Consider the following 115343-nt stretch of genomic DNA (forward strand, 5'->3'; position numbering starts at 1 on the left):
GCCGGATGGCGCCGCAGGCTTCTCGACCGGAGTGATAGCCAGAGCCCGCGCGGGAGCCGGTGTGGGGGCTGGCGCAGGTGCTGGAGCGGGCGCGGGCGCGGGGGCTGGTGCTGGTACTGGCACTGGGGCGGGGGCCGGTGCAGGGGCTGGCGGCGCAGGAGTCGGGGTAGGTACAGGCGCTGGAGCCGGGGCGGGCGTAGGAGTCGGAGCCGGCTTGGGTGCAGGCACAGGTGCCGGCACGGGTGCGGGCGCTGGTGTGGGCACCGGGGTCGGGGCCGGCGTGGGTGCAGGCGTAGGCGTAGGCGTGGGTTGCGGCACCGGGGCTGGAGCGGGTGTGGGCACCGGCGCGGGCGCAGGCGCCGGGGCAGGCACGGGTGTCGGCGTGGGCGCCGGGGCGGGCTCGACGACGGGCTGGGGCACTGGCACGGGAAGCGGCTCGGGCACGGGGACTGGCGGCGGGGGCACGGGTGGAGGTGGCACCGGTATGGGCTCCAGCGCGATCTGCACCGGCTTGGCCGTGGGCACGGCCTCCACAATCTTCTGAGGCACGACCTTGTCCTTGGGCCGCTCCACCACCTTGTGCTGCTGTATGGCGTTGGTGGTAGAGGCCGGGCCCTTCACCTCCCGCACCTCGCGCGGGGCTTGCACGGCCGGGCTGGGCTTGCGCTCTTGCAAGCGAGTGATGGGCGACAACAACTGGTACACCACCTGGCGCGTAACCTGGGCTACGGGCGTGCTCTGCAAAATCACCCACAGCAAAACCAAGTGGATAAACACCACCGTCGCGACCGCCGGCAGGGACACACGCTCCTGCTGCAGCACGGCTTTTGACAGTGGATCAATCATCGGCAGAGGGTTTCCTCAGAACAGGCTTGTGGCCCGTGGGCATATATGGGTCTGAGTTTAAACGGCAGAAACCGGGTGGTAACCAATGTTTGATATCGATTGCTGGTTTAGAATCCGCGCTGTCAGGAGAGAGTTTTCTGCACAGAAAACCGCCGAAGGCGCAGGACCGCTGATTGCAGCGGTCTGAACGCTCAGGCAAAAGGACTGACAAACGCCTTGACCTAGTGATAGGACAAGACGATCCCCACTGGAGAGAGGCGGCACGCAAGATGCCGTCCACCGAAGGAGCAAACCGCTGTTGGCGGTGAATCTCTCAGGTAAAGCGGACAGCGGGGGCAAACAAGCCCAGGGCATTGACTAATAGGTTGCTGCCGTGGATAGTTCATTGCCCCCAGTCGCCAGGAGACAGCCCTTGTCCGCTCCCACAGAATCCGCACCCTTGTTGACCACGCCGCTCAACGCGTTGCATATTGAACTGGGTGCCCGCATGGTGCCCTTTGCCGGCTATTCCATGCCGGTGCAATACCCCGCCGGCCTGATGGCCGAACACCACCACACCCGCCAGAACGCCGGCCTATTCGACGTGTCGCACATGGGCCAGTTGCGTCTGGTGGGTGCCGAAGCGGCGGCGGCGTTCGAGACGCTGATCCCCGTGGATGTCATCGACCTGCCCGTGGGCAAGCAGCGCTACGGCCTGCTGCTCAATGATGATGGCGGCATCATCGACGACCTGATGTTCTTCAACAAGGGGAACAACGAACTCTTCGTCATCGTCAATGGCGCCTGCAAGGTCAACGACATCGCCCATATCCAGTACCGCATTGGCCATCGCTGCGAAGTCATACCCATGCCCGACCACGCGCTGCTGGCGCTGCAGGGTCCGCAGGCGGTCACGGCGCTGTCCCGCCTGGCGCCCGGCGTAGAAAAGCTGGTCTTCATGACCGGCGGCAACTTCACCGTCAACACCGGCAGCCAAAAGATCGATGTCTTCCTGACCCGCAGCGGCTACACCGGCGAAGACGGTTTCGAAATCTCCGTTCACAAGGACCAGGCTGAAGCCCTGGCCCGCACCCTGCTGGCCCAACCCGAGGTCAAGCCCATTGGCCTGGGTGCCCGCAACTCGCTACGCTTGGAAGCCGGCCTGTGCCTGTATGGCAACGATATCGACGAAACAACCCACCCCGTGGAAGCCAACCTGAACTGGGCCATGCAAAAGGTGCGCCGCATGGGTGGTGTACGCGAAGGTGGCTTCCCGGGCGCTACAAAAATACTAGCTGCACTCGCAGCATCGACGGGGGCTAGCGGCTCAAGTGCCGCAGGTGTCGCCCGCAAGCGCGTAGGTTTGATCGCGCAGGAGCGCGTGCCCGTGCGCGACCACACCGAGCTGCAAGACGGCAACGGCAATCGCATCGGCGAAGTCACCAGCGGCCTGCTCGGCCCCACCATCGACAAACCGGTCGCCATGGCCTATGTGGACGCAGCATTCAGCGCGCTGGGCACCCAGGTGGTGGCCATTGTGCGCGGCAAGCCTGTGCCTATGGTCGTCAGCGCGATGCCCTTTGTGCCGACCAACTATTTCCGCGGTTAACCTCTGCGATCCATCTATCTATTCAACCCTTTACTCAGGAGCCCAGCACCATGTCCATCAAGTACACCCCCGACCACGAATGGCTGAAGGTTGAAGGCGGCGTCGCCACCGTCGGTATCACCCACCATGCGCAAGACGCACTGGGCGACGTGGTGTTTGTAGACCTGCCCGAAGTCGGCAAGACTTTTGCAGCAAAAGACATCGCCGGTGTCGTCGAGTCCGTCAAGGCCGCGGCCGACGTCTACATGCCCGTGGCTGGCGAGATCACAGAAGTCAACGAAGCCCTGCGCGCCGACCCTGCGCTGGCCAACACCGACCCCATGGGCGCGGGCTGGTTCTTCAAGGTCAAGCTGTCCAATGCAGCCGAACTCGATGGTCTGATGGACGAAACCAGCTACACATCGTTTGCCGCCAACGCGTGATCCCAAACGCCAGCGCTCGTGGAGCGCTGAAATGGGGTCAGATCCCCATTCAGGACAGTTATTTTTACGGCGCGACGAAATGCTGAACGACATGGGGCTCTGACCCCATTTCAGCGCGTCGCAGCCGGAGCACCTAGGAAGTTCCCATGCCCACCACTCCAACCCTCGCCCAACTCGAAAACCCCAGCGAGTTTGTCGCCCGCCACATCGGCATCGATGCCGCCGACGAAGCGCTGATGCTGAAAACCATTGGCGAGTCATCCCGCCGTGAGTTGATCGACAGCATCGTGCCCCGCTCCATCGCGCGCAGCACCGCCATGGCCATCCCCGCGGCGATCACCGAAGCGGCCGCGCTGGCCGAGATCAAGGTGCTGGCGGACAAGAACAAGGTGCTCAAGAGTTTCATAGGCCAGGGTTATTACCCCAACCACACACCGGGCGTGATCCTGCGCAACATTCTGGAAAACCCCGCCTGGTACACGGCCTACACGCCCTACCAGGCCGAAATCTCCCAGGGCCGTATGGAGGCATTGGTCAACTTCCAGACCATGGTTTGCGACCTGACCGGCATGCCCATCGCCAACGCGTCCATGCTGGACGAAGCCACCGCAGCCGCCGAAGCCATGACGCTGGCCAAGCGTTCGGTCAAATCCAAGGGCAACACCTTCGTCGTCAACGGCGACTGCCACCCCCAGACAATCGAAGTCATCCAGACCCGCGCCGCGCCGCTGGGCTTTACCGTCAAGGTTGTGAACTCCGCGCAGGAATGGGAAGCTGCCATCGCCGGTGACGACTACTTCGCCGCGATGACCCAATACCCCGCCAGCAGTGGCTGGTTGGCCGACTGGAAGCCCGAGGCCGACAAGGTGCACGCCAAGAACGCCGCCTTCATCATGGCAGCCGACCTGCTGGCGCTGACACTGTTGGTGCCCCCGGGCGAAATGGGCGCCGACATCGTGGTCGGCACCACGCAGCGCTTTGGAATGCCGCTGTGCAATGGCGGCCCGCACGCCGCCTACATGGCTTGCCGCGACGAGTACAAGCGCTCCCTGCCCGGCCGCCTGGTCGGCGTCAGCATCGACGTGCACGGCAACCCCACCTACCGTCTGGCGCTGCAGACCCGCGAACAGCATATCCGCCGCGAAAAGGCCACCTCCAACATCTGCACGGCCCAGGTGCTGCCGGCCGTCGTGGCCAGCATGTACGCCGTGTACCACGGCCCTGAGGGCCTGACCCGCATCGCCCAGCGCGTGCACACGCTGACCAGCATTTTGTCCAAGGGCCTGGCCCAACTGGGCTACACCACCACACACCACGACACGGCGTTTGACACGCTGTGCTACAAGACCGGTGACGCTACAAACTCCATAGCTGCAAAGTCAGCATCCGCGGGGGCTAACGTCCGAATTGGCTGGAAGGAATATATCTGCATCTCGCTGGACGAAACCAGCACACGCGAAGACGTGGCGCTGATCTGGTCTTTCTTCGCCAAGCCCGGCCAGGCACTGCCTACGGTGGAAGCCCTGGAGGCATCTGCCGAATCTTTGATCCCCGCCGCGCTGCGCCGTACGAGCAAATTCCTGACCCACCCGGTCTTCAACACCCACCACTCCGAGACCGGCATGCTGCGCTACATCCGCATGCTGTCCGACAAGGACCTGGCGCTGGACCGCAGCATGATCCCGCTGGGCAGCTGCACGATGAAGCTGAACGCCACCAGCGAGATGATCCCCATCACCTGGCCCGAGTTTGCGAACATCCACCCATTTGCCCCCGCAGACCAGCGCCAGGGCTACACCGAACTGGACGCGCAACTGCGCGGCTGGCTGTGCGCCGCCACCGGTTACGCCGGCATCAGCCTGCAGCCCAACGCGGGCAGCCAGGGTGAGTATGCAGGCCTGTTGGCCATCCAGGCCTTCCACGCCAGCAAAGGCCAAGCACACCGCAATATCTGCCTGATCCCCAGCAGCGCGCACGGAACCAACCCGGCCAGCGCGCAGATGGTGGGCATGACCGTGGTTGTGACCAAGTGCGACGACATGGGCAATGTGGACCTGGCCGACTTGCGTGCCAAGTGCGAACAGCACAGTGCCAATCTGGCCTGCGTGATGATCACCTACCCCAGCACGCACGGCGTGTTCGAGACATCGGTCAAGGAGCTGTGCGCGCTGGTGCACCAGCACGGCGGCCGCGTCTATGTGGACGGCGCCAACATGAACGCCCTGGTCGGTGTGGCGGCTCCTGGTGAGTTTGGCGGCGATGTCAGCCACCTGAACCTGCACAAGACCTTCTGCATCCCCCACGGCGGTGGCGGCCCCGGTGTCGGCCCGGTCTGCGTGGTGGAAGACCTCGTACCCTTCCTGCCCGGTCACAAGACCGGCGGCCTGCCCGGCACGGGCGCGGTCAGCGCTGCGCCCTTGGGCAATGCGGCCGTGTTGCCCATTAGCTGGATGTACTGCCGCATGATGGGTGCGGCCGGCCTGCAGCACGCCACCGAGGCGGCCATTCTGGCGGCCAACTACATCAGCACCCGCCTGAAGGACCACTACCCCACGCTGTACGCATCGGCCAATGGCCATGTGGCGCACGAGTGCATTTTGGACCTGCGCAACCTGAAGGACACCAGCGGCGTGATGGCCGAGGACGTGGCCAAGCGTTTGATGGACTACGGCTTCCACGCGCCCACGCTGTCCTTCCCTGTGCCCAACACGCTGATGGTGGAACCCACCGAGAGCGAAACACTGGCCGAGATCGACCGCTTTGTGAATGCCATGATCGCCATCCGCCGCGAGATCACCAAGGTGGAAAAGGGTGAATGGCCGCAGGACAACAACCCGCTGAAACACGCTCCACACACCGCAGCCAGCCTGCTGGGCGGCGAATGGGACCGCCCCTACAGCCGCGAAGTGGGTGCATTCCCGCTGGCCACGCTGAAGGCCGTCAAGTACTGGCCGCCTGTGGGCCGGGTGGACAACGTGTATGGCGACCGCAATCTGTTCTGCAGTTGCGTTCCCTTGACCGAATACGCAAGTTAGACAGTGATTTAAGGACGGCACCGCATTGCATGCAGCCGTCCTTGCCAGACTCGATCTGGCACCGCAGCGGGAGAGCTTGGTACCGTAAAACGTGCCAACGCCGAAGGAGCAACCACCCCGGAAACTCTCAGGCAAAAGGACCGCTGCGGTCATCAGCACTCTGAAGAGCTGCCGGAAACAGTCACCCGGCACACCGCAGGAGCAAGCGCAGGGCCCACAAGGTCTGCGCGAATCTCTCAGGTCGCAAACAGAGGGGGTCGCCGGCTACACATGGTGTGTGGCTGGCGACTTTTTTTGTTTCCGACGACTCCTGAAGAAAGAGTGCTCACCATGCAAACCCAGCAAAAACACATCGCCATCATTGGCGGCGGCATCACCGGCGTCACCAGCGCCTACACCCTGGCCAAGGCAGGCTTTCGCGTCACGCTAATCGAGAAGAACCGCTACGCCGGCATGGAAACGTCCTATGCCAACGGCGGCCAACTGTCAGCATCCAATGCCGAGGTCTGGACCCACCCCAGTACCCTGGTCAAGGGCCTCAAATGGATGTTCACCAAGGACGCGCCGCTGCTGATGAACCCCACGCCCACCTGGCACAAGATCAGCTGGATGGCCGAGTTTGTGGCCGCTATCCCCAAATACCGCGACAACACGATTGCCACCACACGCCTGGCCATTGCCGCGCGCCAACACCTGTTCAGCTGGGCCGAAGCCGAAGGCATTGACTTCAACCACGAGCGCAAAGGCATCCTGCACATCTACCGCAACAAGGCGGGCTTCGACCATGCAGGTGAAGTGTCCAAGCTGCTGGCGGCCGGTGGCTTGGAGCGCCGTGCCGTGACGCCCGATGAAATGCGCGCCATAGAGCCCACGCTGCAGGGCAACTACTACGGCGGCTACTTCACCGAGAGCGATTCCACCGGCGACATCCACAAGTACACGCACGGCTTGGCGCAGGCTTGTGCGCGCATGGGCGTGCGTACGCTGTACGGCACATCGGTGCAACGCACCAGCGCCAATGGCAAGACGGCGCTGGTTCACATGCATAGCGCCCACGGCGACGAAACCCTGGTGTGTGATGCGGTCGTGGTCTGCGCCGGCGTGCAGGGCCGCGCGCTGGCCGCGCAATTGGGGGACCGACTCAACATCTACCCGGTCAAGGGCTACTCCATCACCGTGGACCTGGAAGACGCCACCAGCCAGCAGGCCGCGCCCATGGTCAGCCTGCTGGACGATGAGACGAAGCTGGTTACCAGCCGCCTGGGTCAAGACCGCTTCCGCGTGGCCGGCACGGCCGAGTTCAATGGCATCAACCGCGACATCCGCGCCGAGCGCATCCGCCCGTTGGTGGACTGGGTCAACCAGTGCTTCCCAGGTGTCAACACCCGCCGCGTGGAACCCTGGGCCGGCCTGCGGCCCATGATGCCCAATATGCTGCCGCGCGTGGGGCCGGGCCGCCAGTCCAATGTGTTTTACAACACCGGCCACGGGCATCTGGGTTGGACGCTGTCGGCCATTACCGCACACCAATTGGTGGGGCATGTGCAGGCGCACTTTGCACAGGCCATCAAATCCTACACACTACTGGAGCTGGGAAAAACAATCAGCCCCGAAACACAACACATACGTCAGGAGGCATGACATGGCAGTATCCGTATTCGACCTGTTCAAGATCGGCATGGGGCCCAGCAGCTCCCACACCGTGGGGCCTATGCGCGCGGCGCGGCAGTTTGTGGCGCGCTTGCAGCATGCAGACCTGCTGGCGAATACGGTGACCGTGCGCTGCTGGCTGCACGGCTCGCTGGGCGCCACCGGCAAGGGCCACGCCAGCGATGTGGCCGTGCTGCTGGGCCTGTGCGGCCATGAGCCGGATACCGTGGATGTGGACCAAATCCCAGCCATGCTGGCCGAGATCCGCAGCAACAAACGGCTGAACCTGGGCGGCGTACATGGCATTGCCTTCAATGAAAAAGAAGACCTGCTCTTCATGCGCGTGCCACTGCCCTTCCACGCCAACGGCATGCGCTTTGTGGCGCTGGACGCTGCGGGCAACGAACTGGCCAACCGTATCTACTACTCGGTGGGCGGCGGTTTTATCGTCAGTGATGAAGTGGCCGCCGACGGCAGCCGCCAAAAGGTGATCGCACCCGACGCCACCGTGCTGCCCCTGCCCTTCACCAGTGGCGATGCCTTGCTGGCCTTGACGCAGCAGCACAACTTGAGCATCGCCCAAGTCATGCGCCGCAACGAGCAGCATTGGCGCAGTGATGCGGACATCGACTCCGGCCTGCTGCGCATCTGGAAGGTCATGCAAGACTGCGTGAAGCGCGGCTGCCGTACCGACGGCGTGCTGCCTGGGGGCTTCAAAGTCAAGCGCCGCGCCCATGCGCTGCACCAGGCCCTGAGCACCAACCCTGAGGCCGCACTGCGCGACCCGCTGCAGGTACTGGACTGGGTCAACCTGTACGCGCTGGCCGTCAACGAAGAAAACGCCGCCGGTGGCCGCGTGGTGACGGCGCCGACCAACGGCGCGGCCGGCATCATCCCCGCCGTGCTGCACTACTACACACGCTTTGTGCCGGGTGCCAATGACGCGGGCGTCATCGACTTCCTGCTAACCGCCGCCGCCATCGGCATTTTGTACAAAGAGAATGCGTCCATCAGCGGCGCCGAAGTCGGTTGCCAGGGCGAAGTCGGTGTGGCCTGCTCCATGGCCGCCGCGGCCCTGTGCGCGGTGATGGGTGGCACGCCGGAGCAGGTAGAAAACGCCGCCGAGATCGGCATGGAACACCACCTGGGTCTGACCTGTGACCCGGTTGGCGGCCTGGTGCAGATTCCCTGCATAGAGCGCAACGCCATCGCGTCCGTCAAGGCCATCAACGCCGCCCGCATGGCGCTGCGCGGTGACGGCAGCCACTTCGTCAGCCTGGACAAGGTCATCAAGACCATGCGCGAAACCGGCGCCGACATGAAGACCAAATACAAGGAAACGGCACGCGGCGGGCTGGCGGTGAATATCGTGGAGTGCTGAGCCTCCGCATTGCATATATGCCAAATAAAGCATAAATGGCAAATATGCTTAATACAGCATGAGTTGCACATATGCCGCATAAGGCATATAGTGCAAACATGCTTTACCCCATCCAGACACCCAACCAGCTCTCCACGCATCTGCGCGCGCTGCGCTTGGCCAAACAATGGACGCAAGCACAACTGGCCGCGAAGTTGGGCCTGAGCCAAACCCGGGTCGCGCGCATTGAAAAGGACCCGCTGAGTATCAGCGCAGATCAATTGCTGCGCGTGCTGGCCGCATTGGATGCCAGCATGGTCTTGCAGACCGCAGACCACTCCGCCGCGCCAACTCTGGGCGTTGCAGAGCCAGGGTCCGCAAGGACCGCCCCCCTCAAAACCGGCCCCACGGACAACTGGTAGCAAGCCATGGCCAGCGAACTGTGGGTCTGGATGAACGGCCAACACGTGGGGGCTTGGAGCCACTCGCGCAACAAAGTATCCGTTTTTCAGTACGCGCCGACCTGGGCGCAGTCCCCCGCGGCCCGCGCCCTGTCCTTGTCACTACCCATGACGGCAGGCAATGCGGAGATACGCGGACCGGTTGTCGAAAACTACTTTGACAATCTATTACCCGACAGCCAACCGATCCGCGAGCGCATACGCCAGCGCTTTCGCACGCCATCCACCCAAGCTTTTGAATTGCTGACAGCCATAGGGCGCGACTGCGTGGGCGCCGTGCAACTACTACCACCCGACACCGAGCCTGAAGGATGGGACCGGATCCACAGCGAAGCTCTGACCCCGGGCGAAGTAGCCGCACAGTTGCGCGCAGCCTCCACCAGCATGCCCCTGGGACAACGCCACGACGGCGCGCAGGACTTTCGCATCTCCATTGCCGGCGCGCAGGAAAAGACCGCTCTGCTACGCTTTGGCGGGCGTTGGCAGCGCCCGTTGGGCTCCACACCCACCACGCACATCCTGAAGTTGCCGCTCGGCTTGGTGGGTAATATGCGTGCCGATATGCACGATTCGGTAGAGAACGAGTGGCTATGTTCCAAAATCCTGCACGCCCTCGGCTTTCAGGTGGCGAACACCGATATGCAGACCTTCGAAGACCAGAAGGCCCTGGTCGTGGAGCGCTTTGACCGGCGGTGGCAAAACGTGCCTGCGGGCGCAGCCCACAAACGCGGTTTTGTGCCAGCCCCTGATACCTGGATCGCCCGCCTGCCGCAAGAAGACTTCTGCCAGATCGCAGGGGTTGCATCCAGCCAAAAATACGAGGTCGATGCAGGACCGGGCATACGCACAGGCCTGGGCTATCTGGCAGGTAGCCTGGACGCCAACTTGGATCGGTCCAACTTTGTGTTGGCCCAGTTGGCATTCTGGCTGCTGGCCGCCACCGATGGCCATGCCAAGAACTTCTCAGTGTTCCTGGAGCGCGGCACGCGCTACCGCATGACGCCGCTATACGACGTGCTCTCCGCCTGGCCCATCATCGGCAAAAGCGCCAATATGCTGGCCGCGCAAGACGTCAAGCTCGCCATGGCGGTGCACGCCAAAAGCGCCCACTACAAGCTGGGCGATATCCGCGTGCGGCATTGGAAGAGCTTGGCGCAAACCAGCGGTGTTAACGGCCTATGGGAGCAGATGCTGGCCCTGGTGCACCGTGTCGAGTCAGCCTTTGCCATAGTGGAGGGGCAATTGCCAGTCGGTTTTCCCGTCAAGGTATGGGACAAGATCCGCGCCGGCACACAAAGGCATGCGTCTCAATTCTTGCGCGAAGTGCAGTTGTAGCCAGCGCGACGCCAAGTGCAAAACTCGCTCAGCTATCATGAATCCATGACCTTTACACGCTTCGCCAACAGCCTTGCCACCCGCATCATTGTCATTGGCGTAGGTCTCTTGATGTTGGGCAATGGGATACGCTATTTTGTATTGAGCCAATACCTGCGCGAAGACATCAGCGCCGTGATGGCCGCCCAGCAGCTGACGCTGGCCAACTACGTCGCCCGCGAGGTAGATCTGAAGCTTCAGGAGCGCCACAACATGCTGACGCAGATGGCCACCTCGCTGCCGCAAGACCTGTTGAAACAGCCCGATGGATTGCAGCGCTGGCTAGCCATGCGCCACCAGTACCAACCCATCTTCTCCCAGGGCTTGTTTTTCAGCGACCCCAATGGCAACGTGCTAGCCGGTTCGGTTGCGCCGGCCAACGGCGGCACATGGACGCTGCCGGGCGGGGCCGCCCTGGCCCAGATGGCCGTCCGCGACGGACTGATGGTCGGGCGAGCGCAAGTGGACAGCGCCACGCATCAGGCGGTGTTGCCCATGGCCACGCCAGTCAAGGACGCATCGGGAGCGGTGCGCGGGGTGCTGGTGGGCGTCACGGCGTTGACCATGCCGGGCTTTCTCTCGTTTACCGACCAGGACCGTATTGGCCGGCTGGGCGGTTTCTTGCTGATCTCGCCGCGGGACCAGCTCTTCATCGCGTCCACCAAGCCCGAGATGGTGCTTAAGCCCACGCCCAAGCCCGGCGTCAATCTCTTGCACGACAGGGCCATGCAGGGTTTTCGTGGCAGCGGCACAACCGTCAATGCCTTTGGTGTGGAAGAGATATCGGCGATTGCATCGGTGCCCAGCACCGGCTGGTTCGTCGTGGCCCGCCTGCCCACGGAGGAAGCACTGTCGGTGGTAGCGCGCACCCAGCGCTTTGTCGCCACGAACAGCATCCTTGTGGTTTTTGGTTTCCTGCTGGTGGCCGGCTTCAGCCTGTACTACGTGTTCAGGCCCCTGTTGCAGGCCGCCCAACAAGCCGACCGCATGACGCGGGGCGAGACACCGCTGGAGCCATTGAATGTGGTGCGCAGAGATGAGGTGGGCTATTTGACCGAGGCCTTTAACCGCCTGCTGAGCAAACTCCAAGCCAGCCAGTCAGAAATGGCCCATATGGCCCACCATGACGTATTGACCGGTCTGCCCAACCGCGCCCTGCTGGCCGACCGCCTGACCCAGGCACTGGCCCGCGCCGACCGCCGTGGCACACGCGTGGCCTTCTTGTGCATCGACCTGGACAGCTTCAAGCCCATCAATGATCAACTCGGGCATGAAGCGGGCGACTTGGCTCTGGTGGAGATTGTGCGGCGCCTAAGCGCCATCGTGCGCGAATCCGACACGCTGGCCCGCATTGGCGGCGACGAGTTCGTGCTGCTGCTGGCCGACTTGGACGCTGACTCCGCTATCGCCGAATCGGCCGCCAGTGCCGTGGCCAACAAATGCCTGGAGGCCATCGCCCCTCCGGTGACACTGCGGGGCCAGGCCCGCAGCGTGGGCGCATCCATCGGCATCGCCATGGGCAACGGCACGGTCTCACCCCATGCCTTGCAGTTGGCAGCGGACAGCGCCATGTACCAGGCCAAACAGGCCGGTGGCCAGCGCTACGTCGTGGCGGGATCGCCTTTTCTATTGCATGCCGGCTAGACCGGCCACGGCCAGCGCATAGCCATTGACGCCAAAGCCCGCCATCACAGCCTTGGCCGCCGGTGAAATGTAAGAGTGGTGGCGGAAGGCCTCACGGGCGTGCACATTGCTGATGTGCAGCTCGATCAGCGTGACGGCTGTGCCCTTGATGGCGTCGTGCAGCGCCACGCTGGTGTGCGTGTAGGCCCCGGCGTTCAGGATCACGCCTGCCAGCTTGCCCTTGGCCTGCAAGGCGCCGGCCTCATGCAGCCAGTCCACCAAAGTGCCCTCGTGATTGGTCTGGCGGAAATCCAGGGCAAAACCGTTGGCCGCGCAAGCGCGCTCGCACAGGGCCTGCACATCGGCGAGGGTTTGCGAGCCATAGACCTGGGGCTCGCGCGTGCCCAGCAGATTCAGGTTTGGGCCATTCAAGACAAACACAGTTTTCATCGTTGGTGCGCTTTCTGGGATTTGACTGAGAATGCTACTACTTTAATAGCTACCCAGGCATATTGCACGAGGGCTGGCGTGGTATTTTGCCAAAAGCCTTCTGGCTAGGCCTGGGCGGGTATCGGTGTGAGGGCCGGCACCACATCCCCGCACTGCGCCCGGTTGCGCAGCGCATGCTCCATGACCACCAGGGCCAGCATGGCCTCGGCAATCGGTGTGGCGCGTATGCCTACACAAGGGTCGTGGCGGCCCTTGGTAATCACCTGTGTGGCATTGCCCGCTACGTCAATCGAATCGCGCGGCGTGATGATGGAGCTGGTGGGCTTGATCGCGATGCTGACCTCCAGGTCTTGCCCGGTGCTGATGCCGCCCAGCACGCCGCCGGCGTTGTTGGTCGCAAAGCCATTGGGCGTTAAGGAGTCGCCATGTGTGGTGCCGCGCTGGGCCACGCTGGCAAAGCCGGCGCCAATCTCCACACCCTTGACCGCGTTGATGCCCATCAACGCGTAGGCAATGTCAGAGTCCATCTTGTCGAACAGCGGCTCGCCCAGGCCCACCGGCACACGCGAGGCCGTCACGCGGATGCGCGCGCCGCAGGAGTCGCCGGCCTTGCGCAGCGCGTCCATGTAGTCCTCCAGCGCCTGCACATCGGCCACCGGGGCAAAGAAGGGGTTGTTGGGCACGTGGTCCCAGGATTCAAAGGGAATGGCCAACTCGCCGATCTGCGTCATGCAGCCACGAAACACCGTGCCGTATTTCTCAAACAGCCACTTCTTGGCCACCGCACCCGCCGCCACCATGGGCGCGGTCAGCCGGGCGCTGGATCGCCCCCCGCCACGCGGGTCGCGGATGCCGTACTTCTGGAAATAGCTGTAGTCGGCGTGGCCGGGGCGGAAGGATTCCAGGATGTTGCCGTAGTCCTTGCTGCGCTGGTCGGTGTTCTGGATCAAGAGCGCAATCGGAGTGCCCGTGGTCTTGCCCTCATAGACGCCGCTCAGGATCTGCACCGCGTCGGGCTCGTTGCGCTGGGTCACATGGCGGCTGGTGCCGGGGCGGCGGCGGTCCAGGTCGCCCTGGATGTCGGCCTCGCTCAGCTCCATGCCCGGGGGGCAGCCGTCGATCACGCAGCCAATGGCTGGTCCGTGGGATTCACCAAAGTTGGTGACTGCGAATAGGGTTCCAAAGGTGTTGCCGCTCATGCTAGGGATTATCCCTGACCGGGCGGCAAGCTCTTCCACAGGGCCTCGAAATTCCACTACCATGACCCGCACAGTCGGTACTCAGGGCGGTTTTTTCTTTGCACAAAGGAGACGCTATGACATTCAACAACCTGCGCGTGGCGCACAAGCTGTGGTTGGTGGTGATGGGTTTGCTGGTGCTGATGGTGGTGGCAGCCACCTGGACGCAGCTGCGCTCGCGCAGCGCCACCGACGCTACGATGCAAGCCGTCGCCAAATACGAGGACGCCATCACCACCGCCGTGCGCTGGCGCGGCCTGGCCGAACTGGCGGTCACCCTGTCCATGGGCAGCATCGTCACCACCGACGAAGCCCTGCGCAAGGACTACGACACCAAGGTGGCAGCCCTGACCGCGCGCATCACGCCTGTACAAGAGGAAGTCACCAAGGGCGCCACCTCCCAACTGGACAAGGATGCCATGGCCTATGTAGCCAAGACACGGGCCGAGATCCGTGGCATGGGCGACAAGGCAAAGGTCATCAAATCGTCTGACGACGCAGCGGCCAAGCAGGCTTTTCTGGACAAGGAATACCGGCCGCTGGCCGACGCCTACCTGGTCGCCATCGACAAGTTTGTGACCACGCAGGAGCAACAGCGTGACGCCGCCCGCGCCGCACTGGAAGAGGTGCGCAAAAGCTTGATCGTGATCGCGCTGGTGGCCGTTGCCGTGGTCTTCGCGCTGGGCATTTTCATGTGCATGGTGCTGGTGCAGTCCATCACCCAGCCGCTGGACCGGGCTGTGTCCGTAGCACAGGCCATTACCGACGGCGATCTAACCCAGGAAGCACGCGATGACCGCAAGGACGAATTCGGCGTGCTGATGCGCGCCCAGTCTGACATGGGGACCAAGCTACGTGAGTTGGTTTCGCAGGTGCGCAGCGGCGTGGAGTCGGTGTCCAACGCCTCCAGCGAGATCGCCACCGGCAACAATGACTTGAGTGCCCGCACCGAGCAAACTGCGTCCAACCTGCAGCAGACCGCCGCCAGCATGGAGCAGCTCACCAGCACCGTGAACCAGTCGGCCAATACCGCCCGCCAAGCCAACACCCTGGCTGCCACCGCCGCCCAAGTGGCATCGCGCGGCGGCGAAATGGTGGGCCAGGTGGTGCAAAGCATGCAGCACATCACCGCGTCGTCCCGCAAGATCGGCGACATCATCAGTGTCATTGATGGCATTGCCTTCCAGACCAATATCCTGGCCCTCAATGCCGCCGTGGAAGCGGCCCGCGCCGGTGAACAAGGCCGCGGCTTTGCCGTGGTGGCGTCCGAAGTGCGGTCTCTGGCCGGGCGTAGCGCCGAAGCGGCCAAGGAGATCAAGTCCTTGATCAATACCTCAGTGGAGACCGTGGAGACCGGTTCACGCCAGGTGGAACAGGCTGGCGAAACCATGGGCGAAATCGTCAGCAGCGTGCAGCGGGTCAGCCAGTTGATTGGCGAGATCACCGCAGCATCAACCGAGCAGCGCGACGGTATCGAACAGGTGAATCAGGCGGTCGGCAATCTGGATCAGATGACGCAGCAGAACGCGGCGCTGGTGGAAGAGTCAGCTGCGGCAGCGACTGCCATGCGGGACCAGGCGCAGCATCTGGCGGAGTTGGTCTCGGTGTTCAATGTGGGTGGTGGTCGGTCGACCAGTTTGGCTCTCTCCCGATAGGTTCTTTTACGGCTTCAACGTTTGACATGAGGGGCGTCAAAGAGCGATAGCTCTTGGACGTCCCCCTCGATGGAAGGGTTAGGCCTCAACGCGGAGAGCTCAGTGTGCAGGTGCGTTTGGCATGCGAGGTGATCGATATGCACTTAAGGGCGCCCCCAGTCCTCGATGCGAAGACTGCTCTGCCTTCCATCCGCAACGACAGTTACAGCTACGGCTTCTGAGAACCCTGGTCCGCAGATCGCGACATAGACCCAGGCCAAATCGTTCGCAGTCTTCTTTGGCATCTCATCGTCGACGATCATCACTTCGCATAGGTCTGCCGGTCCATCCCCGTACTCGACCATTCGTCGGTAGTCATCTTTCAGATCTTCCTGCGACATGGCGAGCCGTGTTCCCGAAGAAAGCATGTTGTACGCGTCCTCGAACCGATGTTCGGCAAGCGCCTTTGCGAACCGGAGTGCTAGCAGGCCATGCGGGTGAGTATTGTCTAGCTGCGTCATTGCGATATGGTTGTGAGGCCTAACGTAATGTAGACCGCAAAACCCGGTTGATACAACCAGCGCTTGACGATACATACTTTTTGAAAACCCGCTGTAGGCCTCTTGTTTCCGGGGTTTTTAGTTTATATACTGTATAAATACTCAGGTATAAATTTTTCATGAAACCCGGCGTGCCTCCACTGCAGTCTGCCCGTTTGCTCGATCAGGTTCGTGAACGGGTGCGATACATGCACTATAGCCTCAAGACGGAGAAGGCATACCTGTATTGGGTCCGTTTTTTTGTGCGCTGGAGTGCCACACAACCAGGCGGCATGCGCCATCCACGAGACATGACTACACAGGATGTGGAGGCATTCTTGAGCATGATGGCCAATGAGCGCAATGTGTCTGCCTCCACACACAATCAGGCGCTCAGTGCAGTGTTGTTTCTTTACCGTGAGGTTTTGAACATTGATCTGCCTTGGTTGAACAACATCGGGCGCCCCAAGCAGGCCAAGCGCATACCCAGCGTACTTACCAAAGACGAAGTCGCGGGTCTGCTAGCGCAGATGGACGGCATTTCGGCCCTGTTAGCCAGGCTGTTGTATGGCACGGGTATGCGTTTGATGGAGGGCATGCGCCTGAGAGTGAAGGATGTGGACTTTGACCGGCACATCATCATCGTGCGCGATGCCAAGGGCGGCAAAGATCGTGTCGTCATGATGCCGCACTCATTGGCACCTGCCTTGAGGGTGCAAATGCTCGCGGCGCGGGCGCAATGGGAGGCGGATCGGCAAGCGCAGCGTGGCGGTGTGGAAACTCCGTTTGCATTGGAGCAAAAATATCCCAAAGTCGGACACACTTGGAGTTGGTTCTGGATATTTCCGTCTCCCACATTGTCAATCGACCCACGTAGCGGCGTGGAGCGACGGCACCATTTGTTTGAAGAGCGACTGCAACGAGCACTCAAGAAAGCCGTACCACTGGCAGGCATTCACAAACCGGTTTCCGTGCACACGCTGCGCCACTCATTCGCCACCCACCTGCTGCAGGCTGGCACCGACATCCGCACTGTGCAAGAGTTGCTGGGTCACTCGGATGTTTCCACCACCATGATCTACACCCATGTGCTCAAGGTGGCGGCGGGCGGCACGGCCAGTCCGCTGGACGCCCTCACGGGGCTGACTGCTCAACCTTGAGCGGCGTCGCCTTCGCCTTCACCCTCAGGCCAATCCCGGATATACGCCTTGAGCATCTTGTTCTCAAAATTCTGGCTGTCCACGACCGCCTTGGCCACATCGTAAAAGCTGATCACGCCCATCAGCATGCGGTTGTTGATGACCGGCATGTAGCGGGCATGGCGCTCCAGCATCATGCGGCGCACCTCGTCCAGCTCGGTTTCCATCGTGCAGATCAGCGGGCCGGAATCCATGGCGCGGTAGACGGACGTGGTGCCAAAGGTGCCGCCATTCTTGACGGTGGCCTGGATCACCTCACGGAAGGTCAGCATGCCCACCACCAGCCCGTGGGAGATGACAACCAGCGAGCCAATGTCTTTCTCGGCCATCAGCCCGGCCGCGTCGGCCAGGGTGTCTTCGGGTGTGGTGGTGTAAAGCGTGCCGCCCTTGACGCGCAGAATATCGCTGACTTTCATGGTGTTTTCCTGTGGCGCATGGATGAGAAGAATCTCACCCAAATATAGCCCACAATCTGTGCACCACAATACAAACGCGCTACTTGGAGACACCATGCCCGGCTACGCTGATCCCGGTTTTGACACTCTGGCCCTGCACGCAGGCGCCGCCCCCGACCCCACCACCGGCGCCCGCGCCACACCCATCCACCTGACGACGTCCTTCGTGTTCGAGTCCAGCGAGCATGCCCAGTCGCTGTTCAACCTGGAACGTGCGGGCCACGTCTACAGCCGCATCAGCAACCCCACCAATGCGGTGCTAGAGCAGCGCGTGGCGGCACTGGAGGGTGGCATAGGCGCCATCACCACCGCCAGTGGCCAGGCCGCGCTGCACCTGAGCATTGCCACGCTGATGGGCGCGGGTTCGCACATCGTGGCCAGCACGGCGCTGTATGGGGGCTCGCAAAACCTGCTGCACTACACGATGCGCCGCTTTGGCATTGACACCACGTTCGTCAAACCGGGCGATATCGACGGCTGGAAGGCCGCCATACGCCCCAATACCAAGCTGTTCTTCGGCGAAACCGTGGGCAACCCTGGGCTGGACGTGCTGGACATCCCCACGGTCAGCGCCATAGCCCACGACGCAGGTGTACCGCTGCTGGTGGACTCCACCCTCACCTCCCCCTGGCTGATGAAGCCGCTGGAACTGGGTGCTGACCTGGTCTACCACTCGGCCACCAAGTTCCTCTCCGGCCACGGCACCGTGGTGGGCGGCATCGTCGTCGATGGCGGCAGTTTTGACTGGGCCCGCGCCTATGCGCAGTCGGGCAAATTCGAGGAACTGGCCGCGCCGTACGAAGGCTTCCACAACATGAACTTCAGTGAGGAAAGCACCGTGGGTGCCTTCCTGCTGCGCGCGCGGCGCGAAGGCCTGCGCGACTTTGGCGCCTGCATGAGCCCGCACACGGCGTGGCTGATCCTGCAGGGCGTGGAGACACTGGGCCTGCGCATGGAGCGCCACATGCGCAACACGGAGAAGATCGTTCAGTTCCTGGCCAGCCAGGCCTTTGTGGGCCGCGTGGGCCACCCGCTGCTGGAGAGCCACCCTAGCCACGCACTAGCGAAACAGCTGCTGCCACGCGGCGCGGGCTCGGTGTTCAGCTTTGACCTCAAGGGCAACCGCGAGCAGGGCAAAAAGTTCATCGAGACGCTGAAGGTTTTCAGCCACCTGGCCAATGTGGGCGACTGCCGCAGCCTGGTCATCCACCCCGCCAGCACTACGCACTTCCGCATGACGGACGAGGCCCTGGCCGGAGCCGGTATCACCCAGGGCACGATTCGGCTCTCCATTGGCCTGGAAGATGCCGACGACCTGATCGACGACCTGAAGCGCGCGCTGAAGGCGGCGGAGAAGGCATGAACCCTGCAACGCCCCACCAGCACAACGCTATGCATTCAATAGCCGAACATGCATATTCCACGAGGGCTAGAGCCCAATTCTCCATAAGCCTTTCCTGAAAAGAACGCGTATGTACCTCACCGTCAACAACGCCCAAACCTATTGCTACACCGGCGGCAAGGCGCTGGACGCCGCCAAGCCCACGGTCGTCTTCATCCACGGCGTGCTCAATGACCACAGCGTCTGGGGCCTGCAAAGCCGCTACCTGGCCAACCACGGCTACAACGTGCTGGCCGTCGACCTGCCCGGCCACTGCCGAAGTGCCGGCGAGGCGCCCGCCACGGTGGAAGCCGCGGCTGACTTCATCGCCGCGCTGCTGGATGCGGCGGGCGTGCCCAAGGCCGCGCTAGTGGGCCATAGCTGGGGCTCGCTGATTGCGCTGGAAGCCGCGTCACGGTTGAAAGAGCGCGTCACGCACCTGGTGCTGGTGGGCACGGCCTTCCCGATGAAGGTGTCGCCCGTCTTGATCGAGACCTCGTTGAACGAGCCGCTGAAGGCGCTGAACATGATCAACGTGTTCTCGCGCAGCACGCTGGCCGCGCCGCCCTCGGCACTGGGGCCGGGCACCTGGGTGTTCGGCAGCAGCATGGCGCTGGGCCGGCGCGTGCTGGCCAGCAACACGGCTGTGAATGTGTTCCACCGCGGCTTTGTGGCCTGCGACCGTTATGCAAACGGCGAGGCGGCCATGGAAGCCCTCACCTGCCCCGTGCTGTTTGTGCTGGGTGCGCAGGACCAGATGACAGCGGCCAAGGCGGCGCAACCGTTGGTTGCCAAGGCCAAGTCTGCCGGCAAGGCGGTGCAAGTGGTCAATCTGCCGGTGGGCCACCACCAGATGACCGAGACGCCGGACGAGACGCTGTTTGCGATCCGCGACTTTCTGCGCACCGCCAACTGATGCGCCAGGGGAAGGCCTTACTTCAGGTCTTCCGTTTCAAAGTACAGGGTCTTGCCAACTTGCAACGCACGGCCCACGCGGCCTTGCAGCGCCGATTGCAAGGCTGCGCGCCCTGGCTCCTTCAGGTCGCTCGTGGGCAAAAAGAAGGGCTGAATGATGGTGGTGTGCTCGCCCACCGGGCGCTTGGACGATGGCAGGGGCTTCATCGCCACAATGGCGTCAAAGTCAGGCCTGCGGTCTATCTCCTTGACCGCAAAGTATTCGCGCCCCGATCCCAGCAACAGGTAGCGGCCCGCACTGCGGCCCACAGCGCCCTCGGTGGCGGGTTTGAAATCCAGCGGTTTGAACAGCAGCACTTCGTCAATGACCACGGTCTGGCCGGCAAAGCGCTCCACACCACCGCGTTCGAAATGGCCTTGCACAAAGCGGGCGCTGAATTGCTTCAAAGGATCGGCATGGCCGGGCTGCAACCGGTGCAGATCAAACAGTTCGGGCTCCAGCGTCCACAGTTGCGGGCGCAGCGCCAACCGGGCCCGCAAACTGGCATCCACATGGGGGTCGGCCAAATGAAAGCGCAGCAGCACCTGGGAGTCGTGCGGTGCGTGGAACATGGGTAGGTGCGATGCGTACAGACCATCGCGCCCGCCAAACACGGCCATGCCGTGGGAGCCATAGCCCGGTGGCTTGTCGGCAGGCTTTTCGGTTGCGGCTGGGGCCGGGGCCGGCACGCTGGTGTCGGCCGCATGCGCGCCAAGCGCCATGCAGGCGGTGGCCAACAAGGTGGTGAAAAAACGTTGTACTGGCAGCAAAGAGGGGGAAAGCAAGGTGGCAGGAGACATGGGGGGCCGTTTGTGGATTCTGGGGTTCGCCCGATTGGGCCGTGCCGCCATTCTCGCCAAAAACGGCCGCCACCGCCGGAGCCCTAGCCCTGCGCCAGCAATCTGTGGGCGAAGAAGGCCAGAATCTCGTCCCGCGCGGCGATCGTCGGCTGGCCCGCCTCGTCGATCAAATGGGCTGTCACCACGCTGTGCGGGCTGGCCACTACGTGTTCGAAGAATGGTGACAGCCACTCACTGCGGGCCGCACTATCGGGCAACACGCGGGGCACAAAGCGGTCGCCCAGCGCTGCCTGGTAGGCCGCGAAGCGCTCGGCCTTGCAGAACTTGTCGCCCGCAAAGCGGTAGGCCAGCACGGTCAGCTTGTCGCGGTCCAGGCGCTGGCGTACTGCGGCCAGGTCATCCGGCGCAATCTCCAGACCAGCCGGGTCATTGAACGGCAGCGACGGCTGCGACAGCACCGGCGCCAACACTGACGACTCCAGCATCATCGTCAGTGCAAAATTGCCGGTGAAGCACATGCCAATCGCCCCCACGCCAGGCCCACCGCACTGCTGATGCGCGAGCCGGGCCAGCGCGCGCAGCCACTGCGTCACCGGGCTGGTCTGGTTGGCCGCCAGCGCACGGAACTCGGCGCTGACGCAGGCCCGCTGCAGCACGGCCATGCCCTCCTTCGCATCGGGCACTGCGCCATCCGTACCGAACAGCGAGGGCATGAAGACGGTGAAGCCGGCATCACGCACCCAGCGGGCAAAACGCGCCACGTGGGGGCTGATACCTGGCATCTCGGTCATCACGATGACGGCAGGGCCGCTGCCAGCCACATACACCTTCTTGGTGATGCCATCCAACGTGATGGAGCGTGAATCGAAGTCAGCCAGCGCATCGTTTTGCAGCAGTGTGTCGGTCGCCGTCGTCATCATCAGGCTCCTTGAGGCACGGCGGCCACCAAATGCTGCAAATGGGCATAGCCCGCCGCCTTGGCAAAGTCGGGCAAGCGCCACACGGCACCACTTACGCCCCAGGCGCCATCGGCCACCGCATGGAAGACGATGGAGGTCATCAGTTGGCGTTTGTCATCCGCCGGCAGCGCGGACTCGAACGCCCGCTGCAGCAGCCGCGTGTAGGTGACCCGCGCAGCATCGTCCAGCACGCCATCGGGCACGTGAACGATTGCCATGCAGGGGATGAATTGGCCGGTCACGTCTGCACCGCCACAGGTCCAATTGCCACTGTCGATCTCGTCGATCAGCACCCAGCACAGAAAGCGCTTGCGCGGATCGGCAGGTATGCGCTCCGCTGCGGCGGCAGCCTCGTTGATGCCTTGCACCAGGGCGGCACGCTGCGCGCCGGGAAAGGCGTTCTTGGGAATCTTCAAAACAATATTGGGCATCTGCTGCGCTCCGGTTGGGTTGTGGAAAGGAGCTTGTATTGCAGCATCGCCCAGGCCACAATACGAGTGTCCAATTTGACTGTTTTAGGGCCTATTCAGACAATGCATGATTTCACCATCCTGGTGCTGCCAGGCGCCTATGCCAGCAGCGTCGCGTCCACCTTGGACATACTGACCACGGCCGCGGCCATGGCCCCCCGCCATGGCATTGCACCGCCCACTTGGCGGGTCTGCTCGATGGACGGCGGCACCGTGGCTTTGCAGAGTGGCATCAGCGTCAATACCGCCAGGCTACCCAAGCGCCACACGGCATCTGACAGGTCCGTATGGGTGGTGCCCGGCTTAGGCTTGGACAAACCATCGTCCATTGAAAAGCGCTTCGCGATGGACGACGCCGCAGCCGCAGTTGCGGCCCTGCGCAAGCATGCCCAGGCTGGCGGCACAGTCGCAGCATCCTGTTCCGGGGTGTTTTTGCTGCAAGCCGCGGGTTTGTTGCAACACAAACGCGCGACCACCACCTGGTGGTTGGCGCCGGAACTGCAGCGTCTGGAGCCCACCTGCCATGTCGACGCAGACCGCATGGTCTGCGACCACGGCACGGTTGTCACAGCCGGAGCTGCGTTTGCACAGACCGACCTGATGCTGCATCTGACGCGCAAGCTATGCGGTGCGGCGTTGGTAGATGCCATTTCGCGCGTGTTGTTGCTCGATGGTCGGCAGGCCCAGGCGCCTTTTATCGTGCCCGAGGCCTTTTCCAGCGGTGACGATCTGGTGAGCCGTTTGGCTACCCGCATCGAAGCGGCCCTGCCCTCGCCACCCAAGATCGGTGAGCTGGCGCAGGAGTTCTGCATGTCCGAGCGCACGCTGTCCCGCCATGTGCAAAAGGCCACCGGCAAAAGCACACTGGCACTGGTGCAAAGCGTCAGGCAACGCCGCGCACGGGCGCTGCTGGAGGGCAGCCGCATGACGGTGGAGCAAGTGGCAGCAGCCGTGGGCTACCAGGACGCCACTGCACTGCGGCGCATGATGCGGCGCGTGGCGGGCGCCAACCCAAGCCGCTTCAGGCCCGCGGTATTGGGCGCTTGATATCAGCGCCCGTCGGTCATGATGGTGGGCAGATTCCAGGCGCCACCCCGTGTGGGACTGAGCTACACCGTGGCCGTTGCGCGCAGGCGCCCGCGCAAGGCCAGGAAGAGGACCGCGCCCAGTGGCAATGCCACGGTCAGCGTCCACGGTCCATAGGGCGGCGCAAAGGCTGCTGCGCTGAAGAGTTGCAGTGTCAGGGGTGCGGTATCCCAATGGCCGCTGGTCCAACCCACCGACAGGTTTCCGACACCCAAGAGAATGAACACCACCCACGGCCACTTGCGCCCCTTGAGAGGTGTTCGGATGCAGACCACCAGCGCAAACAAGGTGAACAGCGGCAGCACAACGACCAGGGCCAGCACGGCGTACTGCAAGGGGCTCTTGCCCTCCAGCGTGAACCGGTTCTGTTCGGCCAGGGACTTGGTTTGGGGAACTACGCTGAAACCCACCAGGCTGGCGCTGCTACCCTGGTGCTTCACCGCCACATTGGTCAGCACCCATTTGCTGGCAAATTCGTACTCGTAGGTGAGATTGACCATGGTGGTGTCGCCATCCACCACGCGGTGCGCGCCTACCAGGGTGATGGACTTGGGCTCCTCCTTGGGCATCAAGCCGGCCATGGTGACCAGCATGCCATGCAGCGTGGGACCGGCGATGCTGGGGTCTGCCGCTTTCTCGATATCGTCCAGGCGCTGCTGCCGCAATTGGTCGATATAGCTTTTTGCCAGTGTCTGGTCCGCAGGCTGCGCGAATTTTTGCAGCATGTCGGCCTGGTTGCAGCCAACAAGCGCGAGCACAGAGACCGCCGCAAAAATCATCGCCATCAGACGCAGGAAAAGATTGTTCATATTCTTGAAAAAAGCAAAGTGTTTGACTCCACCGCGCGCCGCGCAATGAAACCCATAAAAGCCCTTGGCAATGGCCGCAAACTGTACCGCAAAGCGCAGCACGGCCTGAGAAGGTCTTAGCCCCCTGCCCCAAACTGGCGACGGTAGGCCGAAGGCGAGAGTTGGAACGCCGCCGCAAAGTGCTGGCGCAGCGAGGCCGCAGTGCCCATGCCCGCGTCGGCAGCCACCGCGTCGATGGAGCGGTCCGTCTTCTCCAGTAGGCGCTGCGCCAAGGCCAGGCGTTGGTTCAGCAGCCACTGGCCGACCGTGGTGCCGGTGAGCTGGCGGAAGTGACGGGTGAACGTGCGCCGCCCCATGGCCGCCCGCGCGGCCAGGCTGTCCAGGCTGTGCGGCTGGTCCAGCGTACGCAGCACGGCGTCCAAGAGCGAAGACAAACGATGGCTGGCACCGGACACCGGCAGAGATTGCTGGATGAACTGGGCCTGCCCGCCCTGCCGGTGCGGTGCCAGCACCATGCGCCGCGCCACGCGATTGGCCGCTTCCGCGCCCCAGTCGCTGCGCAGCAAGTGCAGGCAACAGTCCAGCCCGGCGGCCGTCCCGGCCGAGGTGACGACATCGCCCTCGTCCACGTACAAGACCTCGCGATCCAGGGCCACCGCCGGGTAGCGCTGCGCGAACTGGTCTGCTCGGAGCCAATGGGTGGTCGCAGCGCGGCCATCCAGCAGGCCGGCATCGGCCAGCACAAAGGCACCCAGGCACAGCCCCACGATGCGCGCGCCACCGGCATGCGCCCGGCGCAAGGCGTCCAGCATGGGCTGGGGCGCGGGCTGGGCCGGGTCGCGCCAGGACGGCACGATGACCGTGCCCGCATCATCCAGGTCGTCCAGCCCAAAGGGCGCATGCACGGCAATGCCCGCCGTGCTGCGCAGCGGGCCGGGCTCGGCCGCGCACACCTTGAGCGTCAAGGGCGGCAAGCCCTCTCCCTCTCCGCTTTCACCAAACACCAAGCAGGGAACCGACAGGTGGAAGAGACTGATGCCATCGAAGGCCAGCACGGCGACGGTAGAGACGCTGCGCTCGTTGCTGATATCAGTTTTGCGTGACATGGCCCAATTCTATCGAATATTGTCAATTGGGCCACTATTCAAAAAACCCTTGCCTCGGAACAATTCACCCCATGGACCCGGCGTTGTTGCCCAGTCTGCATCACACAGCAAACAAGGAAGAATCACCATGACCCAAACCACCGCTACCACCACACCCCGCCGTGCCCTGATCGTCGTAGACGTGCAAAACATTTATTCCGACGGCCCGCTGTTGATCGAATACCCACCGGTGCAAGATTCGCTGGTGCGCATAGGCCAGGCCATGGACGCGGCACGCGCTGCAGGCATCCCCATCGTGGTCGTGCAGGAAGACAGCTTTGGTGTGGGCACGCAGGGTTGGAAGATCCACGACGTGGTGGCTAGCCGCCCATCCGACCTGCTGGTCCATAAGACCCTGCCCAGTGCCTTCACCAACACCGGCTTGGCCGCCTGGTTGGCCGCGCGCGAGATCAACACGCTGAGCGTGGTGGGTTATATGACGCACAACTGCAATGCGTCCACGCTGTACGAGGCCCGCCACATGGGCCTGCACGCCGAATTCTTGTCCGATGCCACTGGCGCCGTCCCGTATGCCAACGCCGCCGGCCGCGCCACGGCAGAAGAAATTCACCGTGTGTTCAGCGTGGTGTTTGAATCCAACTTTGCGGCGGTGGTCAGCACCGATACGTGGATTGAAGCGCTGCAAACGGGGCACGCGCTGGAGCGTGGTGGTGTGATGGCCAGCAATGCGAAAGCCAAAGAGATCTGAAGCCGCACCACCGTTAGGCTGAAGGCCCATCGTCAAGCTTTGGTGCCTCGGCCGCTACCACAAGGGGCAACCAAACACTAAAAGTGGAGCCAACCCCGGGTTCGCTTTGCACTGAGAAAAAACCGTCGTGCAACTCGACCAATTGTTTGACCAGGGCCAAGCCCAGTCCCGTTCCCTGGTACTTGCGCGACAAGCCACCATCCAATTGAACGAAGGGCTGAAACAGACGGTCGATATCCGCAAGCGCGATCCCAATACCCGTGTCTCGAACACTAATCAAAAGGAAACGGTTCGTGCTCTGTCCCCCATCGTTGACCGTCGTGCCTTTTGCATCGCCTGGAATGTCTGCACGTTGTACTTCACGCAACTGCAGGGTTACGGTTCCTCCATCGCCAGTGAACTTCACCGCGTTAGATAGCAAGTTGTAGACGATTTGTTTGGTCTTGCGCTGATCGGCCATGATCCAGCCCATGCTCTGCGTTTCCAGACACAAATGCAACTGGTGGTTGAGAGCCTTCTCGCGCACCACGCTCAAGCTGCCCTCCAGCAATGCATCGATGTCAGTAGGCTCCAAGGTCAAGCTCATCTTTCCAGCTTCAATTTTTGACAGATCAAGGATGTCGTTGATCAAAGACAGCAGGTGCTTCCCACCGTCTGTAATGAATCGGGCAAATTCTTCTTGTTTTTCGTTGAGCGCACCGGCCAATCCCTGCTGCAGCACGGAGGAGAATCCGATGATGGCGTTGAGCGGAGTGCGTAGCTCGTGGGACATGTTGGCTAGAAACTCGGACTTGAGGCGACTGGCATGCTCCAGCTGCAAATTTTTCTCCGCAATTTCGGTTTGGCGCTTCAGCAACTGCTCATTTGCCTGTTCGAGTTCACTGTTTTTTCTCTCCAACTCTGACAGCATGGTTGCGCGGCTCTCGAACAATTGGCGCGCGGCACGCGCCTCGCTGGCGTCCAACTCTCTGTTCATCAGCTCCACGCGAACGCGACGGCTTTCATCTTCGAACTGCTTGCGGCGCAATTGCGCACGCAGGCGCGCCTTCAGAACGTCTATTTCGTTCGACTTGAGTACGTAGTCGTCGGCCCCGGTACTCAGGCCTTCGATCATGGCGTCACGGTCTTCCATTGCGGTGAGCATGATGAGCGGGATATCGCGCAGCGTAGGAGACGCCTTGAAGCGTCTGCAGGTTTCGGTGCCGCCCAGGCCTGGCATCAAACGATCCAGCAGGATGCAATCGACGGTTTGAACGGCAACCATCTCCAACGCCTCCTCACCGGAGTGCGCCAGTATCACGTCATATCCCTCACCCAGCAGAATGTCCGCCAACTCGTGGAGGTAGGTCGGGCTGTCGTCGACTGCCAGAATTTTTTTTGGCCCTAACAAGCTGGATCCCGTGCTGGTGCGGCCCGCATTGTCAATATTGCGCAGCACGGCACTGATGCGTGCCAGAATGACGTCGAGGTCTTCGTCCTTGCGGACAAAGGCGTCAGCACCCGACTCCAGTGCGCGCAACTCGGCGCCAAAGTCCTGTGAACCGGTCAGCAAGATACAAGGTGTGTGGTGCAGTGCTGCATCCAAACGCAGCTTGCGCACGACGGTGGATCCGTCGATGCCCGGCAAGACACCGTCCACTACCACGGCATCCGGCCGGCTCAGTGCTGCGCTGCGCAAACCTTCCTCGCCGGAAGCGGCACTGAGCACCGCAAACCCTTGCCCCTGCAACAACTCGCCCAGTCGTTCGCGGAAAGTCACGCTGTCGTCAATGATCAGCACACGGGGCGGCGTTTGCGCCGCCGAGCCATTGCCATTGCTTTTTCCCAGCAGCTCACGCGCACGGGTGAGAACATACTCTTGGTCGTAGGGTTTCCCGACATAGTCGTTGGAGCCGGTCATCAGTCCGCGGATACGGTCTCGCACTTCGGCTTCCGTGGAGAGCATCAAAACCGGAATGTCAGCGCCGCTGGCTGTGGCGCGGATTTCCTTGAGCAGTTCCACGCCATCACCATCCGGCAGCATCAAGTCCAAGATGATCAGACCAATGGACTGTGTTGCCAGCACGGCGCGGGCCTCTGCCAAACTAGCACAGGCAATGTTTGGCATGCCTGCTGCCAAAAAAGCATCGGCCAGATCCGCACGCACCGTCAAACTGTCGTCAACAATCAGGGTGTTCTTGGTCATGTCCATGGAGTCCACATCATGCGGGGTGGGTCAACGTCGCAAGCATAGGGCCAATTTCTGACAAAGGAAGAATATGCTTCGCTGCGCCCAATAAAGCAGCTTCGCGCGGCATGCCATACACAATGGAGCTGGCCTCATCTTGCGCAAGCGTCAACCCTCCGGCTTGGCGAATGGCGAGCAAGCCTCGCGCTCCATCCGCTCCCATGCCGGTCAGCACGCAGGCGACAACCGATGGACCACATTCTTTTGCAATCGATTCAAACAATACGTCAACAGAAGGACGACAGGAATGCCGCTCCAAACCTTCATCCAGATGCAGGCGGCCTTGGCGCACGAGCAAGTGGTAATTGGGGGGCGCCAAAGTGACACCACGCTGTGGCACAAGCTGCCCGTCCTGCGCCATGCGCACCGTATGCTCCGTCTGACCGTCCAACCACTCGGCAAACGCGACTCCAAAGGGTTCTCCGATGTGAATCACGACCAACACGGGTAAAGGGTAGTTTGCTGGCAGGGCTCGCAATACCTCCACCAGTGCGCTGGGGCCACCGGTCGATGCGCCCAAGGCTACCAACTTGCATGCTTGCGGTGCCCGCGGGCTTGCAGATGCTTTCGGCGCTTCCAGTTGGCCGTTCAGCGATGTTGACCGACCCCGCAAATGCGTGATGACCTTTACCCGTGCCACCAGTTTGACCATGGCCGTAAAGCGCTGCTCCCAGGCACCATCCACCTCTTCCGGCCCCGGCTTTTCCATGACCTCTACTGCACCCGCAGCAAGCGCCTCATAGGTTTTGAATAGCTCGCCCCGGTTGGTAGAGGCGGAAACCACCAGTATGGGGGTTGGGCAATAGGCCATGATGTATTCGGTGGCCGCCAAGCCACTCATGACGGGCAACATCATGTCCAGGGTGACGACGTCCGGGCGCAGCGTCTGGCACATCTCTATGGCTTGCTTGCCATCCTCGGCCTCACCAACCCGTTTAAAGGCGGGGTCACTGTCCAAAATTTCACACAAATGCCTGCGAACGGTCAGCGAATCCTCCACCACCAGTACACGGATGCGTTTCATGGCGCCACCAATTCGGCAACCCGCCGTAAGAAGTCGACTTGATCAAACTCGCCTTTGACAATGTAGGCGCTCGCCCCCGCCGCCACGCCACGTTGCCGGTCTTCGGGGGCATCGCGCGAGGTGACCAAAATGCAAGGTATTTCTCGCAGCACCGGATCGGTGCGCGTCTGCGCGACAAAGCCAAAGCCGTCCATGCCTGGCATTTCCACATCCACCAAAAACAACGCGTACCTCCTGCCCTGTGCCATGGCCAGCCCTTCCTCTGCCGAAGTTGCCATTTCCACGAGAAAGCCGGCGGACTCCAGGATGCTGCTTTCCAGCATGCGCGTGGTCAGTGAGTCGTCAATGATGAGGATGGGAAGTGGACTGTTGGACGCCGCAGTGGCTGTGCCAGTTTGGCGTGCCAGCGTAGCGAGTTGTTCTGGGTCCAATACGATGCGTGGCGTGCCTTCGGTGTCCAGGTGCAGGCCAAGCACGATAGGGTCGGCTGGCGCCAGCGCGGGCAGAGGACGCAGCACCACCGTGTCAATTCCGCACAAGCGTGTCACCGCAAGCGCCAACGTCTCGCTTCCTGCGGACACAATCACAGCAGTCAACTGATGGGTGTTTGGGCGTCGATCTTGGCGACTCAGCGTCAGCATGGGTATCAGTTTTCCTCCGCTCGCGAGGGCTGTGCCCTCGGGTGAATGGACAATATCGCCCATTGCAACACGCATTGTGCGCTGCACGGCATCCATGGGTATGGCGGCAATGTACCCATCGACCTCTACGGTCAAAACATTTAGAGATGCCAGTGACAACGGTACACGCAGTTCGATCGTGGTGCCGCGGCCCACTGTGGTGTGCGCGACGACGTCACCGTTCATGCGCTGCGTTGCTTCGCGCACCACGTCCAGCCCAACACCCCGGCCCGCGAGTTCGGTGATGCTGTTGGCGGTAGTGATGCCGCCCTGGAGTAGCAAGGCCAGCAACTCAGTCGTACCCAAACCCTGTGTATCTGCGGCATGCGCGCCCTTTTTGAGCATGGCGCGCCGAACCGCTTCGAGGTCCACGCCACGTCCGTCGTCGCTGCAGCGAAACCACACGCGGTAGCCGTGGCGAATGACCTCCAGCGTTACGCGCCCCGCAGGGGGTTTGCCAAGGGTCTGGCGCTCAGTCGCCGCTTCAATGCCGTGGGCAACGGCGTTGCGAACCAATTGGACCAGCGCACTTTGCACACTGTCGAGAACCTGTCCGTCAATGCGCACCTCGCCCCCCCGGGCTTCAAATACCACCTGCTTACCCAAGCTGTGCGCAGCGTCCCGTGCGGTGCGCTCCAATGCATGGAAGATGTTCGCCACCGGGACCAGGCGCAACCTTTCTGCCGCGTCGCGGGCCTGGCGCAATTCGCGGTCCATGCGTTCGACACTGGTTGCCAAGCTGCGCTCGGTTACACCGAGTAGCTTTTGCACGGCTTCGGAAAGCGCGCGCGCCTTGACGCTGGGCAATTGCAGTTCATCAAACCATTGCGCGGTCAAACCCTGCACGCGCTCTATTGAAACCACCGACGCCCGTACGCTCGCCAATTCTCCGCCCATCTCGCCCAGGCCCTCTAACAATTCGTCCACCTCCAGCACGTCAGCCTGGGTCATGCGGGCCGGTGCGTCGTGTACTTGCACGGTCTGTGCGGGTGCAACGGCCTCGCTGTCTTGCGGAACCCCCAACTGTGCCAACTTCACATTGATGGCGTCCAATACCGCGAGAAGGGCGTCCACCCGCTCACGCGGCACCGGGGATGTCGCGTTGCGGTACGGTGCCAAACTGTCTTCCACGCCGTGGATCAGTTCAGCAATCTCCGCTTGTTTGACAACGCGGGCGGCACCTTTCAGGGTGTGGGCCAAACGCAGCAGACGCGGCACCAAATCGCTGTCTGAGCTGGACTTTTCCAGATCGAGTGCACTCTGGGAAAGCTGGTCCAGCAGCTCACGCGCCTCGATCCGAAAATAGCGGTAAGGGTCTTTCGCCATGCGGGTAAGACCTAGGCAGCGTTGGGTTGTATCAATCGACGCAAGTCCATGGACAAGCCTGCCAACTGCGACGCGGTTTGCAATGTCTGGGTGGAACTGGTCTCAGACTCCTGCGTTGCTTGCGCAACGTCAGTAACAGCCAAACGCACCTGCTCCGCCGCCGTGGCTTGCTGCTTGGTGGACAGTTCTATTTCGCGCGCCGCGTCGGTCGTGGTTCCTACTAGGCCAGCTATCTGCTTAAACGCTACGGCAATGTCGGTGAACTGGCGAGCTCCAGCATCTACCGCTTTGGCTCCGCTTTCGGTAGCCATCACCGTAGTATTTACAGCTCCACGCACGTCATCTATCTGGCTGCGTATGCCCTTGGTAGAGTTGGCCACACGGTCGGCCAGCTTGCGAATTTCTTCGGCTACCACTGAAAAGCGTTTTCCGGCCTCCCCGGCTCCGCACGCCTCTATGGTGGCATTAATTGCCAGAATATTGGTCTGCTCCGCGAGCTCTGAGACAACGTCAAGCACGGCACCGATTTCCTGGGACTTACGCCCCAGATCCAGCATATGGCTGACCACCAGGTCTATTTGCCGCCGGATGCCGGCAATCGCGTCCTGGCCCTTGTCCACCGTGCTCTCACCGCTGCGCGCCGAACTGGCAGTTTGTTCCGCGATCTGGGCGACACGTTGCGCGCTTTCCGCAATCTGACGCGAGGTGGCCACCAACTCACTGATGGTGGTGCTGATTTCCGTCATTGCACTCGCTTGCTCCTTGGCGCCGGAAGCCTGCTGGCTGGCAGCCGCCTGCAGTTCCGCCGACGAACTCTGGACATGGCCCACGGCGGCACCGATCTGCTGGCTCAGGGTGCGGGTTAACAGTACGGCGACGGCGATGGCAAACAAGGTTGTCACTACGGCGATCGCCATGACGGTGGAAACGGCTTCGGAAGCGGTATCGCTTGCCGCTTGCTTTACCTCGATGAGGTGCCGCTCCTCGAACGCAGTAAACGACTCCACACTGTCATTGAATTGGTCTCGAATGGGCAGTAGCTTGTCATCGAACGCACGCACGATGACCGATGCCTGGGCTTGGTCGCGTTTGAGTGCCATCAACTCTTCGCCAGCTTGACGGTATTGCGCCGCTTTGGCATCAATGGTATCGAGCATGCGCCGCTCTTCCTCGGTGACCAGCTTCTCCCGCAGACGTGCAGAGATCGTGGAAAACTCCCCACGGGTTTTGCGCAGATTGGTCGTAAATCGCTCTTCAGGTGAGATGATGTAGCCTCGTACCTGTGCCACCATTTCCTCCATGCGCGTGTGCAGCTTCTCCGCGTCCAGCAATATCTGTGCATTGACGGTGATAACGCGGTCCTTGCTGGCGACGACTCCGCGCAAGGCATAGATGGCCACTGCGCTCGTCAGCAGGACGAACACCAACATCACCGCGTAGCCCGCAGTCAGCTTCTGACCGAACGTCCAGTCTTTTTTCATGCTTGACCTCTCTTCTTTTGAATGATTGAATCCGCCCGCTGATTTATGTCGTGGAGTAATGACGGCAAATGAATGATGGGACGCACTGCCCCGTCGCTGTGCGCAGCGTCGCAGAAATGCGCCTGACCTGTGCCGTTTTGCACCGGCAGACCACCCGGCGTGGAGACAATCTGTTCGGACCTTGCCGAGAAATGCATTTCAAAGGTTTCAAAAGCCAGCGCCACTGGCTCCCGCGATCGCAACAGGATCAGCCAGCGCGTGCTGGGCGCGCGCGCATAGCCGCACAGAGACGCCAGGTCGTAAACGGGCGCAATCTGCCCGCGAAACCCGGCAACACCCAGCAGTTGGGGCACCGGTGTCGGCAAGGGCATGATGCGGCAGTCCACATGTAGCCCCCCGATGTCGGACACGCGAATGGCGTAGGGGTCTCCACCCATACGGATCGCCAACAGACTTTCGCGTGGGGCGGTCTCCGTGCGCGGGGCTTGCGCGAATGAGAGGTCAAACTCCTGTTGCAGTGCCAGCACGGCTCCGTTCATGGCGAGGCTCCCAAGCTTGCGAGTTCAGCCCGGCACAGTGCGATGAGCGCCTCGCGCCGAAAGCCTCCGGCAAACAACAGCAACCGAGATGCATCTTCTTTTTGCAGCAACAACAGTGCGTGGCCCAGATCGCGCAACGCGCCTACCGTGTCCCCCTGGCGGCGTGCCAACAAACCCAAATGCAAGCGTGGCATGGCAAACTCTGGGTCCAGGTAGGCAGCCGTCTGGTCATGGTCAATGGCTCCGACCAGGTCGGCCACACCCTCGCAGCACAGTGCCAGCACATAGTAGGCTCCTGCATTTAGTTCGTCGCGTTCCAATAGTTCCTTGCATGTGGCCACTGCGGCGTCGAGTGCACCGCTATGACTGAGGGACACGGCCTTGAGCAATAAAACATCGGGATCGATTGCATGCTCCGCCGGTAGAGCACCAAGTTGCGCTAGGGCTTGGTCGTACTTTTCATGGTGCAGGTATTCCAACGCGCGGTGAAGATTGGGTGCCACGTCCGCTTGGGCAATGCGCTTGGGCTCCGGGACGGCATCGACCAGAGGCGTGGCCAACGCATGGATCCGATCACTTGCCCTTTGGATTTCTGCAATCCAGCTGATGTCGCCCAGCGCGGCGGCCGGTTGCCAGCGTGCGCGCAGCGGGAGATCCATCGGCTCGGGTGCCGAAGTGTCGTCCTTGCGCTGGTAGTAAAAAGTGCCATGCGTGTGGCACAGGTGGAAATCCTGGGACAGGCCGCGCAAGGTCTCTGCATGGCCCAGGAAAAAATAGCCGCCGGGTACCAGTGCGTGCGCAATGCGGGCAATCGTTGCTTGGGCTTGTTCCGGCGAGAAGTACATCAAAACATTGCGGCAAAAAACGATGTCCAGGGAGCTGGGCTGCCAAAAATCAGGGGCCTCTTGCGCGAGGTTGCGTTGCGAGAATTTCACCATCTTGCGAACGGACGGATTCAATAAGAAACCGTCGCCGTCGGGTTGGAACCAACGTGCCTTCATGTCCGCCGGGAAGTCGCGCAATGACCAGTTCGTGTAGCGCGCCTGCGCCGCTTTGGCCAGCATGGCGGGGTTGACGTCTAACGCGGCTATGGTGATGCGGTTCAGCGCGTATGCTAATTTTTCACATGCCACCAAGGCTAAGGAATAAGGCTCGTCGCCGGACGCACAACCCGCGGAGAGGATGCGGACAATTTCACCACCGCCATTCGCCGCCAAGCGATCCGGCAGAGCCAATTCGGCGTAGGCCTTGAATTGGTCAACATTGCGCAGGAAAAATGTTTCCGTAACGGTGAGATCGCCGGCCACCCGGTACAGCTCCTCACAGGCGCTGGCGTTTGTCAGGTGGCTGATGTATTGCGAACACTCCATGCCGGTGGCCTGCGCCCGCAGGTGCAAGACTTTGGCTAAGGTGCCGAGTTTTGATTCATCGAACTGCAGCCCCAACACATCAACAATCAAACCTCGAAAACGCGTGACGTCTGCCAGGGCTGGAGGCGCCGTCATGCTGGCAACGCCTGCCTGTCTAGCGCGGTCCAAACAACGTCTGGAACCATGCGCGCGCTCTGCAATACCAGCAGCAGCTCTGCATCGAGGATGCTGATCGCCGCAATCCTGCTGCTGTCTACCGTCTGCAGCAGCAAGGGAACATCAGCCATCGCCTCCGCTTCCAGGGTTCGTATACCCACCACGCCATCCACTGCGAACGCCACGGTCCGCGTGCCCAACTTGATCGTGACAAACCGTGTGATCGGTGCATGCGCCATGTCACCCACAAGGCCGGCGATGTGGACAACCGGTGCATTGGCACCACGAATGATTGCCAATCCCAGCACAAAGGATGGCATATCAGGAATTGTCGTGGTCGGCAACGGTCGCATGGTTTCGACCACGTGCTCAATCGGTATCGCACACAGCCGCGACCCACCGCGGCAAATGAGAAAGGCGTTGGAAGAAGACGGGAGTACGGCCATGCTCAGAAATCATTGCTCATGTCGCCCATATCTGGGTGCATGTTTTCCAGTACCTCCACACGCTGCATCAGGCGGCGATTCTCGGCAAAAACTTCAAATCTTCGAAATGCCTGGTGAACGTTTTCCCGCAGCGCTGCATCTTCGATGGGCTTGCTCAACACCTTGTACAAGTCACCTCGGTTGACTGCATCGATGACGGTGCTGAAGTCCGCATACCCGGTCAGTAGCAGGCGAATAGTGTCTGGATACATTTCTTTGACCGTGTGCAAGAACTCCGTGCCCGTCATGTCGGGCATACGCTGGTCCGAGATGATGACACCCACTTCGTGCGTGGCCAGCAATTCAAATCCTTCGGCGGCATTGGAGGCTGTCAGGGTCAGCCAGCCTTCCTTGCGGAATACGCGCCGCAGCGCCGCGAGCACGTTGGGCTCATCGTCGACGACCAACAACGTGTAGTCGGCAGGCGACAACTCTTCATTGGACTGCAGTTTTCCTCCATTGGTCAGCAACTGCATGATGTCTTGTGGCGGCACAGCACGGCTATACAGGAAGCCCTGCATTTCCTGGCACATCTGTTTACGCAAGTAGCCGTGCTGGCCTTTGGTTTCCACGCCTTCTGCGATTGTTTTCAAGCCCAGATTGGACGCCATGGCAAGAATGCTGCGCACCAACGCAGCGCTGCCGGGGTGCTGCATCATGTCACGCACAAAGGACTGGTCGATCTTGATGCGATCAATCGGATAGCGGCGCAGATAACTCAAGGACGAATAGCCGGTGCCAAAGTCATCCAATGACAAGGTGACGCCCAGCGCCTTCAGCTGGTGCATCATTGAAATGGTTTGCTCTGCGCTTTCCAGAATCAGGCTTTCTGTCAGTTCTAACTCCAAAAATTCGGCATCTAGCCCAGCGTCTTCCAACGCGTTCTGAACGATTCGCACCAGATCGGTCGATCGAAACTGCTGAGCCGACAAATTGACAGCCATGCGCAACGGTGGATGTCCAGCACTTTGCCAAGCTTTGGCCTGCCGACAGGCCATACGCAATACCCAGCCGCCCACTTTGGGCATCAACCCCGCCTCTTCCATCAGCGGTATGAAATGCGCAGGCGAAACCAAGCCTTGCTGGGGATGCTCCCAACGGAGCAGCGCCTCCACCCCAACCACGACACCGGTCTTGAGATTGAGCTGCGGCTGGAAGTGCAGCACGAATTCGTCGCGCTCGAGCGCACGGTGCAGGTCAGCCAGCATTTGTACGCGTTGCTCCAGTCCCCGATCCAGATCAGCGCTGTACAGGCGATATCCCTCTTCGTCTGTGCAACGCTCGGAGGCTGCGCGTGCGCGGCGCAGAAGATTTCCGACTTCACTTTCATGCATCGGGTAGGCCGCAACACCAATTCCGACCCGCAAGAAAACCTCTCGGCTGTCCGTCTCTACGGGTTGGGACAAGACGTCCCTGACCCTGCGGACGAACACGTCAACCATGGCAATGTCTACCAGTTCGTGTGAAACGATGGCGAATTCATCGTGTGCCAGTTGCACAACCAAGCCGCTAGCCCCTCGGCAAGCGTCCAGGCGTGAAGCAATGCTTCGCAACACGTCGTCCATCGCGAGCTTGCCAAGAACCTGCACGATTTGTTCGACACGCAGTAGCCGGATGTCCACCATGACCAGCAAATTGCGCTTCTGGTCCGCAAGTGCCGCAAGCTTGGGCAGGCGTTCGTCTAGCAAAGCACGGTTGGGTAACCCGGTTTGCGCGTCGTAGAAAGCCAGGTAATAGAGTTTTGACTTGCCAGCTATGCGCTGTTGCTCGACTCGCATGTGCCCCAGCGAAAAGGAAATGTCCTCCGCGACCTCCGTTAGCAGATTTGATACGTCAGCGTCAAAGGCGTCGACGTTCTCGCAGTACAAGAGAAAAACACCAATCACGCGATCCAATTCGCGCAACGGTAGTCCCGCCATGGATTGAAATCCTTTTGCATGCATCTGCCGGTGCAGCAGTTGCCCGTGCTCGTCAGCGCTCAGGTCATTGCACAGGACTTCCTGCTTGTTCTGCAGAACCAAATTGGCGGCAGCGCCCAGGGCCTCGTTGACTTGGGGAGTATCTTTGATCTCGCCACACTGCGCCATTTGCCGGAATTGGCCTGAGGATGGGTCGAGCAGCCCTATCCATGCAAACTGAAACAATCCTGACTCCACAGCGATGTTGCATACGTCGAGATAGAGGCGGTCAGGCGATTCAGCGCGAACGATAGTCCGATTGACCCGACTCAACAGGGTCAAAAATCGATTGATGCGATTCAAGCTAGTCAAAGTGTCCCTTCCCCAACAAAACTTCTATTTATTTGCATCCGGGCGCTTGAATCATTCCTTTTAAATACGCAGTAATTCAGATAGGCATTTGGACAATTCCCATCGATCAATTGGTTTCACCAAGCTGCCATCTGCACCCGAGGCGGCAATGCGCTGGCGTGCCGCGACGTCATATAGCGCGGAAACGACCACAATGGGAATAGTTGCGGTTTGGGGATTGCCCTTGAGGCGGCGCACAACCTCGAACCCGTCCAGGCCGGGCATCATCAAATCCAGCAAGACGACGTTGGGTTGTTCCGCGATGGCCACGGCTATACCCTTCTCGCCGTCTGCAGCCACAAAAGCTAGGTGGCCTTCTGCTTGAACCAGGATTTCAAGCAACCTGCGATTGGATTCTTCATCGTCAATGATCAGGATTTTCGCGGGCAGCGGTTTGGTCAAAATGCACAACTTTCACGCAGGGTACACAAGTAGATGCTCTTCAACGACAGCACACCCAGATAGTTGTTGGAGGGGAATTGCGGCGTGCCGCTTGCATTCTTTCGAAAATATCTGCCCCTGTCAATCTGGGCTAGCATTCCAGGACCAAGCATCAAAATTACCCACTATATTTGGTAGGTCCAGTCATCATCCTTGGCGTGGTTAAACATAATCCGCATATTGACTGGTTATGTTGTTTGGGAACAAACTCAACCAATGACACCCGAACTCTCGCAAAAGCTGGCGGCGGCGGTGGATGGCATGCCGGCTTTTCCCCAAAGCGTCCAGAAAATCCTTGAGATGACGCGGGATGTTGCTTGCTCCCCAAAGGATCTTGTTCAGGTCATTGACAAAGACCCGATCATGACAGTGAAGGTGCTTAGGGTTGTCAATTCTGCGCACTACAGCCTGCCCAAACAGGTTACTTCCGTCGGCCATGCCGTTGTGTATCTGGGGTTCAATACCATCAAAAATCTGGCTCTGGGTATCGCAGCCATCGGGGTGCTGCCGCTGGGGAATATTGCAGGTTTCGATGGGCAGCAGTATTTGTTGCATTCGCTGTCGACCGCGGTGCTTGCCAAGCAACTGGCCCATCGCGTGCCTGATGTGGAACCGATGGAATGCTTCATTGCCGGGCTGCTGCACGATTTCGGGAAAGTCGTGTTTGCGCGGCACATGCCACTCGAGTTTCGCAGGGCATTGGAATACAGCCTGTGGAATGAATCGTCCTTGCACGAAGCGCTGCGCGAAATCATCGGGGTAGACCATGCGGTGGTCGGAGCGATGCTGGTGGAGAAGTGGCGCTTTGCGCCTAACCTCATCGAAACGATCCGCTACCAATACGGACAGGAGATGAAAGATACCAGCATGATCGCTTGCGTATTCGCTGCCAACCAGATCAGCAAGAAATTGGCTTTCGGATTTGCCGGAAATCCCTATGTAGACGAACTCCCGCCCGCTATCGCGGCGCGACTGGGTGGCTCGCTGGACGAAGTCATCGCATCCCTGGGTGACCTAAACCTGGTGTTCAAAGAAGCCAAGATGTTTCTCAATATATGACCATGGATGCTTCCCCCACGCCCGATATGGCTGCGGCTTTGCGCAATGCGGCGGAGCGCGGTGAGCTGCAGGTTTTGTACCAACCGGTGGTGAGTTTGCTAACGGGAAAAATCAGCGGCATGGAAGCGCTGCTGCGTTGGAACAGCCCGGAGTTGAGCTCCGTGGCACCAGTCACCTTCATCCCTGTTGCCGAGGAGTCCGGCCTGATCGATGAAATTGGTCTTTGGGTGCTGCGCAAGGTGTGCCAGGACATTCGAACTTTGCTGGACGGAGGGTTTGACATTCCCCATGTTGCCGTCAACATTTCAACGATTCAGTTTCGCGATCCGCAACTGGTCCAGCATGTGCAACGCGCACTGAATGACTTCCAAATTGAGGCCCACCGTCTGCACATTGAAATCACCGAGTCTTCGCTGATGGATGATGTGAGCCGCTGCGAAGCCATACTCCTGGCTCTGAAGGAAATGGGGTTGCGCTTGTCTCTGGACGACTTCGGCACCGGATACTCGTCCTTGAGCTATCTCAAGCGTTATCCATTCAGCAAGGTCAAGATAGACCAGTCCTTCGTGCGGGACATTGAAACCAATCAGGCAGACGCGGTGATTGTCAACGTGATCGTCGCCATGGCCCACGGATTGGGGCTGGAGGTGATTGCCGAAGGCGTGGAGACGGAAGCCCAATGCGAAATCATGCGCACCAGTGTGTGTGACGAAATTCAGGGCTACTTCTTTTCCCAGCCGGTCGATCTGATGTCTATCCAGGCACTGTTGGCTGAGGGGCGACAACTGCCCTCGCATTTGCTGCGCTTTCGCGCACCACCGCGAACGCTGCTCTTGGTGGATGATGAGCCCAATGTGCTGGCCTCGCTCAAGCGCCTGTTCAGACGCGATGGACACGTCATCCATACCGCCAGCGGCGGAGCCGAGGGCCTGGAAGTTTTAGCCAAGCAAAAAATAGACGTCATCATGTCGGACCAACGCATGCCCGGTATGACAGGCGTGGAGTTTTTGCGCGCCGCAAAGGCACAGTACCCGGAGACCATCCGCATCATTCTCTCGGGTTACGCCGAATTGCAGTATGTGGCCGAAGCCATCAACGAAGGCGCCATCTACCGCTTTTTGACCAAACCGTGGGACGATGATCAATTGCGGGACCAGGTGCAGCGGGCATTTGAGCACTGCGAGTTGCAGGAAAAAAACCAGCAGCTTGACATAAAAATCCGCGCCAGCAACCGTGACTTGGTTGCGATCAATCGGAAGTTGAGTGAGGCCATTGACACCAATCGCAAGCAAATTGACCGGGGTGAAGTGAGTCTGGCAATTGCACGCGAGGCCTTGCAATTTGTGCCAACGCCCATTGTGGGTGTTGACGATGAAGGCTTGGTTATTTTTGCCAATACTGCCGCCGAAGCATTGTTTGCACCCTATGGCCCGCTGATCGGCATGGAACTGACCGAGGCACTCCCCATGGTCGCATCGGTACTTGACGGCATGGTGGAAGGCGAAATTGGCACGCTGTCCCTGGACGGGCATACCCAGTCAGTCAAATGGCATCGCATGGGAAAGACGTCCCGTTCCATTGGCAAGCTGGTTCTTTTTTCTGGTCGGGGTACGTGGTCATGATGAATGAAGAACAACCATCTGGCACGCCGCCGCCCGAGTTGCAGGACAAGGCTGCTCCAACGGAATTGATACGACTCGCGCATTTGTTTCGGCATTGGAAGGCAGCACCGGCAGACCGGTTCCTGTTCGACTTGGTGAAGCGCTATCGCGAGGATCAATCACCATGACGGCCTTGCACTTGGACGACGTCATGAAGGGAGTCCGCAGCCTGCCCGCGCTGCCCATGGTGGTGCAAGAGCTGTTGCTGAGCATCGACCAAGACGACGTCAATGTGGCGGAGTTGGCAAGAAAGATTGCGCTAGACCCCGGCTTGACCGCCCGGTCATTGCGCTTGGCCAATTCATCGTTCTATGGCATGACCAACCAAGTCAACACGATCCAGGAGGCCATCACCATTCTGGGGTTTAGAACCATGCGCGGCGTGGTGACCACAGCCGCTTTGTTGGGTGCCTTTGCCGCAGACACAAAAACCAGCTTCAAGGTAAATGCGTTTTGGCGGCATGCCATCGGGACCGCATTGTGTGCAAGAGAGCTGGCGCCTTACCTCAAGGTCAACCCTGAACATGCCTACACCTCGGGCCTGTTGCACGACGTGGGTCGGTTGGTGCTGGTGACCCGCTTCCCGATTGAGTATGAGGCGGTCATGGCGCACCGCGCGCAGCAGGACTGCAGCCTTTTGGACGCGGAGCGTGCGGTGCTCAACATTGACCATGCGGAGGTGGGCCATTGGTTGACCACCCACTGGAAGTTTCCGGATGCCATGCAGCACGCGGTTGCCACCCACCACCAGGCGCTGTCCGATGCGATCACGCCGTTGGGCTCTGTGCTGGTTGCAGCAGACAGCATTGCGCACGCTTTAGGCCTATCCATGGACGAAGACGACAGCGTGCCCTACGTGCCTGCTGAGTTTTGGCGGGAATTGGGGGTAGGTGACAAAGAGTTGCTGCGGTCTTTCGCAAAAGTCGAAAAGCAATTCGCAGGTGCAAGTCTGATTCTGAACACATGACTGGGAGCGCGCTATGAAGGAAATCAGCCAGGCCAATGTATTTGATGACAGCCCGGTCCCTACCTTCGTGATCAACCTGGAACATGTGGTCACCCATTTCAACAAGGCCTGCGCCAACATTTTGGGCATTTCCGCCAGCGAAGTCCTTGGAAAGAAAAATGTGGGCCATGTCTTCTACGGCAAGGAGCGCCCCGTCATGGCCGATCTGATTGTGGATGGCGCCATAAAGGAAATCATTGACGATCTATACCAAAGCAGCTATCGCAGTTCTCTTACCGTGCCCGATGCCTATGAAGCAGAGGGTTTCTTTCCCCGACTGGGAGCTTCGGGGCGGTGGCTATTTTTTACCGCTGCACCCTTGCGCAATGCCGATGGCGAAATCGTGGGAGCCATCGAAACGCTGCAAGACATCACTGAACGCAAAGTGGTTGACGATGCGCTGCTCAAAGCACAGTTGGAGGTGGAGCAAATCGTCGAACAGCGCACAGCACAATTAGCCGAAGCCAACCAAACTTTGCGGGATGACGTGACCCGGCGGGAACTCGCGGAGCAGGAGTTGATGCGCAGAAACACCGAGCTCAATGCCCTCAACGCCAAGCTATCTTTGGCCCAGGAGAGCTTGGTTCAGTCGGAAAAAATGGCGTCGATCGGTCAGCTGGCCGCCGGCGTGGCCCACGAGATCAACAACCCCATTGGCTATATCTTTTCCAATTTTGGAACCCTCGAAAAATACCTGGCCGAATTGTTCCAAATGCTGAGCGCGTATGAGAAGGCAGAAGCGACTTGCTCAGACGCGCGCATGGCGTCGGAGATTGCTGCACTGAAGAACGCCATAGAACTGGAGTTCCTCAAGGAAGACATTCCAACCCTGATGAGCGAGTCCAAGGAAGGCATCGTGCGGGTGCGCAAAATTGTTCAGGATCTGAAGGACTTTTCGCACGTGGACGCGACAACGGATTGGCAGTTTTCCAATCTGAACCAGGGCATAGATTCCACGCTCAACGTGGTCAACAGCGAGATCAAATACAAGGCCGACGTCGTCAAAGAATACGGGGAGTTGCCGCTGGTCCAGTGCATGTCGTCTCAGATCAACCAGGTGGTGATGAATCTGGTGGTCAATGCTGCCCATGCCATTGGCAGCGAGCGCGGAAAAATCACGATCCGAACCGGCGTAGAAAACGGCAATGCCTGGTTCTCGGTGACCGATACCGGAGCCGGAATCCCGAAGGAGGTGTTGCCGCGCATATTCGACCCGTTCTACACCACCAAGCCCATCGGCAAAGGGACGGGTCTGGGTTTGTCACTGTCGTACGGGATCATCCAAAAACACCATGGCTCCATTGATGTGCAAACCGAAATAGGCAAAGGCACCACATTCCGCGTCACGATGCCGGTGAATCAACCGGCCACAGTGCCGACGGCACTGGCGACCTGAATTGGTTTGAACACCAGCATGCAAGACGACGTGGAAGGAAATAATTTTGATGTCCACTGACGAGCCAACGGGCCACAACGGCCTGGTGTTTGCAGACGAAAGAGCTGAAGACCATGGTGCGTTGCAGCCTGCATGGTGCGTGGTACTGGTCGACGATGACGATACGGTTCATGCAACAACGCGACTTGCGTTGAAAGGATTCGAATTTCAGCAAAAAGGGCTCGAGCTGGTGATCGCCCGCTCCGGGGCTGAGGGGCGGCAGATTTTTGAATCTCGCAGCGACATCGCGTTGGCCATTGTGGATGTGGTGATGGAAACGGAGCATGCGGGGCTTGAACTGGTTCACTACATCCGCAACAGCTTGCACAACCACCATACGCGCTTGGTCTTGCGCACAGGGCAGTCGGGTCAGGCTCCTGAAGACAAAGTCATCCGGGAATATGAAATCGATGACTACAAGGAAAAGTCCGAAATGACGATCCGAAAGTTGCATACGCTGCTGTACAGCAAACTGCGGGCCTACCATTCCTTGTGCCTTCTGGACGAGCAGCGCAGCGGTTTGGAACAAGTCGTTGCGCAGCGTACCGTGCAACTGGCTGAGACCAACCGAACTTTGCGGGATGACGTGAACCGGCGTGAACTCGCTGAGCAAGAGCTACTGCGCAGAAACACCGAACTCAATGCCCTCAACGCCAAGCTGACCTTGGCCCAAGAGAGCCTGATCCAGTCGGAAAAAATGGCGTCGATCGGTCAGTTGGCCGCCGGCGTTGCCCATGAGATCAACAACCCCATTGGCTATATCTTTTCCAATTTTGGAACCTTGGAGACCTATCTCACCGATCTGTTTCAGATGCTCAGTGCGTATGAGAAAGCAGAGGCCGCTTGTTCGGACCCACGCATGGTGTCCGATATCGTGGCACTGAAGAACGCCATAGAACTGGAGTTTCTCAAGGAGGACATTCCAACCCTGATGAGCGAGTCCAAGGAAGGCATCGTGCGGGTGCGCAAAATTGTTCAGGATCTGAAGGACTTTTCACACGTGGACGCGACAACGGATTGGCAGTTTTCCAATCTGAACCAGGGCATAGATTCCACGCTCAACGTGGTCAACAGCGAGATCAAATACAAGGCCGACGTCGTCAAGGAATACGGGGAGTTGCCGCTGGTCCAGTGCATGTCGTCTCAGATCAACCAGGTGGTGATGAATCTGGTGGTCAATGCTGCCCATGCCATTGGCAGCGAGCGCGGAAAAATCACGATCCGAACCGGCGTTGAAAACGGCAATGCCTGGTTCTCGGTGACCGACACCGGAGCCGGAATCCCGAAGGAGGTGTTGCCGCGCATATTCGACCCGTTCTACACCACCAAGCCCATCGGCAAAGGGACGGGTCTGGGTCTGTCGCTGTCATACGGCATCATCCAAAAACACCATGGCTCCATTGATGTGCAAACCGAAATAGGCAAAGGCACCACATTCCGCGTCACGATTCCCGCGAGCCAACCGATTGACGAACACCCAGCCCCTGAGAGGACAACATGAATCCTGACCAGCCTACACCTGAGGTCTCTGTCTCGGTGGCACCCACCATCTTGTGTGTGGACGACGAGCCCAACATCTTGTCGGCCTTGCGGCGCCTTTTTCGTGGCGAGGGCTTTCAAGTAAAAACGGCCGTGGGCGGTGCCGCCGGCCTTGCATTGCTGGAGACCGAGGCCGTGGATCTGGTCATTTCCGACATGCGCATGCCCGAGATGGACGGAGCCGAATTTCTGCAAAAGGTGCGTGAACGCTGGCCCGACACGGTGCGCCTGTTGCTGACGGGGTATTCGGAAGTCTCCTCCATCATTGGCGCCATCAACCGCGGTGAAATCTACCGTTACATCACCAAGCCGTGGGATGACCATGACATCGTTCTGATCGTGCGCCAAGCGCTGGAACGTCGAGCCTTGGACCAGGAAAGAAAGCGACTGGAACAACTCACGGTGGACCAAAACGAAGAGTTGAAGACTCTGAACGCCAGCTTGGAAAGCAAAGTCGCAGCACGCACCGCCGAACTGGGCATTGCCAACGAAAAGCTCAAGGCGAATTTCGTTACGTCTATCAAAATATTTTCTACGCTGATTGAAATGCGTGGGGGCAATCTTTCCGGGCACTCGCGTCGCACCGCGGATTTGTCCAGGAAGATTGCATTGACAATGAAGTTGGACAGCAAGCTGGCTCAGGAAATATTCATCGCCGGGCTGCTCCATGAAATTGGCAAAGTGGGGTTTACCGATGAACTGCTCAAAACCCCGGTGGCGATGATGACAGCGGTGCAACTGGATGCCTATCGTGGGCATATCGTGCAAGCTGAACAGTTGTTGATGCCCTTGGTGGATTTGAAAACCGCCACGGAAATCATTTGCGCGCAGTTCGAGCGCTTTGACGGGTCTGGATTCCCCGAAAAGATAGCCGGCAGCAATATTCCCATTGGCGCCAGAATATTGGCGGTCGCCAGCGACTTCGATAGCATGCAGATCGGGACAATGACCCAGCGAAAGCTCACGGCGGAAGATGCCAAGATCATCATTGGCCATGGTAGCGGCAAGCGCTATGACCCCGACGTGGTAACCGCGTTTCTGGAATTACTGGGTGGCGGCGCACGGGAAGAGGCCGATGCCGGACGCAAGGGCGAAATGGCGGTGGTGGCGAATGATCTGGAAGTAGGAATGGTGCTGGCGCGTGACCTCATCACGCCCAGTGGCATGCTCATGTTGTCAACAAACCACGTCCTGGACGCGCGCCTGATTGGAAAAATACTCAATTTCCAAAGAACGGGCGGCATTCAGTTGACCGCATACATCCAAGTCCCAAAGAAGCAATAAGCCAAAGTTTCGCCGCACATTGCGACGATGCAGGCGAGGAAGGGCATGCCCCAATGCCCGACGTCCCACTGAAGCCTCCTTGAAATCTTGAGCCAGTTGGAAGTAGAGAAAATCCCCCCGACGGAGACTCTACGTGAAGAAATCAAAGTTCAGCGAAACCAAATCGCCTGCATGGCTGAAAAAGGAGCGAGGCTTCTACCCGAGCCGGTCTACGATGCCGTATTACTCGGCTTTTCTCTTCGCGTGAAACGCCGCAGACACCTTGTCGTATTCATCCCCCGGATCAATCACCCGCGGCACGCTGTTGCCGCCGCTCCATTCCTGCTTGATCTCGGTGATGCTCACGTCTTCTTCAAACGGCGATTCGACAACCTTGACCGAATAGTTCCGGTCGAGGATGTGAACCCGGTACCAGGCCGTCATGCCGTCGGAGTGCGTCCAATAGGGTTTCATCGCCACTTCATCATAGGGTCATAAGGGCAGGCCCCACACCCGGTGCAAGGCCTGTCGTTGCCCATTGTCGTCAAATAAACAGTTTGGAAACGCTCAAGCCCGTGCGGTAAACGCCCCAAGCCAATGGCAACCCCACCGCCAGCCAGGCCAGCAGCACGATGGCAGGGTTGCTGGCCCTATCAACGACCGCTAAAGCACCCACCGCAGCGTCCGCGCGGCTTGCCGCCATCGCAGCCGCCCGTTCATGACCCAGTCGCCGCTCCTCGGCCAACTCGGCATCTGTCATGAACCATTTGTCGGCCAAGGGGCGGACCAGCGAATTGCAGATCAAGCCCACCACCAACATGCCGACCAGGATGTACATGGTCTGGTTGTAGACCTGCTCGCGCGGGATGCCCAACCCCAGCTGGTACTCCCGCATGCCATTGATGACAACAGGCCCCAGCACGCCGGCCGTGGCCCACGCGGTGAGCAGACGCCCGTGGATGGCGCCTACCATCTGCGTACCAAAGATGTCAGCCAAATAGGCCGGCACCGTGGCGAAACCGCCGCCGTACATGCTCAAGATGACGCAAAAGGCTGCGATGAACAGCAAAATACTCCCAGCCGCCGCGCTGCTGGGCACGCTGAAATACAAGACACCGCCCAGTATGAAGAACACCACATAGGTCATCTTGCGGCCCATCAGGTCCGACAGGCTGGCCCAGAAGAAGCGCCCGCCAATGTTGAACAAACTCAGCAGTGCGGTAAAGCCCGCTGCCACACCCGCAATGGCGGTCAATTGCGCCTTGTCCAACTCCACAAACTTTTGTGGTACGCCAATCAATGCGCCGCCAAACACCTCTTGCAGCATGGGCGATGCCATGCCGATGACGCCGATACCGGCGCTCACGTTCATGCATAGCACCATCCAGATCAGCCAAAACTGTGGAATGCCCCAGACCTTGCGCACATGCACATGGCGTTGCGTAATGGCGGTGTTGCTGGCCTGTGCGGGTGGCGGTGTCCAGCCTGCGGGTTTCCAGCCGATGGCGGGCACACGGTAGCCCAGTGCGCCGGCCATCATGAACACGAAATAGACCAGGGCCATGACAACAAAGGTCTTCTCCACACCCACATCCGTAGCACTTGCAAAGTACTTCATCAGCTCATTGGCCAACGGCGAACCGATCACGGCGCCACCACCAAAGCCCATGATGGCCATGCCCGTGGCCATGCCACGCCGGTCCGGGAACCACTTGATCAGCGTAGACACGGGCGAGATATAGCCCAGCCCCAGGCCTATGCCGCCAATGACGCCGGAGCCCAAGACCATCATCCATAACTGGTGCGTGTGGATTCCCAGCGCAGATACCAGCATGCCACCGCACCAGCACACGGCCGACACGACACCCGCCTTGCGCGGGCCCGCATGCTCCAGCCAACCACCCCACAGCGCCGCCGAGCTACCCAGGAAGACGAAGAACAGCGTGTACATCCAGTTCAGCGTGGCGATGTTCCAGTTGCAATCGGTAGCGGTGAACTCCGCCAAACCCGCAGCGATGGAGCCCCAGAACCCGGCGCCTTTTGCACAGGCTGCCACGCCCGCCGACGACAGCGTCTTGGACAACGGCAACCAAAACACCGAAAAGCCATAGGCCATGCCTATGCACAAATGGATGGCCAAGGCCGCAGGTGGAACCAGCCAACGGTTGAACCCTGGCCCCGCAATGATGCGTTCCTTGTCTAGAAAACCGGGTGATGCAGATGACACTGTTGTCTCCAATCTTGAGTTGTTTTTGATCGACCGCTCAGCGCGCACCTGCGCAGGCAGCCGCGCGATATCCTACAGTGTCAATGTAAACACGAAACCGCTCACAAATTTATAGCACTTCACGTAGGGTAATCGAGGGCCAGCGGCCGATTTGCCATAACCGCTCGGTCTCGTGCGTGCGCTCAACCAACCAGGCGCTCAAGAGCGGCTCCAGCGGCGTGGTACTGGGGTCGACCAGCAGCACGTAGCGCGCTTCAGCCCCGGGCTCCAGTGTTTCGCGCAACTGGCCTATCCAGTCGAAGGACGTCAGCGTCTGCAGCAGCGGCTCCAGGCGCAGGGGGTCCACCTGCAGTACCTTGCACAGCTGCTCCAGCGTCAGGCCCTTGGCCTCTTGCGTGCGCGTGCGCTCCAGCTGCTGCACCACCTCCAGAGACAGCTGGAAGCGCCAGCCATGCGGCAGGCGGCGCAGTGTGCCGCCTGCCAGCAGGCTGGGCAAATACGCTGTGAGCGCCGCACCCAGCAGCACGATGACCCAGGCCATGTAGATCCAAACGAGCAAGATGGGCAATGTGGCAAAGGCTCCATACACCGCTGAGTAGGTGGGCACGCTGCTCAAGTAGGCCGTGAGGCCGCGCTTGGCCAGTTCCATACCGGTGGACACAAAGATGCCGCCTATCCAGGCGTGGCCCCAACGCACATGGGTGTTGGGAACCCAGCGGAACATCAAGGCCATGCCGGCTGCCACCAGTATGAATTGCAAGATATTGAGCAGCAGCGAGACGCCGCCCGGCATGTCGCTGACCACGCCGCGCGAAAACGACACGGCGTATGAGGTCAGGTTCAGGCTCAGTGCCAACACCACGGGCCCCAGCGTGATGGCCGTCCAGTAGATCAGCACCCGCTGCGCAAACGGGCGCGGCTTGCGCACACGCCAGATGTTGTTCAACGTGCGGTCAATGGTGAACACCAAGGCCAGCGCCGTGCCCAAGAGCACGGCCAGGCCCAGCCCACCCAGCTTGCTGGCCTGCCCGGCGAACTGGTTGAGGTAGCCCAGCACCTGGCGGGCAATATTGTCTGGCACCAGGCTCTCGATCAGCCACTTTTGCAGCACGGTCTGGAACTTGGCGAACATGGGAAAGGCCGTGAACACAGCCAACGCCACGGTGATGAAGGGCACAAGCGCAATGGTGGTGGTAAAGGTCAGGCTGCTGGCGGTCAGGCCCAGGCGGTCTTCGCGAAAGCGCTCCCGCAGGGTGCGGATAGCGTCCAGCCATGGGATTTGGGCGACTTCCTTGAGCCAGCCTCTTAGACGTTGAAGTTGTTGCATGCCGCTATGATGCCACCGACATGAACACGTCCGGCCCCTCGCACCCCCCTCCCCCCTCCGTCAATCTCACCCGCTGGCTCGCCGTGGGCAGCGTGCTCGCCCTGATCGTGCTGGCTCTGGCCTGGGAGCTGGTTCTGGCGCCACTGCGCCCGGGCGGCTCATGGCTGGCCCTCAAAGCCCTGCCCCTGTGCATACCGCTGGCCGGCCTGCTGAAGAACCGCCTCTACACCTACCGCTGGGTCAGCCTGGTGGTGTGGCTGTATTTCATCGAGGGCGTGGTGCGCGCCTGGAGTGATAAGGCGCCCGGCAACCTCTTGGCCCTGCTGGAGATTGTGCTGTGCATAGTCCTGTTTGTGGCCTGCGCCCTGCATGTGCGCCTGCGCCTGGGCCCGCGCGGTGCCCTTAAGTACCCAGAACAGTACCCCGAGAAACCAGACGAGCAAGCAACACCATGAGCGACAAACATCTGCAGCTACTCGCACAACTGCGCGACATCGTCGGCACTGACCATGTGCTGACCGCACAAACCCATGGCGACCTCAGCCAGTGGGAGCAAGACTGGCGCAAGCGCGAACGCGGCCATGCGCTGGCCGTGGTGCGCCCGGCCAACACGCCCCAGGTGGCCGCCGTGGTCAAGGCCTGCGCGGCGGCAGGCGTGAGCATCGTGCCCCAAGGCGGTAACACCGGCATGGTGGTGGGCTCGACGCCCGACGCCAGCGGCAACCAGGTCGTGCTGAGCCTGCTGCGCATGAACACCGTGCGCGCGCTGGACGGCGGCAACCTGACGGTGACGGTAGACGCCGGCTGCGTGCTGCAGACCCTTCAAGAGGTGTGCGAGAAGGCGGGGTTTCTATTCCCCTTGAGCCTGGCCGCCGAGGGCAGTTGCACGATTGGCGGCAATCTGGGCACCAATGCCGGTGGCACGCAGGTGGTGCGCTATGGCAATACGCGGGAGCTGTGCCTGGGCCTGGAAGTGGTCACTGCCCAGGGCGAGATCTGGGATGGACTCTCTGGCCTGCGCAAGGACAACACCGGCTACGACCTGCGCCATCTGATGATTGGCTCCGAAGGCACGCTGGGCATCATCACCGCCGCCACGATGAAGCTCTACCCCCTGCCCGTGGCCCAGCTCACCGCCTTTGCGGCCGTGCCCTCGCTGGAGGCCGCGGTGCAACTGCTGGGCCTGGCGCACCAGCACCTGAGCGCGGGGTTGACCGGTTTTGAGGTCATGGGCAAGTTCGCGCTGAGCCTGGTGACCAAGCACTTTCCGCAACAGCGCGTGCCGTTCCAGGACAGTGATGCGCCCTACTGCGTCGTGCTTGAGAATTCGGATCAGGAGTCAGAGGCCCACGCCCGCGAGCGCTTCGAGCGCTTGCTGGAAGTAGCCATGGAAGATGGCTGCGTGCTGGACGCCATCGTGGCCGAGAATATCGCCCAGGCCCGCGCACTGTGGCATATCCGCGAGAGCATCCCGCTGGCGCAAGCGCAAGAGGGGCTCAACATCAAGCACGACATCTCCATTGCCGTCTCGCGCATCCCGGAGTTCGTGCGCCAGACCGATGCCCTGCTGCAGCAAGCCTACTCCGGCGCCCGCCTGGTCAACTACGGCCACCTGGGCGACGGCAACCTGCATTACAACGTGCAAGCCCCGGCCGGAGCGGATGCCGAGGCCTTTTTGCGCGACGACGAAAAGGGCGTCAACGCCATCGTCTACGACATGGTGGACCAATTCAAGGGCTCCATCAGCGCCGAACACGGCATTGGCAGCCTGAAACGCGACAAGCTGGTGCAGCACAAGTCCACCGTCGCTTTGGGCATGATGCGCGCCATCAAGCAGGCGCTGGACCCGCAGAACACGATGAACCCGGGGCGCATGCTGTCAGTGGCGTCAACCCACACTGGGCTGAATTAAACATGCAAAAACTGCTACTCGTCGTGCTGCTCGCCTTTGGCAGCTACAAGTTCTACCAGAACAGGGCCTATTGGCTGCCGCAGGCCGGTGCCTTCGACAAGAGCGGCAAGCCCCTGGTCGTGCTGTTTGTCGGCCCTGGCTGCGGGGAGCCCTGCACCCGGGTGGCTGGTGTCCTGAACAAGCGCGGGGTGCAGTTTGAGCAGATCAGTGTTGCAGGCCCCGACGGCGCGCCGGTAGCCAACAAATACCACATCACCCGCTATCCCACGACCTTGGTGGGCAAGCAAGAGGTTCTGGGCGACGACACCCCGCGCATCAGCGCCGCGCTGGCCGAAGCCTATGGCAAGGACGTGCTGACCCGCGTCGAACAAATCGCCATGGACCGGCATTTTGATGCCCAGGGCAAGCCCAAGGTCGTCATGTATGGCACTGGCTGGTGCCCCTACTGCAAACAGCAAAGGGCATTCTTCGCCGACAACAAGATCGCCTACGAAGAGATCGACGTGGAGGCCTCGCAGCCCAATGAGCTGGCCTACCAGATGCTGCAGGGCAACGGCTACCCACTGACCTACGTGGGCTACCGCCGCTTTTCCGGCTTTCAGGATGCCGAGATCGTGACGGCGCTGGCGGAGCTATCCAAACTGAAAGTGGCCAGCGTGCGTTGAGCCACACCCAATTGCTACTTATTTAGTAGCGACACAGGTCCATTTTACGAGGGCTGCAGCCCAGTTTTTCTTGGAGAGCCCTTAAACAAACCCATATTGGGTAGAAATTAAGCCCTCCAGAAGCCTGCCTCCTACTTGCGGACGGTGCCGGGGTTTCCAGGATTCACAGGAATCGGGTTGGTGCGGTTGATGGGGTTGACCGGATTGGCCAGGCCAATCGTTGGCTTGGCCTTTACGGTGAAGGTGGCGTTGGCCATGCCCAGGCAGCTGACCGCCTGGCCCGATGGCGCACCGCTCTTGCCAACCAGGGTGTAGACGCCGGGGGTGGCGATACCGAACTGCACTGTGTAGTCGTAATTGTTGGTATCGCTCTGCATTCTGTGGGTTCCGCCCTTGACCTGCATATTGCTGGCATCCATGACCGCCCAGCTGGCGTTGCAATCCACACCGTAGCTGCCATCGGTGATGCTGAGCTTCATTGTGATGATGTCGTTCACAAACACCGAGTTGGGGGTGGCGCTGATCGCCGACACATTGCCACCGGCGGCAAATGCGGCGCCGGCGGATGCCAGCAAGGCCACGGCCAGCGTGCGTGCCAACAGTTGCTTGTGGTTGCTAAGGAATGGGCGGATGTTGCGTGCTTGCATGAAGATTCTCCTAATAAATCAATTGAGCTTGCGTTCTGGTTAGCGATACACCGTTGTGTCGTGTCCTGGTGCCGAAAGGTTCAAATGACATTTCAAGCGCCAGGCTTTGACCGACCACTGGCATGACTCAAGATGCGGGCCAGAAAAAAACTTCAATGAAATCAACGCACTACCGGTTTAGCCAGGGGTGCTGGTGTCGGCCATTCCCGACAAACCGCCCCCTGAGGCCAAAAAACCCTTATGAATCAACGCCTTGCCTTGTCGGCTTGGCACGACATTCGGCGACATTACGCGACAACCGGTGAGGCAAAGTCTCAGTGGGTGCGCTCCCCGGTCTGCAACCGCCACAGCGCCGCGTAGCCGCCATTGCGCGCCACCAGCTCGTCGTGTGTGCCGCTCTCCACAATGCGGCCAGCCTCCAGCAGGTGGATGCAGTCGGCTTGGCGCACGGTGGACAGGCGGTGGGCGATGACGATGGTGGTGCGGCCCTGGCTCACCACATCCAGCGAGCGCTGGATGGCGGCCTCGGTCTCGTTGTCGACCGCGCTGGTGGCCTCGTCCAGTATCAAGACCGGTGGGCTCTTCAGGATGGCGCGGGCCAGGGCCAGACGCTGGCGCTGACCACCGCTGAGCTTCTGACCCCGCTCGCCGATGCGGGTGGCAAAGCCCAATGGCAATTGGTTGATGAATTCGGTGCACTCCGCGGCACGAGCCGCCTCGGCGATGGCCGCATCGCCGGCGCCGGCGGCGCCATAGGCAATGTTCTCGGCCACGGTGCCGTCGGTCAAAAAAGTGTCTTGCGACACATAACCCACGGCGCGGCGCAGGTCTTGCAGGTTCAGTCCGTCGATGGCCTGGCCATCCAGCAAAATGCGGCCCGACTGGGCGGTGTAGAAGCGCAGCAGCAGCTTCACCAGTGTGGATTTGCCCGAGCCGGTGGAGCCGACAAAGGCTGTGGTCTTGCCGGCGGGGATGGTGAGGTCAATGCCCTGCAGCGTGGGCGTATCGGCATAGGCAAAACCCACCTGCTCAAAGCGCAGTTCGCCCTTGACCTTGTCCGCCGGGAAATGCTGGCCTTCGTAGGGGATGTTGATGGGCGTCTGCAGCAAGCCCATGGCCCGGTCTATGGAGGACATGGAGCGCTGGTACATGTCTGCCACCTCGGCCAGGCCGGTCAGCGGCCACAGCAGGCGCTGGGTCAGGAACACCAGCACCGAATAGGCACCCACGGCCAGTTCGCCCTGTATCGTCAGCCAACCGCCATACAGCAGCGTGGCAGTAAATCCGGCCAGGATGGCGGTACGTATCACTGGCGTGATGGCCGAGCTCAGGCGGATGGCGCGGGCATTGGCCACGCGGTAGCCGTCACTGGCCTGGGCAATGTGCTCGGCCTCCCTGTTTTCGGTGGCGAAGGCCTTGATCGTGGCCAGGCCCAGCAGGTTGTTGTTGAGCCGGGCGCTGACATCACCCGCCGCCTCGCGCACCTCGGTGTAGCGCGGCTCCAGCCGGCTCTGGAACCAGAAGGCGCCGAACAGGATGGCTGGCACCGGCAACAGCGCGATCAGCGCAATGCCGGGCTGCAGCGCAAAGAACACGGCACTGATCATCAGCGAGGAGCAAAACACCTGGATGATGCTGTTGGCCCCGCCGTTCAAGAAGCGCTCCATCTGGTTGATGTCGTCGTTCAATATCGACATCAGGTTGCCGGTGCGCTGGTTCTCGAAATAGGCCATCTCCAGCTTCTGCACATGGCGGTAGGTGTCCAGCCGCAGGTCGTGCTGGATGTCTTGCGCCAGGCCGCGCCATTTCAGGTGGTACAGGTATTCAAACAGCGACTCCCCGCCCCAGATCAGCACATTCAAGCTGCCCAGCACCAACAGTTGGTGCCAGGTGCTGGTGATGCCGAAGTCAACGAGGATGTGCTTTGCCAGAAAGCTCTGGTCGCCCTTGACGACCACATCCACCGCGGCGCCGATCAGCACCTCGGGCAGGATGTCGAAAAACTTGTTGAGTACCGAGTACAGCGATGCGAGGCGTATGTCGCGGCGGTATTGGCTGGCATAACCCAGCAGCTTTTGTAGGGGGTGCATGGCCGCTATTGTGGCCGAGGGCTTTGCGTACCTAGAATGCCCGGATGCCCGACGACCCACTAACCGGAACACAGCGCATTCCCCTGTTCCCTTTGTCCCAGGGTTTGCTGCCCGATGGCATGCTGCACCTGAACATCTTTGAAGTGCGCTACCTGGACCTGATCAAACGCTGCCAACGTGAGGCCAGCCCTTTTGGCGTCGTGGGCTTGCTGCAAGGGCATGAAGTGCAGGTTCCCGAGGAAGTCCCGCAACTCCATCGCATAGGCACCCTGGCCCACTTGCAGCAAGTGGACACCGTGCAGCCCGCCCTGCTGCAGATCGTGTGCCGAGGCGGACTGCGCTTTGCGCTGGACGGCCACGAACGCGGGCCCTTTGGCGTGTGGTACGCGCAGGTGCGGTATCTGCCGGAGGACCAACCCGAACCCATTCCTCCCGACCTGCAGACCTTGGCCAATATGTTGGGGCAGTTGATTGCCGATGGGCAGCAGGCCGGCGTGCGCCAGGCGCTGCCCATCTTTGCGCCTTACCGCCTGGATGAATGCGGATGGGTGGCCAACCGGTGGACCGAGTTGCTGCCCATCCCGGCAGACGCCAAACAGCAGTTGCTGGCGGAACCGGATTCTGTCCAGCGGCTGCAACGCATCGCAAGTTTCATAGACCTATAAAAAGTGTGACGAAATGCATCCGAGCCGATATAGTGGCCTGCGGTCGGCCACTTGGGGAGTCAACAGGTCGATCGAAGCCTTCACTTCACAATCATTTGAAAAAAGAGGAATTCACCATGTGCTACGTTTGCGACGCAGAACGCCGGTCTTCCCGGCGCGGTTTTTTGTCTTTGACAGCAACCGGAGCCCTGGCCGGGCTGGGCTTGTCGGCGGCGCCTGCCTTTGCCGCCAGCGGCAAGGGCACCAGCCTGACGGCCGATGAGGCCCTGGCCAAACTCAAGGAAGGCAACGAGAAATACATCAAAGGCCCCGAACTCTGCGCAGCACAGCTCAATACGCAGCGTGAGCACGTCGCCAAGGGCCAGGCGCCTTGGGCCACGATTGTGTCCTGCGCCGACAGCCGCGTGCCCCCCGAACTGCTGTTTGGTGGCCTAGGTCTGGGTGAACTCTTTGTGGCCCGCAACGCCGGCAATATGGCCGTTGACAGCGCGACCATGGGCACCATCGAATACGGCTCGGGCGTGCTGGGTGTTCCGCTGATCGTCGTGCTGGGCCATGAACGCTGTGGCGCCGTGGCCGCGGCCTGCGAAGTGGTCGAGAAGAAGACCAAATTCCCCGCATCCATCGGACCCATGGTCCAAGCCATTGTCCCCGCGGCCAAGGCCGTGCATGGCAAACCCGGTGACTTTGTCGACAACGCCGTACGCGAAAGTGCCAAGCGCACCGCCACCCGCATCGCCACCAAGAGCAGCATCGTGGCTGGCCTGATCAAGAGCGGAAAGGTCCAAGTCGTAGCCGGCCGCTACGACCTGGAAGACGGTCGCGTCGAGTTCTTCAGCTGACAAGGCGGGGAGAAGTTTCACCACGCGTGCGCAGGCTGCAGCTTGCGCGCGCCGATCCACTCCAGTTCGGTCAGCACGCCCACAAAGACCGCCTGCACAACCAGGAACACCTCGCCCCAGACTGTGGGCGCCAGCGCACCACTGGCCAAAAGGCCCACGCAGCCGAGCACCCACGCGATATTGCCGGCGATCAGCAGCCAGACCGGGGCGGCGGGTATGGTGCGGCGGCTGGCAGTCCAGGCGACGAGCAGCACAACCGGCACCAGGAACAAGCCCGACCAAAACAGCAGGCTTGCCGGCAGACCCAGCAAGGGCGCCAAGGCCTCGGACAACTCGCACTGCAGCAATGCAGTGGCCGCACAGGAGACCGCATCCACCCACAGCACCCGGCGCAGGAAATGGGGCGAGGCAAAGATGGAAGACAGCGCAGAAGAAGGGGAAGCATTAGACATGGCGAACTCCTTGGATTGACAACGGTTAATACCCTCTGACACCTCCCGCGGCTGGGCCGCTTTGCGGTGTCTGGGGGTAATCATGGCCACGCAGGCGCCACAAGGCCATAACGTGGGAGGTAATGGGCGCACGCCGCGGCACGCCTTACCATCGCGCCATGACTGCCACCACCAGCCCCCACCCAGCGGCCCGCACACCGCATCCGGCGCCACAGCCCTTTGGCGCGCACCTGCGGCACTGGCGCCAGCACCGGCGCCTGAGCCAATTCGACCTGGCCATGGACGCGGCCATCTCCACCCGCCACCTGAGCTTTGTCGAGACCGGCCGATCCGTGCCCAGCCGCGAGATGGTGCTGCGCCTGTCCGAGCGGCTGGACATCCCCTTGCGCGAACGCAACACGCTGCTGGTGGCTGCCGGCTATGCCCCCATGTACCGCGAGCGCCCGTTGGACGACCCGGCGCTGAGCCCCGCCCGCCAGGCCGTGGAACTGATCCTGAAAAGCCACGAACCCTACCCGGCCCTGGCCATAGACCGGCACTGGAACCTGGTGGCCTCCAACAGCGTGGTACCCCACCTGCTGGCCGGCGTGGACCCGGCCCTGCTGCAAGGCCCTGTGAATGTGCTGCGACTCAGCCTGCACCCCCAGGGCCTGGCGCCGCGCATTGCCAACCTGGCGCAGTGGCGCGCCCACCTGTTCGAGCGCGTGCGCCACCAGATCGCCGCCAGCGCCGACGCCACACTGGCCGCCCTGCTGGACGAGCTGCAGGCCTACCCCGTGCCGGATGGTGCGGATCTGCACCTGGATGGCGAGCATCCCGGCGTCGTCATGCCCTTCCAGTTCACGACGCCGCAGGGCGTGCTCAGCTTCATCAGCACGGTCACCATCTTCGGCACGCCAGTGGATGTGACGCTGCAGGAGCTGGCCATGGAGACCTTCTTCCCGGCGGACGACTTCACCAAGCAGGTTTTACAAGCCCTGGCCGCGCAGGGCTGAGCGGTTCGGCGGGGTGAATGCGAGGGTGAAAGCGGGGGTGCTGCTAAGCACTAGAATTTGCCGATAACCCGCCGCACCGCACACAGCATGTCCAGCCCCACACCCCCACGCCCCGTCCGCTCCCAATACGAAGACTTCATGCGCCACGTGTACACCACGGGCGTGGCCAAGACCGACCGCACCGGCACCGGCACCAAGAGCGTGTTTGGACACCAGATGCGCTTCGACCTGAATGAAGGCTTTCCGCTGGTCACCACCAAGAAGGTGCACCTGCGCTCCATCATCCAGGAGCTGCTGTGGTTCCTGACCGGCTCATCCAGCAACAACTGGCTCAAGGAACGCGGCGTCACTATCTGGGACGAATGGGCCCGTGCGGACGGTGACCTGGGCCCCGTCTATGGCGTGCAGTGGCGCAGTTGGCCCACACCCGACGGCGGCCACATCGACCAGATCGCCCAAGTCATCCAGACGCTCAAGAGCAACCCCGACTCACGCCGCATCATCGTCAGCGCCTGGAACGTCGCCGACCTGGACAAGATGGCCCTGATGCCCTGCCACGCCTTCTTCCAGTTCTACGTGGCCCCCGCCACCGAGCCCGGCGGCAGAGGCAAACTCAGTTGCCAGCTGTACCAACGCAGTGCCGACATCTTTTTGGGCGTGCCCTTCAATATTGCCAGCTACGCGCTACTAACCCATATGGTGGCCCAGCAATGCGATCTGGATGTGGGCGACTTCATCTGGACCGGCGGCGACTGCCATATCTACAGCAACCACCACGAACAGGTGGAACTGCAACTGAGCCGCACGCCATTCGCCTACCCCACGCTGCAGATCAAGCGCAAACCGGACAGCATCTTCGACTACCAGTATGAGGACTTCGAAGTGCTGGACTACCAAAGCCACGGCGCCATCAAGGCGCCGGTGGCGGTATAGCCCGGGGCGCCACACATGCAATTGCACATCATCTTCGCCAAGGCCCGCAACGGCGTAATCGGCAAGAACAACACCCTGCCCTGGCATTTACCGGAGGACATGGCCCACTTCAAGCGCACCACCATGGGCTGCCCCGTCATCATGGGGCGCAAGACCTGGGACTCGCTACCCCTGCGTTTTCGCCCCCTTCCGGGGCGCGCCAACGTCGTCATTACCCGCCAAGATGCCTGGAACGAAACAGGCGCTCAGCCCTCGTACAGCCTTCCTGAAGCGCTCTCATTTTGTGAGCAATTTCCGCACGTATGGGTGATGGGCGGTGCGCAGATCTATGCCCAGGCGCTGCCCTATGCAGACACCGCCGTCGTTACCGAGATCGACGCCGATTTTGAAGGCGACGCGTTTGCTCCACAATTCGGCCCACAGTGGCAGGAAACCAGCAGGGAATCCCACACTTCGGTCAACGGGCTGAGCTTCAGCTTTGTGACCTATCGCAACCCAGAACCTTTAGGAAAATAAGAAATGTCAGGACACGGATTTCACGTACACGGCCCGCACGACCATGAGCTGGAGCACGCCCAGCAGGGCGGCGGTGGTCACGGCGGTCATGACGGCGGCGGCATGATCAACCAGATCGCCATGTTCACCGCCATCATTGCCACCATTGGGGCTATCTTCGGCTACATGGGCGGCGCCACCCAGGCCAATGCCGGGCTGTACAAGAACAACGCGGCCATCAAGAAGACGGAGGCGTCCAACCAGTGGAATTACTTCCAGTCCAAGAGCACCAAGCAATCGCTGGCCGAAATGTCGCGTGACCTCTCCACCAAGGAAGAGGACAAGGCGAAGTACCAGGCCAAGGTGGACCGCTACGAGAAGGAAAAGGCCGAGATCAAGGTCGGTGCCGACAAGCTGGAAGCCGAAGCCACCGAGTGGGACCACAAGAGCGATGAGCAAATGCACCAGCACCACCGCTGGGCCCAGTCCACCACCGTACTGCAAGTCTGCATCGCGCTGGCCGCCATTGCACTGCTGACCAAGAAGAAATGGTTGGAATACGGCATGTTTGCCGCAGGTGTGGCCGGTCTGGCCGTAGGTGCGGCCGCTGCCCTGCACTACTGAAGCCGCAGCCCGAGCCCCGCGCACTAAAGCCCCCTCATGGACGCATTTGACGAGTCAGGCTTCAGCAGCGCGACCTACAAGGTCTTGTACCAAATCGCCGAAGGGGCGACAAGGGAAGAGACCCTGTTTGAATTCTCCGGCACCTTGCACCGCCTGCTGGCAGAGCTGATACCGGCCAAAAACCTGTACCTGTGCTTGCTCAGCGACCAGCCGGGCCGGCTGAACTTTCCCTACTACGTGGACGAGCGCGACGGCGACTCCATGCAGGAGCTGGACGTACCCATGCGCCGCGGCCTGACGGAGTTCGTGCTGCGCAGCGGCGTAACCGAGCTGATCAGCGCCGAGCGGTATGTAGAACTCCAGCAATCGGGCGAAATCACCGAAGCCACCGGTGATCTGAGCTTCAGCAGCTGGCTGGGCGTGCCGCTGCACATCAAGGGCAAGATTGGCGGCGTATTGACTGTGCAGAGCTACGATGCGGACGTGATCTACAGCGCCTCCGACGTGCGCCTGCTGTCCTTCGTGGCCCGCCATGTCAGCACGGCGATCGAGCGCAAGCAGTCCTACGACGCTCTGCGCACCGCGCACATGGAGCTGGAGCGTGAGACCCAGCAACGGCGCCAGAGCGAGGCCCTGTACCGTGTCTTCTACCAGCTGTCGGTGCAGGCAGCCCAGGGCGATTCGTTGTACGACTTTTGCGCCAAGGTGCACGAGTTGATCGCCCAGCTCATGGTGGCCCCCTGTTGCTTCATCAGCCTGATCGACCTGGAGCGCAACGTCAAAAACTACCCCTATGACGTGCACCCCGCTGACGAAAATTTCTTCGAGAACGAAGACGTCCCCATGCGCCTGGGTTTGACCGAATTTGTGTTCGCCACCGAGCTGCCCCAACGCGTGGATCAGGCCCGTCTGGTCCAACTCAAACGCGATGGATTGGTGACCCAGGCCCTGGGCGATTTGAGCTTCTCCGCCTGGCTGGGCGTGCCACTGCGCATACGCGGCAGCGTCGACGGCGTGCTGGCCATCCGCAGTTACGAACCGGGGGTGGTCTACACCGAGACCGACGCCGAGGTACTGGCCCACGTGGCCCACCATGTCAGCGGCGCCATTGCCCGCATGCAAGCGTCCGAAGCCGTACGCCGGTCAGAGCTGGCGCTGCGCCGCACCACCTTTGAGCGCGAGGCCATGCTGAACACCGCCCTGGTGGGCATCAGCTTGAATGTCAAAGACCGCATCGTCTGGGTCAATGAGAAGTGTGCCGAGATGGCGGGCTTCCAGCGCGACGAGTTGATGGGCCAATCGCCGCGCATTTTTTACGAGTCCGACGAAATCTACGCGGCCGAACGCGCCCGGTCCGAGGCCAGCCTGCGCGAGCACGGCACCTACAGCGGCGAGCGCTACACGCGCAGGCAGAACGGCGAAAAGATCTGGGTGCTGCTGGCCGGCCGCTGCGTAGAGGGCAACGACCCCGACGCCGGCGTCATCTGGACCCTGCTGGATGTCACCGCCCGACGCCAGGCCGAAGACGATATCCGCGAGGCCCTGGAGCGTCAGCGCGAGCTCAATGTGCTACGCACCCGCTTTGTGGCCATGACCAGCCACGAGTTCCGCACGCCGCTGGCATCCATACTCTCGTCAGCCGAGCTGCTGCGCTACTACAGTGACCGCGTATCGGCCGCCGAGCGCGACAACATGCTGCAATCCATAGAGGCCGGCGTGCAGCGCATGACGTTGATGCTGGACCGCATATTGCTGATCGGCAAGGCCGAGGCCGAGATGCTGGAGTTCAATCCCAAGCCCATCGACCTGAAGGAGCTCTGCGAGCAGTTGATCAAAGAGGCCGCGCTACAGCATGCCGATGCCAAAAGCAGCATCACCCTGGATTGGCAGCTGGCGCCCGGCCCCGCAGCATTTGATGAAAAGCTGTGCCGCCACATCTTCAGCAATCTGCTGTCCAACGCCTTGAAATACTCACCCGAAGGCGGCGCTGTGCAGATGCGTGTGCACGCCGCGGCCGAGGGCGGCAAGACCGTGTTTGAGGTGCGCGACCAGGGCATTGGCATACCGGCCGACGAGGTACACCATTTGTTTGACTCCTTCCACCGGGCCAGCAATGTGGGCGCCATTGCCGGCACGGGCCTGGGTCTGTCCATCGTCAAAAAATCGGTCGACTTGCATGGCGGCACCATCGCCGTCAGCAGCACAATAGGCCAAGGCACCTGCTTTACCGTGACCCTGTAGGAAGCTAAGCTCAGACATCCACGCAGCCCGCCCCCACCAGACCTCCGTACACCATGCCAAACGCCCCATCCGGATCCGGCTCAAGCCCTGCCGCTGAAGGCCAATCCAGCCTGCAGAGCCTGCAACAGACCGTGGAGCGGCTGCAAGCACGGGAGAGCCACCTGCTCAATCTGCTGAGCCTGGCCCGCGATGCCGTAGTGGCCATGGACACCCAAGGCATCGTCACCGACTGGAATCCGGCTGCGGAAAAAATGCTGGGCTTCAGCCGCGAAGAGGCCATTGGTGCCAAGCTGTCGACGCTGATCATTCCCGAAGCCCAACGCGCCGCGCACGAAGCGGGGCTCAAGCGCTTTCTGGCCACCCGCAAGCCCACGATACTGAACCAGTTGATCGAGGTAGAGGCGCAGCACCGCGATGGCAACCTGATCGCCGTGGAACTGGCGGTCTGGTCCTTCCCATCCGGCCAGAGCCTGGGCTTTGGTGCCTTCATCCGCGATATTTCCGACCGGCGCGCAGCGCAAGAGGCTATCCGGTTGTCGGAGGATTTCAACCGGGTCGTCGTGGAACACCTGGGTGAAGGCATGTGCATCAACCAGAACGGCGTGGTGCTCTATGTCAACCGCATGGCACTGGAGATTCTGGGTCGGCCGATGGAAACAGTTGTCGACCACAGCATACTGACCTGGATACACCCCGATGACCACGAATACATCACCGAACTGCGGCGCCGGGGCCGTGTGGGTGAGTCTGTGCCAGACCGCTTCGAGATACGTTGCGTGCTGCTGGATGGCAGCGTGCGCTGGTTGGAGTTGCATGCGTCCGTGATCCCCTGGAAGGGCCAGACGGCGACCATGACCTTCTTCTCCGACATCACGGAGCGCAAGACGATGATCGACACGCTGCACCGTTCGGAAGAGCGCTACCGGCTGGTCATCGAGAACGTTGGTGAAGGCATGATTGTGCTGCAGGGTGAGCACATCGTCTTTGCCAACCAGCGGGCCGCCGAGATTGCCCGGATCTCGCACGAAGAATTTTTGTCGGTGGGCTTCTTGCACCGGGTACACCCGGACGACCACGCCATCATCCAGGAGCGCCGCCGCCGGCGCCTGGCAGGTGAAGATGTCATCAACCACTACCAGATCCGGCTGAAACAGCCCGATGGCGAAGTCCAGTGGTTGGAGATTGGCGTCACCGTGGTGCCCTGGGAGGGCCAGCCCGCCACACTGACCTTTTACTCTGACATAACCGACCGCAAGATGCTGGAGGAAGAGCTGCACCGCTCCTCATCCGAGCGCGAAGCCATTTTGAACAGTGCCCTGGTGGGCATCGTCTTCTCGCGCAACCGTGAGCACGAATGGGTCAACGACAAGTTCACCGAGATGGTGGGCTATAGCCGCGAAGAGCTGATCGGCAAGTCCTCCAAGATGGTCCATGCCAGCGAGGCCCAATGGCAGGTGGTGGGACCGCAGACCCGCCAGGCCCTGGCCACGCAGAGCAGCTACACGGCGGAGCGCCAGCTCAAGCGCAAAAACGGTGAATTGTTCTGGGTCCACTTGGCGGGGCGCTGCGTGCGCCCGCAGGACCCGGACTCCGGCGTCATCTGGACCTTTCTGGACATCACTGAACGCAAGCAGGCCGAACAAGAAATACGCGACGCGCTGGACCGGCAAAAGGAACTCAACGAGCTGCGCTCGCGCTTTGTGGCCATGACCAGCCACGAATTTCGCACGCCGCTGGCAACCATCTTGTCGTCGGCCGAGCTGCTCAAATACTACGGCGACCGCCTGCCGGCGCAGGAAAAGACCGAGGTCATACAAAGCATAGAAAGCAGCGTGCAGCGTATGACCCGCATGCTGGACCGGGTGCTGTTGATTGGCAAGGTTGAAGCCCAGATGCTGGAGTTCAAACCTGCCCAGGTCGACCTGGTGCAACTGTGCCTGGCCCAGGTGGAAGAGGTCCGCACGCAGTTGCCCGACTCGCCCTGCACAGTGCGCACCGAGTTTGCGGACGGCATTGGGGTAGGCCTGTACGACGAGAAACTGCTTGGGCATATCTTTGGCAACCTCTTGTCCAATGCCATCAAGTATTCGCCGCAAGGGGGCGAGGTGGGCTTCAAGGTATACCGCCAAGGATCGGACACCGTATTTGAGGTTTCGGACCAGGGCATAGGCATTCCTAGCGACGAGATCGCCCATTTGTTTGAGTCTTTCCACCGCTCCAGCAATGTGGGCAACATCCAGGGCACGGGCCTGGGTCTGGCCATTGTCAAGAATTCGGTGGACCTGCATGGCGGGCGCATCGAGGTGCGTAGCGAGCAGGGCCAGGGCACCTGTTTCACGGTTCGGCTGAATACCACGGAGGCCTGACATGCAAGCCCCGGTCGGCGCCGGCGTCATCGACACCCAACGGGTACCGGTGAGCTACGCCTTGTTGGGTGCGGCCGTTTTCTTTGTGCTATTGGGTGCCAAGAATTTCTGGGAGCAGGAGTATGTGACGGGCGGCCTGTGCGTGGTCGCCATCGTCGTGGCGCTGGTCTATGCCCAAGCCATCTACCGCGCGCGGCCCCAGCCCATGTCGGACGTGGTGCTGATCACCATCGCCGTCTGTGTGCTGACCGTCACCATAGACCGGCGCGGCCTGGTGGGCGTGTTGTGGACACCCCCGCTGATGCTGATGATGCACCTGGTGACGCACAAGCGTGCGTCCGCGACCTTCGACGCAGCGGCCACTCTGATTGCAGTGGGCATGACCTACCATCAGTTTGACGGCGCCACCGCCTTCCGTGTCAGCGCCATTCTGCTCATCAGCAGCGCCTTTGCCCACATCTATGCGCGCATCATGGCAGGCCACCAGGCGCTGCAGGAAGAGCAACGCCAGCACCTGGATCTGATGGTGCGCTGCGCCAATGTGGGCGGGCTGGAGTGGGATGCGCAGTTGCAACAGATGCAGGCCTCGCCGCGGCTACTGGAGATGCTGGGACGCCCGCCCGAGGCCAACCTGGCGGATTGGAACGAGCTGGACTGGGTGCACCCGGATGACCGCCAGCGCATGGCCAACGACTTTCTGAATCTGGTCGGCAGCCGCGCCCAACCCGGCGAATCGCGGCAGACCCAACCCCACAGCTTCCGCTTGCTGACACAGCAGGGCGACACGCTGTGGGTGCATGCCGAGGCCATAGCCGTCGCCGCGCCCGACGGCAGCACGCAGAAGTTCATCGCCACGTTCTTGGACGTGACCCAGTTGCGTGCCGCCGAGGCCGACACCCTGGCCGCACTGAATCGCCAGAAAGAACTCAACGAACTGCGTGCGCGCTTCGTGGCCATGGCCAGCCACGAGTTCCGCACGCCGCTGGCGACCATCTTGTCGTCGGCCCAATTGATCAAGCAGTACCAGGACCGCTTGGCCGCGAAGGACCGTGAAGAGCTGTTGCAAAGTGTGGAAACCGGTGTGCAGCGCATGACGGCCATGCTGGACCGCATTCTGCTGATCAACAAGGCCGACGCCCAGATGCTGGAATTCGAGCCCGAGCCGTTGGACTTGGCCGCCCTGTGCCAGGCCATCGTGCAGGAGGTGGAGCAACAGCAAGCTGCCACGCCCGCCAGCAGCATCAGCACCCAGTTTGAGCTGCCGGACCCCAAGGGCAACTACGACCCCAAGCTGTTGCGCCACATCCTGGGCAATCTGCTGTCCAATGCCGTCAAATACTCGGCTGGGCGGGGCTCGGTTGTCTTTAGAATCTACGACGAAGCGGCGAAGACCGTATTCGAAGTCTGCGATCAGGGCATCGGTATCCCGGCCGCAGACCTACCTGAGTTGTTTGAGCCCTTTCACCGGGGCAGCAACGTGTCGGATATCAAGGGAACGGGACTGGGCTTGACCATCGTTAAAAAATCGGTAGAAATGCATGGCGGCGAGATCGCGGTGCAAAGTGAGCTTGGGCGCGGCACCTGCTTTCGTGTCACACTGGCACCCGGCATTCCATCCATTGTTTGAGGCTGCACATGGCACGCATACTGGTCATTGATGATGAAGCCCCGATTCGCGAAAATCTGGTGCGTTTCTTGATGCTGGAAGGGCACCAGGTGATACAGGCAGTAGATGGGCGTCTGGGCCTGGAGGCCATACGCGAACACAAACCCGATTTCATCTTCTGTGATGTGATGATGCCCCACATGGATGGCTTCGAGGTGCTGGCAGCCACCCACTCTGACCCCGCACTGCGTGGCATCCCCTTTGTGTTCCTGTCCGCCAGTGCCGAGCCTGAGAAGCTGGAGGCCGCATTGCAACAGGGCGCTACCGGCTACGTGACCAAACCCTTCAACCTGGCCAATCTGCGCCAGTTGCTGGCAACGCAGTTGGCCAAACTTCCTACCCAGCCCCCTACCCCATGAGCCACCGCATCGTTATTGCCGAAGACGAAGCCGACATCCGGGCCAATCTGACCCGCTTGCTGACGCTGGAAGACTATGAGGTGTGGGCCGCCCCCAATGGGCGCGAGGCCCTGCAACTGGTGCGCCAACACCTGCCCGACATCGTGCTCAGCGATGTCATGATGCCCGAGATGACCGGCCACCAACTGGTGCAGGCCTTGCGCGCCGACCCGCTGACCGCCCACATCCCCACGGTGCTGCTGACGGCCAAGGCCGACCGCAGCGATGTGCGCGAAGGCATGAACCTGGGCGCCGACGACTACCTGACCAAGCCCTTTCAGCGCGATGAGTTGCTGGACTGCATCAAGGCCCAATTGGAGAAGGCCGCCGCCCTGCAGTTGGCAGCCCGCCAATTGGCCAGCCAGGCCCACCAGATGGCCCACTTCGACGCGGTCACCAGCCTGCCCAACCGCAGCCATTTGCTGCTGCTGCTGGGGCAGGCCCTCAAAGAGCAAAAAGGCCATGGCCCGGCCATGTGGGTCGTTGGCCTGGACAGCCTTCCGCAGATGGCGCAGATCATGGGGGTGGGTCTGCTGGATGACGCGGTGCGCCAGATGGCCCAGCGCCTGAGCTTGCTGGCCAACGGCTCCGAACACTTGGCGGAAATCCGCCACACGGTCGGTCGGCTCGGCGAAGACCGCCTGGCCCTGCTGGTGCCCAGTTGGCCCTCCGGCCGCCCCTTGGACGCCTTGGCCCTGGCACTGCTGGACACCATGTCGGCCGCCATCAGCCTGGAGGGCCAGGAGCAGTTCCCCGTGGTTTCTGTGGGGGCCTGCGCCCAGGCCATGGAGGGCGAGCGGCCCGATGCCATGCTGGCGCGGCTGGACATTGCTCTCTCGGCCGCACGGGCCCGCTCGGCCCAACGCATGGTCGTGCATGAGCCCTCCTCCACGTCCGACCTGTCGGCCACCTTCCGCCTGCACAACGACCTGCACCGTTCGGTCGAGCGCGAGGAATTGCAAGCCTTCTTCCAACCCCAGGTCATGGCGCAAGACAGCAGCCTGATCGGCTTCGAGGCGCTGATGCGTTGGCGCCATCCTGACCTGGGCCTGGTCTCGCCAGTGCGCTTTATCCCCATTGCGGAAGACAACGGCCAGATCGTGCCCATGGGTGCCTGGGTGATGCAAGAGGCCTGCAAGCAGGCCATGCAATGGCAAGCCCATATGCCCCAGGGTGCGATACCCTTGCGCGTGGCGGTCAACCTGTCGTTGCGCCAGTTCAGCGATCCCCACTTGCTGCACCATGTGCGCTCGGTGCTGGAGAGCACGGGACTCAACCCAACACAGCTGGAGCTGGAGATCACCGAGAGCACGGCCATGCTCGACCTGCAGCACACGCTGGATGTGCTCAAGCAACTCAAGGCCCTGGGCCTCAAATTGGCCATTGACGATTTCGGCACCGGCTACTCCAGCCTTGCCTACCTCAAACGCTTCCCGCTGGATGTGCTCAAGGTTGATCAGTCCTTTGTGCGCCAGCTCTGTACCAACCGCGAAGACCAGGCCATTGCCGGCGCCGTGATCACGCTGGCGCACAGCCTGGGCCTGGATGTGATTGCCGAGGGCGTGGAAACCGAAGACCAGCACGTGCTATTGCGCGACATGGGCTGTGACCAGATCCAGGGCTACCTGCACGGCAAACCCATGCCAGCCGCGGATGTGGCGCAGTGGTTGACCAACCGCGGCAAAAATGCCTGACGCGACACGGGGCCCCAGCCAAGGAGGAGCGAATTGATCAACCCGACCGATGCCAAGATTCTGGTGGTGGAAGACCTCAATGAGATGCGCGACATCGTGCGCCGCCTGCTGGGGGTTTTGGGGTTTGCCCATGTGTCAACCGTGACCAACGGCTTTGAGGCCTGGGAACAGTTGCAGATCAATAACTACGACCTGGTGCTGTGCGACTGGAACATGCCCAAGATGTCCGGCCGTGAGCTGCTGGAGAAAGTGCGCGCCACGCCCGCCTTGCACCACCTGCCCTTCATCATGATCACCGGCGAGAATGCCGCCGACATGGTCAAGAACGCCATCGCTGGCGGCGTTACCGACTTCATTGTCAAACCCTTTACCGGCGCCCTGCTGGAACACCGCGTCAAACTGGCGCTGGGGCATGCTCGCCCTCCGGCGAAAGTCCTGTAAGCGCTAACCCTTGCGCACGCGCGGCAGGCACACGGTGAACACCGTACCCTGGCCCAGCTTGCTGTCGACCGCAATACTGCCGCCGTGCAGGTCCACCGAGCGTTTGACGATGGCCAGTCCCAGGCCGGTGCCCTGGATGTTGCCGACATTGGCTGCACGGTGGAAGGTTTCGAACAGGCGCGGCAAGTCCGCCTCCGGGATACCGATGCCCTGGTCGCTGACCTTGAAGGTGAAGGCCTCCTCACCACAGTGCACGTCGAAGCCCACCGTACCCCCTTGGGGTGAATACTTGACGGCATTGGACAGCAGATTGCCAAAGATGTGGCGCATCAGCTTTTCGTCAAAGTGCCCCTGCACTGCGCCTTCACCGCGGACGGTGAACTCCATGCTGTGGCGCAACGGCCCTGCGCCGCTCAGGTCGGACTGCTGCTCCTGCACCATCGCAGCACACAAAGCTTCCAGGTCCATGGGGAGCGGCTTGTATTCCATGCGCTCTTCTTCGTCCTTGCCAATGACCAAAATATCTTCCAACATCTTCGTCATGCGCTTGACGGCCAGCGCGATGGAGCCAAACAGTTCGGTGCGCTCAGCGGCGGGCAATCGCTCGTAGTAGTGGGCCAACAGGTCGGTGGACGACAGGATGGTGGCCAGCGGTGTACGGAACTCGTGCGAGGCCATGGACACAAAACGTGACTTCAGCTGGTTGAGCTCCTTCTGTTTTTCCAGCGAGGTCCGAATGTCTTCCTCGGCCTGGCGGCGCTGCGTAATGTCGCGTATGAAGGCGCAGAACTCAAACTTCTCCGGATTGTCCAGCGTGACGCGGGTGATGGCCAACTCGATCGGAAACTCGCGCCCGCTCTTGTGCAGCGCACTGATCTCGATGCGCCGGTCTATGACGGTGGATGCCCCCCCACCCATGTAGCGGGCCATGCCGCGCAGATGGGCCTCGCGGTGTTGCTCCGGGATGATGGTCTGGTGCAAGGGCTGGCCCAGTGCCTGTTCCGAAGTCCATCCAAAAATATACTGGGCCTGGGTGTTCCAGCCAACGATGGTGCCGGTGGCATCGACGCGGACCACGGCGTCCAGTGCAGTATCGACAATGCCCTGCAGCTTTTGCTTGTTTTCGGCCAGCATGTCCAATGTGGCGCGCATCTCCTGCGTGCGCTGCGCGATGCGGGCCTCCAGATCGTTGTTCAAGGCCTGCAGTTCGTGGTCAATGCGCTCGCGCTCGGCAATGTCCTGCACCAGTTGCGCCTGGGTCTGCCGCAGTTCGGTGTTGGCCTGGTCCGCCTCGCGCTGCGCGGCGGCGGCCGCCGCATAGGCGGAGGCATTGTCCAGCGCAATGGCACCGTAGGCACATAGCGTGTGGAAGATGGAGCGTTCCCGTTCGCCATAAACCTGCGGATTGGGCGACTGAATGGTCATCACGCCCAGCAGGCGCTCGCCCACCATCAAGGGGGCGTACAGCAGACTGCGGGTGGGCAGCGTACCCGGAATCCAGCTGCTGGTGATCTTGCCCAAGGGCACCTCCACCAAAACCTCCTTGCGCTCGCGGGCGCAGCGGGCCGAGACCGCCTTGGGGCTGTCCAGCGCCACGCGCGACAGCGGCAATGGCGCGCCAGCTTCTATGCCGAAAGCCATTTTGAGAAAGGGTTCGTCGGCCTCCATCAGGTAGACCGCAAAGGCTGTAGCGTCCAGCAGCTCGTGCACATGGCGGTGCAGTGCGTCGAACACTGCAGCGGCATCCAGGCTGGCCGTGATCTCGCGCCCGATGGTGCCCAGGGTTTCCAGCGTGGCGGCCGTGTCTTTCAGTGTGGCGGCCAGCTTGCGGTGGTGCTCGGTATCAGCCCGGGCCTGGTCTACCTGCTGGCGCACCTGCAAGGCCAGGGCGCGTTGCTGAGCCTCCAGGCGGCGCGACTTGTTGCGTGCCGCGCTGGCAGCCAGCGCATTCTTGTAAGCCGCCTCGAAATTGCCCGCTGCGGCATGGGCTGCGGCAACCTGGTCCAGCAGCTCGGGCGACACGTCGTATCCGCCGATGGTTGCGGCAATCCCCAGCGCCTGGTCCAGATAGCGCAGGGCCGCTGCGGGTTGGTCACCCACATGCATGCGGGCAAAGATGCGCAGTATCTGGATCTGGCCTTCTGCACTGCCCTGCTGCTGGGCCAGGGCCAGGGCCGCCTCGGCCTTCGCGTGGGCTTCCGGCAGACGGCCCAAGTGGAACAGCGCACTGGCCTGGCCGCGCCAAGCCTTGATGGCCAAGTCCGGCTCTGCCTCGGTACGGCCATGCTCTTCCAGCTTGGTAAACGACTCCAGCCCGGCCGCGTAATCACCCACGTCCAGCGCCAACTGGCCCAGATTACCCAGGCCCAATTCGTAGTTGCGCGAGCCTGCCTGCGCCGCCATCAGCACCAGCGCCTCTTGCAGGTATTGGCGTGATTCGTCGTGCCGGCCCAAGAGGCGCATCACATCGCCCAACTGCATCAGGCAAAAGCCTATGCTGGCGGGCCAGTCCGTCGTGCGGGCCAGTTCCAGGGCGCGCTCGCTCCACTCCAGCGCAGCATCCAGATCGCCCAGGGTGGCAAAGGACTCGGCCGCATTGGTGACCGACACCAGAGCCTGACGCACCTGGCCGCTGTCCAGCGCCGCGTGGTAGGCCACCAGGTCGTGCTTGATGGAACCACCCGGGTCATCCGTCAGCCCGGCTACATTGGCTCGCGCGGCCGAAGCCCAGGCCAGCACTGCCACCGGCAATGCCTGCTCCAGCGGGAACTGGCGCTGCAGTTCGGCCGCAGTCGCCACGGGTTCGCGAAAGGATGCATTGACCAGGCTGCGCGCTGCGGTGGCGGTTTGGCGCACCGTGTCTTGCGTGGTCTGGTAAGCCGCGGCCGCCTGGGCCAGGCACCCGGCCACCTGCAGGCTGTTACCACGGTCCACGCAGATGGAGGCTTGGAGCCAATGCGTGTCACCCAAACCGACTGCATCCTGCAAGCGGCCAAATTCGGCAGCGATGGCCTGCGCCATGTCGTGGGCCGTCTGCCCATCGCCAAACAGCAGCTTGATCTCTGCCCGCAGCAACTGCAACCGCGCTAGGTGACCCGCACGCTCGGCCTCCGGCAAATCAGTTTGCCGCAGCAGGCCCTCTGCCTTGAGTGCCATCGCCAGCGCGCGCTGGCAATCGCGTTGGCGCAGGTGCCAAGCACAGGCCACGGTCAGCGCCAGGCTGGCCTCGCCCTGGGCCATCGCCAGGGTGTGTTCCAGCGAGGCCAGGTCTTCGTTGACTATGAATAATTCCATCGCCGGTCAGTGGTGGGATTGGATTGGCATCATACCTAGGCGAAGGGGCTGGGGACTTTTGACTCGACCGCGGACACGCACACTCGGCCCATTGCCTATTATTTGAAGGCTGTGAGAATCTCCGTCAGCCGATCCGGCATGCTCTCGATGCGTTCAAGCTTGGGATAGCGCAGGCCTCCGCGGTAATCGATTTTCACCGTCTTGTAGCGGTCTTCAAATTTGACCAGCAGCTCCACTCCGCTGCCATCCTTGGCTTTGGTAATGGCCTCGCGCAGCAGCTCGGCCTTGTAGCTTTCGGAATTGACGGCCACCAGTTGCATGGAAGCGGTCAGGCCGGCCTTGAATGCCGGTCCGCCCCATTTCAGCCCCATGAGCTTGCCGTCCTTGTCCACACCAAAGCCCAGCGAGTAGTAGAAGTCGTTGCTGCGCTGCGCGGCTTCGCTGGCCTTGGCCGCATCGCTCTGCTTCTCGGTGAACGCGAGCTTCCAGCCACCGCGGGTGATTCCGTCCAGTAGTGTGGCGTTCGAATGGGCGTCCAGTCGCTGGCGCAGGAAACCGGCCCAGTCGAATGGCACAACCGCATTCAGCGCCTTGACAATATCGTCCATGCCATAGGTCAGCGCAGTGACGCGGCCGTCCTCCATACCAAAAAACGCCTTCGCCAGGTCGTTCAGGCTCTTGGCACCCTGCGTCAACTCGCGAATCTTGGTGTCGGCATCCAGCCAGATCATCTGGCCTTCGGTGTAGTACTCCTCGCGGCGCTGCCAGTCCGACCAATCCAAAGGGCCACGGCCGCTGATGATGGGATCGCTGGTGGTGTCCTGCAGATTGCGCCATGCGCGCCCGCCACGTGTGTCCAGCGATGCGGCCGTCATCGCCAGGCTGTCCAGTGACTCGGCCACCGACACCACGCCCGACCGTGCCGCCAGCACAAAGCCCCAGTATTGGGTTTGTCCTTCATACATCCACAGCAGACTGTCTTGCATGGGGGTGTTGAAGTTGGGCGCCAACAAGTCCGCAGGGGTGCGAAACTTGCCGTTCCACGAATGGCTGTATTCATGGGGCAGCAGACCGCGTTTGTCGGTCTCTTTCTTCCATTCGGTCAGGTAGTTGGCGCGCACACCGTTCTCGCTGGATTCGGCGTGCTCCAGTCCTATGCCGGAAAAGCGCTCACTCAAGGCCAACAGGAATTCGTAGCGCGCAAAGTGACGCGACCCAAACAAGCGATCCGCCTGGCGCACCAGATTCTGGTAGGCAGAAACCTGCTCGGGCGTGATACCCAGGCCGGAAGGCGTGTCGGCAAACAGCGTCAGGTAGACAGGGACTTTGTTTTCAGCATCAAGCGTGATGCGCTTGGTGTATTTGCCGGCCCACAGCGGAGAGTCCACCAGGCGCTCCAGGTTGGTCGGCCGGAACACCAGGCGGTCGCCCTCGCGCTTGGCCACGTCCAGTGCGCTGGCCGCCTGCCAGCCGCTGGGCAATTTGGCGCTGACCTGGGTTTGAATCGCAGACGCGTAATGCCCGGCTGGGTACAGCACCACCGTGTTCCACTGCAGCCCGATGATTTCCTGCGTCATCACTACACGGCCCGTAGTCGGGGAAACAGGAGACAAATGCTGGAACGCAATGTTGAGCGTGCTGACACCGTCGGGCACTTGCAGATGGAAGGCATAGACGTCCACCGTGTCGCGTGTCCATTCAAGCGGCTTTCCGTTGGCCGTGATCTTCAGGCCGGCCATGGTTGTCACCGCGCCAAAGGGAGAATGCTTACCAGGCAGCCAGCGCGGGTACAGCAGCGTCAGCGCACCGGGCTTGACGGGCAAGGTTTCGCGCACTTCCATGATGCGGCGATCCAGGTCGGTCAAGTCAACGTCGACGGTAATGGCTCCCACATAGGGCGCGTCCACAGGCGCGGCAATGCGGGAAGGCAGGGGTGCGGCCGGCTGCGCGGCAGCCAGGTTTCCATACAGGGCCAAGCACAAGGCAAACAGCCTTGCACCGCGGTGAACAGACGAGAAAAGTGTCATGGTGTTGGAAGTTGTAAACATCAAGCGCACTGGCCTTGCCAAGCGTTGGAAGGAATGTGCGGATGGCGTATCGGCCCCAAAGCGGGCAAGTATCGCATCGCCGGCAACCCACTGAAAATCCGGTAGAAAATCAGACCCCACCTCGAATTGAATGAAAGTACCCCGATGAAACTTGCCACCTGGAATGTCAACTCCCTGAGCGTGCGCCTGCCCCAGGTGCTGGACTGGTTGCAGGCCAATCCAGTCGATGTGCTGGCCATGCAAGAGCTCAAGATGACGGACGACAAGTTCCCCAAGGACGCGTTTGAAGCGCTGGGCTACCACGCGCAGTGGTTTGGGCAGAAGACCTACAACGGCGTGGCCCTGCTGTCACGCACGCCGGCCAGCGACGTGGTGAAGAACATTCCCGGCTTTGACGACGACATGGCCCGCGTGATTGCAGGCACCGTGGACGGCATCCGCGTGGTAGGGGCCTATTTCCCCAATGGGCAGGAACCCGGTAGCGAGAAGTTCGAATACAAGATGGAGTGGCTCAAGGGCCTGCGCCAGTGGATCAAGGCCGAGCTGGAGGTGCACCCCAAGTTGGTGCTGATGGGCGACTACAACATCACCTTTGATGACGACGACGTGTGGGACCCGGCGGGCCTGTTTGAGACCATCCATTGCACCGAAGAAGAGCGCTACCACCTGCGCGCCCTCATCGCCCTGGGTCTGCACGACAGCCACCGGCTGTTTGAGCAGCCGGCCAAGAGCTATTCGTGGTGGGACTACCGCAACGCCGGCTTCCAGCGCAACCGTGGTCTGCGCATAGACCACATCCTGGTCAGCCACGCGCTCAAGCCAGCGGTGCAGGCCTGTGCCATCGACAAGCTGCCCCGCAAGAATGAGCGCCCCAGCGACCACGCGCCAGTAGTCGTTACGCTGGGACCGCTATCAGTTCAATAGCGTCCTACGTAGCACTGACGAGGGCTAGCGCCCAATTTTCTTAAAGCACCAGGCTGTCGGCTGGCACATAGGCCAGGCCCAGGTCGCGCGCGACCGCCTCGTAGGTCACCCGGCCTTCGCACACGTTCAGGCCGTTGCGCAGATGGGCGTTGTCGCGCAGCGCCACGCGCCAGCCCTTGTTGGCCAGTGCCACGGCGTGACCAATGGTGGCGTTGTTCAGCGCGAAGGTGGATGTGCGGGCCACGGCGCCCGGCATATTGGCCACGCAGTAGTGCACCACGCCATCGACCACATAGGTGGGCTCGGCGTGCGTGGTGGCATGCGAGGTCTCGAAGCAGCCGCCCTGGTCGATGGCCACGTCCACCACCACGGCGCCCTTCTTCATGCGGGCGATGTGGCTGCGGGTGACGAGCTTGGGCGCAGCGGCACCGGGCACCAGCACGCCGCCAATCACAAGGTCGGCATCGAGAACCGCTTCCTCGATGCTGGAGACGGTGGAGTACTGCGTGCTGATGCGGTTGCCAAACACCAGGTCGAGCTGGCGCAGGCGGTCCACGCTCTTGTCGATGACGGTGACTCTGGCTCCCAGGCCCACGGCCATTTGCAGTGCGTTGGTGCCCACCACGCCGCCGCCGAGGATGAGCACATGGCCAGCCGCCACGCCGGGCACGCCACCCAGCAGCAGACCGCGCCCACCATGCTCCTTTTGCAGGTAGGTAGCGCCGGCCTGGATGGCCATGCGCCCCGCCACCTCGCTCATGGGTGCCAGCAGCGGCAAGCCGCCGTTGGGTCCAGTGATGGTTTCATAGGCGATGCAGACGGCGCCGGACTTGACCAGAGCCGCAGTCTGCTCGGGATCAGGGGCCAGGTGCAGATAGGTATAAAGAATCTGGCCCGGGCGCAGCATGGTACACTCGGCCGGCTGGGGTTCCTTGACCTTGACGACCATGTCGGCACGGCGAAAGATCTCTGCCGCTGTAGCCACCACTTCCGCACCGGCGGCCAGGTACTGGCTATCGTCCAGGCCAATGGCCGTACCGGCATTGGTCTGCACCATCACCTGGTGGCCGTGCGACACCAACTCGCGCACGCTGGCCGGCGTCAGGCCGACACGGTACTCGTTGTTCTTGATTTCCTTGGGGACTCCGATATGCATGTCTCTATCTCCTGGTTTTGTTGGTATGAAGCGCCATTGTGCGCAACCGGGCCAAAAACAGTAGTTCTATGCATTTAATGCGCTCGACATAAATGAGTCTAATAAATCCAGGTCCTTGATGAGTATCCAAAAGAACAAAGGCCGCTATTGTTTAAATAGCGGCCTATTGAATTTTGACAAGGGCTACAGGCCGGTTTACTCCAAGCCGAGCTCCTGAATCTTGCGCGTAATGGTGTTGCGGCCAATGCCTAATTTTTGAGCAGCCTCAATCCGCCGTCCTTTGGTATTGGCCAGCGCGGCCAGGATCAGGCGGGATTCGAAGCGGTGCGTCAGCGCATCCCACACATCGGTGCGGCCGGCGCCCAGGAGCGCAATGGCCTCGGCCTCTAGGTCGGATTCCCATCCCAAGCCGGTGCCCACCGCAGCCGCCGGCGCGGGCGCTGAGGCGAGGTTGGCAATACTGGCGATGCCGGCAACCGGCAGCGGACTTGCAGGCGCGTCGGCGGGGCCTGCGCCGTTGCGTGTCACCACGGGTAGCGCACTCTGCGCGGGGGCGTCGGGTGTCAACTTGGCGCCTACCTCGGGGGGGAGGTCTTTGGCCTCCACCATTTGCGCGGGGGCCATCACGGTGAGCCAGTGGCAGATGTTCTCCAACTGGCGCACATTCCCGGGGAAACTGAAGGCCTCGAGCCAAGCCAGGGCCGCGTCCGATATCCGTTTGGGCTCCACGCCCAGCTGCTGCGCACTTTGCTGCAAGAAGTGCCGGGTCAGCATGGCGATGTCTTCCTTGCGCTCGCGCAGGGCTGGCAGGCGCAGGCGGATGACGTTCAGGCGGTGGAACAAATCCTCGCGAAAGCCGCCGTCCTTGACCCGCTGCTCCAGGTCCTGGTGCGTGGCGGCGATAACCCGCACATTGGTCTTGACCGCACCGTGGCCGCCGACACGGTAGAAATGGCCGTCGCTGAGCACACGCAGCAGGCGCGTCTGCAGTTCAAACGGCATGTCGCCGATTTCGTCGAGGAACAGCGTGCCACCATCGGCCTGCTCGAAGCGGCCGCGGCGCATGGTCTGCGCGCCGGTGAAGGCGCCACGCTCATGGCCGAAGAGTTCGCTCTCCAGCAGGTCTTTGGGAATGGCGGCGGTGTTGATGGCCACAAACGGGCCATCGGCGCGCGGCGAGTGCTTGTGCAGCGCGCGGGCCACCAGCTCTTTGCCCGAACCGGACTCGCCGGTGATCATCACCGTGACATTGCTCTGGCTCAGGCGGCCAATGGCACGGAACACGTCTTGCATGGCGGGCGCCTGGCCCAGCATTTCGGGCGTGTCGCTCATACGCTCTTCGGCGACCTCTTCGCGCTGACTCTCTTCGACGGCGCGGCGTATCAACTCCACGGCCTTGGGCAGATCGAAGGGCTTGGGCAGATATTCAAAAGCCCCGCCCTGGAAGGCGCTGACGGCGCTATCCAGATCCGAGAACGCGGTCATGATGATGACGGGCAGGCCGGGGTGCTTGGCTTTCACCTTTTCGAGCAACTCCAAGCCCGAGCCACCGGGCATGCGAATGTCACTGACCAGGATTTGCGGCCCTTCATCGTCCGCAGCGGTGCTCAGTGCGGCGAGCACATCCCGGGAGTTGGCAAAGCTGCGTGTGGGCAGGTGCTCACGCAACAGAGCCTTCTCCAGTACGAAGCGTATGGACTGGTCATCATCTACTATCCAAATTGGCTTCATTGTTTTTGCGTCCCCTACAGTTTCAAGGTAACGGAATCAGTATTTTGAAATCCGTACGGCCTGGCACGCTATCAACTTCGATCAATCCATGGTGCTGTTGTACAAAGGTTTGCGCCAATGTCAGCCCCAGGCCTGAGCCGCCTTCTCTGCCCGACACCAGCGGATAGAAAATGCGGTCCTTGATCGAATCTGGCACACCAGGTCCGTTATCGATGACATGCAATTCCAATGCCAACCGATAACGCTGTTTGCCAAAAGTGATTTGGCGCAGCACCCGCGTCTTGAAAGTCAGGGTGGCGTCACCCGCTGCCATGCGTTCGGCCAGGGCTTGGCAGGCGTTGTGCGCGATGTTGAGCACGGTCTGTATCAACTGCTCGTGGTCGCCGCGAAACTCGGGGATGGAGATGTCGTAGTCGCGGATGACGCGCAGGCCCTTGGGAAACTCGGCCAGTATCAGCGAGCGCACCCGTTCGCACACTTCATGGATGTTGACGTCGCTGACTAGGTGCGGCTTGCGGTGGGGTGCCAACAAACGGTCCACCAAGCTTTGCAGGCGGTCGGCCTCGCGGATGATGACCTGGGTGTATTCGGTCAGGTCCGTCGACTCCATTTCCATCTCCAGCAACTGCGCAGCACCACGGATGCCGCCCAGTGGATTCTTGATCTCATGGGCCAGGTTGCGTATCAGCTCCTTGTTGGTCTGCGCCTGCTCGGCCAAGCGCTCTTCACGATCCTGGCGGGTCTGCTGCTCCAACGGCACCATCTCCACGATGATGGACTCCACCGGCTCGGTCCACGAGATGATGACATGCACCGGCATGGGGTCGCCACCCGCGCGCTTCAGAAAGGCGTCGTAGCGCAGCACCGCAAATGCGTTCTCACGCACGCCACTCAATGCGTTTTGCAGCAGCGAGGGTTCGGTGAAAGTGTCTGACAAACAGGAGCCGACAATCGCGCGCCGCGAGATGCCCAACACATCTTCCAAGGCCGCGTTAGAGAACACGACTTCGGCATTGGTACGCACGACCGCCACCAGGGTGGCGAGCAGATCAAACGATTGGTAGGGGGTAGACGCGTCCACGTCGCTGGAGTCAACGAGGGGCGCTGTTGTTGGGCTGCGGCGCTGCGGATGGGACGCGGCTCAACTCGCGGCGTATGCCATCGATATCGCTTTCGCTGCGGCTGATGCTGGCCTTCAGTTCGGCCACGCGGTCAATGTATTTCTGGTTGTTGCGCATCTCGGCGCCCAGTTTTTCGGGCTCGCCGTTGTTGTATTCCTTGAGCAGTTCGGCACGCCGAGCTTCTGCTTTCTTCAGCTCGGATTCCAGGATCAAACGAGAGTCGGAATCCTTGGCGCGCTGGTCACTCGCATCCACGCGCTGGCCTGGCTGGGTGGCCGCAGCCACGCGGTTGGGGTTGGGTTTGTGGGACTGCACCACGGTAACGTTGCCACCCGAGACCAGCTTGCAGTTCTTGGCCTGGGACTCGGGGATGGTGTTGGTGTATTCGTTGCCGCATCGGTAGATGCGGTCTTGAGCCCAGCTGGCGGTGCCTGCCAATGCTGCCAACAAAGGGATCAGTAAAGCGATTTTCATTCTGTGTCCACGCAACGATGTGCAGGGCCGGATAGTCAGTATGCGCCAAAAGGCACGAAAAACAAAATCCTGCGAGTCTATATCGGCATTGGAGGCGCTTTGCTGCAACAGGTTCAAAGAAACTTGTGCCCCACGGTCACCCACTGCGTGTGGCTCCCTGCCCCCAAGGGGCCACATCTTGGCTTGGGGCGGCCCGGCGCCAAAACAAAAAGGACGGCAGATGCCGTCCTTTTGTTTGCAACGCAAGCCGCAGGGCTTACAGCGAGTAGTACATGTCGTACTCGACAGGGTGAGGAGCCATGCGCAGGCGGGTCACTTCACCCATCTTCAGTTCGATGTAGGCATCGAGCATGGAGTCGGTGAACACACCGCCCTTGGTCAGGAAACCGCGGTCTGCGTTGAGGCAATCCAGCGCCTGGTCCAGGCTGTGGCACACGGTTGGCACCAGTGCATCTTCCTCGGGCGGCAGGTGGTACAGATCCTTGGTCGCGGCTTCGCCGGGATGGATCTTGTTTTCCACGCCGTCCAGGCCGGCCATCATCAGGGCCGAGAAGGCCAGGTAGGGGTTGGCAGATGGATCGGGGAAACGCGCTTCGATGCGGCGGCCCTTGGGGTTGGCCACAAACGGAATGCGGATCGATGCGGAACGGTTGCGCGAGCTGTAGGCCAGCTTCACGGGTGCTTCGTAGCCGGGCACCAGACGTTTGTAACTGTTTGTACCGGGGTTGGTGATGGCGTTCAAAGCACGTGCATGCTTGATGATGCCGCCCACGTAGTACAGCGCGAAGTCGGACAGACCGGCATAGCCGTCGCCGGCAAACAGGTTCTTGCCGTCTTTCCAGATGGACTGGTGCACGTGCATGCCGGAGCCGTTGTCGCCGGCGTAGGGCTTGGGCATGAAGGTAGCGGTCTTGCCATAGGCATTGGCCACGTTTTGCACCACATACTTCAACACTTGGGTCCAGTCGGCGCGTTCCACCAGGGTACTGAACTTGGTGCCGATTTCGTTTTGCCCTGCGCCCGCCACTTCGTGGTGGAACACTTCAACCGGGATGCCCAGGGATTCGAGGATCAGGGACATTTCTGCACGCATGTCTTGCGTGCTGTCGACGGGGGGCACGGGGAAGTAGCCGCCCTTGACCGTGGGACGGTGGCCGCGGTTGCCGCCTTCGAGCTTGGCGCCGCTGTTCCAGGGTGCTTCGTACTCTTCGATTTCGAACATAACCTTGCCGGGTTCGTTGGACCAACGCACACCGTCGAAGATGAAGAATTCGGGTTCTGGACCGAAGTAGGCCGTATCGCCAATGCCGCTGGCCTTGAGGTAGGCTTCAGCGCGCTTGGCGATGGAACGTGGGTCACGGTCATAGGCCTTGCCGTCGCTGGGCTCGACCACGTCGCAGCTCATGAACAGCGTGGTTTCTTCGAAGAAGGGGTCGATATTGGCGGTATTGGGATCGGGCATCAACTGCATGTCGGATGCTTCAATGCCCTTCCAGCCCGCGACGGAGGAGCCGTCGAATGCGTGGCCGGATGTGAATTTGTCTTCGTCGAAATGCGAAACGGGCACGGTCACGTGCTGTTCTTTGCCGCGGGTATCGGTGAAACGGAAGTCAACGAACTTGACTTCATTTTCTTTCACCATCTTCATGACGTCTGCGACGGTCTTGGCCATCAAATACTCCTGTTGCTCGGTTGTAAAAAATTCGCCCAGTCCACAACGCAGCTTTTGTGCCAACCGCTGCCCTGGACCTGATTTTGGTAAAGCACTCTATTCTGCCCTGAGAAATCGGGCTTTCCACTCGGGCGGGCGCAAAGTCACCCGCATGCACGCCCGGTAACAATGGCTCATCGCGGCCAGATGCACCAAAACAGGATGCCTCAACAATGCACATTATTGGTGCAAATATACCAATGCACCAATTTCGAGCGCACCACCCATCGCCATCGCACTTGCAGCGTGGGCTACCCAGGCCGCAAGCAACAGGCTACTCCAGCGGCATGAAGCGTATGCCTGTGGCAGCCGGGGCCGCTGGCGGTTCGGCGTCCAGCGCAATGGGGGTCGCCGCGGCCGTAGCAGCCGCCAGTTGAGCACGACGCAACTCCTGCAAAATCGCCAGGCAGTAGTGAATGAACCATAGCGAGGAGAAGGCAAAGACCAGCGTGTAAATCCAGATCGCCAGCGGCGCCAGAAACACGAACCAGGGCGGGAAAAAGGCCCCCGAGGCCCACACCAGGCTGGGTGCCGCCCCCAGGTAGCCACATAGCACGCCCATGCCCAGCAACTGCGGGCGATAGCGCTTGAGCACGGCGCTGCGTTCCTCTTTGTCGGCGTGGGCCGCCAAGGCATCAAAAGCCATCACACGGTAGGTCAGCCAGCCCCAGATCAACGGTGGCAAGACCAGCACCAGGGGCGGCACAAACCACAGCGGAACGGAAATCAGCAGCGCGACAAAGGCCAGCACCGATGATCCCAGCGACCAGGCCAGGCTGTGCCAGATGGAAGCGCCATTGCGCTCCTCCAGGCTCGCGAACCGCCGTTTGGCCACCAGACGCACCAACATGGGCGTCATCATCAATGCGACGAGCAGAAGGCAGGCAACGACGATGACCGGCGTCACCGTAAAAATCACAACCAGGGGCGCCAGCACCGTCTTGATGCGGCCCAAGCCCATGCCATCGAGCCAGGCCCAACCATGGTTGACGAAGGTGGAGGATTCCAACAAGACACGAACCTGGTCCAGTGCATAGTCCCACAGCAGGTAGCCCAGGCCCACCGTGGCGGCAATCATCAGAATCAGTGGCAGCAAGGACCACAGAATGACCTGGGGCCGCAGGCAATACAGTGCTGCGCGCCAGAAGGAGTCAAGAAGCAGGTTCATGGCGCAAGCATAACGCCACCCGCCTATCTATCAAGTTTGCCCAGGCTATGCCTTGCCGACCAGGCGCTTGATCCCCTGCCATTGCTGGCTCCAGAATCCGCGCCCATAGTCCCTGCCCTGCTCCACCTGGTCACGCACGCCGGTGGGATCGAAGCGGTGCTCGAAATTGGCCGTGCCGAACAGCACGTCCCACCAAGGCAGCAACACACCGAAGTTCGCTCCGCCGAGCGTGTTCTTGCCATGCGACTCATGCCCGACGCCAATCGCATGGTGCAAGCGGTGGAAGCGCGGGCTGACCCACAGGCGCTCACCTACACGGCCAAACCAGACCCGCAGATTGGCGTGCTGGAAGCTCTCACTGAGCTGCGTAAAGGCGGACACCGCGACAAACTGCCCTGGTGCAATGCCAATCAATTGGGCCACCACCACCATCAGGGTGTCCCGCACCAGGTCATCCAGCAGGTGGTTGCGGTTGTCGCTCCACATCGTCATCTGGCGCTGCGCGTGGTGCAGGGAATGCAAGCGCCACCACCACTCAAACTGGTGCTGGCCACGGTGCACCCAATAGTTGCAGAAATCGATGACCACCAAGTAGAGGACAAAGCTGACGATGGGCACATCGCTGACACCAGGCCAGATGGCGTCCAAGTGGAAGGTTTCCCAGCCAGCCACGCGCAGCGTGCCAAACAGCTCATCGAACAATGGTGCGGTGGTAAAAAACAGCACCAGGCGAAACAGGCCCAGACGATGGATGACGGTGTACAGCATGTCGGTGCGAATGCTTGCACGGTCCACAACCGGCTCAACCGGCCGCCAGCGCTGCAGGGGGCCGATGATGGCCAACAACAAGGCGATCTGCAGAAAGCCGACCAGCAGCCAGCCTGTGGCGTCGTAACCATCTTCCAGCACACTGGCCAGACCCAGCTCAAACATCAGCGGCTGCACCACCACCTCAAACAGCCACAGTTGGGCAGCGGTAAAGAGGTCTACGAAGTTGTCTACTACAGCGTTCACGGCCATTCGCCCTATTAATCCGTTCGTTGCTCAGTCAACGCGCATGCGCGGCAATCCAGGCTTTGTAGGCCGGGTGCTCGCGCAGTGTCTGAAAGCAAAAGCCCTTGGCCTTCAAACCCACGATCAAGGGCTCCAGCACCGCCGGGGCCCAGGGGTCTTTGCGCGACCAGATGCCCAGGTGGGCCATCAGGATATCGCCACTGCGCACGCTGCGCAGCGCCTTGTTCAGCAGTGCGGTGTTGCTGAAGGTCTCGCTAGGCAGTTCGTCGCCCAGAAATCCGGCCGGCGCCCAGCCGACATGCGCATAACCGCAGGCCTTGGCCGCGGCCAGTAGTTGGGGCGAGGTCTTGCCACCAGGCGCGCGGAACAATGGCAGCGGCGCCTTGCCGGTCAGCTCTTGCAAACGCTGGCTGGCCTTATTGAGCTGGGCACAGTATTGGGCGGCATCCCAGGTGCCTTCTTGCCTGTCCTGGGGACCGGCCGATGGGCGCATACGAAAACGCACTGGCGCACCGGGGAGACTGGGCAAGTCGGCACGCCAGTAGACATGGTCATAGGTATGGGAGGCGAACTCATGGCCCTCAGCCGCTCGGGCCTTCCACCACGGCGCCCAGTGCTGGCCCAGCGTGCCATCGCCCGTCTGCGTGCGCTCATTGGCGGCGAAGAAGGTGACCTTGACGTCCTGGCGCTTGAGCACCTCGGCCATCAGGGGCGCCACTTCCATATGGCCCGTGTCCAAGGTCAAGTAAACTGGGTGCTCACACGCATTTTCGGCGCTAGCCCTCGCGGATATTGCGCAAGCCGCTACCAAAAAGATAGCTATCTTGGCGGCACGGCGAGCCCGCATGCTGTGGCTCACAGGGTGTCAGCGGCGTGCCACATGGTCCAGCGTCCAGACGCCGTGCGGCGATTTGCCGACCTTGACTTGGCGCACCACCTGGTGGGTGGTTGTATCGATGATGGTCAGCTTGCCTGCCCAGCGCGATGTGACATAGATGAAGCGGCCATCTGGCGACACGTCCATGCAATCCGGGCCGCTGGGCGCGGGGTAGTTGTCGACCACGGTCATGGTCTGCAGATCAATCTTGCTGATGGTGTTGGCAACCCGGTTGCTGACCAGCAGGTGGCGCTTGTCGCCCATGGAGCGGAAAGCATGGGCGCCCTTTCCGGTCTTCAGCAATTGCAGCAGCTTGGGCTTGGGGCCGGACACGTCATAAACCTCCACACCATCGCCACCTGTCAGGCCGACCAGGATCAGCTTGTCGTCCGGTGTGCCAAACACGTCGGCCGGCATGGCGCCGGTCTTGATGCGCCATTTGACGGTCTGTGTCGCCAGATCGATGGCTACCAGTTCATCACTGTCTTGCATGGTGCAGAAGATGGTGGTGCTGGCGCTGTCTATCCACAGATGGCTGGGTGTCTTGCCGGTGGGCACGCGCTTGGCCAAAGCCACGTCATTGCCGTCCCAGCGGTAGATGTCCACATGGTTCAGGCGGTTGGCGGCCGTCACAAACCATTTCATGTCGGGCGAGAAGCTCAACTGGTAAGGGTCCAGAATGCCACGCACAACGCGTTGCACCTCAGCGGTCTTGGGATCGACAAAGGTCAGCGAGTCGCTCAGTGCATTGGCAATGATGATGGACTTCTGATCCGGCGTCAGGTACATGTGGTGCGGCTCTTTGCCGGTCGTGATGCGCTTGGTCTCTTTCCATGCGACCGGATCGATGACGCTAATGCTGGCGTCCAGCGAGTTCAGCACAAACAAGGGCTTGGTCTGCTCAGCCCAGGCGCTCGCGGGCATGGCAAGGCAAGCGCCTACGGCGGCCAGCAGCGCGAAACGGGAGGAGTGGGAGGCTATGTTGCGGCGGACACAGGCAAACAGGGGGGCAATAATCTTCACAAGCGATCACTTTTTGGGTAACCGTCGAGTTTAATCGCCAAGCCCGTGTTTTCCCGGGGGTGGGGCCTCTCTCTAGTGACCTAGATCAAAGAATCGCCCCACAAGGCCGCGAAATCATTGAAAAACAGCCCGCTTAGACGTTTTTTGCTGCCAATTTCTGCAAATCCTCCGCCCGCAGCCAACGCCATTGACCCGGCGCCAAGTCGGCGGGCAGCTCCAGCGCCCCTATGCGCGAGCGGTGCAGCCCCTCGACCCGGTTGCCGACAGCGGCCAGCATGCGTTTGACCTGGTGGTATTTGCCTTCGGTCAGCGTCAGGCGCAGGTGCAAGGCGTCACCGTCAGCGTCCACAATCTCGCAGGCGGCGGCACGCACCGGCTTGGGGTCGTCGTCCAGCACCACGCCGGCCAACAAGCGCTGCACCTGCTTGTCGTCCAAGCGGTGCTTGGCGGTCACTTCGTAGACCTTGGGGCTGTGCTTCTTGGGCGAGCTCATCTGGTGGATGAATTGCCCATCATCACTGAGCAATAGCAGGCCCGTAGTGTCTTGGTCCAGGCGCCCTACCGCCTGCACGCCCTGCACCGCACTCTTTTGGGGTCGCATGCGCAGCGGCGACGGCAGCAGCGTGTAGATGCTGGGGTAGGTCGATGGCTTCTGGGAGCATTCAGTGCCGGCAGGCTTGTGCAGCAGCACATAGGCCTTCTCGAAATACTCCCAATCCACACCCTGAACCCGGAAGCGCAAGCCTTCTGCTACAAATTCCGCAGCAGCATCATTAATGGTTACGAGGGCTGACGGGTCATTTTCCGAATAGACCTGGACGTGACCCTGTTGTACCAACCCCGCGCACACGCGCCGGGTGCCAAAGCCCTGTGAATAAAGAATTTCCTGTAACTGCATGGTGTCTTCTGTTGCTGGGGGCCAATGGTAATGCCTGGCGGGCACCCTGCCCCCCAAGCGAAAAACGATGCGCCTTGGTGAGAACCGCAGTAGACTGGCTGGAAGAACACGAGCCACAGCAGATGGCCTAACGCCCAGGGTACGCAGCATGTTTTTCGCCTTATTTTTTCTGGCCGGCCTGGGTTTGGGCGCGGCACTGCTGTACTGGCACCAGCACAGGAAAGCGCACCAGCACCGGCGTATCCCACGGGACTGGCCGCTGGCCGTGCGCCCGCTGGTCAACAACCGCGAAAAGCAGGTCTGGGTCTGGCTGTCCAAGGTCATGTTTGACCAGCAGGTGCTGGTCAAGCTGCCAGTCACCCGGTTCACGGCGCCCAAGCCCGGTACCGACGCCGCCCACTGGTACCACCTGCTCAACGGTGTGTATTGCTCGTTTACCATCTGCAATATGGAGGGGCAGATCATCGGCTGCATCGACGTGCCCGGTCCTCAGGGTTTATCCATGAGCAACCAGACGCTCAAACACAATCTGCTGTCCCACTGCGGCATCCACTACCTGGTAGTGGACCCTAGCAACCTGCCGCACCTGATACAGATACGCACGGCCTTCCTGGGCGAGCATGCGGCCCGCGGCACAGGCCTTAATAGCCAATTGGAGTCGCAGTTCAAGGACGTCAGTGAAAACCTGCACGCCATCGTGGGCCGCAAGCGCCACGACAAGACCAGCGCCGTCGCGCAACTGGATGCCTCCATGCCCAATACCTCGGACTATGCCGAGAGCCAGCAATTGGCCCCGGGCTGGGAGCAAAACTCCTTTGTGACACCACTGGACAGCCGGTCGGCGGACTTAGGTCCGCGCTAGTTACTGGCCCCCACGCTGGTCGCTGCGCGTACTGCGCTGCCCCCAAGGGGGCTCTAGCCGTCTTGGGGCGGCCCGGCGACGGCTAGGCGTTCTTCAGCCCATCCACGGCCTGGAACATGGCCTGGCGGGCTTGCACGATGATCTGCGCACGCCACACATCGGTATCCACATAGAACGCGTTCTTCACCTGGTCATGGATGGCGGCTTGCAAGGCGGCGGGCGCCCCGGGGTGCAGGTGCAGCCAATGGTCGGCGCGCAGGGCGGCAATCATGTCCAGAATCGGTAACGTGCCGTATTCCATGGCGATGCCGGTGTATTCAGCCTGCGGACATTCCTCATATACCGCACACCACATCAGGCCGGTTAAGCGGGCCGAGTTCGACGACCCGTCGTAGATGGAGGTCACCGGCGTGGCCCCTCCCCCGCCCCACCAGGCACGGGCCCGCTCCAGGGCGGCTGCTTCGTCCCGGCACGCAAAAATGCGCTCGCCCACACCACTGGGGCCTAGCCCCGTGTGCAGATCCATCCAGGCGAGGCGCTTGGCCTGGCGGCCATAGGTTTGCAGCACATGGCGCAGGGTTCGATTGCTCCAGGTGGGCTCGGTCCCTCCAAAAAACATGCCATCTGAAAACTCATGCTGTCCCTGCGACACCGCGGACTGGTAACGCGCCACGCCTTCTGTGGCGATATAGGCCTCGATGGCAGCCTGGTTCTCTGCCGTGGGAGGCCATTCGGCGGGCAACAACAAGGGGTGTAGATCGCGGTAGGCGGTATTGACCGGTAGAGGCTGGCTGAAGTCCTGAAAATTGCGATTCAGGTCCACATTCTCATGGGTGGTGCGCCGTAGGTGGGAGAAGCCGTGCGGGTTCAGCGCATGGATGTACAAAACCGCGACGCCGGCCGCACGCGCCTTGTCGCGCCACTCAGCATCCTGCGCGGCGTAGACCTGCACACCGGAGCCGCAAAAGCCTTCCACGCCGTGGCAGGCACTGCTGACGATGAACAGATTTTCGGCGTCAGGCGAACCATCCAGCGCCACATCCATGGCCAGGGTTTCGCCGCCACGGCCCTTGAAAGGATGCATGTAGCTGCGAAGGTCCATGCCCGCGCTGGTAGCCGCTTCCAGGAACTTGATGCGGGCATTGGCGTAATTGGTCGCAAAACAAGCGTGTAAATCCGTGCTCATCCAATTCTCCCTTCTTCTACGGCGTGGCAGGCTACGCGGGTCTGGGGCAGGTCCATCATTTGGGGGCGCTCGGTGGTGCAGCGCGCATTGGCATGCGGGCAGCGGGGGTGAAAGGCACAGCCACTGGGCGGGTTCAGCGGGTTGGGCACTTCGCCCGACACTGGCGTGCGCGCCTGGCCGGTGGCGTGCATCTTGGGAATGGCATCCAGCAGCATGCGCGTATAGGGGTGGCGCGGATTGGCGAACAGGACCTGCTTGTCGGCCAGTTCCACGAGCCGCCCCAGGTACATCACGCCCACCTGGTCGGCCACATGGCGCACCACAGCCAGGTTGTGCGAGATGAACAAATAGGTCAGCCCTCGCGCCTGCTGCAGGTCCTTCATGATATTGAGCACCTGGGCCTGCACGCTGACATCCAGCGCCGAAGTCGGCTCGTCACACACCAGGAATTCAGGTTGGGTGCCCAGGGCACGCGCAATGGAGATGCGTTGGCGCTGGCCGCCAGAAAACTGGTGCGGGTATTTGGACATGTCCTGGGCGCTCAAGCCCACCGACTGCAGCAGTTCACCAACGCGCGCACGCAAGGCCGCGCCGTCGGTGATCAGACCGTTTTCCTTCAGCGGCTCGCCGATGATGGCCTCCACCGTCCAACGCGGGTTCAGGCTGGCATAGGGGTCCTGGAAGATCATCTGTATGCGCTGGCGCAGCGGCTTGCCTTGCGGCGTCTTCAGCGTGACATGCACGTCCTGACCATCAAAACCAAAGCTTCCACGTGTCGGTTCGTACAGGCCGACCAACAGGCGGGCCACCGTGCTCTTGCCGCAACCCGACTCACCAACCAAGGCCAGGGTCTTGCCCTTTTCAATGTCGAAGCTGACGCCATCCACCGCGTGCAGCAGCAGGCGTGGCTTGCCTTCCAGCACCCGGTTCAGCCAGGGTGGCGATACATCAAAAGTCTTGGCCAGATCCCGCGCGTGCACAAGGGCCTGGGTCTTGGTAGGGCTGGTCACCGCTGGCCCGGCCATCATGTCGCCACTCCTGCGTGCAGCCAACAGGCCGCCTGCGTGGCCGTAGCCTCCATCAACTCCGGCCGCTGTTGGCGGCACCGGTCCCAGGCCTTGGGACAGCGCGGGTTGAAGGCACAGCCGCTGGGAATGGCATCCAGGCGCGGCATGGCGCCATCGATCTGATTAAGACGCTCTTTATCCACAGTGATGTCGGGTATGGCGGCCATCAAGCCTGCGGTGTAGGGGTGGGATGCGCGGTTGATGACTTCGTGCACCGGGCCGATCTCGGCGATGCGGCCCGCGTACATCACGGCTACGCGGTCGCAGGTTTCGGCAATGACGCCCATGTCGTGCGTGATCAGCATCACGGCCGCACCGTGCTTTTTGCACACACTCTTGAGCAAGGTAATGATCTGGGCCTGGATGGAAACGTCCAGCGCCGTGGTGGGTTCATCAGCAACGATGAGCTTGGGCTCACCCGCAAGAGCCAGCGCAATCACGACACGCTGGCGCATGCCGCCAGAGAACTGGTGCGGGTAGTGGTCCATGCGCTGCTCGGCTGCGGCAATGCCGGTCTCTTGCAGCAAGGCAATGGCACGCCGACGCGCCTCTTCTGCATTGACCGGCAAGTGGGTCTGGATGGTTTCGACCAGTTGCCGGCCCACGGTGTACAAGGGGTTCAGCGAGGTCAGCGGGTCCTGGAAGATGGCGCCAATGCGCCGCCCCCGTATGCGGCGCATCTGCGCTTCGCTGAGGTTGTCGATGCGTTCGCCCTCCAGCAGAATCTGTCCGCTGTGGATGCGCCCTGGCGACTCCAGCAAGCCAATGATGGCCGCACTGGTCAGCGACTTGCCGGCGCCCGACTCGCCAACGATGCCCAGTATCTCGCCCGGCGCAATGGCAAACGAAATATCGTCCAGCGCACGCAGGGTGCCGCGCCGGCCTGGAAATTCGACGACCAGGTTTTTGACTTGTAGAAGGCTCATAGAAATAAGGTACGTCCCGCTGCCGGGCCGCCCCAAAGCGGGACAGCCCCCTCGGGGGGCAGCGAACCACATGAAATGGGGAGCGTGGGGGCCATGTCCTAGCGCAAGCGCGGATTCAGGGCATCGCGCAACCAGTCGCCCAACAGGTTCACACTCAGCGCAATCAGCACCAGCATCATTCCTGGGAAGACGGTGATCCACCAGTTGCCGGAGAAAAGGAACTTGTTGCCAACCTGGATCAGCGTACCCAAGGACGGTGAATTGGGTGGCGCTCCCACACCCAGGAAAGACAGCGTGGCCTCCGTGATGATGGCTGTAGCTACCTGTATCGTGGCCAAAACCATCACCGGCCCCAGCACATTGGGCAGCACGTGGCGGCGCATGATGCGCAGCGGGCTCACGCCCGTGAGCCGTGCCGCCTGCACATACTCCTTGTTGCGCTCCACCAAGGTCGAGCCGCGCACCGTACGCGCATAGTCCACCCATTTGGTCAGCGAGATGGACAGTATCAGCACACCAAAGACCATGGCCGTTGGCGCGTTGGGAAACAGCGCCCGCCCCACGCCAGCGATCAGCAACGCAACCAGGATAGGCGGGAAAGACAGCGTCACGTCACAGACCCGCATGATGAAGGCATCCAGAGCCCCTCCGACAAAGCCGGCCAACAAGCCCAGGCTGACGCCGATCAGCGCCGACAGCACAACCGACGCCAAGCCCACCAGCAGCGAGATGCGTGCGCCAAACATCAGTGCGGACAGGATGTCGCGCCCCTGGTCGTCGGTGCCCAGCCAATATTTGGGATTGGCATTGGGCAGCCACACCGGTGGAGAGAATGCGTCCATCAATTCCACCGTGGCAATGTCAAAGGGGTTGTGCGGCGCTACCTGGTTGGCAAAGACTGCACAAAACAAACAGACAAAGGCAATCAGGCCCGCCAGCATCGCAACCGGAGAGCTGCGAAAGCTGTAGGCCACGTCGCTGTGCCAGGTGCGCTGGAGCCATGCAGTCATGCAGTCCCTATCATCACTTGACGGTGATATAGCGCCACATCATGCCGTTGTCCGGCCATTGGACCAGTTCGACATTTTTCTTCGAACCCCAGTTCAAGCCTTGTTGGTGCAGAGGAATATGGCCCACATCGTCCTGGTGGATCTGAATGGCTTCACGGATCATGGCGTTGCGCTTCTTCACATCGGTTTCGGCGCCTACCTTCTCGGTCAGCTCATCGACCTTGGGGTTGCTATAGGCGCCCAGGTTGAACTGGCCGCGCCCGCCCTCACCCGGAGAGGTCAGGATGGCGAACATGACGTTGTGCGCATCCACGGTGCTCGAAGTCCAGCCCAACATGTAGAAGCTGGTGTCGCGACGCAGGATCTTGGGGAAGTAGGTGCCCTTGGTCTCCACTTCCAGCTTGATCTTCACGCCCACGCGCGCCAGATTGGCCGCCACGGCCTGGCAGATGGCGCCGTCGTTGACATAGCGGTCGTTGGGGCAGTTCATGGACACTTCAAAGCCATTGGGGTAGCCTGCTTCGGCCAGCAGCTTCTTGGAGGCTTCGGCATCGAAGGGCAGGCGTTTGGCCAGGTCGGGTGCAAAACCATTCACCTCGGGCGGGAACATCAGTGCGATGGGGGTGGAGGCACCGCGCATCACCACGCGCTTGATGGCCTCCACATCGATGGCTTGGTAGAAAGCCTGGCGGACGCGCTTGTCCTTGAAGGGGTTCTTGCCTTTGACATTGGAGTACAACAACTCGTCGCGCTTCTGGTCCATACCCAGGAAGATGACGCGCAATTCCGGTCCCTGCAGCACCTTGAGGTTGGCGGCAGCCCGCACGCGGTCTACATCCTGCACGGGCACCGGTTCCATGACGTCGATCTCGCCCGACAACAACGCGGCCACACGGGTGCTGTCGTTGCCGATGACGTTGAAGATAACCTCGTCCACATTGCCTTCGATCTTGCCCCAGTAGTTGTTGTTGCGGGCGAACACGGTGCGCACATTGGGCTGGCGCTCGCGCAGGCGGAAGGGGCCTGTGCCATTGGCCTTGAACGACGCGGCATTTTCAATACCCTTGCGCCGGTCCACCGGCTTGGTCGCGTTATTCGTTTCACACCACTTCTTGCTCATGATGTTCCAGTGCGTGAACAACTCGGGCAGGATGGGGAACGGCGCGTTGGTGACGATATCGATGGCGTGGTCGTTGATCTTCTTGATTTCCTTGATCTGGCCCACGTAGGTTTTCATGTCCGAACCATCGCTCTTGGCGCGCTCGTAGCTGAAGATCACGTCGTCGGCAGTAAAGGGGGTGCCGTCATGGAATTGCACGCCCTTGCGCAAGTCAAAACGCCAGACCGTGGGCGAAGTCTGCTTCCATGCAGTGGCCAGGGCCGGAGCGAGTTTGAAATCGCGGCCACGGGTGACGAGGGGCTCATAAACGTTTTCATCCACACTGATCTGCAGCGATTCATTCAGCGAGTGCGGGTCCATGGACAGGGCATCACCCTGGTTGCCAATGCGCAAGGTGACCGCTGAAGCCGACAGGGCCGCAACCGCCATTGCCGTACCCACCAGGGCGAACGCAAACTTCTTCTTTGGGGAATGCATCACACTATCTCCTTTTGTTGTACTGCCATTGTGAAACTGGGTGGGACCGCCCCGTAGCTTCGTCCCCGATTGACGGGCCGCGCCGGCTCAGGCCGGTTCGCCCATGGGCATGGCCTGCTCCACCAGGCTCGCATGCAAGGCAGCGCCCAGGGGCAGGATTTCGTCGTTGAAGTCGTAGCGGGTGTTGTGCAGCAAGCAGGCGCCCACGCCATTCTCCGCACCCTGGCCAATGCGCATATAGGCGCCGGGCTTGACCTGCAGCATGAAGGAAAAATCCTCGGACCCCATGCTGGGCTCCAGGTCGCGCACCACATGGTCGGGGCCTACCAGGCTCTCGGCCACATTGGCAGCAAACAGGGTTTCTTCCAGCGAATTGATGGTGGCGGGGTAGATACGTTCGTAGTGCACTGATGCCGTAGCGCCAAAGCCCAGGGCCACGGCGCTGCACAATTCATTGAGCCGGCGCTCCACCAGGTCTTGCACGCTCGGATTGAAGGTGCGCACGGTGCCCACCAGCGTGGCCTTGCCCGGCACCACGCTCATGGCGCCCAGGTCACCGGCCTGCATGGCGCATATGCTGATGACCGCACTCTCGGTGGCCCGCACATTGCGCGAGACGATGCTCTGCACCGCGGTGATGATGTGGGCTGCCACCACCACCGGGTCTATCGTCTGGTAGGGGTGTGCACCGTGGCCACCACGGCCCGATATCTCTATCGTCACCCGGTCGGCCGAAGCCATCATGGCACCAGCATTCATGCCAATCGTACCCGGGCGCAGGCCCGGCCAGTTGTGCATGCCGTAGACCGCTTGCACTGGAAAACGCTCAAACAAGCCGTCTTCTATCATGACCCGGGCACCGGCATAACCCTCTTCGCCGGGCTGAAAAATCAGTACCGCAGTTCCGTCGAAATTGCGGGTCTCGGCCAGGTAGCGCGCTGCGCCCACCAGCATGGCCGTATGGCCATCATGACCACAGCCGTGCATCAGGCCGTGCTTGGACGACCTCCAGGCAAAGTCGTTGAGTTCGGTCATGGGCAACGCATCCATGTCGGCACGCAGGCCAATCATCTTGTTGCTATTGCCGCCGCGGCCCTTGATCGTGGCCACCAAGCCGGTCTTGCCGATGCCGGTGTGCACGGCGTCCACGCCGCATACCTGCAGCGACTCTTTGACACGGGCTGCCGTGTAGACCTCTTCAAAACCCAATTCGGGGTGGGCGTGCAGGTCACGCCTGAAGGCCGTGAGTTCCGGGTGAAACTGTGCGATCTGCGCGAAAGCCCGGCCGCTGGCCCTGAGCGCTGGACTGGCATGCGAACCCGTCATCCATGACCCCCTACCGTGCCCACGCGCAAGCGCGGGTCCACAACAAAATACAACAAATCAACCACCAGGTTGATGACCACAAAGATCAGGGCTACTAAACAGAGATAGGCAGCCATGACCGGAATGTCAGCAAATGTAACGGCTTGTATGAACAACAGGCCCATGCCGGGCCACTGAAACACCGCCTCGGTGATGATGGAAAACGCGATCAGCGTGCCCAACTGCAGGCCGATGATGGTGATCACAGGCACCAAGGTGTTCTTCAGCGCATGGCCGAAGTGGATGGCATGGTTGGAGAGGCCCCGGGCACGGGCGAACTTGATGTAATCGGTGCGCAACACCTCCAGCATTTCGGATCGCACTAGGCGCATGATCAGTGTGAGCTGGAAGATGGCCAAGGTGACGGCCGGCAGCACAATATGGTGCCAGCCGTCCACCGTCAGCAAGCCGGTGTTCCACCAGCCCAGGCTTTGCACCTCGCCGCGTCCAAAGCTGGGAAACCAGCCCAGGATCACCGAAAAGAACAGGATCAACAGAATCCCGATCAAGAAGGTGGGCAGGGACACGCCCAGCAGCGACACCGTCATGAACACCTGACTCAAGAAACTACCCCGCTTGAGCGCCGCATACACGCCCATGGGCAGGCCCACCAGCATGGCGAGCAAGGCAGCTACCAGAGACAACTCCAGAGTGGCCGGTAGGCGTTCGGCAATCAGGCGCGACACCTTGGCCCCTTGGCGCAGGCTCAGGCCAAACTCCCCCTGCACAGCATTGCCCAGGAAATGGATGAACTGTATGAAGAAGGGCTGGTCCAAGCCCAGATCAGCACGCAACTGGGCAATTTGGTCCGGTTTGGCGTCCTGCCCCAGCAAAAAGACCACGGGGTCACCCACATACTGGAACAGCATGAAAGCGAAAAAAGCCACTGCAATCATGACGATCACAGCTTGTAACAACCGCCGGAGGATGAAAGCAAACATCAATGGGTATTAGTAGCAGGTGCATGCTAGCAGAGGCCAAACCCCACAGACACCGGGATTTTCCCTGCGGAACAACACTCTAAGCAGAAGCTGTACCCAGCGCGGAAGGCCGCGGCTAGAATCCGACCAAAACGCCCCCCAAACCATGTTTTCTTTCTTCCGCTCCAAAAAAAAACAGACGTCGGCTGAAATCGTTGCAGCCGCAGAAGCCCATGCCAAGCGTATGGACCTGGAAGAACGCAAGGCCTTTCGGCAAGAAATGCTCTACCAATCCATACGCGAGAGCTTTCTCGCTATGGAGGTCATTGGCAGCATGTACAAGTTCAAGGTCATGCCGGTGGATGTGCGCCACCACCGCTTCATTGCGATGATCGACGTCGCCAAATCCTTTGTCACCGGCAAGGAAGCCAAGACCAAGAGCTTTGCCGCACTGGAAAAGCTGATGCGCTCCAACGCCTACAAGCGCTTTGGTGTGCTGATCGAAGGCATTTACTGGCGCGTTAGCGAGACCGAAAGCCAGTTTGATCGCCTATCCCGCACGGCCGACGGAGCCGAGTCTGTCGTAGACGGCACGCCCGCGGCCATCACGCTGCGCCAGCGACTGGCGGCCAACAAAGTGGAACATCAAGCAGAAAACGCTGAGCCGCCGCTGGCGCGCCATGCCTACCAGCCCGTTTCGGACGATGAGGCCAAGGCCTTCATGGAAGCCCTGCAAAATGGTTTGACACCACCCGTGGTCCGCGTCGGCGAATGGGAATACCAATCCGATCTGGCTCCGCTGGACAGCGGCATCATGATTGGCGGCACGCAATACGGCAAGCTGCAATAACGTACGCACCTCAAGTCCACTGCGCCCCTAAAATGGTTCAGTGAACGCCCCTCTGCCTCCCCAATCCTCCCGCCGCCCCATCCGTGAACTGCCCGACGAGCTGATCAGCCAGATCGCCGCAGGCGAAGTCGTCGAGCGCCCCGCCTCGGTCGTGCGCGAGCTGGTGGACAACGCGCTGGACGCCGGCGCCACACAGATCGCCGTGCGCCTGCTGGCTGGTGGCGTACGCCTCATCAGTGTGGAAGACGATGGCATGGGCATACTGCCCGAAGAACTGCCGCTGGCCTTTCGCCGCCATGCCACCAGCAAGATCGGCAACCTGCAGGATCTGGAGTCGGTGGCCACCATGGGTTTTCGCGGCGAGGCGCTGGCTGCTATCAACTCCATAGCGGACTGTGCAATACTGTCGAGGGCTAGCGGCCAATCAGCCGCATACCTGCTGGACGGACGCACCGGCGAGCTGCGCCCCGTAGCGCGCAACCAGGGCACGACCGTCGAGGTCAAAGAGCTGTTCTACAGCACGCCAGCACGCCGCAAATTCCTCAAGACCGACGCCACCGAACTGGCCCACTGCATCGAATCCGTACGCCGCCACGCACTGGCCCGCCCCGATGTGGGCTTTGCCATCTGGCACGAAGGCAAGCTGGTGGAGCAATGGCGCCGCTGCGAAGACCCTTCGTTAGAAGCCAACCTGAACCAGCGCCTGGCGGACGTGCTGGGCGCAGACTTCATCGCACAGTCCATCGCCGTCGACTGGCGCCCGGCCAGCGCGGCACGCGCCCAAGGCGAGTCATCCTCCGAAGAATCCAGCCAAGGCCCCAGCGCCCTGCGCGTATGGGGCCGCGTAGGCATACCCGACGCCGCCCGCTCCCGCGCCGACCAGCAGTTCTGCTACGTGAACGGCCGCTTTGTCCGCGACAAGGTGCTGACCCACGCCGCCCGTAGCGCATATGAAGACGTGCTGCACGGCCACCGCCAGCCCATCTACGCGCTCTACCTGTCCATGGACCCAGCGCGAGTCGACGTCAACGTGCACCCCACCAAGATCGAAGTCCGCTTCCGCGACAGCCGCGAGGTACACCAGGGCGTGCGCCACGCGGTGGAAGACACGCTGGCCGCGCCGCGTGCAAGCACCGCCAGCACTGCAGATACCGCAGCTGCTACCGGCACTGCATCGGATGCAGCAGGCGGTCTTCTACCGCAAGGCCATATGCCAAATCGGGCTGTAGCCCCCATGTATTCTGCACAGCCCGCTATGAATTTTGGAGCGCGTACAGAACCCATAGGCCACCGCGTCAGCGACATAGGCGCCCTATGGCAACCGAGCACCACCCCTCAGGGTGGCTGGGCGGCAGAGGGTTTTGCGCAGGTCAAGGAGGAGCCCGCACAGCGGGCGGGGGACACGGAGCAAAACCCTCTGCCGCCCAGCCACCCTGCGCACGAAGACACCGCACAAGCATGGCCCCTAGGCCGAGCAATAGCCCAATTGCAAGGCATCTACATCCTCGCCGAAAACACCCAAGGCCTGGTCATCGTGGACATGCACGCCGCCCACGAACGCATCGTCTACGAACGCCTGAAAAACCAGTTGGCCCAGCAAACCGCCGACGGCACCACCACCACGGTAGCCCAACTCACCAGCCAACCCCTGCTGATACCCGCCACCTTTGCCGCCACCCCCGATGAGGTCGCCACCGCCGAAGCACACTTCAGCACACTGCAGACCCTGGGCCTGGAGATCAGCCCCTTCTCCCCCAAAACGCTGGCCGTGCGCACCGTGCCCACCAGCCTGGCCCAGGGCGACGCGGTGGAACTGGCCCGCAGCGTGCTGGCAGAGTTGGCCCAACATGAGGCCAGCACCGTCATTCAACGTGCCCAAAATGAGTTGCTCGCCACCATGGCCTGCCACGGCGCCGTGCGTGCCAACCGCAAACTCACCATCGAAGAGATGAATGCCCTGTTACGCCAAATGGAAGCCACCGAGCGCAGCGACCAATGCAACCACGGGCGGCCCACCTGGCGCCAGTTGAGCATTCGCGAACTCGACGCCCTCTTCCTGCGCGGTCGCTAGTGCAGGCCAAACACTTCGCCCAACTGGTGGGCCTCTCCGCGCTGTGGGGTGCCTCCTTCATGCTGATCCGCATTGCGGCGCCACTGCTGGGCCCCAACGTGCTGGCGGCGCTGCGCATCGGCATGGCGACGGCGACTTTGGCGGTGCTGATGCGCTTGATGCGCCACCACTGGCCCACGGCGCATTGGCGCGAGCTGGCGCTGATAGGCCTGCTGTCCGTGGCAGCGCCCTTCCTGCTATTCGCCTGGGCCGCCCTCAAGCTGCCGGCCGGCTACAGCGCGCTGCTCAATTCCACCGCCGTCATGTTTGGCATCTTTGCGTCCGCCTTGTTCAAGGAGGCCAGCCTGACATTGCGCAAGCTGCTGGGTTGCGTACTGGGCTTTACCGGTGTGGGGCTGATCGTTGGCCTGGGGCCGGTCGAGCCCTCAGCAGAGGTGTATGTGGCGGCGCTGGCCTGCGTCGTGGCCTCGGGCTGCTATGGCTTCTCGACACCGCTGATGAAACGGGCCCTCTCCCGCATGCAGCCACTGGAGATTGCCGCCGGGCTGCATGCCCTGTCGTTCCTGATGCTGGTACCCGGCGCTGCCTGGAGCTGGAGCGCGGCACAGTTCACGCCCATGGCCTTGCTGGCGGTGCTCATCATGGGGGTGGTGACATCCGGCATCGCCTACTGGATGCACATCCGCATCCTGGCCCATGTGTCATCGGTGGCGGCCATGAGCCCCACCTTCATGATCCCGGTGTTTGGCGTGCTGTGGGGCCATGTCTTCCTGGGTGAAGCCTTGAGCACCGGCATTTTCACGGGCGGCGCCCTGGTTTTGCTGGCCAGTGCCCTGATCACGGGCTTCAACCCCTGGCAAAAGTGGCTGGATGTTGCAGATACGAAACTCTGATCACGATTTTTTTTAAAAACCCGTCAACGGGCGGCAGAATGGCCTCGTTGTGTAGAAGCCTCCAGTTCTCGGAGTCGACCAACAAGCTTTGAAAGGCTACTGAAAATGAACAAAGTCCTCGCTACTCTGATCGCCGGTTTGTTTGCTGCTGGTGCATTTGCACAAGCTTCGGCTCCTGCCGCTGCCAAGCCAGCTCCAGCACCCGCCGTTGCCGCTGCACCTGCAGCCGCTGCAACCCCGGCTCCTGCAGCTTCCACCCCAGCCAAGAAGGCCAAGAAGGCTAAGAAAGCCAAGAAGGCCAAGGCTGAAGCCGCTACGAAGTAATTCGCAGCCTTCCACAAAAAAGCCCGCAACTGCGGGCTTTTTTGCGTCTGGCGGTAGATGAAACCGCCTCCTTCAATGCTTCTTAGTGGGCTGCAGCCGCCGCGTCTGCCGCGGCGCTCTTGCCGCCCGCTGCAGGGGCGGAACGCGCAGGCCGCGACAGCCAGACGAAGGGGATCAGCGTCAAAAAGATCAACGCCGAGCCAAAGAACACGTCGTCGGCCGCCAGCATATAGGCCTGCTGGTCCACCATGCGGTTGATCTGGCTCAGCGCCTGCTCGGTGCTCATGCCCGATGTGCCCAGGCCTGCAATGGCTGTGGTGGCGGCAATACTACCCTGGTTGATCAGCTCCGACAGTTGCGCGTGGTGCATGGCCGCACGGTCCTGCCACACGGTGATGGCGATGGACGTGCCAAACGACCCACCCACCATGCGCGCAAAGCCCGACAGCCCCGAGGCCGACGCAATCTTCTCCGGCGGAATGCCTCCCAGGATGATGGACATCAGCGGGATGAAGAAGAAAGCCACCGCCACACCCTGCACGATGGTGGGAATCATCACCGTGGCAAAGTCGGCCTGGGTGTTGAAGTGCGAACGCATCACCAACACCAAGGCAAACACACCAAAGGCAAAGGTCGTCAGCGAGCGTGGGTCGAACTTGGAGATGTTCTTGCCCACCCAGGGCGACAGGATGATCGCGAACAAGCCCACCGGCGCCATCAGCATGCCCGCCTGGGTAGACGTATAGCCCATGAACTGCTGCAGCCACAGCGGTAGCAGCACCAGGTTACCCATGAACAGGCTGTAGGCCACGGCCATGGACACCGTGCCGGTCCAGAAGTTGCGCCGTGCCAGCAGTTTCAAGTCCACCACTGGGTGGTCGTCGGTCAACTCCCAGGCGATGAAGAAGGCAAAGCCTACCAGCGCCGCAATGCCCAGTGCAGTAACTTCAGGCGAGTGGAACCAATCCAGCTCCTTGCCCTTGTCCAGCATGATCTGCAACGAACCCACGGCAATCACCAGCAGGGCCAAGCCCACCTTGTCGATCGGCAATTGCTTGGTCGGCGTCTCGCGCTTGCGGTAGATCGTCCACGTGATGAAGGCGGCCCCAATGCCCACCGGCACATTGATGTAGAAAATCCAGCCCCAGTGCATGTGGTCGGTGATCCAGCCCCCCAGCAGCGGCCCCATGACGGGCGCCACCAAGGTGGTCATCGCCCATAAAGCCATGGCCATGCCCGCCAAGGCCGGCGGGTAGCTCGACAACAGCAGCGCTTGGGCCAGCGGCATCATGGGCCCAGCCACAAAGCCCTGCACCGCACGCATGGCGATCAGCGTGCTCATATTCGGCGCCAGGCCACACAGGAAGGAGCTCAGCACAAAGAGCAGCACGCTCATCGTGAACAGGCGCACCTGGCCAAAGCGCTGCGACAACCAACCGGTCAGCGGCAGCGAAATCGCATTGGCCACACCAAAGCTGGTGATGACCCAGGTGCCCTGGTTGGGGCTGACCCCCAGGTCACCGGCGATGGCCGGCAGCGACACATTGGCGATCGACGAGTCCAGCACGTTCATGAACGTGGCCGCAGACAGCGCAATGGTGCCCCACAGCCGGGCCGAGCCCTGCAGGGGTTGCAGTGGCAAGCTATTAGTGTTGCTCATGCTTGGTGGACCCTGCGTTGGCGGCGATCACGCGCTGCACTTCGCTATTAGCCTGGTTGTCCAGGCTGGCGAAGACCTGGGTCTGCACGCTGGAGGCTGGGCGGGGCGCATCGGCCAGGGCCTTGCCGCTCTGGTCGGTGACGTCCACCGTGGCCTCCATCGACAAACCAACCCGCAATGGGTTTTGTGCCACTTGCTGCGGGTCCAGCGCCACACGCACGGGCACGCGCTGCACGACCTTGATCCAGTTGCCGGTGGCGTTCTGCGCGGGCAGCAGTGCGAACGCGGCGCCGGTGCCAACACCCAGGCCGGCCACCGTGCCCTTGTATTCCACCTTGCGGCCGTACAGGTCGGCGGTCAGTGTCACGGGTTGGCCGATGCGGATATTGCGCAACTGCACTTCCTTGAAATTGGCGTCCACCCACAGCTGGTTCAGCGCGATCAACGACATCACCGGGGCTCCGGCGGCCACACGCTGGCCGAGTTGCACGGTGCGCTTGGCGACATAGCCGTCCACCGGCGCAGGCAGGGCGGCGCGGTGCAGGGCCAGATAGGCCTCACGCACGCGGGCCGCGGCCGCCATGACGCTGGGGTGGGAGGCCACGCTGGTGCCATCCGTCATGGCCTGATTGCCCGTGAGCTGGGCGCGTGCGGCGACCACACCGGCCTGGGCCGAGGCCAAGGCGTTCTTGGCGTTGTCCAGTTGCGACTGCGCGTGGTTCAGTTCTTCCTTGGATACGGCGCCATTACCAGCCAGCGACTTGCGGCGGTTCAGGTCGTCGGTGGCGCGGGCGATTTCGGTCTGGGCCTTGCCGATGTCGGATTCGCGCAGCGCGATCTGGGCACCCAGCGTGCTGTTGTTGGCGTAGAGCCCACGCACCTGGCGCACGGCCTGGGCCAGGTTGGCTTCGGCCTGATCCAGCGCGACCTTGGCATCAGCCGGGTCCAGTTGCACCAGGGCTTGGCCGGCTTTCACAAAATCGGTGTCGTCGGCGTTGATGGCCGTGACGGTGCCGCCGATCTGGGGCGTGATCTGGATCACATTGCCCTGTACATAGGCGTTGTCGGTGGCCTCTTCGTGGCGGCCCACATACCATTCGTAACCACCCCAGGCCAGGCCGATCAGCACGGCGGTGGCGACGCCGGTCAAGGCCTTCTTGCGGGCGGAGTTTGCGGGAGCAGCGGGAGCGTTGGTAGTAGGAGCGTTCATGGTTGTGTGACAGAAATAGAGGAAGAAGGGCTTGCGGCACTGGCGAGGCTGGTGGTGGTGTTGGCGCTATAGCCGCCGCCCAAGGCGCGTACCAGTTGCACCTGGGTGTCCAGCGCACGGGCGGCCAGGTCTACCGCCAGACGGCGCTGGGCCAGCACCGCGGTCTCGGCGCTCAGCACGTTGAGGTAGTTGCCCAGGCCGGCTTGGTAACGCTGGGTGGCAATGGCATAGGCCGATTCGGCAGAGGCTTGCGCCGCGGCCTGCTCGGTCTGCTGGCGCGTGATGGCGCTGGCCGATGTCAACTGGTCGGCCACGTCATGCACGGCGTCAATCACCAGCGTGTTGTAGCTTTCCACGGCAATGTCCAAATCGGCCGACTTGCCGCGCAGATTGGCACGCAGACGGCCGCCTTCGAAGATCGGCAAGCGGATGGCCGGGCCCACGCCCCACTGGTCGCTGCCGGACTGCAGCAGCTTGTCAAAACCAATGCTGGAGAAGCCGGCAAAGCCCACCAGGTTGATATTGGGATAGAACAGCGTCTTGGCGTTGGCCACGTCATGCGTGGCGGCCTCCACACGCCAGCGCGCGGCGGCAATATCGGCGCGGCGGCCCAGCAGGTCCAGCGGGATGGACTGCGTGATTGCTATCGGTTTGATAGCTGCCTGCAAAGGCGGCACGAGGGCTAGCTGGACATTGGGCTGGGCCGTCAAAGCCGCCAGCGCGTTCAGGGCCAGTGCCTTCTGCTCTTGCAGGGTTTCGATCTGCAGGCGGGCGTCGGGCAAGGCGCTGTCGCTTTGCTGCAGCTCCAATTGCGTATCCAAACCGGCGTTCACACGGTCCTGCACCAGGGCCTTGGTCTGGGTGCGTTGGGCCAGCGTGCGCTCGGCCACACCCAGTTGGGCCTGGATGCGCACCAGGCTCAGGTAGCTGCGGGTGACCGCGCTGGCCAGCAGCATGCGGGCTGCCTCAGCGTCGGCCTGGGCCGCGCGTACCTGGCCCAGGGACGCGTCCAGCGCCGCGCGGTTCTTGCCAAAAAAGTCCAGCTCCCAGCTGGCCGTGACCCGCAGGTCGCCAGTGTTCATGACCGCGCCACCCAACGGTGGTGGGTAGATGTAGTTGGCGCTGAAGCGCTGGCGCGTCAGGTCGGTACTGGCATTCACCTGCGGCAGTTCGTTGCCACGGATGGCATCGCTGCCCGCTTGCACACGGGCCAGGCGGGCCTGGGCAGCGCGCAAGCTAGGGCTGTTGGCCAACGCCGCATCCACAAGGTGGTTGAGCTGGGTATCGCCAAAGGCGCGCCACCATTGGGGATCGATGGCCGGCGCGCTGGCAGTGGCGCTGGCGTTCAGGCCCAGTGCGTTGGCGTCCAGCGCATGCGATTGCGACTGAATGCCCGACATGTCTGCGCAGGCACTCAAAGCCGCCAGCACCAGGGCCGACAGCGCAGAGACCGCCAGAGGGCGCCAGCGCAGATGGGTTTTAGAGAGAGGGGCTGTCATGCGAAGGGTTGCTTTCAGAAAGGTTGGCGTTGTGCAGAATGCGGCGCAGAAAAATCTTCAGGGTTTCAAACTCGGCCTCGGAAAAACCGCTGAGGTAGGCGTTTTGCACGCGGCTCAGCACCTTGGGTATTTCCTTGGCCGCGGTCCGGCCGTCGTCGGTCAGGCTGATGGTGACGATGCGCCGGTCGGCCGCGCTGCGCTCGCGGCGCAGCAGGCCCTTGGCCTCCAGCCGGTCCAGCAGGCGGGTCATGGCGCCAGCGTCCAGCCGGCATTCACGGGCCAGCTCAGCGGCGGTGGACGCCTTGCCCATGGCGAGCTTGAACAGCGGAATCCACTGCGCGTTGGTCAGCTCGGTGTGCGCCAGTTCGCGCTCCACCTCTTGACCCACCGTGTTGAGGATCTGGCGCATCAGGTAGCCCACGCTTTCCTCGGGCTTGTAGCCCTCAGCACGGTAAAACGACGCAGGTTTGCCCCTGGCGGGGGCGCATGGGGGTGGCACCGGTTTCTGCATGGGTCGGAATATTAATTGCCTAGGCAATTATTGTCAAGGCATTGATGCTGAAAGGGTTATGCACCGTTTTGGCCCCACGGCGAGGTCGCGAAGAACTGCTTCCGTAGAATGGCAGGCCCATGTCCATGCCCCCCACTCCAGCCCCAAGCAGCGCACCCCGCACCCGTATCACCCAAGAGATTTCTGCCCTGTGGCAACTGGCCTGGCCCATCCTGGTGGGGCAACTGGCCAATGTGGGCATGGCGGTGGCCGACGTGTCCATGGCAGGCCATGCCTCTGCGCAAGACTTGGCTGGCGTGGCGCTGGGCTCCTCCATCTGGATGATCGTAGTAGTGACGCTGATGGGCGTCATGATGTCGGTCAACCCCACCGTGGCGCACCATGTCGGTGCCCAAGAGTTCTCCAAGGTGCCGCACGTCGTGCGCCAGGGTTTGTGGAAAGGTGTGGGCGTAGGTCTTGCGGCCTTTGTGCTGGCCAATATCGCGGCCCTGGTGTTTGACCATATGGAGATGGAGCCCGCCGTGCGCGACATTGCCACGCGCTTTGTCCATGTGGCCAGTTTTGCGCTACCGGCCTTCGCCTGCTACCGCGTGCTCTACGGCTACAGCGCCAGCCTGAACCAGACCAAGCCCATGATGTTCATCGCCATCGCCGCCCTGGCGCTGAACTGCGTGCTGAACTGGGTGCTGATTTATGGCCAGTGGGGCTTTCCCAAGCTGGGCGGCGTGGGCTGCGCCTGGGCCACGATGCTGTGCACCTGGTTCAACCTGGGTGGCCTGCTGTGGTGGATGCACCGCAGCCCCGCCTACCGCAGCACCTGGCCCTTTGACCGCTTCGAAGGGCCGCACCGCGAGAAGGTGCACAGCCTGCTGAAGCTGGGCCTGCCGATTGGTGTGACCTACTTTGCCGAGAGCAGCGCCTTCAGCTTGATTGCCTTGCTCGTGGCGCACTTCGGCAGCACCCAGGTGGCGGCCCACCAGATTGCGCTGAATTTTTCGTCGCTGGTGTTCATGGTGCCACTGAGCATTGGCATTGCATTGCTGAGCCGCGTGGGCCAGGCACTGGGCGCGGGTGACGCCCCAGCGGCGCGCTTTCGCTCGGCCGTGGGCGTGGCCTTGGCCGTGGGCCTGGCCGTGGTGTCGGCCGCGCTGATGGCGGTCTTCAACCACGAGATCGCCGCGCTGTACACGCACGACACCGCCGTGGCCGGCGCGGCAGCAGGCCTGCTGTTTTTGGCGGCGCTGTTCCAGATATCCGATGCTGCGCAGGTGTCCACCAGTTGCGCCATCCGCGGCTACAAGGTGACCCGTGCGCCCATGGTTATCCACCTGACGGCCTTCTGGGTGTTTGCACTGCCATTGGGTTGTGTGCTGGGCCTGGCGCCTGCGTGGCTGCCATGGCGGCCGGCGCAGCCCTTGCAAGCCCAGGGTTTCTGGATTGCCCTGGTGGTGGGCCTGACGGTTGCCGCCTGCGGCCTGGGCTTCTTGCTGCGCCACATTGCCAACCGCCAAATGCATGTGGGCGACGTCGTTTCCGCCTAAGTGGCTGAGAGTTTTTTGCATGAACACAACATCCCAGACTCTCACATCCGACAAGACCCCAACGGCCATGTCGCCAGGCTTGATCGTGCTGACGCTGGCCTTGCTGCTGGGCATACAGCCCATCACCACCGACCTGTACCTGCCGGCTCTGCCCGGTCTGACGCAGGAGCTGGGCGCCAGCATGGCGCAGGCCCAACTGACGCTGACCGCCCTGCTGCTGGCCTTTGGCACATCCCAATTGTTCTGGGGCCCGTTGTCAGACCGGCTGGGCCGCCGCCCCGTGCTGTTGCTGGGCATGTCGGCCTATGTGCTGGCGTCTTTGGGCAGCGCGTTTTCGCCCAGCATGGATGTGCTCATCATCTGGCGCACGCTGCAAGGCGCGGCCATGGGCGCGGCGGTGATGTGCGCGCGCGCCATCGTGCGCGACCTGTACACGCCGGTGCAGGGCGCCAGCGTCATGTCCAAGGGCCTGAGCGGCCTGGGTTTGATCGCCTGCCTGAGCGCCCCGCTGGGCGGCTTGTTGACCGCCTTGTTCAACTGGCATGCGGCACTGTTGGCGCTGTCCATCTTTGGCGCGCTGTGCCTGGGCCTGGTGGCCTTGCGCTTTGAAGAGACCGTGCCCAGCAAGAACCCCAAGGCCTTGCAACTGGGCACACTGGTGCGCACCTGGCTGGGCATTGTGCGCAACCCCACCTTCCTGGCCTTTACCGCGCTGTCCACCTTTGCCTACAGCGGGCTGTTCACCTTCCTGGCCTCTTCGTCCTTTGTGTTCATACGCGTGCTGGGCCTCACAACCACGCAGTACGGGCTGGTGATGTTCGCCAACTCGTTCATCTATGTGCTGGGCACCTTCTTGTGCCGGCGCCTGCTGCTGCGCTTTGGCGTGCGCCGTGCGGTGGCCATGGCGGGTGTGTTGACGCTGACGGGCGGTGGCACCGTGGCCGCGCTGGCCTATGCGGGCGTGCAATCGGTGTGGGCGATCGAGTTGCCGTTTGCGCTCTTCATGCTGGCCCATGGCATCCACAACCCCTGCGGGCAAAGCGGTGCCGTGGGGCCGTTCCCGCAGGCCGCGGGCGCCGCATCGGCGTTGAACGGCTTCTTGGGCATGATCAGCGCCTTTGCCACCGGCCTGTGGCTGGGCCGGCATATGGATGGTACGACCGCGCCCTTGGCCATTGGCATTCTGTTCTGGAGCGTGCTGATCACGCTGACCGCCTGGACGCTGGTGCAACGCCATGGCAAATCCTGACGCTGCCCTGCCCTTCTACCTGTGCCTGGCCGGCCCCACCGCAGCCGGCAAGACAGCGGCCGCGCTGGCGATTGCACAGGAGCATGATTGCGAAATCATCAGCGTGGACTCGGCCCTGGTCTACCGCGGCATGGACATTGGCACGGCCAAGCCCAGCGCGGCCGAGCAGGCCCAGGTGCCCCACCACCTGATCGACATCCGCGACCCGCTGCAGGCCTATAGCGCCGCCGAGTTTGTGCGCGACGCCCAGGCGCTGATCGCCGACATCGCCGCCCGCGGCAAGCTGCCACTGCTGGTGGGCGGCACCATGCTGTATTTCAAGGCGCTGTTCGACGGCATAGACGACATGCCCGCCGCCGACCCCGCCGTGCGGGCCGCACTGGAGCAAGAGGCCACCGAGAAAGGCTGGCCCGCGATGCACGCCGAGCTGACCCTGGTAGACCCCGTGACCGCGCAGCGACTGGCACCGGCGGACAGCCAGCGCATCCAGCGGGCGCTGGAGGTGTACCGCGTCTCGGGCCTGCCTTTGTCGCACTTTCATGCCAACAAGAATGCTACGGATTCAGTAGCTACTCATGCAGAAGCGACGAGGGCTAGCACCCTGATTTCCTTGGAGCCATCCGACCGCAACTGGCTGCACGGCCGCATCGCCCAGCGCTTTGACGCCATGCTGGAACAAGGCTTTGTGGACGAGGTGCGCGCGCTGCGACAACGCGGTGACTTGAACCCCGACCTGCCCTCTATGCGCTGCGTGGGGTACCGCCAGGCTTGGGAGGCGCTGGACGCTTACGAAGCTGCAGGCTCCGTGGGCCCACTGCAAACCGGCACATTGCGCGAGCTGGGCATCATCGCGACCCGCCAGTTGGCCAAGCGCCAGATCACATGGCTACGGTCCATGCCCCAGCGGCAGGTGGTAGCCGCTGACAGCCCCGATGCGCTGGACTGTGTATTGCAAGCGGTACGCACTTTGGTGGAGGTGCAGGCACTCCGCTAAAAGTCGAGCGAGCCTTCAGTCCAGGTAGCGATCCACAGCCTTTTCATTCCAGGCCACGCCGCTACCGGTCACGCCATCCAGCACGACCATACCCTGCTGAATCTGCAGCGGCTGCTGCAGTATGGGATTCCACCAGTCCGCATACTCCAGCCAATGGGCCGTAGGCGTCAGACACAGCAGTTGCGCACTCAGCTCCGGCCACAAATGGCTGGACACGCGTACGCCCTTGGCATGGGCCATAGCCGCACCGCGCAACCAGCCGGTGACACCTCCGATCTTCATGACGTCCAGCATGGCGAAGTCCGAAGCCCCCGCATTGATGGCGTGTTGGAAGTCCTGCGTGCCCCACCAGTTCTCGCCGCATTGGATGGGTGTTTTGGCCGCCTGGGCCACCTGTGCGTGGCCGACGTAGTCGTGGGCCAAGGTAGGTTCCTCGACCCAGGTCAGGCCTTCGCCGTCCAGCACATGCAAGCGTTGCACGGCGTCGACCGGCGTTAGGCTCTGGTTGTAGTCGACCATGATGGCAACACCGTCGCCCACGGCCTTGCGCATGGCGTGGATCACCGCCACGTCTTCTTGCACCGTGGCGTAGCCGATCTTGGCCTTGACACCGGTAAAGCCCTGCTGCGCCCAATCGTAGGCCGTCTTGGCACACAGTTCTGCGCCGTCAAAGCCCACCGCACCGTAGGCGGGAGTCGGCTTGACCGCACCGCCCTGTAGTTGCAACAACGACAGCGAAAGGCTGCGGGCCATGGCGTCCCACGCCGCCATGTCGATGGCCGCCAGCGCCATGCCAACCAGGCCTTGCATGCCCAGCAGGCGGAAGCGCTTGGCCAGTTGCTGTTCCAACTGTAGTGGCGCCAGCGGTTGCCCTACCACCAGGGACTCCAGGTTCTGGATCAGCTCCGCAGTGGGCTTGAGTGCAATAGGCGTGTAAGTGAATACGATGCTGTGGCCCACCACGCCATCTGACGTGGTGATGTCGGTCAACACCAAGGGGGACTCGGACACCGTGCCGCTAGCGGTCTGGTGCGGCTGTGCCAAAGGCACGCGCACGACACGCACGCGCAGCGCACGGATGGTAGGTATGGGGTTCGCTGCAAACATGGCGTCTCCTAAGATGAGCCCGCATCCTAGGACGTACGCCTGCCTTTGGCTTTGAAATCTACCGAGCGCGGATTGAAATCAATTCACATACCCACCGCACTCAGCAACACCTCAATCCACCTTGGCGCCCGCCGCCTTGACCACGCCCTGGTACTTGGCCATCTCACTCTTCATCAAGGCACCGAACTGCTCGGGCGTGCTGGGCACAGGTTCCGCCAGCAGGCCTGCGAAACGGCTCTGCGCTTCGGGCGAATGTAGCGCAGCCACAAATGCCGTGTTGAGCTTGGCAATCACCTCCTTGGAGGTGCCGGCCGGTGCCACCAGACCCCACCACGTGTCGATCGCAAAGCCCTTCAGCGTATCGGCCAGCGGCGGCACATCGGGCAGTGTGCTCGAGCGTGTGAGTGAGGTCACGGCCAGGGCTTTGAGCTTGCCGGACTTGATGCCGGGCGCGGCGGTGGCCAGGTTGTCGAAATTGAAATCCACCTGGCCGCTGAGCAAAGCGAACTGCGCTGGGTTGCCGCCGTTGTACGGAATGTGCAGCGCGAAGATGCCAGCCTGGGCCTTGAACATCTCGCCCGCCAGATGGCCGGCGCTGCCGTTGCCGCCACTGCCGTAGTTCAGCTTGGCCGGGTTGGCCTTGGCATAGGCGATCAGGTCTTTAACTGTGTTGATCTTCAGGCGCTGCGCGGCATCGGCATTGACGACCAGCACATTGGGCACGCGCACCATCTGCGTGATGGGCGTGAAATCGGTTGCCGCGTTGTACGGCATCTTGGCGTAGAGCCATGGGTTGACCGCATGGGTGGCCGTCGCGGCAATGCCAATCGTCAGGCCATCGGGCGCGGCCTTGGCAACCGCATCAGCACCGATGTTGCCGCCAGCACCGGGCTTGTTGTCGATGATGACCGTGCCCAGGCTGTCCTTGACGCGCTCGGCCAGCACACGGGCCGTCACGTCAATGGGCCCCCCGGCCGCGTAGGGCACGACCAGGCGGATCGGCCGGCTTTGCGCCCAGGCCGCATTGGTGGACAAGACGAGGGCCGCCGCTGCGGTCAGCGTGGCAGTGGTGAGTAGGGTTCTGCGCTGCATGGTCATCATCATGCTGTGATTGTGCCTCCACTATCATGGGGCTCACCGTATGAACCTACAGATCCAAAGCCTGAGCAAACACTATGGCGACACGCCCGTCTTTGCCAACGTGTCGCTTGACGTTGCGCCGGGCGAGTTTGTCGCCATCGTCGGTGAGTCTGGCGTCGGCAAGTCGACGCTGCTCAATTGCATGGCCGGGCTGGACACTTGGGACAGCGGCACGGTGCACCTTGACGGTACCGACATCGGCCAGCTGGACGACGACGCCCGCGCACTGCTCAGGCGAAAGAAGGTAGGCTTTGTGTTCCAGGCCTTCCACGTGCTGGGGCATCTGGACGTGGCGCAGAACGTGGCCCTGCCCTTGCTGCTGCTGGGCACGCCCGACGATGCCCGCGTGCAGGCGATGCTGGAGGCCGTGGGCCTGCAAGGCCTGGGCGGGCGCCTGCCCCAACAGCTCAGCGGCGGCCAGTTGCAACGCGTAGCCATCGCCCGCGCACTGGTGCACCGCCCCACCCTGCTATTGGCCGACGAACCCACTGGCAATCTGGACCCGAGCACCGCCACCAAGGTCATGGAGGCGCTGGTCGCGCAAACACGGGCGCACGGCACGTCTCTGGTGCTGGTCACCCACTCCGAAGCCGCTACCGAGCGAGCGGATAGGGTGTTGCATTTGCGGGGGGATGGCATCACGCAAGGGTGAGCTGGCCGAGCGGGACTGACGGGACGCGGGAATAGCTGGCGCGCGCGATGAGAGGCTTCGATCCATCAGATAGCTATGCTATTGATAGCTGAATACCCATATTCGACGAGGGCTAGAGGCCAATTTTCCTTGAAACTGCTTTGGAACAGCCTCAATAAACCTGTTTTGGGTATTTTGAAGCCTGTGCGATGCCCCTCCCTGGGCATTGTTCGACCAGCTACTCCCTGCGCGCCGCCTTCAGCATGCGCAATGCCGGCTCCACTGCAAGTTGGGCATCGCCATTGCTCAGAATGGTGAAAGTCACCGGCAGGCCTTGAACAGCCAGAGCGCCTTGGGTCATGTACGTGAATTCGCCGGGCTTGGGCGCGCGGTCTGTTGCGGAGAAGTAGCTGCCTTGCGCATTCGCACTGCGTAGTTCCAGCACCGGCAGCGACTTCTCGACCGACTGGGTCTTGGCATGCTCCGCTCCCATAGCCACGAGCCTGCGCAGGGAATCGGCATCTGCCGGAGCCGTGGTGCCATTCGGTTTAACAAGGGGCGAAACAAGAACCTGGAAAGCGCTCCCACTCGCAGGCGTCAACGACAGCGTATTGACCGGTCCTGATTGCGTGGCTTGGCGCCAGCCTTGTGGGACGGGCAGCACGAGCGAACCACCGCTCGGCAGCGCAATGGCCACATCGGCGGCGAGCACAGCCCCGTGGGCAATGGCAAGAGAAAGAAGAGCCGCAAGGGCTGTTGTTGGTTTCATGGGATGGGCTCCGCAGATTTGGACGCGGCGCCCAAGTCTGCAGAGGTTCCCACTGCTGAACAGACACGACGCCGATGGCAAGAACCCTAGTATCGCCTCAGGTCGGCGTAATCCACCCCGCCCGCACCATCTGCTGCAGGATGAAGGTGCCGATCAGCGCATGCAGCGCGGGCGTGGGATGCAGATCATCTGCGAAGGCATAGGTCTGCCACCAGGCGGGCGAAGTCTCCCCAACGGGGATGTGGGACGACATATTGGACGTGTTGCAAGCCAGCACCGTGGGCAACTGACTCAGACTGGCCAGGCCCGCGTTGTCCAACCCGCCGTCTACCTTGGGGCACGCGGGTGTGGTGGTGTTGGTCAGCCCATATTGCGCGGCCTGGGCCAGGAACAGCGTGAATTGGCTGCTGAGGTCGATCACCAGCACATTGCTGGAAGGCAAGCCCCTTGCCAGCGCCGTGTTGAAGAGGTTGGTCCAGGTTTGCACGGACGCCTGTACGGCGGCACGCTGCGCTGAGCCAGGCGCGGCACCCAAGGCGGCCATGAACCCGCCAAAGATCGGCGTGGTTGTAATGTCCACCGCGTTGACCACCACGACCTTGCGCACCCCTCTGGCGACGATCTTGTCGTTGATGGATTGCGCCATCAACTGCCCCAGGCTCTGTGCGTAAGCCGATGCCGCGGCGTTCAAGGTGACGCTGGTGGGTGTGCTGGTTACCAGCGCGGCAACCGTGGCAGCGGGCAATACAGTCGACAGTTTGTTGGTGAATGCAGCGAGGCCATCCGGCGTGGATGCGCTCAAGTAGGCTGCGGCCAAGTCGGAAATATCGTTGGCGCCACCGTCCACGATGACGATGTCACTGGCGGCCAAGGACGCAGAAGCCATGGTCATCTGGTTCAAGATGCCTGCCGGGTTGGCGGGGTCAATGACGGCCTTGGTATCGCCACGCGTGTTGATACGGCCACCGGCGACGGCGTAATTGGTACACACCGGGTTTTGCACATAGCCTGGGACCGCGTAGTTGAAGTAAGGGCACGGCGTGCTGGCACCCAGGCTGCTGGCAATCTTTTCGGGGAAGAGTTCGAAAGGGCGCGACTTGTCCGAGTTCTGGATGGTGACCTTGAAGCCAAATGTCCCGCTGTCCATCAGGCTGTCTCCAAAAATCTTGATCACCGGTTTGGTCTGCGGCGGCGTATTGGGCGTGTTGTTGTTGTCGCGCGAACTGCCACCTCCTCCACAGGCGCCGAGCAGCACGGCGCAAGCGGCGGCAAGTGTGATGGCGGATAGGGCTGAGGCGGTGCGTGGGAGTGGATGCATGGTGCTCATCTTGAATGCAACGCGCTGCCTGCAGGGAAAGACTACACCGCCCGTCTGAGTGAATGGGCCAAGACTCGAGCAGCCATTATCTGCACCAAACAAATAGCAATAAAAAAAATCGAACTGGGCGGGGCACCTTGATTTGGCGGGAAACTTGTCTAGCGAGATACCCGCTAGTCGACATGCAGCAGACCGAATCAACGTGCTGATGAATCGCCCCGGCATATTGCTATCCTAAGGTTTAGCGCTTAACGCAGATGTTTTGAGCGAAATTCAATATTCAAATAGGAAGGGGTTTCATAAAACTCCGGAGACTCATCGGTAGTCGCTACCTCCATGCGATACAAGCCTGGTTCAAGGCCAATAGAAGCAATCATTCTTCTGTAGTTGCCTCGAAATTTCTCACCACTAAAGCCATGACCATAAGTGCCGTAAGTTCTAACCTGCTGATTAAATATTGAGATTGCCTCGGACTCAGGATTTATCTTAGAAACCTTCAGAAGAATATTTATATCAACCCCTGGATTGACTCTCCGGCCGTCGGGAAAATAAGTTGCATCTGCCCCTGTAAGCCTCGCAACTCGATATTCATCATCCTTGCCCGCGTAGTTGAATTGAAGAGCAAAATAGAATTCTCGAGGCGAATTCACTTGAAACTCTTTTTCTAACTTATTTCCAGCCTTGCTCACATCGAACAAAAGACTGGCTGGTGGCGTGACGGGTAGCTCACCAGCAATGGAACCGAAGACCAAGAACAACACCGCAAATAGTATTGCAGCTATCGACCTCCATCCCGCGGTAAAAATTTTGCTATCCATGGGCACTCCGTTGCTCTTTGTGTGTTGAATTCCGCTTGATCCCCAACCCGAACGCACTTTCCAACCGCTTTTTCTTTGTTGGGTCTTACGTTTGGCTCCCAAAAAAATCTCGACCCAAAAAGACAAAAGCCCTAAGCAAATTAATTACTTAGGGCTTTATCTTGGCGGAAACGGAGTCAAACCGTTGACCGACCGAAACACTTCGTAAATGTTCAAAAGTCGTTGCCAGCCTTAGAGAGGCTGCTATAACTTTTGCGTAAACGTTCACTAGTGTTTCCTTTGAATCGCTGCATGGCTTGTGAGTCACATATGTGAGTCAATGCCATCCATGACGTCAAATAAAACAGAAATTCAGCGCCAAATCGACGGTGCAAAACCCGATCCCGCGGGAAAGGCGACCAAACTTTACCGCATTGGAAATGCAGACTTTCTGCTCCAAGTTGGACCAACCGGCGCAAAGAGCTGGGCGTTTCGATATACGTATCGTAAAAAGACCCGGCTCAAAGGCTTGGGCTCCATCAGTTCCACTACCTTTGAAGAGGCGAAACGAGCGGCTCGAAAGTTGCGGGTAATGCTGGATGACGGGCTAGATCCGCTGTCGGAACGCGACCTCCGGCTGCAAGAAAACGCGGCTACTGATGCACCCACCCCTCAAAAAATGACTTTTCGTCAGTGCGCGATAGAGTACATAGAGGTGCGCAAAGCCGATTGGTCAAATGAAAAACACGTCAAGCAATGGTCCTCCAGCCTTGAAAAATATGCATACCCATATATTGGCGACATGTTGATCGGTGAGGTGGATGTAACAGCGATTTTGGCCGTGATGACCCCGATCTACCATACCCGGAATGAAACTTGCGTGCGGCTCCGCGGCCGATGCGAAAGGATCATTGGTTACGCAATGGTCAAGGCCTATCGACCGGCTGGGCCAAACCCGGCAGCATGGAGTAAATTCCTCAGTGAAGCGTTTCCAAGACGCTCAAGTGTGCGAGAGGTTGAGCACCATGCTGCACTGCCGTACAAAGACATCCCTGCATTCATGGCGAGACTCGCAAAAGATGAATACGCCGGGGCCTTAATGATGCGATTTATGGTCCTCACTGCTGCTCGCACGCACGAGGTTCGGCATGCAACCTGGGAAGATATCAACTTGGCAGAGGCGATCTGGGTTGTTCCCAAGGAAAAAATGAAGGCTCGGCGTGAGCATCGCGTACCTCTTTCAAGCGCTGCCCTTGCGGTACTCCACGAAATTCTCGGGTGGTACACAGCGGCTCCTGATGATTCATCATTCGTGTTCCCCGGTCAGAAATCGGGAAAGCCGATGTCCGATGGCGCCCTTCTCCAACTGTTTGATCGCATGAGTTTGGGGAACTTTACGCCCCATGGAACCGCGCGTTCTTCTTTCAGGCAATGGTGCGCTGCTGAGACAGCCTATTCAAGAGAGGTGGCTGAAATGAGCCTTGCGCACCAGATCGAATCGAAAACCGAACGCGCATACCAGCGCGATTCTCTGCTGC

Annotated in this window: 99 protein-coding genes, 1 pseudogene and 4 riboswitches (1 of these 104 running past the window's edge); of the genes and pseudogenes, 47 read left to right on the forward strand and 53 right to left on the reverse strand. The window is 61.4% G+C overall.

Going from position 1 to position 115343, the window contains the following annotated elements; genetic code table 11:
* A pseudogene (locus AC07OO_RS00005) lies at window positions 1-846 on the reverse strand (hypothetical protein); the annotation flags it as partial.
* A gap of 113 nt (window positions 847-959) precedes the next feature.
* A riboswitch (glycine riboswitch) is annotated at window positions 960-1063 on the forward strand.
* 20 nt (window positions 1064-1083) lie between these two features.
* A riboswitch (glycine riboswitch) is annotated at window positions 1084-1186 on the forward strand.
* A 72-nt stretch (window positions 1187-1258) separates the two neighbouring features.
* On the opposite strand from AC07OO_RS00005, the gene gcvT reads away from it, so the two are divergent.
* The 8 genes from gcvT (at window position 1259) to AC07OO_RS00045 (ending at window position 12380) form a co-directional block, all read left to right on the forward strand.
* Window positions 1259-2434 (forward strand): glycine cleavage system aminomethyltransferase GcvT, encoded by a 1176-nt coding sequence (gene gcvT, locus AC07OO_RS00010; RefSeq protein WP_495080005.1) that lies wholly within the window; start codon window positions 1259-1261, stop codon window positions 2432-2434.
* A 50-nt stretch (window positions 2435-2484) separates the two neighbouring features.
* Window positions 2485-2856 (forward strand): glycine cleavage system protein GcvH, encoded by a 372-nt coding sequence (gene gcvH / locus AC07OO_RS00015; protein WP_495080006.1) that lies wholly within the window; start codon window positions 2485-2487, stop codon window positions 2854-2856.
* A 146-nt stretch (window positions 2857-3002) separates the two neighbouring features.
* On the forward strand, window positions 3003-5891 hold the full coding sequence (gcvP, locus tag AC07OO_RS00020) for an aminomethyl-transferring glycine dehydrogenase (RefSeq protein ID WP_495080007.1): 2889 nt from the start codon (window positions 3003-3005) through the stop codon (window positions 5889-5891).
* 57 nt (window positions 5892-5948) lie between these two features.
* Window positions 5949-6044: riboswitch (glycine riboswitch) on the forward strand.
* Between the two features lies 1 nt (window position 6045).
* A riboswitch (glycine riboswitch) is annotated at window positions 6046-6152 on the forward strand.
* Between the two features lie 69 nt (window positions 6153-6221).
* On the forward strand, window positions 6222-7532 hold the full coding sequence (locus AC07OO_RS00025) for a D-amino acid dehydrogenase (protein ID WP_495080008.1): 1311 nt from the start codon (window positions 6222-6224) through the stop codon (window positions 7530-7532).
* A gap of 1 nt (window position 7533) precedes the next feature.
* The gene (locus AC07OO_RS00030) at window positions 7534-8922 is read left to right on the forward strand and encodes an L-serine ammonia-lyase (protein ID WP_495080009.1); all 1389 of its coding nucleotides are present in this window, start codon (window positions 7534-7536) and stop codon (window positions 8920-8922) included.
* A gap of 98 nt (window positions 8923-9020) precedes the next feature.
* Window positions 9021-9323 carry a helix-turn-helix domain-containing protein gene (locus tag AC07OO_RS00035; RefSeq protein WP_495080010.1) on the forward strand — a complete coding sequence of 101 codons (303 nt, stop codon included), beginning with the start codon at window positions 9021-9023 and terminating at the stop codon, window positions 9321-9323.
* Between the two features lie 6 nt (window positions 9324-9329).
* Window positions 9330-10697, forward strand: a complete 1368-nt coding sequence (locus AC07OO_RS00040; protein ID WP_495080011.1) for a type II toxin-antitoxin system HipA family toxin — start codon at window positions 9330-9332, stop codon at window positions 10695-10697.
* A gap of 45 nt (window positions 10698-10742) precedes the next feature.
* Complete coding sequence (locus AC07OO_RS00045; RefSeq protein WP_495080012.1) at window positions 10743-12380, forward strand: bifunctional diguanylate cyclase/phosphodiesterase; 1638 nt, start codon at window positions 10743-10745, stop codon at window positions 12378-12380.
* On the opposite strand, the gene aroQ is transcribed toward AC07OO_RS00045, so the two are convergent.
* Entirely contained in the window at window positions 12363-12809 is a 447-nt protein-coding gene (gene aroQ / locus AC07OO_RS00050) for a type II 3-dehydroquinate dehydratase (RefSeq protein ID WP_495080013.1), read from the reverse strand. The genes AC07OO_RS00045 and aroQ overlap by 18 nt on opposite strands.
* 104 nt (window positions 12810-12913) lie before the next feature.
* Window positions 12914-14008, reverse strand: coding sequence for a chorismate synthase (gene aroC / locus AC07OO_RS00055; protein ID WP_495080014.1), 1095 nt, complete (start codon window positions 14006-14008; stop codon window positions 12914-12916).
* Window positions 14009-14124: 116 nt separating this feature from the next.
* Here aroC and AC07OO_RS00060 point away from each other — a divergent pair, with 116 nt between their 5' ends.
* A complete protein-coding gene (locus AC07OO_RS00060) occupies window positions 14125-15702 on the forward strand; it encodes a methyl-accepting chemotaxis protein (RefSeq protein WP_495080015.1) in 1578 nt (525 codons plus the stop codon).
* Between the two features lie 143 nt (window positions 15703-15845).
* On the opposite strand, the gene AC07OO_RS00065 is transcribed toward AC07OO_RS00060, so the two are convergent.
* Window positions 15846-16202 (reverse strand): hypothetical protein, encoded by a 357-nt coding sequence (locus AC07OO_RS00065; RefSeq protein WP_495080016.1) that lies wholly within the window; start codon window positions 16200-16202, stop codon window positions 15846-15848.
* Between the two features lie 158 nt (window positions 16203-16360).
* On the opposite strand from AC07OO_RS00065, the gene AC07OO_RS00070 reads away from it, so the two are divergent.
* Entirely contained in the window at window positions 16361-17380 is a 1020-nt protein-coding gene (locus AC07OO_RS00070) for an integron integrase (protein ID WP_495080017.1), read from the forward strand.
* Here AC07OO_RS00070 and AC07OO_RS00075 read toward each other — a convergent pair.
* The gene (locus AC07OO_RS00075) at window positions 17371-17835 is read right to left on the reverse strand and encodes a CBS domain-containing protein (protein WP_495080018.1); all 465 of its coding nucleotides are present in this window, start codon (window positions 17833-17835) and stop codon (window positions 17371-17373) included. The two genes, AC07OO_RS00070 and AC07OO_RS00075, sit on opposite strands and share 10 nt — an antisense overlap.
* Window positions 17836-17929: 94 nt before the next feature.
* Between AC07OO_RS00075 and AC07OO_RS00080 the strand changes: the two genes are divergently transcribed.
* Together AC07OO_RS00080 and AC07OO_RS00085 are read left to right on the forward strand one after the other, a co-directional pair.
* Entirely contained in the window at window positions 17930-19237 is a 1308-nt protein-coding gene (locus tag AC07OO_RS00080) for an O-acetylhomoserine aminocarboxypropyltransferase (RefSeq protein WP_495080019.1), read from the forward strand.
* A gap of 109 nt (window positions 19238-19346) precedes the next feature.
* On the forward strand, window positions 19347-20171 hold the full coding sequence (locus AC07OO_RS00085) for an alpha/beta fold hydrolase (RefSeq protein ID WP_495080020.1): 825 nt from the start codon (window positions 19347-19349) through the stop codon (window positions 20169-20171).
* Window positions 20172-20188: 17 nt separating this feature from the next.
* On the opposite strand, the gene AC07OO_RS00090 is transcribed toward AC07OO_RS00085, so the two are convergent.
* The 3 genes from AC07OO_RS00090 to AC07OO_RS00100 all read right to left on the reverse strand — a co-directional run bounded on the left by AC07OO_RS00090 (window position 20189) and on the right by AC07OO_RS00100 (window position 22400).
* Window positions 20189-20980 (reverse strand): hypothetical protein, encoded by a 792-nt coding sequence (locus AC07OO_RS00090; protein WP_495080021.1) that lies wholly within the window; start codon window positions 20978-20980, stop codon window positions 20189-20191.
* A gap of 113 nt (window positions 20981-21093) precedes the next feature.
* The gene (locus AC07OO_RS00095; RefSeq protein ID WP_495080022.1) at window positions 21094-21927 is read right to left on the reverse strand and encodes a dienelactone hydrolase family protein; all 834 of its coding nucleotides are present in this window, start codon (window positions 21925-21927) and stop codon (window positions 21094-21096) included.
* A 2-nt stretch (window positions 21928-21929) separates the two neighbouring features.
* Window positions 21930-22400, reverse strand: a complete 471-nt coding sequence (locus AC07OO_RS00100) for a tautomerase (RefSeq protein ID WP_495080023.1) — start codon at window positions 22398-22400, stop codon at window positions 21930-21932.
* 102 nt (window positions 22401-22502) lie between these two features.
* Here AC07OO_RS00100 and AC07OO_RS00105 point away from each other — a divergent pair, with 102 nt between their 5' ends.
* The gene (locus AC07OO_RS00105; RefSeq protein ID WP_495080024.1) at window positions 22503-23486 is read left to right on the forward strand and encodes a GlxA family transcriptional regulator; all 984 of its coding nucleotides are present in this window, start codon (window positions 22503-22505) and stop codon (window positions 23484-23486) included.
* A gap of 62 nt (window positions 23487-23548) precedes the next feature.
* Here AC07OO_RS00105 and AC07OO_RS00110 read toward each other — a convergent pair whose 3' ends face one another.
* On the reverse strand, window positions 23549-24334 hold the full coding sequence (locus AC07OO_RS00110; RefSeq protein WP_495080025.1) for a hypothetical protein: 786 nt from the start codon (window positions 24332-24334) through the stop codon (window positions 23549-23551).
* Window positions 24335-24450: 116 nt separating this feature from the next.
* Window positions 24451-25440, reverse strand: a complete 990-nt coding sequence (locus tag AC07OO_RS00115) for a helix-turn-helix domain-containing protein (protein WP_495080026.1) — start codon at window positions 25438-25440, stop codon at window positions 24451-24453.
* Window positions 25441-25567: 127 nt separating this feature from the next.
* On the opposite strand from AC07OO_RS00115, the gene AC07OO_RS00120 reads away from it, so the two are divergent.
* On the forward strand, window positions 25568-26188 hold the full coding sequence (locus AC07OO_RS00120) for a cysteine hydrolase family protein (protein ID WP_495080027.1): 621 nt from the start codon (window positions 25568-25570) through the stop codon (window positions 26186-26188).
* Between the two features lie 13 nt (window positions 26189-26201).
* Here the strand turns inward: AC07OO_RS00120 and AC07OO_RS00125 are convergent, their stop codons facing one another.
* Genes AC07OO_RS00125 through AC07OO_RS00165 form a run of 9 tightly spaced genes read right to left on the reverse strand, consistent with a single transcriptional unit; the run spans window position 26202 to window position 38187 of the window.
* Window positions 26202-28379, reverse strand: coding sequence for a response regulator (locus AC07OO_RS00125; protein WP_495080028.1), 2178 nt, complete (start codon window positions 28377-28379; stop codon window positions 26202-26204).
* Between the two features lie 10 nt (window positions 28380-28389).
* Window positions 28390-29439 carry a chemotaxis-specific protein-glutamate methyltransferase CheB gene (cheB, locus tag AC07OO_RS00130; RefSeq protein ID WP_495080029.1) on the reverse strand — a complete coding sequence of 350 codons (1050 nt, stop codon included), beginning with the start codon at window positions 29437-29439 and terminating at the stop codon, window positions 28390-28392.
* Window positions 29436-31445 carry a hybrid sensor histidine kinase/response regulator gene (locus AC07OO_RS00135; protein WP_495080030.1) on the reverse strand — a complete coding sequence of 670 codons (2010 nt, stop codon included), beginning with the start codon at window positions 31443-31445 and terminating at the stop codon, window positions 29436-29438. Before AC07OO_RS00135 ends, cheB begins: the two co-directional genes overlap by 4 nt.
* Window positions 31446-31456: 11 nt before the next feature.
* Complete coding sequence (locus AC07OO_RS00140) at window positions 31457-32926, reverse strand: HAMP domain-containing methyl-accepting chemotaxis protein (protein WP_495080031.1); 1470 nt, start codon at window positions 32924-32926, stop codon at window positions 31457-31459.
* Window positions 32923-33465 (reverse strand): chemotaxis protein CheW, encoded by a 543-nt coding sequence (locus AC07OO_RS00145; RefSeq protein ID WP_495080032.1) that lies wholly within the window; start codon window positions 33463-33465, stop codon window positions 32923-32925. The genes AC07OO_RS00140 and AC07OO_RS00145 overlap by 4 nt, the downstream gene beginning before the upstream one ends.
* Window positions 33462-34970 (reverse strand): CheR family methyltransferase, encoded by a 1509-nt coding sequence (locus AC07OO_RS00150; protein WP_495080033.1) that lies wholly within the window; start codon window positions 34968-34970, stop codon window positions 33462-33464. Before AC07OO_RS00150 ends, AC07OO_RS00145 begins: the two co-directional genes overlap by 4 nt.
* Window positions 34967-35437 (reverse strand): chemotaxis protein CheW, encoded by a 471-nt coding sequence (locus AC07OO_RS00155; protein WP_495080034.1) that lies wholly within the window; start codon window positions 35435-35437, stop codon window positions 34967-34969. The genes AC07OO_RS00150 and AC07OO_RS00155 overlap by 4 nt, the downstream gene beginning before the upstream one ends.
* Window positions 35438-35439: 2 nt before the next feature.
* Entirely contained in the window at window positions 35440-37746 is a 2307-nt protein-coding gene (locus AC07OO_RS00160; protein WP_495080035.1) for an EAL domain-containing protein, read from the reverse strand.
* Between the two features lie 60 nt (window positions 37747-37806).
* A complete protein-coding gene (locus AC07OO_RS00165; protein WP_495080036.1) occupies window positions 37807-38187 on the reverse strand; it encodes a response regulator in 381 nt (126 codons plus the stop codon).
* Window positions 38188-38442: 255 nt separating this feature from the next.
* Here AC07OO_RS00165 and AC07OO_RS00170 point away from each other — a divergent pair, with 255 nt between their 5' ends.
* Genes AC07OO_RS00170 through nosR form a run of 7 tightly spaced genes read left to right on the forward strand, consistent with a single transcriptional unit; the run spans window position 38443 to window position 46210 of the window.
* Window positions 38443-39285 (forward strand): HDOD domain-containing protein, encoded by an 843-nt coding sequence (locus tag AC07OO_RS00170; protein WP_495080037.1) that lies wholly within the window; start codon window positions 38443-38445, stop codon window positions 39283-39285.
* A gap of 2 nt (window positions 39286-39287) precedes the next feature.
* The gene (locus AC07OO_RS00175) at window positions 39288-40907 is read left to right on the forward strand and encodes an EAL domain-containing protein (protein WP_495080038.1); all 1620 of its coding nucleotides are present in this window, start codon (window positions 39288-39290) and stop codon (window positions 40905-40907) included.
* Window positions 40904-41074: a hypothetical protein gene (locus AC07OO_RS00180; protein WP_495080039.1), complete on the forward strand. Its 171-nt coding sequence runs from the start codon at window positions 40904-40906 to the stop codon at window positions 41072-41074. Before AC07OO_RS00175 ends, AC07OO_RS00180 begins: the two co-directional genes overlap by 4 nt.
* Entirely contained in the window at window positions 41071-41913 is an 843-nt protein-coding gene (locus AC07OO_RS00185) for an HDOD domain-containing protein (RefSeq protein WP_495080040.1), read from the forward strand. Before AC07OO_RS00180 ends, AC07OO_RS00185 begins: the two co-directional genes overlap by 4 nt.
* A 13-nt stretch (window positions 41914-41926) precedes the next feature.
* Window positions 41927-43348, forward strand: coding sequence for an ATP-binding protein (locus AC07OO_RS00190; RefSeq protein ID WP_495080041.1), 1422 nt, complete (start codon window positions 41927-41929; stop codon window positions 43346-43348).
* A 49-nt stretch (window positions 43349-43397) separates the two neighbouring features.
* Window positions 43398-44888, forward strand: coding sequence for an ATP-binding protein (locus AC07OO_RS00195; protein WP_495080042.1), 1491 nt, complete (start codon window positions 43398-43400; stop codon window positions 44886-44888).
* Complete coding sequence (nosR, locus tag AC07OO_RS00200; RefSeq protein ID WP_495080043.1) at window positions 44885-46210, forward strand: response regulator c-di-GMP phosphodiesterase, NosR family; 1326 nt, start codon at window positions 44885-44887, stop codon at window positions 46208-46210. Before AC07OO_RS00195 ends, nosR begins: the two co-directional genes overlap by 4 nt.
* A 222-nt stretch (window positions 46211-46432) precedes the next feature.
* On the opposite strand, the gene AC07OO_RS00205 is transcribed toward nosR, so the two are convergent.
* The 3 genes from AC07OO_RS00205 to AC07OO_RS00215 form a co-directional block, all read right to left on the reverse strand.
* Window positions 46433-46669: a hypothetical protein gene (locus AC07OO_RS00205; protein WP_495080044.1), complete on the reverse strand. Its 237-nt coding sequence runs from the start codon at window positions 46667-46669 to the stop codon at window positions 46433-46435.
* 64 nt (window positions 46670-46733) lie between these two features.
* Window positions 46734-48416 carry an OFA family MFS transporter gene (locus tag AC07OO_RS00210; RefSeq protein WP_495080045.1) on the reverse strand — a complete coding sequence of 561 codons (1683 nt, stop codon included), beginning with the start codon at window positions 48414-48416 and terminating at the stop codon, window positions 46734-46736.
* A 109-nt stretch (window positions 48417-48525) separates the two neighbouring features.
* Window positions 48526-49743 (reverse strand): YihY family inner membrane protein, encoded by a 1218-nt coding sequence (locus AC07OO_RS00215; RefSeq protein ID WP_495080046.1) that lies wholly within the window; start codon window positions 49741-49743, stop codon window positions 48526-48528.
* 20 nt (window positions 49744-49763) lie between these two features.
* Here AC07OO_RS00215 and AC07OO_RS00220 point away from each other — a divergent pair, with 20 nt between their 5' ends.
* The 3 genes from AC07OO_RS00220 to AC07OO_RS00230 are packed head-to-tail and all read left to right on the forward strand — an operon-like array spanning window position 49764 to window position 52320.
* The gene (locus tag AC07OO_RS00220) at window positions 49764-50198 is read left to right on the forward strand and encodes a DUF2069 domain-containing protein (protein ID WP_495080047.1); all 435 of its coding nucleotides are present in this window, start codon (window positions 49764-49766) and stop codon (window positions 50196-50198) included.
* A complete protein-coding gene (locus AC07OO_RS00225; RefSeq protein WP_495080048.1) occupies window positions 50195-51655 on the forward strand; it encodes an FAD-binding oxidoreductase in 1461 nt (486 codons plus the stop codon). The genes AC07OO_RS00220 and AC07OO_RS00225 overlap by 4 nt, the downstream gene beginning before the upstream one ends.
* Window positions 51656-51657: 2 nt before the next feature.
* Entirely contained in the window at window positions 51658-52320 is a 663-nt protein-coding gene (locus AC07OO_RS00230) for a glutaredoxin family protein (protein WP_495080049.1), read from the forward strand.
* Window positions 52321-52451: 131 nt separating this feature from the next.
* Here AC07OO_RS00230 and AC07OO_RS00235 read toward each other — a convergent pair whose 3' ends face one another.
* Complete coding sequence (locus AC07OO_RS00235) at window positions 52452-52967, reverse strand: hypothetical protein (protein ID WP_495080050.1); 516 nt, start codon at window positions 52965-52967, stop codon at window positions 52452-52454.
* A 314-nt stretch (window positions 52968-53281) separates the two neighbouring features.
* Window positions 53282-55057, reverse strand: coding sequence for an ABC transporter ATP-binding protein (locus AC07OO_RS00240; protein ID WP_495080051.1), 1776 nt, complete (start codon window positions 55055-55057; stop codon window positions 53282-53284).
* A gap of 44 nt (window positions 55058-55101) precedes the next feature.
* On the opposite strand from AC07OO_RS00240, the gene AC07OO_RS00245 reads away from it, so the two are divergent.
* Together AC07OO_RS00245 and AC07OO_RS00250 are read left to right on the forward strand one after the other, a co-directional pair.
* Window positions 55102-55722: an LON peptidase substrate-binding domain-containing protein gene (locus AC07OO_RS00245; RefSeq protein WP_495080052.1), complete on the forward strand. Its 621-nt coding sequence runs from the start codon at window positions 55102-55104 to the stop codon at window positions 55720-55722.
* Between the two features lie 164 nt (window positions 55723-55886).
* Window positions 55887-56564 carry a carbonic anhydrase gene (locus tag AC07OO_RS00250; RefSeq protein ID WP_495080053.1) on the forward strand — a complete coding sequence of 226 codons (678 nt, stop codon included), beginning with the start codon at window positions 55887-55889 and terminating at the stop codon, window positions 56562-56564.
* Window positions 56565-56581: 17 nt separating this feature from the next.
* Here the strand turns inward: AC07OO_RS00250 and AC07OO_RS00255 are convergent, their stop codons facing one another.
* Window positions 56582-57016: a hypothetical protein gene (locus AC07OO_RS00255; protein ID WP_495080054.1), complete on the reverse strand. Its 435-nt coding sequence runs from the start codon at window positions 57014-57016 to the stop codon at window positions 56582-56584.
* Window positions 57017-57174: 158 nt separating this feature from the next.
* Here AC07OO_RS00255 and AC07OO_RS00260 point away from each other — a divergent pair, with 158 nt between their 5' ends.
* The 10 genes from AC07OO_RS00260 to AC07OO_RS00305 all read left to right on the forward strand — a co-directional run bounded on the left by AC07OO_RS00260 (window position 57175) and on the right by AC07OO_RS00305 (window position 68869).
* Window positions 57175-58011: a helix-turn-helix domain-containing protein gene (locus AC07OO_RS00260; protein ID WP_495080055.1), complete on the forward strand. Its 837-nt coding sequence runs from the start codon at window positions 57175-57177 to the stop codon at window positions 58009-58011.
* Between the two features lie 87 nt (window positions 58012-58098).
* A complete protein-coding gene (locus AC07OO_RS00265; RefSeq protein WP_495080056.1) occupies window positions 58099-58944 on the forward strand; it encodes a thymidylate synthase in 846 nt (281 codons plus the stop codon).
* 15 nt (window positions 58945-58959) lie between these two features.
* Window positions 58960-59460, forward strand: a complete 501-nt coding sequence (locus AC07OO_RS00270) for a dihydrofolate reductase (protein ID WP_495080057.1) — start codon at window positions 58960-58962, stop codon at window positions 59458-59460.
* 3 nt (window positions 59461-59463) lie between these two features.
* On the forward strand, window positions 59464-60063 hold the full coding sequence (locus AC07OO_RS00275; protein ID WP_495080058.1) for a DUF4337 domain-containing protein: 600 nt from the start codon (window positions 59464-59466) through the stop codon (window positions 60061-60063).
* Between the two features lie 36 nt (window positions 60064-60099).
* Window positions 60100-62304 (forward strand): sensor histidine kinase, encoded by a 2205-nt coding sequence (locus tag AC07OO_RS00280; protein WP_495080059.1) that lies wholly within the window; start codon window positions 60100-60102, stop codon window positions 62302-62304.
* Between the two features lie 53 nt (window positions 62305-62357).
* Window positions 62358-64670, forward strand: a complete 2313-nt coding sequence (locus AC07OO_RS00285; protein WP_495080060.1) for a PAS domain-containing sensor histidine kinase — start codon at window positions 62358-62360, stop codon at window positions 64668-64670.
* 1 nt (window position 64671) lies between these two features.
* Complete coding sequence (locus AC07OO_RS00290) at window positions 64672-66297, forward strand: PAS domain-containing sensor histidine kinase (RefSeq protein ID WP_495080061.1); 1626 nt, start codon at window positions 64672-64674, stop codon at window positions 66295-66297.
* A gap of 8 nt (window positions 66298-66305) precedes the next feature.
* Window positions 66306-66695: a response regulator gene (locus AC07OO_RS00295; protein ID WP_495080062.1), complete on the forward strand. Its 390-nt coding sequence runs from the start codon at window positions 66306-66308 to the stop codon at window positions 66693-66695.
* A complete protein-coding gene (locus AC07OO_RS00300; RefSeq protein ID WP_495080063.1) occupies window positions 66692-68428 on the forward strand; it encodes a putative bifunctional diguanylate cyclase/phosphodiesterase in 1737 nt (578 codons plus the stop codon). The genes AC07OO_RS00295 and AC07OO_RS00300 overlap by 4 nt, the downstream gene beginning before the upstream one ends.
* 33 nt (window positions 68429-68461) lie before the next feature.
* A complete protein-coding gene (locus tag AC07OO_RS00305) occupies window positions 68462-68869 on the forward strand; it encodes a response regulator (RefSeq protein WP_495080064.1) in 408 nt (135 codons plus the stop codon).
* A gap of 3 nt (window positions 68870-68872) precedes the next feature.
* Here AC07OO_RS00305 and AC07OO_RS00310 read toward each other — a convergent pair whose 3' ends face one another.
* Together AC07OO_RS00310 and AC07OO_RS00315 are read right to left on the reverse strand one after the other, a co-directional pair.
* Entirely contained in the window at window positions 68873-72163 is a 3291-nt protein-coding gene (locus tag AC07OO_RS00310; protein ID WP_495080065.1) for an ATP-binding protein, read from the reverse strand.
* Between the two features lie 98 nt (window positions 72164-72261).
* Window positions 72262-74190: a M61 family metallopeptidase gene (locus AC07OO_RS00315; RefSeq protein WP_495080066.1), complete on the reverse strand. Its 1929-nt coding sequence runs from the start codon at window positions 74188-74190 to the stop codon at window positions 72262-72264.
* A 165-nt stretch (window positions 74191-74355) separates the two neighbouring features.
* Here AC07OO_RS00315 and AC07OO_RS00320 point away from each other — a divergent pair, with 165 nt between their 5' ends.
* Window positions 74356-75135, forward strand: coding sequence for an exodeoxyribonuclease III (locus AC07OO_RS00320; RefSeq protein ID WP_495080067.1), 780 nt, complete (start codon window positions 74356-74358; stop codon window positions 75133-75135).
* A gap of 40 nt (window positions 75136-75175) precedes the next feature.
* Here AC07OO_RS00320 and ald read toward each other — a convergent pair whose 3' ends face one another.
* The 10 genes from ald to AC07OO_RS00370 all read right to left on the reverse strand — a co-directional run bounded on the left by ald (window position 75176) and on the right by AC07OO_RS00370 (window position 86308).
* The gene (ald, locus tag AC07OO_RS00325) at window positions 75176-76291 is read right to left on the reverse strand and encodes an alanine dehydrogenase (protein ID WP_495080068.1); all 1116 of its coding nucleotides are present in this window, start codon (window positions 76289-76291) and stop codon (window positions 75176-75178) included.
* Window positions 76292-76486: 195 nt separating this feature from the next.
* Window positions 76487-78022: a nitrogen regulation protein NR(I) gene (gene ntrC / locus AC07OO_RS00330; protein WP_495080069.1), complete on the reverse strand. Its 1536-nt coding sequence runs from the start codon at window positions 78020-78022 to the stop codon at window positions 76487-76489.
* Between the two features lie 22 nt (window positions 78023-78044).
* Complete coding sequence (gene glnL / locus AC07OO_RS00335) at window positions 78045-79103, reverse strand: nitrogen regulation protein NR(II) (RefSeq protein ID WP_495080070.1); 1059 nt, start codon at window positions 79101-79103, stop codon at window positions 78045-78047.
* Between the two features lie 10 nt (window positions 79104-79113).
* Entirely contained in the window at window positions 79114-79617 is a 504-nt protein-coding gene (locus tag AC07OO_RS00340) for a hypothetical protein (protein ID WP_495080071.1), read from the reverse strand.
* Between the two features lie 256 nt (window positions 79618-79873).
* Window positions 79874-81289 carry a type I glutamate--ammonia ligase gene (gene glnA, locus AC07OO_RS00345; protein ID WP_495080072.1) on the reverse strand — a complete coding sequence of 472 codons (1416 nt, stop codon included), beginning with the start codon at window positions 81287-81289 and terminating at the stop codon, window positions 79874-79876.
* 313 nt (window positions 81290-81602) lie between these two features.
* Window positions 81603-82496: an EI24 domain-containing protein gene (locus AC07OO_RS00350; RefSeq protein WP_495080073.1), complete on the reverse strand. Its 894-nt coding sequence runs from the start codon at window positions 82494-82496 to the stop codon at window positions 81603-81605.
* A gap of 45 nt (window positions 82497-82541) precedes the next feature.
* Entirely contained in the window at window positions 82542-83510 is a 969-nt protein-coding gene (locus AC07OO_RS00355; RefSeq protein ID WP_495080074.1) for a sterol desaturase family protein, read from the reverse strand.
* A 34-nt stretch (window positions 83511-83544) separates the two neighbouring features.
* The gene (locus tag AC07OO_RS00360) at window positions 83545-84357 is read right to left on the reverse strand and encodes a polysaccharide deacetylase family protein (RefSeq protein WP_495080075.1); all 813 of its coding nucleotides are present in this window, start codon (window positions 84355-84357) and stop codon (window positions 83545-83547) included.
* Window positions 84358-84375: 18 nt separating this feature from the next.
* Complete coding sequence (locus tag AC07OO_RS00365; RefSeq protein WP_495081746.1) at window positions 84376-85338, reverse strand: YncE family protein; 963 nt, start codon at window positions 85336-85338, stop codon at window positions 84376-84378.
* Window positions 85339-85543: 205 nt separating this feature from the next.
* On the reverse strand, window positions 85544-86308 hold the full coding sequence (locus tag AC07OO_RS00370; RefSeq protein WP_495080076.1) for a 16S rRNA pseudouridine(516) synthase: 765 nt from the start codon (window positions 86306-86308) through the stop codon (window positions 85544-85546).
* 148 nt (window positions 86309-86456) lie between these two features.
* On the opposite strand from AC07OO_RS00370, the gene AC07OO_RS00375 reads away from it, so the two are divergent.
* Complete coding sequence (locus AC07OO_RS00375; protein WP_495080077.1) at window positions 86457-87170, forward strand: DUF2726 domain-containing protein; 714 nt, start codon at window positions 86457-86459, stop codon at window positions 87168-87170.
* A gap of 82 nt (window positions 87171-87252) precedes the next feature.
* Here the strand turns inward: AC07OO_RS00375 and AC07OO_RS00380 are convergent, their stop codons facing one another.
* The 7 genes from AC07OO_RS00380 to AC07OO_RS00410 form a co-directional block, all read right to left on the reverse strand.
* Window positions 87253-88356 carry a M14 family metallopeptidase gene (locus AC07OO_RS00380; RefSeq protein WP_495080078.1) on the reverse strand — a complete coding sequence of 368 codons (1104 nt, stop codon included), beginning with the start codon at window positions 88354-88356 and terminating at the stop codon, window positions 87253-87255.
* Complete coding sequence (locus AC07OO_RS00385; RefSeq protein ID WP_495080079.1) at window positions 88353-89384, reverse strand: ABC transporter ATP-binding protein; 1032 nt, start codon at window positions 89382-89384, stop codon at window positions 88353-88355. The genes AC07OO_RS00380 and AC07OO_RS00385 overlap by 4 nt, the downstream gene beginning before the upstream one ends.
* Complete coding sequence (locus AC07OO_RS00390) at window positions 89381-90349, reverse strand: ABC transporter ATP-binding protein (protein ID WP_495080080.1); 969 nt, start codon at window positions 90347-90349, stop codon at window positions 89381-89383. Before AC07OO_RS00390 ends, AC07OO_RS00385 begins: the two co-directional genes overlap by 4 nt.
* Before the next feature lie 98 nt (window positions 90350-90447).
* Window positions 90448-91359, reverse strand: a complete 912-nt coding sequence (locus AC07OO_RS00395; protein ID WP_495080081.1) for an ABC transporter permease — start codon at window positions 91357-91359, stop codon at window positions 90448-90450.
* 13 nt (window positions 91360-91372) lie between these two features.
* Window positions 91373-92956, reverse strand: coding sequence for an ABC transporter substrate-binding protein (locus AC07OO_RS00400; protein WP_495080082.1), 1584 nt, complete (start codon window positions 92954-92956; stop codon window positions 91373-91375).
* An 87-nt stretch (window positions 92957-93043) separates the two neighbouring features.
* Window positions 93044-94282, reverse strand: coding sequence for a M20 aminoacylase family protein (locus AC07OO_RS00405; protein ID WP_495080083.1), 1239 nt, complete (start codon window positions 94280-94282; stop codon window positions 93044-93046).
* Window positions 94279-95262, reverse strand: a complete 984-nt coding sequence (locus tag AC07OO_RS00410; protein ID WP_495080084.1) for an ABC transporter permease — start codon at window positions 95260-95262, stop codon at window positions 94279-94281. The genes AC07OO_RS00405 and AC07OO_RS00410 overlap by 4 nt, the downstream gene beginning before the upstream one ends.
* Window positions 95263-95407: 145 nt before the next feature.
* On the opposite strand from AC07OO_RS00410, the gene AC07OO_RS00415 reads away from it, so the two are divergent.
* The 4 genes from AC07OO_RS00415 to AC07OO_RS00430 all read left to right on the forward strand — a co-directional run bounded on the left by AC07OO_RS00415 (window position 95408) and on the right by AC07OO_RS00430 (window position 99379).
* Window positions 95408-96091: a hypothetical protein gene (locus AC07OO_RS00415; RefSeq protein ID WP_495080085.1), complete on the forward strand. Its 684-nt coding sequence runs from the start codon at window positions 95408-95410 to the stop codon at window positions 96089-96091.
* Window positions 96092-96131: 40 nt separating this feature from the next.
* Entirely contained in the window at window positions 96132-98162 is a 2031-nt protein-coding gene (gene mutL, locus AC07OO_RS00420; RefSeq protein ID WP_495080086.1) for a DNA mismatch repair endonuclease MutL, read from the forward strand.
* Complete coding sequence (locus AC07OO_RS00425) at window positions 98162-99055, forward strand: DMT family transporter (RefSeq protein ID WP_495080087.1); 894 nt, start codon at window positions 98162-98164, stop codon at window positions 99053-99055. Before mutL ends, AC07OO_RS00425 begins: the two co-directional genes overlap by 1 nt.
* Before the next feature lie 105 nt (window positions 99056-99160).
* Window positions 99161-99379, forward strand: a complete 219-nt coding sequence (locus tag AC07OO_RS00430) for a hypothetical protein (RefSeq protein WP_495080088.1) — start codon at window positions 99161-99163, stop codon at window positions 99377-99379.
* An 82-nt stretch (window positions 99380-99461) separates the two neighbouring features.
* Here AC07OO_RS00430 and AC07OO_RS00435 read toward each other — a convergent pair whose 3' ends face one another.
* From AC07OO_RS00435 to AC07OO_RS00450, 4 genes are read right to left on the reverse strand one after another with little or no spacing between them, the layout of a single operon-like run.
* Window positions 99462-101039, reverse strand: coding sequence for a DHA2 family efflux MFS transporter permease subunit (locus AC07OO_RS00435; RefSeq protein WP_495080089.1), 1578 nt, complete (start codon window positions 101037-101039; stop codon window positions 99462-99464).
* A complete protein-coding gene (locus tag AC07OO_RS00440; RefSeq protein ID WP_495080090.1) occupies window positions 101026-102249 on the reverse strand; it encodes an HlyD family secretion protein in 1224 nt (407 codons plus the stop codon). Before AC07OO_RS00440 ends, AC07OO_RS00435 begins: the two co-directional genes overlap by 14 nt.
* Entirely contained in the window at window positions 102246-103748 is a 1503-nt protein-coding gene (locus AC07OO_RS00445) for an efflux transporter outer membrane subunit (protein WP_495080091.1), read from the reverse strand. Before AC07OO_RS00445 ends, AC07OO_RS00440 begins: the two co-directional genes overlap by 4 nt.
* Entirely contained in the window at window positions 103729-104259 is a 531-nt protein-coding gene (locus AC07OO_RS00450; protein WP_495080092.1) for a MarR family winged helix-turn-helix transcriptional regulator, read from the reverse strand. Before AC07OO_RS00450 ends, AC07OO_RS00445 begins: the two co-directional genes overlap by 20 nt.
* 125 nt (window positions 104260-104384) lie before the next feature.
* Between AC07OO_RS00450 and AC07OO_RS00455 the strand changes: the two genes are divergently transcribed.
* Genes AC07OO_RS00455 through miaA form a run of 3 tightly spaced genes read left to right on the forward strand, consistent with a single transcriptional unit; the run spans window position 104385 to window position 108043 of the window.
* Window positions 104385-105800, forward strand: coding sequence for an MATE family efflux transporter (locus AC07OO_RS00455; RefSeq protein WP_495080093.1), 1416 nt, complete (start codon window positions 104385-104387; stop codon window positions 105798-105800).
* A 19-nt stretch (window positions 105801-105819) separates the two neighbouring features.
* Window positions 105820-107049, forward strand: coding sequence for a multidrug effflux MFS transporter (locus tag AC07OO_RS00460; protein WP_495080094.1), 1230 nt, complete (start codon window positions 105820-105822; stop codon window positions 107047-107049).
* Complete coding sequence (miaA, locus tag AC07OO_RS00465; protein ID WP_495080095.1) at window positions 107036-108043, forward strand: tRNA (adenosine(37)-N6)-dimethylallyltransferase MiaA; 1008 nt, start codon at window positions 107036-107038, stop codon at window positions 108041-108043. Before AC07OO_RS00460 ends, miaA begins: the two co-directional genes overlap by 14 nt.
* A 15-nt stretch (window positions 108044-108058) precedes the next feature.
* Here the strand turns inward: miaA and AC07OO_RS00470 are convergent, their stop codons facing one another.
* The gene (locus AC07OO_RS00470) at window positions 108059-109150 is read right to left on the reverse strand and encodes an enolase C-terminal domain-like protein (protein ID WP_495080096.1); all 1092 of its coding nucleotides are present in this window, start codon (window positions 109148-109150) and stop codon (window positions 108059-108061) included.
* A 111-nt stretch (window positions 109151-109261) separates the two neighbouring features.
* Entirely contained in the window at window positions 109262-110242 is a 981-nt protein-coding gene (locus AC07OO_RS00475; protein ID WP_495081747.1) for a Bug family tripartite tricarboxylate transporter substrate binding protein, read from the reverse strand.
* A 49-nt stretch (window positions 110243-110291) separates the two neighbouring features.
* On the opposite strand from AC07OO_RS00475, the gene AC07OO_RS00480 reads away from it, so the two are divergent.
* Window positions 110292-110942: an ABC transporter ATP-binding protein gene (locus AC07OO_RS00480; protein ID WP_495080097.1), complete on the forward strand. Its 651-nt coding sequence runs from the start codon at window positions 110292-110294 to the stop codon at window positions 110940-110942.
* A 217-nt stretch (window positions 110943-111159) separates the two neighbouring features.
* Here AC07OO_RS00480 and AC07OO_RS00485 read toward each other — a convergent pair whose 3' ends face one another.
* The 3 genes from AC07OO_RS00485 to AC07OO_RS00495 all read right to left on the reverse strand — a co-directional run bounded on the left by AC07OO_RS00485 (window position 111160) and on the right by AC07OO_RS00495 (window position 113826).
* Window positions 111160-111690, reverse strand: a complete 531-nt coding sequence (locus AC07OO_RS00485; protein ID WP_495080098.1) for a hypothetical protein — start codon at window positions 111688-111690, stop codon at window positions 111160-111162.
* 97 nt (window positions 111691-111787) lie between these two features.
* Window positions 111788-113008 carry an SGNH/GDSL hydrolase family protein gene (locus tag AC07OO_RS00490; RefSeq protein WP_495080099.1) on the reverse strand — a complete coding sequence of 407 codons (1221 nt, stop codon included), beginning with the start codon at window positions 113006-113008 and terminating at the stop codon, window positions 111788-111790.
* Window positions 113009-113256: 248 nt separating this feature from the next.
* Window positions 113257-113826 (reverse strand): DUF5625 family protein, encoded by a 570-nt coding sequence (locus AC07OO_RS00495; RefSeq protein ID WP_495080100.1) that lies wholly within the window; start codon window positions 113824-113826, stop codon window positions 113257-113259.
* A gap of 328 nt (window positions 113827-114154) precedes the next feature.
* Here AC07OO_RS00495 and AC07OO_RS00500 point away from each other — a divergent pair, with 328 nt between their 5' ends.
* Window positions 114155-115343, forward strand: the 5' portion of a protein-coding gene (locus AC07OO_RS00500; protein ID WP_495080101.1) for a tyrosine-type recombinase/integrase. The gene runs 134 nt beyond the window's last position; the window shows 1189 of its 1323 coding nt (coding positions 1-1189); it begins with the start codon at window positions 114155-114157; the stop codon falls past the right edge of the window.

It is taken from the genome of Rhodoferax sp. GW821-FHT07G04 (genome assembly GCF_059418585.1).

Bases quoted from the DNA above. Each gene is read 5' to 3' on its own strand.
- gcvH (WP_495080006.1), top strand. From the start codon at position 2,485: ATGTCCATCAAGTACACCCCCGACCACGAATGGCTGAAGGTTGAAGGC.
- gcvP (WP_495080007.1), top strand. From the start codon at position 3,003: ATGCCCACCACTCCAACCCTCGCCCAACTCGAAAACCCCAGCGAGTTT.
- AC07OO_RS00025 (WP_495080008.1), top strand. From the start codon at position 6,222: ATGCAAACCCAGCAAAAACACATCGCCATCATTGGCGGCGGCATCACC.
- AC07OO_RS00030 (WP_495080009.1), top strand. From the start codon at position 7,534: ATGGCAGTATCCGTATTCGACCTGTTCAAGATCGGCATGGGGCCCAGC.
- AC07OO_RS00035 (WP_495080010.1), top strand. From the start codon at position 9,021: ATGCTTTACCCCATCCAGACACCCAACCAGCTCTCCACGCATCTGCGC.
- AC07OO_RS00040 (WP_495080011.1), top strand. From the start codon at position 9,330: ATGGCCAGCGAACTGTGGGTCTGGATGAACGGCCAACACGTGGGGGCT.
- AC07OO_RS00045 (WP_495080012.1), top strand. From the start codon at position 10,743: ATGACCTTTACACGCTTCGCCAACAGCCTTGCCACCCGCATCATTGTC.
- aroQ (WP_495080013.1), bottom strand. From the start codon at position 12,809: ATGAAAACTGTGTTTGTCTTGAATGGCCCAAACCTGAATCTGCTGGGC.
- aroC (WP_495080014.1), bottom strand. From the start codon at position 14,008: ATGAGCGGCAACACCTTTGGAACCCTATTCGCAGTCACCAACTTTGGT.
- AC07OO_RS00060 (WP_495080015.1), top strand. From the start codon at position 14,125: ATGACATTCAACAACCTGCGCGTGGCGCACAAGCTGTGGTTGGTGGTG.
- AC07OO_RS00065 (WP_495080016.1), bottom strand. From the start codon at position 16,202: ATGACGCAGCTAGACAATACTCACCCGCATGGCCTGCTAGCACTCCGG.
- AC07OO_RS00070 (WP_495080017.1), top strand. From the start codon at position 16,361: ATGAAACCCGGCGTGCCTCCACTGCAGTCTGCCCGTTTGCTCGATCAG.
- AC07OO_RS00075 (WP_495080018.1), bottom strand. From the start codon at position 17,835: ATGAAAGTCAGCGATATTCTGCGCGTCAAGGGCGGCACGCTTTACACC.
- AC07OO_RS00080 (WP_495080019.1), top strand. From the start codon at position 17,930: ATGCCCGGCTACGCTGATCCCGGTTTTGACACTCTGGCCCTGCACGCA.
- AC07OO_RS00085 (WP_495080020.1), top strand. From the start codon at position 19,347: ATGTACCTCACCGTCAACAACGCCCAAACCTATTGCTACACCGGCGGC.
- AC07OO_RS00095 (WP_495080022.1), bottom strand. From the start codon at position 21,927: ATGACGACGGCGACCGACACACTGCTGCAAAACGATGCGCTGGCTGAC.
- AC07OO_RS00100 (WP_495080023.1), bottom strand. From the start codon at position 22,400: ATGCCCAATATTGTTTTGAAGATTCCCAAGAACGCCTTTCCCGGCGCG.
- AC07OO_RS00105 (WP_495080024.1), top strand. From the start codon at position 22,503: ATGCATGATTTCACCATCCTGGTGCTGCCAGGCGCCTATGCCAGCAGC.
- AC07OO_RS00110 (WP_495080025.1), bottom strand. From the start codon at position 24,334: ATGAACAATCTTTTCCTGCGTCTGATGGCGATGATTTTTGCGGCGGTC.
- AC07OO_RS00115 (WP_495080026.1), bottom strand. From the start codon at position 25,440: ATGTCACGCAAAACTGATATCAGCAACGAGCGCAGCGTCTCTACCGTC.
- AC07OO_RS00120 (WP_495080027.1), top strand. From the start codon at position 25,568: ATGACCCAAACCACCGCTACCACCACACCCCGCCGTGCCCTGATCGTC.
- AC07OO_RS00125 (WP_495080028.1), bottom strand. From the start codon at position 28,379: ATGGACATGACCAAGAACACCCTGATTGTTGACGACAGTTTGACGGTG.
- cheB (WP_495080029.1), bottom strand. From the start codon at position 29,439: ATGAAACGCATCCGTGTACTGGTGGTGGAGGATTCGCTGACCGTTCGC.
- AC07OO_RS00135 (WP_495080030.1), bottom strand. From the start codon at position 31,445: ATGGCGAAAGACCCTTACCGCTATTTTCGGATCGAGGCGCGTGAGCTG.
- AC07OO_RS00140 (WP_495080031.1), bottom strand. From the start codon at position 32,926: ATGAAAAAAGACTGGACGTTCGGTCAGAAGCTGACTGCGGGCTACGCG.
- AC07OO_RS00145 (WP_495080032.1), bottom strand. From the start codon at position 33,465: ATGAACGGAGCCGTGCTGGCACTGCAACAGGAGTTTGACCTCTCATTC.
- AC07OO_RS00150 (WP_495080033.1), bottom strand. From the start codon at position 34,970: ATGACGGCGCCTCCAGCCCTGGCAGACGTCACGCGTTTTCGAGGTTTG.
- AC07OO_RS00155 (WP_495080034.1), bottom strand. From the start codon at position 35,437: ATGGCCGTACTCCCGTCTTCTTCCAACGCCTTTCTCATTTGCCGCGGT.
- AC07OO_RS00170 (WP_495080037.1), top strand. From the start codon at position 38,443: ATGACACCCGAACTCTCGCAAAAGCTGGCGGCGGCGGTGGATGGCATG.
- AC07OO_RS00175 (WP_495080038.1), top strand. From the start codon at position 39,288: ATGGATGCTTCCCCCACGCCCGATATGGCTGCGGCTTTGCGCAATGCG.
- AC07OO_RS00180 (WP_495080039.1), top strand. From the start codon at position 40,904: ATGATGAATGAAGAACAACCATCTGGCACGCCGCCGCCCGAGTTGCAG.
- AC07OO_RS00185 (WP_495080040.1), top strand. From the start codon at position 41,071: ATGACGGCCTTGCACTTGGACGACGTCATGAAGGGAGTCCGCAGCCTG.
- AC07OO_RS00190 (WP_495080041.1), top strand. From the start codon at position 41,927: ATGAAGGAAATCAGCCAGGCCAATGTATTTGATGACAGCCCGGTCCCT.
- AC07OO_RS00195 (WP_495080042.1), top strand. From the start codon at position 43,398: ATGTCCACTGACGAGCCAACGGGCCACAACGGCCTGGTGTTTGCAGAC.
- nosR (WP_495080043.1), top strand. From the start codon at position 44,885: ATGAATCCTGACCAGCCTACACCTGAGGTCTCTGTCTCGGTGGCACCC.
- AC07OO_RS00215 (WP_495080046.1), bottom strand. From the start codon at position 49,743: ATGCAACAACTTCAACGTCTAAGAGGCTGGCTCAAGGAAGTCGCCCAA.
- AC07OO_RS00220 (WP_495080047.1), top strand. From the start codon at position 49,764: ATGAACACGTCCGGCCCCTCGCACCCCCCTCCCCCCTCCGTCAATCTC.
- AC07OO_RS00225 (WP_495080048.1), top strand. From the start codon at position 50,195: ATGAGCGACAAACATCTGCAGCTACTCGCACAACTGCGCGACATCGTC.
- AC07OO_RS00230 (WP_495080049.1), top strand. From the start codon at position 51,658: ATGCAAAAACTGCTACTCGTCGTGCTGCTCGCCTTTGGCAGCTACAAG.
- AC07OO_RS00235 (WP_495080050.1), bottom strand. From the start codon at position 52,967: ATGCAAGCACGCAACATCCGCCCATTCCTTAGCAACCACAAGCAACTG.
- AC07OO_RS00240 (WP_495080051.1), bottom strand. From the start codon at position 55,057: ATGCACCCCCTACAAAAGCTGCTGGGTTATGCCAGCCAATACCGCCGC.
- AC07OO_RS00245 (WP_495080052.1), top strand. From the start codon at position 55,102: ATGCCCGACGACCCACTAACCGGAACACAGCGCATTCCCCTGTTCCCT.
- AC07OO_RS00255 (WP_495080054.1), bottom strand. From the start codon at position 57,016: ATGTCTAATGCTTCCCCTTCTTCTGCGCTGTCTTCCATCTTTGCCTCG.
- AC07OO_RS00260 (WP_495080055.1), top strand. From the start codon at position 57,175: ATGACTGCCACCACCAGCCCCCACCCAGCGGCCCGCACACCGCATCCG.
- AC07OO_RS00265 (WP_495080056.1), top strand. From the start codon at position 58,099: ATGTCCAGCCCCACACCCCCACGCCCCGTCCGCTCCCAATACGAAGAC.
- AC07OO_RS00270 (WP_495080057.1), top strand. From the start codon at position 58,960: ATGCAATTGCACATCATCTTCGCCAAGGCCCGCAACGGCGTAATCGGC.
- AC07OO_RS00275 (WP_495080058.1), top strand. From the start codon at position 59,464: ATGTCAGGACACGGATTTCACGTACACGGCCCGCACGACCATGAGCTG.
- AC07OO_RS00280 (WP_495080059.1), top strand. From the start codon at position 60,100: ATGGACGCATTTGACGAGTCAGGCTTCAGCAGCGCGACCTACAAGGTC.
- AC07OO_RS00285 (WP_495080060.1), top strand. From the start codon at position 62,358: ATGCCAAACGCCCCATCCGGATCCGGCTCAAGCCCTGCCGCTGAAGGC.
- AC07OO_RS00290 (WP_495080061.1), top strand. From the start codon at position 64,672: ATGCAAGCCCCGGTCGGCGCCGGCGTCATCGACACCCAACGGGTACCG.
- AC07OO_RS00295 (WP_495080062.1), top strand. From the start codon at position 66,306: ATGGCACGCATACTGGTCATTGATGATGAAGCCCCGATTCGCGAAAAT.
- AC07OO_RS00300 (WP_495080063.1), top strand. From the start codon at position 66,692: ATGAGCCACCGCATCGTTATTGCCGAAGACGAAGCCGACATCCGGGCC.
- AC07OO_RS00310 (WP_495080065.1), bottom strand. From the start codon at position 72,163: ATGGAATTATTCATAGTCAACGAAGACCTGGCCTCGCTGGAACACACC.
- AC07OO_RS00315 (WP_495080066.1), bottom strand. From the start codon at position 74,190: ATGACACTTTTCTCGTCTGTTCACCGCGGTGCAAGGCTGTTTGCCTTG.
- AC07OO_RS00320 (WP_495080067.1), top strand. From the start codon at position 74,356: ATGAAACTTGCCACCTGGAATGTCAACTCCCTGAGCGTGCGCCTGCCC.
- ald (WP_495080068.1), bottom strand. From the start codon at position 76,291: ATGCATATCGGAGTCCCCAAGGAAATCAAGAACAACGAGTACCGTGTC.
- ntrC (WP_495080069.1), bottom strand. From the start codon at position 78,022: ATGAAGCCAATTTGGATAGTAGATGATGACCAGTCCATACGCTTCGTA.
- AC07OO_RS00340 (WP_495080071.1), bottom strand. From the start codon at position 79,617: ATGAAAATCGCTTTACTGATCCCTTTGTTGGCAGCATTGGCAGGCACC.
- glnA (WP_495080072.1), bottom strand. From the start codon at position 81,289: ATGGCCAAGACCGTCGCAGACGTCATGAAGATGGTGAAAGAAAATGAA.
- AC07OO_RS00350 (WP_495080073.1), bottom strand. From the start codon at position 82,496: ATGAACCTGCTTCTTGACTCCTTCTGGCGCGCAGCACTGTATTGCCTG.
- AC07OO_RS00360 (WP_495080075.1), bottom strand. From the start codon at position 84,357: ATGCGGGCTCGCCGTGCCGCCAAGATAGCTATCTTTTTGGTAGCGGCT.
- AC07OO_RS00370 (WP_495080076.1), bottom strand. From the start codon at position 86,308: ATGCAGTTACAGGAAATTCTTTATTCACAGGGCTTTGGCACCCGGCGC.
- AC07OO_RS00375 (WP_495080077.1), top strand. From the start codon at position 86,457: ATGTTTTTCGCCTTATTTTTTCTGGCCGGCCTGGGTTTGGGCGCGGCA.
- AC07OO_RS00380 (WP_495080078.1), bottom strand. From the start codon at position 88,356: ATGAGCACGGATTTACACGCTTGTTTTGCGACCAATTACGCCAATGCC.
- AC07OO_RS00385 (WP_495080079.1), bottom strand. From the start codon at position 89,384: ATGATGGCCGGGCCAGCGGTGACCAGCCCTACCAAGACCCAGGCCCTT.
- AC07OO_RS00390 (WP_495080080.1), bottom strand. From the start codon at position 90,349: ATGAGCCTTCTACAAGTCAAAAACCTGGTCGTCGAATTTCCAGGCCGG.
- AC07OO_RS00395 (WP_495080081.1), bottom strand. From the start codon at position 91,359: ATGACTGCATGGCTCCAGCGCACCTGGCACAGCGACGTGGCCTACAGC.
- AC07OO_RS00400 (WP_495080082.1), bottom strand. From the start codon at position 92,956: ATGCATTCCCCAAAGAAGAAGTTTGCGTTCGCCCTGGTGGGTACGGCA.
- AC07OO_RS00405 (WP_495080083.1), bottom strand. From the start codon at position 94,282: ATGACGGGTTCGCATGCCAGTCCAGCGCTCAGGGCCAGCGGCCGGGCT.
- AC07OO_RS00410 (WP_495080084.1), bottom strand. From the start codon at position 95,262: ATGTTTGCTTTCATCCTCCGGCGGTTGTTACAAGCTGTGATCGTCATG.
- AC07OO_RS00415 (WP_495080085.1), top strand. From the start codon at position 95,408: ATGTTTTCTTTCTTCCGCTCCAAAAAAAAACAGACGTCGGCTGAAATC.
- AC07OO_RS00430 (WP_495080088.1), top strand. From the start codon at position 99,161: ATGAACAAAGTCCTCGCTACTCTGATCGCCGGTTTGTTTGCTGCTGGT.
- AC07OO_RS00435 (WP_495080089.1), bottom strand. From the start codon at position 101,039: ATGAGCAACACTAATAGCTTGCCACTGCAACCCCTGCAGGGCTCGGCC.
- AC07OO_RS00440 (WP_495080090.1), bottom strand. From the start codon at position 102,249: ATGAACGCTCCTACTACCAACGCTCCCGCTGCTCCCGCAAACTCCGCC.
- AC07OO_RS00445 (WP_495080091.1), bottom strand. From the start codon at position 103,748: ATGACAGCCCCTCTCTCTAAAACCCATCTGCGCTGGCGCCCTCTGGCG.
- AC07OO_RS00450 (WP_495080092.1), bottom strand. From the start codon at position 104,259: ATGCAGAAACCGGTGCCACCCCCATGCGCCCCCGCCAGGGGCAAACCT.
- AC07OO_RS00455 (WP_495080093.1), top strand. From the start codon at position 104,385: ATGCCCCCCACTCCAGCCCCAAGCAGCGCACCCCGCACCCGTATCACC.
- AC07OO_RS00460 (WP_495080094.1), top strand. From the start codon at position 105,820: ATGAACACAACATCCCAGACTCTCACATCCGACAAGACCCCAACGGCC.
- miaA (WP_495080095.1), top strand. From the start codon at position 107,036: ATGGCAAATCCTGACGCTGCCCTGCCCTTCTACCTGTGCCTGGCCGGC.
- AC07OO_RS00470 (WP_495080096.1), bottom strand. From the start codon at position 109,150: ATGTTTGCAGCGAACCCCATACCTACCATCCGTGCGCTGCGCGTGCGT.
- AC07OO_RS00475 (WP_495081747.1), bottom strand. From the start codon at position 110,242: ATGCAGCGCAGAACCCTACTCACCACTGCCACGCTGACCGCAGCGGCG.
- AC07OO_RS00480 (WP_495080097.1), top strand. From the start codon at position 110,292: ATGAACCTACAGATCCAAAGCCTGAGCAAACACTATGGCGACACGCCC.
- AC07OO_RS00485 (WP_495080098.1), bottom strand. From the start codon at position 111,690: ATGAAACCAACAACAGCCCTTGCGGCTCTTCTTTCTCTTGCCATTGCC.
- AC07OO_RS00490 (WP_495080099.1), bottom strand. From the start codon at position 113,008: ATGCATCCACTCCCACGCACCGCCTCAGCCCTATCCGCCATCACACTT.
- AC07OO_RS00495 (WP_495080100.1), bottom strand. From the start codon at position 113,826: ATGGATAGCAAAATTTTTACCGCGGGATGGAGGTCGATAGCTGCAATA.